The 113,976-nt window shown below is 70.9% G+C and carries 101 protein-coding genes, 1 tRNA gene and 4 pseudogenes (2 of these 106 cut by a window edge); 54 read left to right on the top strand and 52 right to left on the bottom strand.

Annotated features, from left to right (window positions below):
• From OHU89_RS12220 to OHU89_RS12210, 3 genes are all read right to left on the bottom strand, one after another.
• A protein-coding gene (locus OHU89_RS12220; protein ID WP_405642327.1) for a sulfite exporter TauE/SafE family protein crosses the window boundary here: on the bottom strand, nt 1-647 show its beginning. The gene continues 1,060 nt to the left of window position 1, outside the view; 647 of the gene's 1,707 nt are visible here — the first part of the coding sequence; it begins with the start codon at nt 645-647; its stop codon lies beyond the left edge, outside the window.
• On the bottom strand, nt 644-2,011 hold the full coding sequence (locus OHU89_RS12215) for a tetratricopeptide repeat protein (protein ID WP_405642325.1): 1,368 nt from the start codon (nt 2,009-2,011) through the stop codon (nt 644-646). The genes OHU89_RS12220 and OHU89_RS12215 overlap by 4 nt, the downstream gene beginning before the upstream one ends.
• Before the next feature lie 169 nt (nt 2,012-2,180).
• Nucleotides 2,181-3,716: a DUF4331 domain-containing protein gene (locus OHU89_RS12210; RefSeq protein WP_405642323.1), complete on the bottom strand. Its 1,536-nt coding sequence runs from the start codon at nt 3,714-3,716 to the stop codon at nt 2,181-2,183.
• A 231-nt stretch (nt 3,717-3,947) separates the two neighbouring features.
• Here OHU89_RS12210 and OHU89_RS12205 point away from each other — a divergent pair, with 231 nt between their 5' ends.
• From OHU89_RS12205 to OHU89_RS12195, 3 genes are all read left to right on the top strand, one after another.
• On the top strand, nt 3,948-4,490 hold the full coding sequence (locus OHU89_RS12205) for a sigma-70 family RNA polymerase sigma factor (RefSeq protein WP_266894506.1): 543 nt from the start codon (nt 3,948-3,950) through the stop codon (nt 4,488-4,490).
• A complete protein-coding gene (locus OHU89_RS12200; RefSeq protein WP_405642321.1) occupies nt 4,487-5,311 on the top strand; it encodes an anti-sigma factor domain-containing protein in 825 nt (274 codons plus the stop codon). Before OHU89_RS12205 ends, OHU89_RS12200 begins: the two co-directional genes overlap by 4 nt.
• Nucleotides 5,312-5,437: 126 nt before the next feature.
• Nucleotides 5,438-5,707: a hypothetical protein gene (locus OHU89_RS12195; RefSeq protein ID WP_095046249.1), complete on the top strand. Its 270-nt coding sequence runs from the start codon at nt 5,438-5,440 to the stop codon at nt 5,705-5,707.
• 232 nt (nt 5,708-5,939) lie between these two features.
• Here OHU89_RS12195 and OHU89_RS12190 read toward each other — a convergent pair whose 3' ends face one another.
• A complete protein-coding gene (locus tag OHU89_RS12190) occupies nt 5,940-6,722 on the bottom strand; it encodes an ABC transporter permease (protein WP_405642318.1) in 783 nt (260 codons plus the stop codon).
• A complete protein-coding gene (locus OHU89_RS12185) occupies nt 6,719-7,666 on the bottom strand; it encodes an ATP-binding cassette domain-containing protein (protein ID WP_405642316.1) in 948 nt (315 codons plus the stop codon). Before OHU89_RS12185 ends, OHU89_RS12190 begins: the two co-directional genes overlap by 4 nt.
• 62 nt (nt 7,667-7,728) lie before the next feature.
• Between OHU89_RS12185 and OHU89_RS12180 the strand changes: the two genes are divergently transcribed.
• Nucleotides 7,729-8,448: a TetR/AcrR family transcriptional regulator gene (locus OHU89_RS12180; protein ID WP_405642314.1), complete on the top strand. Its 720-nt coding sequence runs from the start codon at nt 7,729-7,731 to the stop codon at nt 8,446-8,448.
• On the opposite strand, the gene OHU89_RS12175 is transcribed toward OHU89_RS12180, so the two are convergent.
• The 3 genes from OHU89_RS12175 to hmgA are packed head-to-tail and all read right to left on the bottom strand — an operon-like array spanning nt 8,445 to nt 11,722.
• On the bottom strand, nt 8,445-9,602 hold the full coding sequence (locus tag OHU89_RS12175; RefSeq protein ID WP_405642312.1) for a type ISP restriction/modification enzyme: 1,158 nt from the start codon (nt 9,600-9,602) through the stop codon (nt 8,445-8,447). The two genes, OHU89_RS12180 and OHU89_RS12175, sit on opposite strands and share 4 nt — an antisense overlap.
• Nucleotides 9,603-9,628: 26 nt before the next feature.
• Nucleotides 9,629-10,378: a GntR family transcriptional regulator gene (locus OHU89_RS12170; protein ID WP_365406471.1), complete on the bottom strand. Its 750-nt coding sequence runs from the start codon at nt 10,376-10,378 to the stop codon at nt 9,629-9,631.
• A gap of 27 nt (nt 10,379-10,405) precedes the next feature.
• Nucleotides 10,406-11,722 carry a homogentisate 1,2-dioxygenase gene (gene hmgA, locus OHU89_RS12165; RefSeq protein WP_405642310.1) on the bottom strand — a complete coding sequence of 439 codons (1,317 nt, stop codon included), beginning with the start codon at nt 11,720-11,722 and terminating at the stop codon, nt 10,406-10,408.
• Nucleotides 11,723-11,891: 169 nt separating this feature from the next.
• Here hmgA and OHU89_RS12160 point away from each other — a divergent pair, with 169 nt between their 5' ends.
• From OHU89_RS12160 to OHU89_RS12105, 12 genes and pseudogenes are all read left to right on the top strand, one after another.
• A complete protein-coding gene (locus OHU89_RS12160) occupies nt 11,892-12,488 on the top strand; it encodes a hypothetical protein (RefSeq protein ID WP_405642308.1) in 597 nt (198 codons plus the stop codon).
• Nucleotides 12,485-13,102, top strand: coding sequence for a TetR family transcriptional regulator (locus OHU89_RS12155; protein ID WP_405642306.1), 618 nt, complete (start codon nt 12,485-12,487; stop codon nt 13,100-13,102). The genes OHU89_RS12160 and OHU89_RS12155 overlap by 4 nt, the downstream gene beginning before the upstream one ends.
• A gap of 148 nt (nt 13,103-13,250) precedes the next feature.
• Nucleotides 13,251-15,488, top strand: a complete 2,238-nt coding sequence (locus OHU89_RS12150; protein ID WP_405642304.1) for a molybdopterin oxidoreductase family protein — start codon at nt 13,251-13,253, stop codon at nt 15,486-15,488.
• A 138-nt stretch (nt 15,489-15,626) separates the two neighbouring features.
• Nucleotides 15,627-17,057 (top strand): CitMHS family transporter, encoded by a 1,431-nt coding sequence (locus tag OHU89_RS12145; RefSeq protein ID WP_405642302.1) that lies wholly within the window; start codon nt 15,627-15,629, stop codon nt 17,055-17,057.
• Between the two features lie 80 nt (nt 17,058-17,137).
• Nucleotides 17,138-18,370 carry an MFS transporter gene (locus tag OHU89_RS12140; protein ID WP_405642300.1) on the top strand — a complete coding sequence of 411 codons (1,233 nt, stop codon included), beginning with the start codon at nt 17,138-17,140 and terminating at the stop codon, nt 18,368-18,370.
• 496 nt (nt 18,371-18,866) lie between these two features.
• Nucleotides 18,867-19,076 carry a hypothetical protein gene (locus OHU89_RS12135; RefSeq protein WP_405642298.1) on the top strand — a complete coding sequence of 70 codons (210 nt, stop codon included), beginning with the start codon at nt 18,867-18,869 and terminating at the stop codon, nt 19,074-19,076.
• Nucleotides 19,066-19,899 (top strand): annotated as a pseudogene (locus tag OHU89_RS12130) (class F sortase); the annotation flags it as partial. The gene OHU89_RS12135 and the pseudogene OHU89_RS12130, both read left to right, overlap by 11 nt.
• Nucleotides 19,900-20,115: 216 nt before the next feature.
• Complete coding sequence (locus tag OHU89_RS12125) at nt 20,116-21,456, top strand: ABC transporter ATP-binding protein (protein WP_405654447.1); 1,341 nt, start codon at nt 20,116-20,118, stop codon at nt 21,454-21,456.
• A 108-nt stretch (nt 21,457-21,564) separates the two neighbouring features.
• Nucleotides 21,565-22,008: a DUF3574 domain-containing protein gene (locus OHU89_RS12120; RefSeq protein WP_405642296.1), complete on the top strand. Its 444-nt coding sequence runs from the start codon at nt 21,565-21,567 to the stop codon at nt 22,006-22,008.
• Between the two features lie 106 nt (nt 22,009-22,114).
• Nucleotides 22,115-23,503, top strand: a complete 1,389-nt coding sequence (locus OHU89_RS12115; protein ID WP_405642294.1) for an aldehyde dehydrogenase family protein — start codon at nt 22,115-22,117, stop codon at nt 23,501-23,503.
• Nucleotides 23,504-23,514: 11 nt separating this feature from the next.
• A complete protein-coding gene (locus OHU89_RS12110) occupies nt 23,515-24,594 on the top strand; it encodes a Zn-dependent alcohol dehydrogenase (protein WP_267016320.1) in 1,080 nt (359 codons plus the stop codon).
• Between the two features lie 166 nt (nt 24,595-24,760).
• Nucleotides 24,761-26,083: an MFS transporter gene (locus OHU89_RS12105; RefSeq protein ID WP_405642292.1), complete on the top strand. Its 1,323-nt coding sequence runs from the start codon at nt 24,761-24,763 to the stop codon at nt 26,081-26,083.
• On the opposite strand, the gene OHU89_RS12100 is transcribed toward OHU89_RS12105, so the two are convergent.
• From OHU89_RS12100 to OHU89_RS12090, 3 genes are all read right to left on the bottom strand, one after another.
• Nucleotides 26,075-26,989, bottom strand: a complete 915-nt coding sequence (locus OHU89_RS12100; protein WP_405654444.1) for a DMT family transporter — start codon at nt 26,987-26,989, stop codon at nt 26,075-26,077. The two genes, OHU89_RS12105 and OHU89_RS12100, sit on opposite strands and share 9 nt — an antisense overlap.
• A gap of 112 nt (nt 26,990-27,101) precedes the next feature.
• Nucleotides 27,102-27,824: an ArsR/SmtB family transcription factor gene (locus OHU89_RS12095; protein WP_405642290.1), complete on the bottom strand. Its 723-nt coding sequence runs from the start codon at nt 27,822-27,824 to the stop codon at nt 27,102-27,104.
• A gap of 34 nt (nt 27,825-27,858) precedes the next feature.
• On the bottom strand, nt 27,859-28,500 hold the full coding sequence (locus OHU89_RS12090) for a TetR/AcrR family transcriptional regulator (RefSeq protein ID WP_266894549.1): 642 nt from the start codon (nt 28,498-28,500) through the stop codon (nt 27,859-27,861).
• Nucleotides 28,501-28,578: 78 nt separating this feature from the next.
• On the opposite strand from OHU89_RS12090, the gene OHU89_RS12085 reads away from it, so the two are divergent.
• The 3 genes from OHU89_RS12085 (at nt 28,579) to OHU89_RS12075 (ending at nt 30,733) form a co-directional block, all read left to right on the top strand.
• Nucleotides 28,579-29,730: an acyl-CoA dehydrogenase family protein gene (locus tag OHU89_RS12085; RefSeq protein WP_405654441.1), complete on the top strand. Its 1,152-nt coding sequence runs from the start codon at nt 28,579-28,581 to the stop codon at nt 29,728-29,730.
• Between the two features lie 60 nt (nt 29,731-29,790).
• A complete protein-coding gene (locus tag OHU89_RS12080; RefSeq protein ID WP_266829386.1) occupies nt 29,791-30,036 on the top strand; it encodes a YiaA/YiaB family inner membrane protein in 246 nt (81 codons plus the stop codon).
• A gap of 70 nt (nt 30,037-30,106) precedes the next feature.
• Complete coding sequence (locus OHU89_RS12075; protein WP_405642288.1) at nt 30,107-30,733, top strand: TetR/AcrR family transcriptional regulator; 627 nt, start codon at nt 30,107-30,109, stop codon at nt 30,731-30,733.
• Between the two features lie 4 nt (nt 30,734-30,737).
• Here the strand turns inward: OHU89_RS12075 and OHU89_RS12070 are convergent, their stop codons facing one another.
• Nucleotides 30,738-31,199 (bottom strand): MaoC family dehydratase, encoded by a 462-nt coding sequence (locus OHU89_RS12070; protein ID WP_405642286.1) that lies wholly within the window; start codon nt 31,197-31,199, stop codon nt 30,738-30,740.
• A gap of 91 nt (nt 31,200-31,290) precedes the next feature.
• Here OHU89_RS12070 and soxR point away from each other — a divergent pair, with 91 nt between their 5' ends.
• The gene (gene soxR, locus OHU89_RS12065; RefSeq protein WP_323185187.1) at nt 31,291-31,794 is read left to right on the top strand and encodes a redox-sensitive transcriptional activator SoxR; all 504 of its coding nucleotides are present in this window, start codon (nt 31,291-31,293) and stop codon (nt 31,792-31,794) included.
• 354 nt (nt 31,795-32,148) lie between these two features.
• Here the strand turns inward: soxR and OHU89_RS12060 are convergent, their stop codons facing one another.
• Nucleotides 32,149-33,216, bottom strand: a complete 1,068-nt coding sequence (locus tag OHU89_RS12060) for an RNA ligase (ATP) (protein ID WP_405642284.1) — start codon at nt 33,214-33,216, stop codon at nt 32,149-32,151.
• A gap of 156 nt (nt 33,217-33,372) precedes the next feature.
• Between OHU89_RS12060 and OHU89_RS12055 the strand changes: the two genes are divergently transcribed.
• Complete coding sequence (locus tag OHU89_RS12055) at nt 33,373-34,107, top strand: hypothetical protein (RefSeq protein ID WP_405642282.1); 735 nt, start codon at nt 33,373-33,375, stop codon at nt 34,105-34,107.
• On the opposite strand, the gene OHU89_RS12050 is transcribed toward OHU89_RS12055, so the two are convergent.
• Both OHU89_RS12050 and OHU89_RS12045 read right to left on the bottom strand, forming a co-directional pair.
• Nucleotides 34,053-34,781, bottom strand: a complete 729-nt coding sequence (locus OHU89_RS12050) for a 3-keto-5-aminohexanoate cleavage protein (protein WP_405642280.1) — start codon at nt 34,779-34,781, stop codon at nt 34,053-34,055. The two genes, OHU89_RS12055 and OHU89_RS12050, sit on opposite strands and share 55 nt — an antisense overlap.
• Nucleotides 34,782-34,912: 131 nt before the next feature.
• Nucleotides 34,913-35,515, bottom strand: coding sequence for a hypothetical protein (locus tag OHU89_RS12045; protein ID WP_266894563.1), 603 nt, complete (start codon nt 35,513-35,515; stop codon nt 34,913-34,915).
• 223 nt (nt 35,516-35,738) lie between these two features.
• Here OHU89_RS12045 and OHU89_RS12040 point away from each other — a divergent pair, with 223 nt between their 5' ends.
• Nucleotides 35,739-38,522 (top strand): penicillin acylase family protein, encoded by a 2,784-nt coding sequence (locus OHU89_RS12040; protein ID WP_405642277.1) that lies wholly within the window; start codon nt 35,739-35,741, stop codon nt 38,520-38,522.
• Between the two features lie 18 nt (nt 38,523-38,540).
• On the opposite strand, the gene OHU89_RS12035 is transcribed toward OHU89_RS12040, so the two are convergent.
• Both OHU89_RS12035 and OHU89_RS12030 read right to left on the bottom strand, forming a co-directional pair.
• Nucleotides 38,541-39,857: a serine-threonine protein kinase gene (locus OHU89_RS12035; RefSeq protein ID WP_405642275.1), complete on the bottom strand. Its 1,317-nt coding sequence runs from the start codon at nt 39,855-39,857 to the stop codon at nt 38,541-38,543.
• Between the two features lie 96 nt (nt 39,858-39,953).
• Nucleotides 39,954-41,192, bottom strand: a complete 1,239-nt coding sequence (locus OHU89_RS12030) for an exo-beta-N-acetylmuramidase NamZ domain-containing protein (protein ID WP_405642273.1) — start codon at nt 41,190-41,192, stop codon at nt 39,954-39,956.
• 112 nt (nt 41,193-41,304) lie between these two features.
• On the opposite strand from OHU89_RS12030, the gene OHU89_RS12025 reads away from it, so the two are divergent.
• From OHU89_RS12025 to OHU89_RS12015, 3 genes are read left to right on the top strand one after another with little or no spacing between them, the layout of a single operon-like run.
• Entirely contained in the window at nt 41,305-42,078 is a 774-nt protein-coding gene (locus OHU89_RS12025; protein ID WP_266894570.1) for an SDR family oxidoreductase, read from the top strand.
• A complete protein-coding gene (locus tag OHU89_RS12020; RefSeq protein WP_405642272.1) occupies nt 42,075-43,742 on the top strand; it encodes a class I adenylate-forming enzyme family protein in 1,668 nt (555 codons plus the stop codon). Before OHU89_RS12025 ends, OHU89_RS12020 begins: the two co-directional genes overlap by 4 nt.
• A 26-nt stretch (nt 43,743-43,768) precedes the next feature.
• Nucleotides 43,769-44,362, top strand: a complete 594-nt coding sequence (locus tag OHU89_RS12015) for a TetR/AcrR family transcriptional regulator (protein WP_405642270.1) — start codon at nt 43,769-43,771, stop codon at nt 44,360-44,362.
• A gap of 13 nt (nt 44,363-44,375) precedes the next feature.
• Here OHU89_RS12015 and OHU89_RS12010 read toward each other — a convergent pair whose 3' ends face one another.
• Together OHU89_RS12010 and OHU89_RS12005 are read right to left on the bottom strand one after the other, a co-directional pair.
• Entirely contained in the window at nt 44,376-45,062 is a 687-nt protein-coding gene (locus tag OHU89_RS12010; protein ID WP_405642268.1) for a response regulator, read from the bottom strand.
• Complete coding sequence (locus tag OHU89_RS12005) at nt 45,062-47,056, bottom strand: sensor histidine kinase (protein WP_405642266.1); 1,995 nt, start codon at nt 47,054-47,056, stop codon at nt 45,062-45,064. Before OHU89_RS12005 ends, OHU89_RS12010 begins: the two co-directional genes overlap by 1 nt.
• 159 nt (nt 47,057-47,215) lie before the next feature.
• Between OHU89_RS12005 and OHU89_RS12000 the strand changes: the two genes are divergently transcribed.
• Nucleotides 47,216-47,803: a hypothetical protein gene (locus OHU89_RS12000; protein WP_266894576.1), complete on the top strand. Its 588-nt coding sequence runs from the start codon at nt 47,216-47,218 to the stop codon at nt 47,801-47,803.
• 58 nt (nt 47,804-47,861) lie between these two features.
• On the opposite strand, the gene OHU89_RS11995 is transcribed toward OHU89_RS12000, so the two are convergent.
• The 3 genes from OHU89_RS11995 to OHU89_RS11985 all read right to left on the bottom strand — a co-directional run bounded on the left by OHU89_RS11995 (nt 47,862) and on the right by OHU89_RS11985 (nt 50,603).
• Complete coding sequence (locus OHU89_RS11995) at nt 47,862-49,076, bottom strand: acyl-CoA dehydrogenase (protein WP_405642265.1); 1,215 nt, start codon at nt 49,074-49,076, stop codon at nt 47,862-47,864.
• Nucleotides 49,077-49,082: 6 nt separating this feature from the next.
• A complete protein-coding gene (locus tag OHU89_RS11990) occupies nt 49,083-50,105 on the bottom strand; it encodes a phosphotransferase family protein (protein ID WP_405642263.1) in 1,023 nt (340 codons plus the stop codon).
• Nucleotides 50,106-50,306: 201 nt separating this feature from the next.
• Nucleotides 50,307-50,603, bottom strand: coding sequence for a hypothetical protein (locus OHU89_RS11985; protein ID WP_405642261.1), 297 nt, complete (start codon nt 50,601-50,603; stop codon nt 50,307-50,309).
• Nucleotides 50,604-50,715: 112 nt separating this feature from the next.
• Here OHU89_RS11985 and OHU89_RS11980 point away from each other — a divergent pair, with 112 nt between their 5' ends.
• A complete protein-coding gene (locus tag OHU89_RS11980; protein ID WP_405642259.1) occupies nt 50,716-51,678 on the top strand; it encodes an NADP-dependent oxidoreductase in 963 nt (320 codons plus the stop codon).
• A 6-nt stretch (nt 51,679-51,684) separates the two neighbouring features.
• Here the strand turns inward: OHU89_RS11980 and OHU89_RS11975 are convergent, their stop codons facing one another.
• The 4 genes from OHU89_RS11975 to OHU89_RS11960 are packed head-to-tail and all read right to left on the bottom strand — an operon-like array spanning nt 51,685 to nt 53,893.
• Nucleotides 51,685-52,008: a DUF202 domain-containing protein gene (locus tag OHU89_RS11975; protein ID WP_405642257.1), complete on the bottom strand. Its 324-nt coding sequence runs from the start codon at nt 52,006-52,008 to the stop codon at nt 51,685-51,687.
• Nucleotides 52,005-52,397: a YidH family protein gene (locus tag OHU89_RS11970; protein WP_405642256.1), complete on the bottom strand. Its 393-nt coding sequence runs from the start codon at nt 52,395-52,397 to the stop codon at nt 52,005-52,007. Before OHU89_RS11970 ends, OHU89_RS11975 begins: the two co-directional genes overlap by 4 nt.
• A gap of 31 nt (nt 52,398-52,428) precedes the next feature.
• Nucleotides 52,429-52,944, bottom strand: coding sequence for an NUDIX hydrolase (locus OHU89_RS11965; RefSeq protein ID WP_405642254.1), 516 nt, complete (start codon nt 52,942-52,944; stop codon nt 52,429-52,431).
• A 52-nt stretch (nt 52,945-52,996) separates the two neighbouring features.
• Complete coding sequence (locus tag OHU89_RS11960) at nt 52,997-53,893, bottom strand: DMT family transporter (protein WP_405642252.1); 897 nt, start codon at nt 53,891-53,893, stop codon at nt 52,997-52,999.
• A 355-nt stretch (nt 53,894-54,248) separates the two neighbouring features.
• Between OHU89_RS11960 and OHU89_RS11955 the strand changes: the two genes are divergently transcribed.
• The 4 genes from OHU89_RS11955 (at nt 54,249) to OHU89_RS11940 (ending at nt 58,166) form a co-directional block, all read left to right on the top strand.
• Nucleotides 54,249-55,199: a hypothetical protein gene (locus tag OHU89_RS11955; RefSeq protein ID WP_405642250.1), complete on the top strand. Its 951-nt coding sequence runs from the start codon at nt 54,249-54,251 to the stop codon at nt 55,197-55,199.
• Nucleotides 55,200-55,232: 33 nt separating this feature from the next.
• Nucleotides 55,233-56,762 carry an APC family permease gene (locus OHU89_RS11950; protein ID WP_405642249.1) on the top strand — a complete coding sequence of 510 codons (1,530 nt, stop codon included), beginning with the start codon at nt 55,233-55,235 and terminating at the stop codon, nt 56,760-56,762.
• Nucleotides 56,763-56,836: 74 nt separating this feature from the next.
• Entirely contained in the window at nt 56,837-57,562 is a 726-nt protein-coding gene (locus OHU89_RS11945) for a molybdopterin-dependent oxidoreductase (RefSeq protein ID WP_405642247.1), read from the top strand.
• On the top strand, nt 57,546-58,166 hold the full coding sequence (locus tag OHU89_RS11940; protein ID WP_405642245.1) for a cytochrome b/b6 domain-containing protein: 621 nt from the start codon (nt 57,546-57,548) through the stop codon (nt 58,164-58,166). Before OHU89_RS11945 ends, OHU89_RS11940 begins: the two co-directional genes overlap by 17 nt.
• Here OHU89_RS11940 and OHU89_RS11935 read toward each other — a convergent pair.
• The 5 genes from OHU89_RS11935 to OHU89_RS11915 all read right to left on the bottom strand — a co-directional run bounded on the left by OHU89_RS11935 (nt 58,077) and on the right by OHU89_RS11915 (nt 63,127).
• Nucleotides 58,077-59,186: a hypothetical protein gene (locus OHU89_RS11935; RefSeq protein WP_405642243.1), complete on the bottom strand. Its 1,110-nt coding sequence runs from the start codon at nt 59,184-59,186 to the stop codon at nt 58,077-58,079. The genes OHU89_RS11940 and OHU89_RS11935 overlap by 90 nt on opposite strands.
• Before the next feature lie 173 nt (nt 59,187-59,359).
• A complete protein-coding gene (locus tag OHU89_RS11930) occupies nt 59,360-60,388 on the bottom strand; it encodes an L-idonate 5-dehydrogenase (RefSeq protein WP_405642241.1) in 1,029 nt (342 codons plus the stop codon).
• Entirely contained in the window at nt 60,388-61,149 is a 762-nt protein-coding gene (locus OHU89_RS11925) for an SDR family oxidoreductase (protein WP_266894602.1), read from the bottom strand. The genes OHU89_RS11930 and OHU89_RS11925 overlap by 1 nt, the downstream gene beginning before the upstream one ends.
• 19 nt (nt 61,150-61,168) lie before the next feature.
• Nucleotides 61,169-62,566: a GntP family permease gene (locus OHU89_RS11920; protein ID WP_405642239.1), complete on the bottom strand. Its 1,398-nt coding sequence runs from the start codon at nt 62,564-62,566 to the stop codon at nt 61,169-61,171.
• A gap of 54 nt (nt 62,567-62,620) precedes the next feature.
• Nucleotides 62,621-63,127, bottom strand: a complete 507-nt coding sequence (locus OHU89_RS11915) for a gluconokinase (protein ID WP_266894604.1) — start codon at nt 63,125-63,127, stop codon at nt 62,621-62,623.
• A gap of 148 nt (nt 63,128-63,275) precedes the next feature.
• Between OHU89_RS11915 and OHU89_RS11910 the strand changes: the two genes are divergently transcribed.
• Nucleotides 63,276-63,977 carry a FadR/GntR family transcriptional regulator gene (locus OHU89_RS11910; RefSeq protein WP_307032898.1) on the top strand — a complete coding sequence of 234 codons (702 nt, stop codon included), beginning with the start codon at nt 63,276-63,278 and terminating at the stop codon, nt 63,975-63,977.
• 90 nt (nt 63,978-64,067) lie between these two features.
• On the opposite strand, the gene OHU89_RS11905 is transcribed toward OHU89_RS11910, so the two are convergent.
• From OHU89_RS11905 to OHU89_RS11885, 5 genes and pseudogenes are all read right to left on the bottom strand, one after another.
• Nucleotides 64,068-64,451 carry a YchJ family protein gene (locus OHU89_RS11905; RefSeq protein ID WP_405642236.1) on the bottom strand — a complete coding sequence of 128 codons (384 nt, stop codon included), beginning with the start codon at nt 64,449-64,451 and terminating at the stop codon, nt 64,068-64,070.
• 10 nt (nt 64,452-64,461) lie between these two features.
• Nucleotides 64,462-65,805: a M1 family metallopeptidase gene (locus OHU89_RS11900; RefSeq protein WP_405654438.1), complete on the bottom strand. Its 1,344-nt coding sequence runs from the start codon at nt 65,803-65,805 to the stop codon at nt 64,462-64,464.
• Between the two features lie 74 nt (nt 65,806-65,879).
• Nucleotides 65,880-69,731, bottom strand: coding sequence for a Pls/PosA family non-ribosomal peptide synthetase (locus OHU89_RS11895; protein WP_405642234.1), 3,852 nt, complete (start codon nt 69,729-69,731; stop codon nt 65,880-65,882).
• Nucleotides 69,732-69,995: 264 nt separating this feature from the next.
• A pseudogene (locus tag OHU89_RS11890) lies at nt 69,996-71,236 on the bottom strand (pectate lyase).
• A 156-nt stretch (nt 71,237-71,392) separates the two neighbouring features.
• Nucleotides 71,393-71,480: transfer RNA gene (locus tag OHU89_RS11885), tRNA-Leu, on the bottom strand.
• 187 nt (nt 71,481-71,667) lie between these two features.
• Here OHU89_RS11885 and OHU89_RS11880 point away from each other — a divergent pair.
• From OHU89_RS11880 to OHU89_RS11870, 3 genes are all read left to right on the top strand, one after another.
• A complete protein-coding gene (locus OHU89_RS11880; protein WP_405642232.1) occupies nt 71,668-72,993 on the top strand; it encodes a M20/M25/M40 family metallo-hydrolase in 1,326 nt (441 codons plus the stop codon).
• 158 nt (nt 72,994-73,151) lie between these two features.
• Nucleotides 73,152-73,385, top strand: coding sequence for a chaplin ChpH (gene chpH / locus OHU89_RS11875; RefSeq protein ID WP_030954008.1), 234 nt, complete (start codon nt 73,152-73,154; stop codon nt 73,383-73,385).
• A gap of 126 nt (nt 73,386-73,511) precedes the next feature.
• Nucleotides 73,512-74,306: a chaplin gene (locus tag OHU89_RS11870; protein WP_405642231.1), complete on the top strand. Its 795-nt coding sequence runs from the start codon at nt 73,512-73,514 to the stop codon at nt 74,304-74,306.
• Between the two features lie 65 nt (nt 74,307-74,371).
• Here the strand turns inward: OHU89_RS11870 and OHU89_RS11865 are convergent, their stop codons facing one another.
• Nucleotides 74,372-74,560, bottom strand: coding sequence for a DUF5703 family protein (locus tag OHU89_RS11865; RefSeq protein ID WP_005485166.1), 189 nt, complete (start codon nt 74,558-74,560; stop codon nt 74,372-74,374).
• Nucleotides 74,561-74,607: 47 nt separating this feature from the next.
• Here OHU89_RS11865 and OHU89_RS11860 point away from each other — a divergent pair, with 47 nt between their 5' ends.
• Entirely contained in the window at nt 74,608-75,285 is a 678-nt protein-coding gene (locus OHU89_RS11860; RefSeq protein WP_405642229.1) for a hypothetical protein, read from the top strand.
• A 146-nt stretch (nt 75,286-75,431) separates the two neighbouring features.
• On the opposite strand, the gene OHU89_RS11855 is transcribed toward OHU89_RS11860, so the two are convergent.
• Both OHU89_RS11855 and OHU89_RS11850 read right to left on the bottom strand, forming a co-directional pair.
• Nucleotides 75,432-77,591 (bottom strand): helix-hairpin-helix domain-containing protein, encoded by a 2,160-nt coding sequence (locus OHU89_RS11855; protein ID WP_405642227.1) that lies wholly within the window; start codon nt 77,589-77,591, stop codon nt 75,432-75,434.
• The gene (locus tag OHU89_RS11850) at nt 77,588-78,571 is read right to left on the bottom strand and encodes an aldo/keto reductase (RefSeq protein ID WP_266894623.1); all 984 of its coding nucleotides are present in this window, start codon (nt 78,569-78,571) and stop codon (nt 77,588-77,590) included. Before OHU89_RS11850 ends, OHU89_RS11855 begins: the two co-directional genes overlap by 4 nt.
• Before the next feature lie 178 nt (nt 78,572-78,749).
• On the opposite strand from OHU89_RS11850, the gene OHU89_RS11845 reads away from it, so the two are divergent.
• Nucleotides 78,750-79,805 carry an LLM class F420-dependent oxidoreductase gene (locus OHU89_RS11845; RefSeq protein WP_405642225.1) on the top strand — a complete coding sequence of 352 codons (1,056 nt, stop codon included), beginning with the start codon at nt 78,750-78,752 and terminating at the stop codon, nt 79,803-79,805.
• A gap of 234 nt (nt 79,806-80,039) precedes the next feature.
• A complete protein-coding gene (locus OHU89_RS11840) occupies nt 80,040-80,828 on the top strand; it encodes a ferritin-like domain-containing protein (protein ID WP_405642223.1) in 789 nt (262 codons plus the stop codon).
• A 9-nt stretch (nt 80,829-80,837) separates the two neighbouring features.
• On the opposite strand, the gene corA is transcribed toward OHU89_RS11840, so the two are convergent.
• Complete coding sequence (gene corA / locus OHU89_RS11835) at nt 80,838-81,833, bottom strand: magnesium/cobalt transporter CorA (RefSeq protein ID WP_405642221.1); 996 nt, start codon at nt 81,831-81,833, stop codon at nt 80,838-80,840.
• A 62-nt stretch (nt 81,834-81,895) separates the two neighbouring features.
• Between corA and OHU89_RS11830 the strand changes: the two genes are divergently transcribed.
• The 4 genes from OHU89_RS11830 to mshC all read left to right on the top strand — a co-directional run bounded on the left by OHU89_RS11830 (nt 81,896) and on the right by mshC (nt 85,420).
• Nucleotides 81,896-82,582 carry a histidine phosphatase family protein gene (locus tag OHU89_RS11830; RefSeq protein WP_405642219.1) on the top strand — a complete coding sequence of 229 codons (687 nt, stop codon included), beginning with the start codon at nt 81,896-81,898 and terminating at the stop codon, nt 82,580-82,582.
• Between the two features lie 67 nt (nt 82,583-82,649).
• Nucleotides 82,650-83,240 (top strand): DUF3090 domain-containing protein, encoded by a 591-nt coding sequence (locus tag OHU89_RS11825; protein WP_266894633.1) that lies wholly within the window; start codon nt 82,650-82,652, stop codon nt 83,238-83,240.
• A complete protein-coding gene (locus OHU89_RS11820; protein WP_405642217.1) occupies nt 83,204-84,013 on the top strand; it encodes an SCO1664 family protein in 810 nt (269 codons plus the stop codon). Before OHU89_RS11825 ends, OHU89_RS11820 begins: the two co-directional genes overlap by 37 nt.
• Before the next feature lie 177 nt (nt 84,014-84,190).
• A complete protein-coding gene (gene mshC, locus OHU89_RS11815) occupies nt 84,191-85,420 on the top strand; it encodes a cysteine--1-D-myo-inosityl 2-amino-2-deoxy-alpha-D-glucopyranoside ligase (RefSeq protein WP_266894637.1) in 1,230 nt (409 codons plus the stop codon).
• 73 nt (nt 85,421-85,493) lie between these two features.
• Here mshC and OHU89_RS11810 read toward each other — a convergent pair whose 3' ends face one another.
• Nucleotides 85,494-85,760 carry a hypothetical protein gene (locus OHU89_RS11810; RefSeq protein WP_234441497.1) on the bottom strand — a complete coding sequence of 89 codons (267 nt, stop codon included), beginning with the start codon at nt 85,758-85,760 and terminating at the stop codon, nt 85,494-85,496.
• On the opposite strand from OHU89_RS11810, the gene OHU89_RS11805 reads away from it, so the two are divergent.
• Nucleotides 85,761-86,246: a hypothetical protein gene (locus tag OHU89_RS11805; protein WP_405642215.1), complete on the top strand. Its 486-nt coding sequence runs from the start codon at nt 85,761-85,763 to the stop codon at nt 86,244-86,246.
• Here OHU89_RS11805 and OHU89_RS11800 read toward each other — a convergent pair.
• Nucleotides 86,236-87,966 (bottom strand): S8 family peptidase, encoded by a 1,731-nt coding sequence (locus OHU89_RS11800; RefSeq protein WP_267016338.1) that lies wholly within the window; start codon nt 87,964-87,966, stop codon nt 86,236-86,238. The two genes, OHU89_RS11805 and OHU89_RS11800, sit on opposite strands and share 11 nt — an antisense overlap.
• Nucleotides 87,967-88,240: 274 nt before the next feature.
• On the opposite strand from OHU89_RS11800, the gene OHU89_RS11795 reads away from it, so the two are divergent.
• A complete protein-coding gene (locus OHU89_RS11795) occupies nt 88,241-89,197 on the top strand; it encodes a superoxide dismutase (RefSeq protein ID WP_405642214.1) in 957 nt (318 codons plus the stop codon).
• A 36-nt stretch (nt 89,198-89,233) separates the two neighbouring features.
• On the opposite strand, the gene OHU89_RS11790 is transcribed toward OHU89_RS11795, so the two are convergent.
• Nucleotides 89,234-90,220 carry a PAC2 family protein gene (locus tag OHU89_RS11790; protein WP_266894645.1) on the bottom strand — a complete coding sequence of 329 codons (987 nt, stop codon included), beginning with the start codon at nt 90,218-90,220 and terminating at the stop codon, nt 89,234-89,236.
• A 306-nt stretch (nt 90,221-90,526) separates the two neighbouring features.
• Here OHU89_RS11790 and OHU89_RS11785 point away from each other — a divergent pair, with 306 nt between their 5' ends.
• Nucleotides 90,527-93,055 carry an NACHT domain-containing protein gene (locus OHU89_RS11785; RefSeq protein WP_405642212.1) on the top strand — a complete coding sequence of 843 codons (2,529 nt, stop codon included), beginning with the start codon at nt 90,527-90,529 and terminating at the stop codon, nt 93,053-93,055.
• A gap of 1 nt (nt 93,056) precedes the next feature.
• Here the strand turns inward: OHU89_RS11785 and OHU89_RS11780 are convergent, their stop codons facing one another.
• Together OHU89_RS11780 and OHU89_RS11775 are read right to left on the bottom strand one after the other, a co-directional pair.
• Nucleotides 93,057-93,728, bottom strand: a complete 672-nt coding sequence (locus tag OHU89_RS11780) for a FadR/GntR family transcriptional regulator (RefSeq protein ID WP_405642211.1) — start codon at nt 93,726-93,728, stop codon at nt 93,057-93,059.
• Between the two features lie 98 nt (nt 93,729-93,826).
• Nucleotides 93,827-93,961 (bottom strand): annotated as a pseudogene (locus OHU89_RS11775) (amidohydrolase); the annotation flags it as partial.
• A 7-nt stretch (nt 93,962-93,968) separates the two neighbouring features.
• On the opposite strand from OHU89_RS11775, the gene OHU89_RS11770 reads away from it, so the two are divergent.
• The 3 genes and pseudogenes from OHU89_RS11770 (at nt 93,969) to mtnK (ending at nt 96,079) form a co-directional block, all read left to right on the top strand.
• Nucleotides 93,969-94,469, top strand: coding sequence for an ABC transporter permease subunit (locus tag OHU89_RS11770; RefSeq protein WP_405642209.1), 501 nt, complete (start codon nt 93,969-93,971; stop codon nt 94,467-94,469).
• Entirely contained in the window at nt 94,436-94,891 is a 456-nt protein-coding gene (locus OHU89_RS11765) for an ABC transporter permease (protein ID WP_405654435.1), read from the top strand. Before OHU89_RS11770 ends, OHU89_RS11765 begins: the two co-directional genes overlap by 34 nt.
• 15 nt (nt 94,892-94,906) lie before the next feature.
• Nucleotides 94,907-96,079: pseudogene (mtnK, locus tag OHU89_RS11760) on the top strand (S-methyl-5-thioribose kinase).
• Here the strand turns inward: mtnK and OHU89_RS11755 are convergent.
• From OHU89_RS11755 to OHU89_RS11735, 5 genes are all read right to left on the bottom strand, one after another.
• Complete coding sequence (locus OHU89_RS11755) at nt 96,068-96,637, bottom strand: SMI1/KNR4 family protein (RefSeq protein ID WP_405642207.1); 570 nt, start codon at nt 96,635-96,637, stop codon at nt 96,068-96,070. The pseudogene mtnK and the gene OHU89_RS11755 sit on opposite strands and share 12 nt — an antisense overlap.
• 154 nt (nt 96,638-96,791) lie before the next feature.
• Nucleotides 96,792-98,408 (bottom strand): FAD-dependent oxidoreductase, encoded by a 1,617-nt coding sequence (locus tag OHU89_RS11750; protein WP_405642205.1) that lies wholly within the window; start codon nt 98,406-98,408, stop codon nt 96,792-96,794.
• 51 nt (nt 98,409-98,459) lie between these two features.
• Nucleotides 98,460-100,001, bottom strand: coding sequence for a glycerol kinase GlpK (gene glpK / locus OHU89_RS11745; protein ID WP_405642204.1), 1,542 nt, complete (start codon nt 99,999-100,001; stop codon nt 98,460-98,462).
• Nucleotides 100,002-100,076: 75 nt separating this feature from the next.
• Nucleotides 100,077-100,877 (bottom strand): MIP/aquaporin family protein, encoded by an 801-nt coding sequence (locus OHU89_RS11740; RefSeq protein WP_405642202.1) that lies wholly within the window; start codon nt 100,875-100,877, stop codon nt 100,077-100,079.
• 337 nt (nt 100,878-101,214) lie between these two features.
• Complete coding sequence (locus OHU89_RS11735; protein WP_266894686.1) at nt 101,215-101,979, bottom strand: IclR family transcriptional regulator; 765 nt, start codon at nt 101,977-101,979, stop codon at nt 101,215-101,217.
• Nucleotides 101,980-102,284: 305 nt separating this feature from the next.
• Here OHU89_RS11735 and metH point away from each other — a divergent pair, with 305 nt between their 5' ends.
• The 4 genes from metH (at nt 102,285) to OHU89_RS11715 (ending at nt 110,330) form a co-directional block, all read left to right on the top strand.
• Nucleotides 102,285-105,800: a methionine synthase gene (gene metH, locus OHU89_RS11730; protein WP_405642199.1), complete on the top strand. Its 3,516-nt coding sequence runs from the start codon at nt 102,285-102,287 to the stop codon at nt 105,798-105,800.
• A gap of 150 nt (nt 105,801-105,950) precedes the next feature.
• Complete coding sequence (locus OHU89_RS11725) at nt 105,951-106,652, top strand: HAD family phosphatase (protein WP_266894690.1); 702 nt, start codon at nt 105,951-105,953, stop codon at nt 106,650-106,652.
• A gap of 423 nt (nt 106,653-107,075) precedes the next feature.
• Nucleotides 107,076-108,680, top strand: coding sequence for an ABC transporter substrate-binding protein (locus tag OHU89_RS11720; protein WP_405642197.1), 1,605 nt, complete (start codon nt 107,076-107,078; stop codon nt 108,678-108,680).
• Nucleotides 108,681-108,749: 69 nt separating this feature from the next.
• Nucleotides 108,750-110,330, top strand: coding sequence for an ABC transporter substrate-binding protein (locus OHU89_RS11715; protein ID WP_405642195.1), 1,581 nt, complete (start codon nt 108,750-108,752; stop codon nt 110,328-110,330).
• 74 nt (nt 110,331-110,404) lie between these two features.
• On the opposite strand, the gene OHU89_RS11710 is transcribed toward OHU89_RS11715, so the two are convergent.
• Both OHU89_RS11710 and OHU89_RS11705 read right to left on the bottom strand, forming a co-directional pair.
• Nucleotides 110,405-111,076 (bottom strand): response regulator transcription factor, encoded by a 672-nt coding sequence (locus OHU89_RS11710; protein ID WP_046263744.1) that lies wholly within the window; start codon nt 111,074-111,076, stop codon nt 110,405-110,407.
• A 14-nt stretch (nt 111,077-111,090) separates the two neighbouring features.
• The gene (locus OHU89_RS11705; protein ID WP_405642193.1) at nt 111,091-112,074 is read right to left on the bottom strand and encodes a RecB family exonuclease; all 984 of its coding nucleotides are present in this window, start codon (nt 112,072-112,074) and stop codon (nt 111,091-111,093) included.
• A 174-nt stretch (nt 112,075-112,248) separates the two neighbouring features.
• Between OHU89_RS11705 and OHU89_RS11700 the strand changes: the two genes are divergently transcribed.
• Both OHU89_RS11700 and OHU89_RS11695 read left to right on the top strand, forming a co-directional pair.
• Nucleotides 112,249-113,829 carry a site-2 protease family protein gene (locus tag OHU89_RS11700; protein ID WP_405642191.1) on the top strand — a complete coding sequence of 527 codons (1,581 nt, stop codon included), beginning with the start codon at nt 112,249-112,251 and terminating at the stop codon, nt 113,827-113,829.
• Nucleotides 113,830-113,875: 46 nt separating this feature from the next.
• A protein-coding gene (locus OHU89_RS11695) for a tRNA (adenine-N1)-methyltransferase (RefSeq protein ID WP_046261810.1) crosses the window boundary here: on the top strand, nt 113,876-113,976 show its 5' end (the start). The gene runs 802 nt beyond the window's last position; only the first 101 of its 903 coding nucleotides appear in the window; its start codon is at nt 113,876-113,878; its stop codon lies off the right edge, out of view.

The raw sequence follows: 113,976 nt of genomic DNA, 5'->3' as shown, positions 1-113,976 counted from the left end.
GCCGCCGGGGCGTCCGTCCGCTCCTCGGACAGGGCGGGGCCGCCGGGGCGTACGCGCAGGTCCGCCGTTGTGGTGTCGGCGGGGGAGGAGAGCAGCTCCTGCGGGTATTCGGTCAGTTCGCGGGAGAGTGACTTCGTCGGTACGTCCGACGCCGTGAGCGTCATCCGGTCGCCGCGCGCGGTGATCTCCCGCCAGCCGGGCCCGGAGTCCGTGCCCGCGCTGCGGAAGCCGAGGGCGACCGTGGAGTCCTCGGGGAGCGGTGCCGTCAGCTCGCACTCCACCCGCAGGGTGTCGAGCCCCGCCTGACCGGGCCGCACACGGGCCTTGCTGTCCTGGACCGTCAGGGCGGCCGTACGGCCGTCGACGGTGACCTCGCTGTCCCGTGCGGCCGTCTCGCACCGCTGTGCGGCCCAGCCGGTCATGCCCAGCTTCTCGATGTCCGGCTTCGCCTGGGTCGCCGGGATCTCGGCGAGGTCCTCGACGTGGTCGACGCGCAGCTGCCCCGGGGCGGCGACGAGACCGTCGTAGCGGTTGACGGTGAAGTTGCCGAGGGGGTGCGCGCTCGCGGCTCCGGAGGGGAGGAGTACGAGCGCGCATGCGGCCGTGAGCACGGCCGCACCGGAGGCGAACGGACGACGGGACCTCACTTGGCCGCCTCCAGGTCCTTGAGCGCCTTGCGGGCCTCGCCGGCACCCAGGGTCGAGAAGCCGGGGTTCAGTTTCAGCGCCGCCTCGAGATGGGTGCGGGCGTCCTTCTCGTGGCCAGTGGCGCGTTCGACGACGCCTCGGTGGTAGAGGAACGAGGCGTTGCGGTAGCCGGTCGCGGTGGCCCGGCGGGCGTACGGCAGGGCCTCGTCGTCCTTGCCGTTGACGTGCAGGGCCCAGGCCAGGGCGTCCGCCGTGTGCACGGTGTGCCGGCGGTCCCACTCGGCGCGGGCCGCGCGCAGCGCCGCCTTCTTGTCGCCGTGGTCGGCGGCGGCGAGCGCGGTGTCCAGGTCGGCGTTGACGCCGTTGGCGCGGGCGAGCGCCGTCCAGGCGTCGACCAGGGCGAACTGGTCGTCGGCCGCGGCCTGGTCGCCGCGCTCCGCGTACAGCTCGCCGAGCTCGACGAGCGGGCCGGGCAGCGGGTAGTGGCCGACGACGTTCTCGAGGCCGCGGACCGCTTCCTTCTCGTCGCCGCTCGCGGCCTGCGCACGGGCGCGGCCCTCGAGGGCGGGGAGGTAGTCCTCGTCGGCGGCCAGGGCCCGCGCGTAGTGGTTGAGGGCTTCCTCGTACTCGCCCTGGTTCCAGGCGAGTTGGCCGAGCTGTGCGGCGACGTACGCCACGTCACCGGGGGTGGAGGCCGACGCGAAGGCCTGCTTCAGCACCCGCTTCGCCGTGGTCACGTCGCCGCGCAGCTCATGGACGTACGCGTACCGCGTGAAGACCGGGATGCCCGGCTTCCGGGAGTCCGCCGTGTCGGCGGCCTTCGCGGCGTCGGCGTAGCGGCCGAGCTCGACGAGGGCGTCGATACGGGAGGACAGGGCGCGTTCGTTGTAGGGGTTCTGCTTCAGCGTCCGGTCGGCGTACTTCAGGGCGTCCTCGAAGTCGTGCCGGGCCGCCGCGAGGGCGGCACGGCCGGCGAGGGCCTGCTCGTTGTCGGCCTTCAGCTCCAGCGACCGCTTCAGGGCCTTGTCGGCCTGCGGGTAACGGGAGGGGTCGCCCTTGGTGCGGGCCTGCTCGACATAGGCGAGCCCGAGAGTGGCCCAGCCGCCGAAGTCCTTCGGCTGGGAACGGAGATGGGCCTGCAGCGAGGAGATGCTCTCGTCCAGGTCCCCACTGGAGAGCATCGCCGGTGACATGGCACTCGGCGCGGCGGCGACGGTCGTACCGCCGTCGTCGCGCAGGGCACCGACGGCGATGGAACCGGCGGTGAGGGCAATGGCCAACAGAACGGCGGAACCGCCGAGTTGTACGGAACGCAGCCGCCCTCCGGTGGCTGTCGTCTCGCCGTCGTTCGTACCCGGGACCATTGCCCTCTCCTAGGGATCGCTCTGGCTGGATGTGCAGGCGCGGCCCGCGCCGTGGGGGATGAGTACGAGCGGGCCGCGCCAGTTCACAGCGGACGGTGGGAGCAGCGCCCCTTCAGGGGCGCGGCGAACTGCGCGAACAACCCCCACCGGCCCGCGGCTCGGATACGGCCTAGTACGGCCGGGTCCGCATCCGACGCCACCACATGAGACCCGCACCGATCAGAGCGATACCGGCGGCACCGGCACCGGCGGACGCGGCGACCAGAGTGGTGTCGTCCATCCCGGTCGAGGAGCCGGCCGGCTGGAGCGCGTCGCCCAGCTGGTTACGGACGTCGTTCCCACCGCTCGTGCCCTTGGCCAGCGCCCCGCGGGACCCCGCGGTCGGGTTGGCCAGGTACGGGAAGGACTTGCCGAACTTCTTGTCGTTCTTGTCGACCGCGTCGCCCAAGTCGTTCTTGGCACCGAGGAGTTCACCCTCGACGACCTGCAGCGCGGCGTCGAGCACGTCGTCGGAGAGCCGACGCCCGTTCGGGAAGCCCGCGTTGTCGCCGTCCAGCACACCGAGCCGCTTGGGATCGTGGGTCGGCTTGATGGACGTGTTGAGCCGCAGCTCCTCCGCCGCCCGCACGTGCGGCGGCTGGTTGAGGCCCTCGACGCCCTTCAGGAAGACGTCGACGAGGTCGTTGCGCGGCTCGTCGGGCGCGTCGATCTTGTAGATCGCCTCGATGAGCTTCGGCAGCTCCGGGTTGGTGACGTTCTTCAGGAACTGGCCGTCGTCCCAGGGCGCGGACGCGTTGAACTTGTCCTTGTCCTTGATGGGGTTGACGACCTCGTTGACCAGCGGCATGCCCAGGCGCGAGACCTGTGAGTAGTACCCCTGCGCGTTCTTGCGCTGGGTCGTCGACCAGATGCCGACGATCGGCTGGTCCTTGGACTCGGTGATCATGTCCGTCGGCACCTGGAGGGCGACCGAGTTGACGTTGTAGCCCTTGAGGGTGTCACGGCCGACCTCGGAGAGGTTTCCGCCGTACAGCAGGTCGAAGACGCGCAGGTCCAGGAAGAACGGGTCGTCGGCCTGGCCGGCGAAGGTCGTCGAGCCGCCCGGCAGCTCGTGGATCGCCTCCTTGCGCAGCTTGTTGTAGTCCGGCATCGACGCCTTGCCGACGTTCGACGGTGCCACGGGCACGTCGTCGGCGACCTTGGTCTTCGACACCTCATGCTGGTTCTTCAGCTTGATGAGTTCGATGTCGTAGGTCTGCGTGATGTTGAGGTCGGGGTCGTCGAGGCTCTCGACGGGACCCGTGTTGTACAGGAACGTCTTGTCGTTCTTCACATGCGTCTTGAAGGTGTAGCGGAAGAGCAGCTCGCCCTGCGCGTCACCGTTGTTGTCGATGTGGATGTCGTACTGGGCGTCCTCGGCGAACGTGAAGAAGTTCGGTCCGCCGGCCGGTTCCTCGAAGGGGATCCAGTTCGCGATGAGCGTCGTCGTGTCCGGCTTGTCCGGGCTGACGAAGGCGTACACGTCCGTGTTGTCGTACTGCGGGTCCCCGGAGATGAGCGGGGCCTCCCGGTGACTGGAGGCGTTGGCCGCCCCCGGTTCCAGCGCGGCCACACCGGCGGCTGCGAGCCCGCCGGCGGCCAGCGAAGCGCATATGAGGGTCGCGACGCTCCTGCGCCCCGCACCGCTCCTGGAGATAGGTGTCATGCCGTCCGTCCTCAGTCCCAACTTGCCTGACGAACGCTGATTCGGAGCGGTCGGCAGGGCGGATTGGTCGAATCCCAAACGTTCTTACGGCGGATTCGGGATCATGTTTCATCGAACGGCGACCCGCGTTTTCTGTCCGCTGATCCGTAACCCCATCCGGAGGTGTGTTCGTTGCGAATACCTCGGGGGGCCGGACGGCCCAGATGCGGTTTTGCGGGAGGGGGAGGCGACTTGGAGGCGGACGAGCTGCTGGTGCTCGTTGCGGGCGGGGACCAGAAGGCATTCGAGGAGCTGTACGGACTGGTCTCCGGGCCGGTCTTCGGGCTGGTGCGCCGGGTGGTGCGGGATCCCGCGCAGTCGGAGGAGGTGGCCCAGGAGGTGCTGCTCGAACTCTGGCGGTCCGCCGCGCGGTTCGACCCCGGCCGGGGCAGCGCCCTGTCCTGGGTCCTCACCCTCGCCCACCGCCGGGCCGTCGACCGGGTGCGCAGCGCCCGCGCGGCCGGCGAGCGCGAGCTGCGGGTGGCCCGGCGCGGGAACGGCCCCGCCTTCGACCACGTCACCGAGGAGGTCGAGGCCGGACTCGAACGCGAGTGGGTGCGCCGCTGTCTGGAACGGCTCACCGAGCTCCAGCGCCAGTCCGTGACCCTCGCCTACTACGACGGCTACACGTACCGTGAAGTGGCCGAGCGGCTCTCCCTGCCGCTGGGCACCGTCAAGACCCGTATGCGCGACGGACTCACCCGGATGCGCGAGTGCCTGGGAGGTGTGGCGTGAGCCTCCTCGCCAAACTGCTCCGCCGCGACAACCCGCACTCCCTGGCGGCGCCCTACGCGCTCGACGCCCTGGAGCCCGCCGAGCGGACCCGCTTCGAGAAGCACTTGAAGAACTGTCCGGTCTGCGCCGCCGAGGTCCGTGCCCTGACCGAGGACGCCGTGCGTCTCGCCTGGTCGACGGCCGCCCCGGCGCCGGCCGCGATGCGCGACCGGGTCCTGGCCGCCGTACGCACCACCGCGCAGGAACCGGTGCGCGCGCAACCGCTGCGTGCGCACGAGCCACAGCTGCCGCCGCACGTCTGGGGCACACAGGCACCACCCGCGCGCACCCGTGCGCCCCGGGAGCGCCGCCCCCTCTTCGTGCCGTTCGCCACCGCCACGGCCGCCGCGGCCCTCGTGGTCGCTTCCCTGTTCGCCGTACAGGCGAATGACACCCAGGACCAGCTGAACGCCGAGCGGGTTCGGGCGAGTGAGATCGCCCACGTTCTCGCAGCTCCCGACGCCCGGGCGAGCACCGGCAAGGACGCACAGGGCCGCAGTATCGGAGTTGTCGCGTCCGCATCGGAGGGGAAAGCGGTCGTCACCCTCAGCGGGTACGACGACATCCGGACCGACCGCGTGAACCAGTTGTGGCTCATGCGCCCCGGCGCGCAACCGCGCTCCCTCGGGCTCTTCGATGCCGACACGCCCTTGGTCACGTCCGGTCTCGACAAGTCCGCCACGTCACTGGCTGTAACCGTCGAGCCCGACGGTGGCTCGGTGCAGCCCACTACCCAGCCAGTTGTCCAACTCGCCCTGAAATCGGTTGGATTCGGAGAGTAACCACGGAGGGGTCGTCAACGCCCTTACGGGGAAGGTGAATCCTGTGACCGCGATACACGAGTGCCCCCAGGGGGCGATAGGGTTACCCTGCCCGGGCCGGGTGGACTCGTACGGGTGGGGAGTGACATGGAACAGATAACAGTGCGCAGCAGGGCGAGGGTCCCTGCGATCACCTGCGGGAGCAGCGCGACCAGTTCGCGCCTCGACCGCCATCTCTCGGTGCTGGGCGGTCCTGTCGTCCCGCAGCGTGAGGCGGCCGAGGCGACTTCGCTGATGCGTGAGCTGACCGCCCGTGAACCCGCGCAGAACCGCAGCGACAGGGGTGCGCGCGTCCGTCGCGTCTCGCTCTTCGCTCCGCTGCGTCGACTGCGCCGGTCGCTGTTCGGCGGGCGGTAGCCCGCACGCTCAGGCGTTTTTGACCCGCGCCCGGCCGGCCCTACCGCCCCGGCGCCCTGCCGCCAACCCGTCGTCCGTCATCCCCACGGCATGCGGCAGCGCCAGGTACGTCCACCGGGCGCGGGTACACCACCCACCCCACCCCGCTCGAATTCACCGGCAGGGCCCGTCAGTTGGGTCGCGCACGCTCCGAAATCACGTCCGGCGAACAGTAGTTCCGCGCTTCCCTGTTTCAACGCTCCCCTCGTGCATACCGACGCACGGCGAGCGGCGCGCACACGGCGATCAGCACCGCACACCACGCGAGCGACCCGGCGACCGGATGTGCCACCGGCCAGGCAGCCCCCTCCGGAACCGGCGCGTTGCCGAAGAGATCCCGTACGGCCGTGGTGACCGCGCTGATCGGGTTCCACTCGGCGAGTGTGCGCAGCCAGCCCGGCATGCCGTCGACGGGGATGTACGCGTTGGACAGCAGCGGCAGCATGAAGGTCGCGCCGCCCAGCTGCCCGGCCGCCTCCTCGCTGCGTGAGGCGAGCCCCAGCAGGATGCCCACCCAGGTGGCGGCCAGCCGGAAGAGCAGCAGCAGGCCGAACGCGCCTGCCCCCGCGAGCCACCCGCCCTCGACCCGCCAGCCCATCGCGAGCCCCACGAGAAGCAGCGGAACCAGCCCGACCGCCGTCACCAGCAGATCGGCGACCGCCTGGCCCGCGGGGACCGCCGAGCGGCTCATCGGCAGCGTGCGGAAGCGGTCCATCACCCCGCGATGGGAGTCCGCGGCGGCGGTGAACATCCCGGTCATGATCCCGTTCGCGACCGTTGCCACCAGCATCCCCGGTACCAGGAACGCGCGGTACTCCTCGCCCGGCATGGCCAGGGCGCTGCCGAAGACGTAACCGAAGAACAGCAGGAAGACGATCGGCATCGTCTGTGTCATGACCGTGATCGCGGGAGCGTGCCGGACCTTCTGGAGATGGCGGCCCAGGACCGCCGTACCGTCGTGGATCACCGCGCTCATGCGGCGACCTCCTCTCGTGCGGTGAGGCGCAGGAACACCTCGTCGAGGGTGGGCGGGCGCAGACTCGCGTCGACGACCGGCACCCGGCCGGCGTCGAGTTCGCGGACGATGCGGGGGAGGGTGAGGCCGGGGTCGAGGACGACCGCGCCCGCGGTGCGCCGCTCGGCGTCGAGCACCGGACGGGCACCGGTCAGCTGGTCGAGGACCACGGCGGCCGCGTGCAGCGCGGGGGTGCCGCCGTCCTCGGCGACCACCACCTCGGCGTACCGCCCTGTCTGTGCCTTGAGTTCGGCGGGAGCGCCCTGGTGCGCGACCCGCCCCTCGTCGATCAGTACGACGCGGTCGGCCAGCCGGTCGGCCTCCTCCAGGTACTGCGTGGTCAGCAGCACGGTGGTCCCCTCGCCCACCAACTCCCGTACGGCGTCCCAGATCTCGTTCCTGCTGTGCGGATCGAGCCCGGTCGTCGGCTCGTCCAGGAACAGCACGGTGGGCCGGGTGATGAGGCTCGCGGCGAGGTCGAGGCGGCGGCGCATGCCACCCGAGTAGGTGCGCGCGGGCCGGTCGGCGGCGTCGGTCAGTCCGAACCGCTCCAGCAGCTCGGCGGCGCGGGTCCGCGGGGCGCGCAGCAGTCGCGCGAACAGGCGCAGGTTCTCGGCGCCGGTGAGGTCGCCGTCCACCGAGGCGTACTGCCCCGTGACCGCGATCCGGCGGCGGACCTGCGCGGCCTCGCGCACCACGTCGTACCCGGCGACCCGCGCCGTCCCCGCGTCCGGCCTCAGCAGTGTGGTCAGCACCCGCACCGCGGTCGTCTTGCCCGCGCCGTTCGGCCCGAGCAGCCCGCAGACCGTGCCCTCCTCGACCGCGAGATCGAGTCCGCGCAGTGCGTGGACATCGCGGAAACGGCGCTCCAGACCCTCACTAAGTACAGCGTACGTAGAAGTCATGCGGCCACGGTACCTCACTACGTACGCTGTACGTAACTAAGATGGTGGCGAGGTGATGATCAATGGCGGGCCGAGCGGCCGAACCCGAGGTGATCTGGGCGCGCCCCGAGCGCACGGGCCGAGGCCCGAAACCGGCGTACAGCCGTGCGGACATCGCCGCGGCGGCGGTCCGTATCGCCGACGCGGACGGGCTGGACGCGGTGTCGATGCGGCGGGTGGCGGCCGAGATCGGCTGCGGCACGATGTCGCTCTACAACTACGTGCCGCGCAAGGAGGACCTGTACGAGCTGATGGTCGATCTGATCAGCGGCGAGTACGAGTTGTCCGGTGTGCCGAGCGGTGACTGGCGGGCGGACATGCGCGACTTCGCCCGGCAGGCGCTCGGCATCATGCGGCGCCATCCCTGGGTGGTGCGGGTGATGTCGACCGTCTACGCCGTCAGCCCGAACGCCCTGCGTGTCCTCGACCTGGTCCTGGCCTGCCTGGAGGGGCTCGACGTGCCGCCGGGCACGAAGCTGGAGCTGTTCGGGATGGTCAACGGGTCGGTCATGACGTTCGTCGCGAACGAGCAGGCGATCGCCGAGCGGTCGCGGTCCGTGCCCTGGTCGGCGGAGCAGGAGCAGGCGGTGCGGGGGGCGTACATGATGGGGCGGGTCGGGACGGGGGAGTATCCGCACCTGGCCGCGTTGTTCGCGCAGGGGATGGCTCCGCCGGATGATCCGGAGGGGACGTTCGACCGGATGCTGACCAGGTTGCTGGACTCCTTCGATCCGAAGAACTAGATCAAGCCCAACTGGCCTTCTGGGCCCTCCTCGTGGTGGTCCAGCACCGACGCCGGTCTGCGTGCCGCCTCCGGTACCGGGAGCACGCCCGCCTTGCGCAGGTCCGTCGCCGTGATCCGTGCCGTCACCGTCAACTCGGCCTGCTGCTGGGTCACTTCCGCGGTGAGTGCCAGGATCGTGATCAGTTCCAGCAGCTCCGACGTCCAGGTCTGGGGCCAGGTCGCCGGGCGGATGGCCGACAGGGTGCCCGGCTCCGGCTCCGCCGTCCTCGCCGTGAACCACTCCTCCAGGACGCGTACGCCGTTGACCTCGAAGTCCCAGGCCTCCGGGGGCACGGGGGAGATGCGGCCCTCGTCGAGGTGGAGGGTCTCCTCGTCGCGGTCGTAGTGGAGGCCGAGGGGGCGGGTCGGCAGCGGGGCGCGGACGTAGGGGCGGCGGCCGCCGGGGAGCTTGGGACGGTCGCCGTCGCGGCGCATGAGCCACAGCAGGCGGTGGCCCAGTTCGGTGCCCCGGGCCCAGAGCCCGGGGTCGTCGGTGAGGGGGACGGCGAGGTTCGGGCGTACGGTCGTCAGGGTCCAGGCGAGGACGTCCGACGGCGTCACGGAGCGTCCGAGCCGCTCGCCCAGATACTCCGGCAGGCCCGGTGCCAGGTTGGGTTCCACCCCGTCCGGCCGTCGGTACAGGGGGCGGACGCGGCCGGGGCGGAGCAGCGGGAGCAGGGGTGTGGCGATCAGCACCGGGCCGGGGCCGCCGGCCGTCTCCGCGACAAAGACCTGGTGCTCGTCCGCCACCCGCCACAACTCCGGCCGGGCCGTGTCGATCAGCCGGTGGTCGGGGATCAGCCAGTGCTCGTCGAACGGGGCGTGCAGGACGCGTACCGGCTCGGCGCAGGGCCCGGCCGCGCGGGCGAGCTTCTCCGTGCCGCCCGTCTGCCCCGGCAGCTGCCCCACCGCGGAACGCAGGGTGCGCGAGCGCGTCGGCTCGAACAGGGCCTCCCGATCCGGGCCCTCGGCTTTCAGCAGGGCGTCCCAGCGGGCTTTCAGGGATGCCGGGTGGGGTCCCGTCGGCCACCCCCGGCCGAGCCGCGGCGGTGCGACGGACCACGGCATGAGGTCCGCGAGCAGCGGAGCGTCGTCGTGCGTCACGCTGGGCATCGTACGACTTGGCGATGACACACGGGTCAGTTGGCTTCCAGGGTCACCGTGAAGGAGAAGCGGTCGCCCCGGTAGTGGATCACCGCCACGTCCAGCACCCGTCCCTCCCCGTCGTAGGTCACACCCGTGTAGTGCAGGATCGGGCTCAGCAGCGGCACTTGGAGCAGCCGAGCCGTCTCCGGGTCCGCGAGGCGCGCCTCCACCGTGTCCGTGATGCGGCTGATGTCCGCCCCGACGGCATCCCGCAGCACCTTGGTCATCGGCCAGCGGACCAGGTCGTGCAGGTCGATGCGCGCGCCGAGTTCGGGGCGGATCCAGTTGCGGGCGTGGTTGGTCGGCTCGCCCGTCTTCTCGTCGCCGCGCAGGCGGTGGTACGTCGCCACCTCGTCCAGGTCCGTGAAGTACTCGGCGAGTTCGGCCGGAACGGGACCCTTGCCGTGGTCGAGCAGTTCTGTGGCCATGCCCGACTGCTGGGCCACGATCGCGTCCACCGAGCCGAGCAGCCGGACCGGGGCGCCTCGCAGCGCGTTCGGCTCGATGAACGTGCCGCGCCTGCGATGGCGGGTGATCAGCCCCTCGTCCTCCAGCTCCTTCAGTGCCTGCCGCATGGTCAGCACGCTCACCCCGTAATGGCCCGCCAACTGCTCCTCGGTGGGCAGCCGCAGCGGATCCTGGGGCGAGCGGCCGAGTATCGAGGCACGCAGGGACTGCGAGACCTGGTACCAGAGCGGCAGCTTGCGGTTCAGGACGATCGAGTCCGGGGCGAAGGAGGTCACGGGGCTATCCGTACCGGTCGCCGACGATCAGTGCAACGGGCGGAAGTGGCGTTCCAGCCCCTGCCACACGTCGTCGTAGTGCCGTTGCAGATGATCCGCCTGGGCCGCGTGCGCGGTCAGCGTCACCGGCCAGCGCGTCTCGAACATGAACGCAAGCCCGTCGTCGACCTTCTGGGGCTTGAGGTCTGCCGCGCTCGCCCGGTCGAACGTCTCCCGGTCCGGTCCGTGCGCCGACATCATGTTGTGCAGCGAGCCGCCACCGGGCACGAAGCCCTCGGCCTTCGCGTCGTAGGCGCCCTCGATCAGGCCCATGTACTCGCTCATCACGTTCCGGTGGAAGTACGGCGGCCGGAACGTGTCCTCGCCGACCAGCCAGCGCGGCGCGAACACGACGAAGTCCACGCCGGCCAGCCCCGGGGTGTCCGACGGGGACGTCAGCACCGTGAAGATCGACGGGTCGGGATGGTCGTAGGAGATCGACCCGATGACGTTGAAGCGGCGCAGGTCGTAGACGTACGGCACATGGTTGCCGTGCCAGGCGACCACGTCGAGCGGGGAGTGGTCGTAGAGAGCCGTCCAGAGGTTGCCGCAGAACTTGTTGACCACCTCGACCGGGCCGTCGACATCCTCGTAGGCCGCCACGGGGGCTTTGAAGTCACGGACGTTGGCGAGGCCGTTGGCGCCGATCGGGCCGAGGTCGGGGAGCTGGAAGGGGGCGCCGTAGTTCTCGCAGACGTAGCCGCGGGCGGAGGCGTCGAGGAGCTCCACGCGGAAGCGCACCCCGCGCGGGATCAGGGCCACATGCCCGGGCTCGGCGTGCAGCAGGCCGAACTCCGTGCGCAGCAGCAGGCCGCCCTGTTCGGGGACGATCAGCAGCTCGCCGTCGGCGTCGCTGAAGACGCGGTCCATGGAGTCGGTGGCGTGGTAGACGTGCACGGCCATGCCGGTGCGCTGGGTCGTGTCGCCGTTGCCGCCCAGGGTCCACAGGCCGGCCAGGAAGTCGGTCCCCTCCCTCGGCTCCGGCAGGGGGTTCCAGCGCAGCCGGTTCGGGTCGGGCACGGACTCCGTGAAGGGGGCCGAGCGGATCCAGCCATTGTGGGTGTGCGTGAACGCCGGATGCGCGGCCGAGGGGCGGATCCGGTACAGCCAGGAGCGGCGGTTGTGAGCCCGGGGCTCGGTGAACGCCGTGCCGCTGAGCTGCTCCGCGTAGAGGCCGAGGGGTGCGCGCTGTGGTGCGTTGCGACCCTCGGGCAGTGCCCCGGGGACGGCTTCCGAGCTGTGCTCGTTGCCGAAACCGGAGAGGTAGGTCAGCCCTTCCGCGGTCTTCCGCGCTTCCCCGCTCATGATCGCTCCCTTGCGACTCTGATTCCTATGTATCACCGTAGGATTGCGGTTTCGTGGGCGCAAGGGGGCCGTGGGGGTGCTTTCGTCGGGCGGGCCTCCTCATCAGGGAGGAGGAGAACCAGACTCCAGGGGGATTCGGCTTTCGGAACGTTGTTCTAGTCTCCCGGGCATGTCGTGGACGCGGACGCTGCCGGTCGCGCTCGCGGTCTGTGTCCTCCTGTGGGCCGGAACCGCGAGCTGCGGTTCCGATCATGCGCGGGAACGGGAGAACAGCGCGGTGTCGCCCTCGCCGGTGGGCAAGGTGCTGGACGACACCGACGAGGACGGGCGCCACTACCGGGAGGTGGAGGACCAGAACGCGCCCGAGGTGGACATCGAGGTGCAGCCGGACAGCGACGACAGCTGGGACGTGCACCTGACCGTGCAGAACTTCCGCTTCTCCCCGTCCGGTACGAAGCCGAAGGCGGTCAAAGGCCGCGGCCTGGTGTACCTCTTCGTGGACGGCACCCTCGTCTCCCGGCTGCGCACCCCCGACTGCCAGATACCCGGCGACCTGGTGCCGCGCGGCACGCACACCGTCACCGCACGGCTCTACGCCGACGACGGCACCGTATGGGTCGTCGACGGCGACCCCGTCGAGAGCGCGGCCGACATCACGGCGTCGGGTGCCGAGGCCACCGCAGGACCGTCCGCACTGAGTGCACCGGCCAACCATCTTCGTACAGGGGGGCGAGGTTCACCGGACCGCGGCGGAAAGGCATCATGAAGTCCGTGCCCCACGCGACATCGCTACGCCGAGCGCCCGTGCAGCGGCGCAGTGCCGAACGGCTGACCAGGATCCTCGACGCCTGCGCCGACCTGCTCGACGAGGTCGGCTACGACGACCTGAGCACCCGGGCCGTCGCCCAGCGCGCAGGCGTCCCCATCGGCTCCGTCTACCGCTTCTTCGGCAACAAGCGGCAGATGGCCGACGCCCTCGCCCAGCGCAACCTCGAACGGTTCACCGCCCGCGTCACCGAGCGCCTCGCAGACGCCACGGGCGGGGGCTGGCGGGACGCGATGGACGCGGTCCTCGACGAGTACCTCGCCATGAAACGCACCGCCCCCGGCTTCTCCCTCGTCGACTTCGGCAACCAGATCCCGGTCGGCGCCCGCCACGCCGAACCGAACCACCGCGTCGCCGACCGCCTCACCGACCTCCTCTCCGGATACATCGACCGCGAGCCGGACGAGGATCTGCGACGCACCTTCCTGATCGCCGTGGAAACGGCCGACACCCTGGTGCACCTGGCCTTCCGGGTGGCTCCGGAGGGGGATGAGCGGGTCATCGAGGAGGCTCGCGAGCTGCTGCGGGCGTATTTGGCACGGGTACTGGACTGAACGGCACGCGCGACGGCGTGATCCTCTTCGACCGACCGCGGCCGCACGACACCTCGCCGTTTTGCGACCTCACCCCCGCACCCCCTCCCCACCATGCCTACCGGTCGGTATCCTCGCCGGAACAGGCACCGTCGCCCCAGGAGGACCCGTGTCCCGCACCGCCCTGCGTATCTGCCCCCTGTGCGAGGCCACCTGCGGCCTGACGCTCACCATTGAGGGGACCCGGGTCACCGGCGCCCGCGGTGACCGGGACGATGTCTTCAGCAAGGGGTTCATCTGCCCCAAGGGCGCGTCCTTCGGGGCCGTCGACGGTGACCCCGACCGGCTGCGCACCCCGCTCGTGCGCAAGGACGGTGAGCTGCGCGAGGCCACCTGGGAGGAGGCGTTCGACGCGGTGGCCGCGGGGATCCGGCCGGTCGTCGAGCGGTACGGGCCGAACGCCGTGGGTGCCGTCCTCGGCAACCCCAACGTCCACACCATGGCCGGCGCCCTCTACCCGCCGGTCCTGCTCGCCGGCCTCGGCACCCGCAGTGTCTTCACCGCCTCCACGGTCGACCAGATGCCGAAGCACGTCTCCAGCGGGCTGCTCTTCGGAGACGCCAACGCGATCCCCGTGCCGGACCTGGACCACACCGACCATCTGCTGCTGATCGGCGCCAACCCCCTGGAGTCCAACGGCAGTCTCTGCACCGCCCCCGACTTCCCCGGCAAGCTCAAGGCGCTCAAGGCCCGCGGCGGCACCCTCACCGTCATCGACCCCCGCCGCACCCGCACCGCCAAGCTCGCCGACCGGCACCTCGCCATCCGCCCGGGTACCGATGCGCTGCTCCTCGCGGCGATGGCGTACGTGCTCTTCGAGGAAGACCTCGTGGACACCGGGGAGTTGACCCCGCACCTGCTCGGGCTCGATGAACTCCGCGCGGAAGTACAGGACTTCACCCCCGAAGCCGTCGCCGACGCCTGTGACATCGACGCCGGCACCATCCGCACCCTGGCCCGCGAACTCGCCGCCGCCCCCACCGCCGCCGTCTACGCCCGCATCGGCAGCTGCACGGTCCCGCACGGCACCCTCGCCAGCTGGCTGGTCGACGTACTGAACATCCTCACCGGCAACCTCGACCGCCCCGGCGGCGCGCTCTTCCCGCAGGCGGCCACCGACCGGACGCCCCGGCCCGCCGGACCGAGCCACGGCTTCGCGCTCGGCCGCTGGCACTCCCGGGTGAGCCGGTACCCCGAGGCGAAGGGCGAGCTGCCGATCTCCGCGCTCGCCGAGGAGATCGACACCGCCACGCCCGAGGGCGAGCCGATCCGGGCGCTCATCGCCGTGGCCTCCAACCCGGTGCTGTCCGTGCCCGACGGCGACCGGCTCGACAAGGCGCTCGACTCGCTCGACTTCATGGTCAGCGTCGACCCCTATCTCAACGAGACCTCGCGCCACGCCGACGTCGTACTGCCGCCGCCCCCGCCCTCCCAGAGCCCGCACCACGACTTCGCCTTCAACACCCTCGCCGTGCGCAACCAGGTCCGCTACAACCGCCCCGCGGTCCCCCTGGAGCCCGGCCGGATGGCCGAGACCGAGATCCTGGCCCGGCTGGTACTCGCCGCGACCGGTATGCACGGCGCCGACCCGTCGGCCGTCGACGACCTGGTCGTCGGGCAGACCCTCGGCAAGGCGGTCAAGGAGTCGCACTCACCGGTGCACGGCCGCGACCCGAAGGAGCTCGCCGCGCAGCTCACCGGCGTCAGCGGACCCGAGCGACGGCTCGACATGATGCTGCGCCTCGGCCCGTACGGCGACGGGTTCGGCGTACGACCGGACGGGCTGACCCTGGAGCGGCTGCTGGCGCATCCGCACGGCATCGACCTCGGACCGCTCGCGTCGCGGCTGCCGCAGCCGCTGAAGACGCGCAGCGGAAAGGTCGAGCTGCTGGCACAGCCGATCGTCGACGATCTGCCGCGGCTGCGGCAGGCACTGGCCGAGCGTCCCGAGGGGCTCGTCCTCGTCGGCCGCCGTCATCTGCGCTCCAACAACAGCTGGATGCACAACGTCCCCGCCCTCACCGGTGGCACCAACCGCTGCACCCTGCACATCCACCCCGAGGACGCCGAGCGGCTCGGCGTGACGGACGGGGCGGCCGTACGCGTGAAGGGGGCCGGGGGAGAGGTGATCGCCCCCGTCGAGGTCACCGATGGCGTGCGGCCCGGCGTGGTGAGCCTGCCGCACGGCTGGGGTCACAACCGGCCCGGCACCCGGCTGAACCATGCCGCGGTGGACCCCGGCGTCAACGTCAACCAGCTCCTCGACGGCAGCCTGCTCGACCCCCTGTCGGGCAACGCCGTCCTCAACGGGGTACCCGTAAAAGTGGCCACCGTGGCGGCCCTGTGAGCAGCGCAAAGCTGTGACCAGCAGTTTTGCGCTTATTGCTCGCACGTCAACGTCTTGTTAACGCTGCTTAAAGAGTCCTAACGTCATCGCACCGCCGGCCCTGGTGGGAGTTCAAGGGCGAACGTTAGGTATCCACTCATGCTGACCATCCTCGGCTTCGCCATGATCGCGACCTTCCTGGTCCTGATCATGATGAAGAAGATGTCGCCGATCGCGGCGCTCGTGCTGATCCCGGCACTGTTCTGCGTCTTCGTAGGGAAGGGCGCCCACCTCGGTGACTACGTCATCGACGGCGTCACCAGCCTCGCCCCCACCGCGGCGATGCTCATGTTCGCGATCGTCTACTTCGGTGTGATGATCGATGTCGGTCTCTTCGACCCGATCGTCCGGGGGATCCTGAAGTTCGCCAAGGCCGACCCGATGCGGATCGTGGTCGGTACGGCGATCCTCGCCGCGATCGTCTCGCTCGACGGCGACGGCTCGACCACCTTCATGATCACGGTCTCGGCGATGTACCCGCTGTACAAGCGCCTGAAGATGAGCCTGGTCGTGATGACCGGTGTGGCCGCCATGGCCAACGGCGTCATGAACACCCTGCCGTGGGGCGGCCCGACGGCTCGCGCCGCCACCGCGCTCAAGCTCGACGCCAGCGACATCTTCGTCCCGATGATCCCGGCCCTGCTCGTCGGCCTGCTGGGTGTCTTCGTCCTCTCGTACTTCCTGGGTCTGCGTGAGCGCAAGCGGCTGGGCGTGCTGACGCTCGGCGAGATCCTGGTGGAGGAGAAGGTCGAGGAGAAGGAGTCCGAGACGGTTCTCGTGGGTGCCGGTTCCGGCTCCGGCGCGTCCGGCACCGAGAAGGTCACCGGCGGCTCCGGCTCCGGCTCCGGCTCCGGCACCGACGCCGAGGATGACGACGACGAGGAGCGCTTCACGGTCCTCGACCCGAACCGCGCCACCCTGCGTCCCAAGCTCTACTGGTTCAACGCGCTGGTCACCGTCACCCTGCTCACCTCCATGATCATGGAGTGGCTGCCGATCCCGGTGCTGTTCATCCTCGGCGCCGCGCTCGTGCTCACCGTGAACTTCCCGCACATTCCCGACCAGAGGGCCCGGCTCGCCGCCCACGCCGACAACGTCCTGAACGTCTCCGGCATGGTCTTCGCCGCCGCCGTCTTCACGGGCGTCCTGCAGGGCACGGGCATGGTCGACCACATGGCCCGCTGGATGGTCGACGTCATCCCCGAGGGCATGGGCCCGCACATGGCCCTCGTCACCGGTCTGCTGAGCCTCCCGCTCACCTACTTCATGTCGAACGACGGCTTCTACTTCGGCGTCCTCCCGGTCCTCGCCGAGGCCGGTGCCGCGCACGGGGTCTCGCCGCTGGAGATGGCCCGCGCCTCCCTCGTCGGCCAGCCGCTGCACATGTCGAGCCCGCTCGTCCCGGCCGTCTACGTCCTCGTCGGCATGGCGAAGGTCGAGTTCGGCGACCACACCAAGTTCGTGGTGAAGTGGGCCGCGCTGACCTGCCTCCTCATCCTGGCGGCGGGGATCCTGTTCGGCATCATCTGACCGGGTTCACGGGGGACTTGAACCCGGGGACCTGCAACAGGGGCCCCGGAACAGGGGGCTTGAAAACGGAGGACTTGAACATGGCGCCCGGTGGGAACCGCGGCTGGCTGCTCCGCCTCGTCATCGCCTTCAGCTTCGCGCAGGGGGCGGTGTCGATGGCACGGCCCGCCGTCTCCTACCGGGCGCTGGCGTTGGGCGCGGACGAGAGGGCGATCGGTGTGATCGCGGGGGTCTACGCCCTGCTCCCGCTGTTTGCCGCGGTCCCCCTGGGGCGCCGTACCGACCACGGCCGGTGCGCGCCCCTGCTGCCGGTCGGCGTGGTCCTGATATCCGGCGGCTGTGCGCTGAGCGGCATCGCGGACTCCCTCTGGGCGATGGCCGTCTGGAGCGGAGTGATGGGCCTCGGCCACCTCTGCTTCGTGATCGGCGCCCAGTCCCTCGTCGCCCGCCAGTCCGCCCCGCACGAACAGGACCGCAACTTCGGCCACTTCACCATCGGCGCCTCCCTCGGCCAACTGGTCGGCCCCGTCGCGGCGGGCGCGCTGATCGGCGGCCCGGACATGGCGGGCACGAGCGCGCTCGCGCTGATCGTGGCGGGGGCGGGTGGCGCGGTCGCGCTCACCTCGTTGTGGCGCATAGAGCGGCGCGATACGGCGGCCAAGTCCCGTACGGGACACGGTGATCGCGTCCCCGTCCAGCGCATCCTCCGGGCCCGGGGCGTGCCCGCCGGCATCTTCGTCAGCCTCGCCGTGCTGTCCGCGACCGACATCCTCACCGCCTACCTCCCGGTGGTCGGCGAACACCGCGGCATCGCGCCCTCCGTCATCGGTCTGCTGCTCAGCCTCCGCGCGGCGGCCACGATCGCCTGCCGACTGGTGCTGACCCCGCTGCTGCGACTGCTGGGCCGCTCGCTCCTGCTCACCGTCACCTGCCTGCTGGCGGCCGTGCTGTGCGCGGGGATCGCCCTGCCCGTGCCGGTGTGGGCGCTCGCCCTGATGCTCGCCGTACTCGGCTTCTGCCTCGGTGTCGGACAGCCGCTGTCCATGACGACGGTCGTCCAGGCGGCCCCCGACGGCGCCCGCTCCACGGCCCTCGCGCTGCGTCTGACCGGCAACCGCCTGGGCCAGGTCGCCGCCCCCGCCACGGCGGGCCTGGTCGCGGGCGTGGCAGGCGTGGCGGCGCCCTTCGTGATGCTGGGCGTGCTGTTGCTGCTCTCCTCGGGTGTCGCGCTGCGCTCACCGGCCAGGCCGGTCGCGGAGCCTGTCGCGCCCTCCCGGCCGGGGGTCGCTTTGGGCCGGACGAGCGATGACTGACGGGTCGTAGGGCGAGGTTCCTCCCCTTGGCGAGCGGTATTTATACGACAATCACCTGACTCGGAGGACTTTGTATGCCCACCACGTCTCTTGCACGCCGAGCCGGAGCGCGTACCGCCGCGCTCGCGGCACTCACCGTCGCGCTCGGCCCGCTGTCCGGGATGGCCACGGCGGGTGCCGTGCCACTGGCGCCCGGGGACAACGGCACCGTCAAGATCCACACGGCGCCCTTCGGAAACGTGAACCGCACGCCGTACGGCGACCCGCGGGACGAGCCGAAGGTCTGCAAGTTCTACATCGACGCCGCCAACTTCGACCGGGGCCAGGAGATCACCTGGACATCGAGACCCAGCCCCCTGTCGCCAACGGTGCCACGCTCTCCGGTGAGATCGCGCTCCCGACCGGCGCCGGACACACGCTGGACTACACGCTGCCCGACGGGCAGTACAAGCTCACCTGGAACATCACCGGTGGGACGGGCGCGGGCAAGCACAAGGTGTTCAAGGTCGACTGCGTCACCCCGCCCGGCGGCCCCGGTGGTCCGGGCGGTGGCCCGGGCGGGCCGAACGGCGGTCCGCCCGCGGGTGGCGGCGGCATCGCGCGCGACGAGGCGTTCGCCCCGGTCGCCGGCGCCGCGGCCGTAGGTATGGCCGCGGTCGGCGGGGTGGTGTGGTTCCGGCTCCGCCGCCGCCCGCATGGCGCGTAGTCGTCGACGCAGGCCCTGGTACCGGACGCGCGCCTACCGCCTGGCGAGAACGGCCGTGATGGCCGTCTCGCTGGTGGTGGGCGGCGTCTGGTGGGCCCAGGGCGAGGAGTCGGGCGGGGCGGTCGAGGCCGCCCGGCCCGGCTCCCCGGCGGCAGCGCCCGCCACGGACCGGACCGACGCCCGGGGGGCCGCGCAACAGCGTCCGCGGGGCACCGGGGTGTCGACCCCGCGGCGTCCGGACGCACGGCCGCGAAGCCAGGAGCCGGCTCCGCGTCGCCCGGGTGCACCGCCGCGCACCGGGGAGCCGGCCCCGTCCCGCCCCGCCGTGCCGCGGCGGTCCCCGCCGAAGGCCGCCCCGCCCTCGTCACCCGCACCGCGGCCCCGTTCCCTGCCGCGCTCCCGCGCGACCCGTCTCGCCATCGACTTCCTCGATGTCGACGCCCCGGTCATGAGCCTGCGGCTCGACCGCGAACGGCGGCTGCCCGCACCTCCCGACGACGACGCGAACCGGGTCGGCTGGTACGAGGGCGGCCCGTCCCCCGGGCAGCAGGGCACCGCCGTCGCCGTGGGCCACCTCGACACCGACACCGGACCGGCCGTCTTCGCCGGCCTCGGCGAACTGCGGCGCGGCCGCCTGGTCGAGGTGACGCGCGCCGACGGACGGGTCGCCGTCTACGCCGTCGACGCCATCAAGTCGTACGAGAAGGACCGTTTCCCGAACCGCGAGGTGTACGGCAACCGGGGCCGCCCCGAACTGAGGCTGATCACCTGCGGCGGCGACTACAACCGCAGGACCGGCTACTCGGGCAACGTGGTCGTCTTCGCCCACCTCGTCGAGACCCGCGAGCCGCCCGCGCCCGCCGCTGAATGCGAGCGTCCGTTTTCTCACCTGCTGGACGGCACCGTCCGATCCTGCCCATTCTCTTCCCCCCGGCGCGCACATTCCGTTAACTTCCGTGACCCACGAGCCCCGTTCGACTCGGGCGGGGCATCCGACCACCGAGCATCAGCGCTCAGCCGGCCCTCGGGGACACCTGCCATGACACGCGCCATCTCGTTGCACGACGTGAGCAAGAGCTACACCCGGGGCACCCGCGTGGTGGACCGGATGTCACTGGACATCGAGCCCGGCGAATTCCTCGTCCTGCTCGGGCCTTCCGGCTGCGGCAAGTCCACCGTGCTCAGGATGATCGCGGGCCTCGAGGAGATCGACGAGGGCCGGCTGCTGCTCGACGGCGAGTACGCCAACGAACTGCCGCCGTCCGGCCGGGACATGGCGATGGTCTTCCAGAACTTCGCCCTGTACCCGAGCATGACCAGCCGCGACAACATCGGCTTCCCGCTGCGCTTCGAGGCCCCCGGCGCCGACCCGCGCCCCCGCGTGGACGCCACCGCCCGCATGCTGGGCATCGAGGAGCTCCTGGACCGCTTCCCCGCCCAGCTCTCCGGCGGCGAACGCCAGCGCGTCGCCATGGGCCGGGCCATCGCCCGCCACCCCTCCGCGTTCCTGATGGACGAGCCGCTGTCCAACCTCGACGCGAAACTCCGCAACCATCTGCGCGCCGAGATATCCGCGCTCACCCGCGAGCTGGGCGTCACCACGATCTACGTCACCCACGACCAGTCCGAGGCCATGTCCCTCGGCGACCGGGTCGCCGTCATGCGCGGCGGCGTCCTGCAACAGGTCGGCACCCCGCGCTCGGTGTACGCGCTGCCCCGCAACGTCTTCGTCGCCGCCTTCATCGGCACCCCGCGCATCAACCTCCTGCGCGGCATGGTGCGCGCCCCGCTCGGCGGCGCGATGACCATCAGCCTCGGCAAGCAGTTTCTGCGTCTGCCCGAACCGCTCTCCATGGACCACCAGTTGCTCCGGGTCCAGCAGGGCCGGGAGGTCATCGTGGGCCTGCGCTCGGAGGCCGTCCGGATAGCCAAGCCGTCCGCCGCGCGACCGGGCGAGATGGCGCTCACCGGTCTCGTGGAGCACGTGGAGTTCCAGGGGCACGAGGTCCTCGTCCACTTCAACACCGGCTCCAGCCCCGCCGTCGTGCCGGACCTGGAGGCCCCGCGCCCCGTCGCCCGCCCCACCCGGCGCCGCCGCCGCGAGGGCGGCCCCCGCGTCCTGGACCGGCTCAAGGAGCGCGCGGGCGCGCTGCGGGCGGGTCCGGTGGTCGTCCTCGACGAGCCGAGGGACAGCGCCCCCGTGACACCCCCGGACGGCCGCCTCCCCGGTGACCTGATCGTCCGCACCACCCCCGACATCGACTTCCGCCACGGCATGCAGGTCCCCCTCCTCGTCGACCTCGCCCACCTCTTCGTCTTCGACCAGCACGGCGAACGTGTCTGCCCGGCCCCGGCGCGGCTGCCGGACCTGGAGGAGTGAGCGGGAAGAGCGCGGTGCCGTCGGCTGTTCCGCCGGACAGGCCCCGCATCCGCCCCGTCCGGCGCGGCTCCCCGGTCCCGGGGAGCGAGGCCCGCTAGGCATGGGCACATGAACGTGCACTTCACCCGGACCCGGGCCGTCCTCACCGCCGTCGGTCTCCTGCTCGCCGTCGGCGCCCCCACCGCGTACGCCACCCTCGACGACGGGACCGCGCGGCGCGGGGAGCCGTACATCGAGACCTCGCTCCTCTTCGGCACCGAGCGGCCCGGCGGCGGCCCGGCGGTCACCGACAAGCAGTTCATGGGCTTCGTCGACAAGGAAGTCACGCCCGACTTCCCGGACGGCCTCACGGTGCAGACCGGTCGCGGGCAGTGGCGGGACGCCGGCGGGACGATCGAGAAGGAGCGGTCGTACGAGCTGATCCTGCTCTACCCGGTCGCGCAGGCGGGGTCGAGCGACCGGAAGATCGAGGAGATCCGGCGGGCGTACGAGAAGGCTTTCGGCCAGGAGTCCGTGGGGAGGGTGGACGACAGGGCCCGGGTCGACTTCTGATGGCATGAGTCACGTGCCGGGGCGTCTGGCGCACGAAAACTATCGCCGCTAGTTTATGAACCGGACTGAGCCGGACGACGACACGGCCCCGCCGGGAGGAAGCACGATGAAGGCACACGACGGCATGTACATCGACGGCGAGTGGCGGCCCGCCGCCGGCCGGGACGCGATCGAGGTCGTGAACCCGGTCGACGAGCAGGTGATCGGCCGGGTCCCGGCCGGCACCGCCGAGGACGTCGACACCGCCGTACGGGCCGCCCGTGCCGCCCTCCCGGCCTGGGCCGCGACGGCGCCGGCCGAGCGGGCCGCCCGTCTGGCCGCGCTCCGGGACGTCCTGGTGGCCCGCAAGGACGAGATCGCCGAGACGGTCACCGCCGAGCTGGGCTCGCCCCTGAAGTTCTCCGAGAACGTCCACGCCGCCGTTCCCCTCGCGGTCGCGGGCTCGTACGCCGAGCTGGCGGCGACGTACGCCTTCGAGGAGCAGGTCGGCAACTCGATCGTCCGCCAGGAGCCGATCGGTGTGGTGGGCGCGATCACGCCCTGGAACTACCCGCTGCACCAGATCGTCGCCAAGGTCGCCCCCGCGCTGGCGGCAGGCTGCACGGTCGTCCTGAAGCCCGCCGAGGACACCCCGCTCGTCGCCCAGCTCTTCGCCGAGGCGGTCCACGAGGCCGGTGTACCGGCGGGCGTCTTCAACCTCGTCACCGGCCTCGGCCCGGTCGCGGGACAGGCCCTCGCCGAGCACCCGGACGTCGACCTGGTCTCCTTCACCGGCTCCACCGCAGTGGGCAGGAAGATCGGCGCGACGGCGGGTGCCGCGATCAAGAAGGTCGCCCTGGAACTGGGCGGCAAGTCCGCCAACGTCATCCTGCCGAGCGCCGACCTGGCCAAGGCGGTCAACGTCGGCGTCGCCAACGTGATGTCCAACTCCGGTCAGACGTGCAGCGCTTGGACGCGGATGCTCGTGCACCGGGAGCAGTACGAGGAGGCGGTCGAACTCGCCGCCACCGCCGCCGCCAAGTACGGGGACCGCATCGGCCCGGTCGTCAACGCCAAGCAGCAGGCCCGCGTGCGGGGTTACATCGAGAAGGGCGTCGCCGAGGGTGCGCGACTCGTCGCCGGTGGCCCCGAATCCCCGCGTGAGCAGGGCTGCTTCGTGTCACCCACGGTCTTCGCCGACGTCACGCCCGACATGACGATCGCGCAGGAGGAGATCTTCGGACCGGTCCTGTCGATCCTGCGCTACGAGGACGAGGAGGACGCCCTGCGCATCGCCAACGGCACGGTGTACGGGCTCGCGGGCGCCGTCTGGGCCGGCGAGGAGGCGGAGGCGGTGGCCTTCGCGCGCCGGATGGACACCGGGCAGGTCGACATCAACGGCGGGCGCTTCAATCCCCTTGCCCCGTTCGGCGGTTACAAGCAGTCCGGCGTCGGCCGCGAGCTCGGCTCGCACGGTCTCGCCGAGTACCTCCAGACCAAGTCCCTGCAGTTCTGAGGAGCCGTCACGTGGTTCGCGCAGCAGTCCTTCCCGCCGTGGGCGCTCCTCTGGAGGTCACCGACATCGAGCTCCCGGACCCCGGCCCCGGCCAGGTCCGCGTCCGCCTCGCCGCCGCCGGCGTCTGTCACTCCGACCTGTCCCTGTCCAACGGCACGATGCGGGTGCCGGTCCCGGCCGTGCTCGGCCACGAGGGCGCGGGCACGGTGGTCGCCGTCGGCGAGGGCGTCACGGGCGTGGCGCCCGGCGCCGACGTCATCCTCAACTGGGCCCCGTCCTGCGGCAGTTGCCATGCCTGCTCGCTCGGCGAGGTCTGGCTGTGCGCCAACGCGCTCAACGGCGCGGCGGACGTCTACGCCCGCACCGCCGACGGCACCGACCTCCACCCCGGCCTGAACGTCGCCGCGTTCGCCGAGGAGACGGTCGTCCCGGCCTCCTGCGTCCTGCCGCTCCCCGAGGGCATCCCCCTCACGGACGCGGCCCTCCTGGGCTGCGCGGTCCTCACCGGCTACGGCGCCGTCCACCACTCGGCACGGGTCCGCGAGGGCGAGACGGTCGCGGTGTACGGCGTCGGGGGAGTGGGCCTCGCCGCTCTCCAGGCGGCCCGGATCGCGGGCGCCGCGAAGATCGTCGCGGTCGATGTCTCCCCGGCGAAGGAGGAGTTGGCCCGCGAGGCCGGCGCCACCGACTACGTCGTCGCCTCCGAGAACACGGCCCGCGAGATCCGCGGCCTGACCGGCAAGCAGGGCGTCGATGTCGCCGTCGAGTGCGTCGGCCGGGCGACGACGATCCGCACCGCCTGGGACTCCACCCGCCGCGGCGGCCGTACGACGGTCGTCGGCATCGGCGGCAAGGACCAGCAGGTCACCTTCAACGCCCTGGAGATCTTCCACTGGGGCCGCACCCTCTCCGGCTGCGTCTACGGCAACTCGAACCCGGCGGAGGACCTCCCGGTGCTCGCCGAGCACGTCCGTGCGGGCCGTCTGGACCTGGGCGCGCTGGTGACGGAGCGGATCGCCCTGGACGGCATCCCGGCGGCCTTCGAGAACATGCTGGCGGGCAAGGGCGGCAGGGCGCTGGTCGTCTTCTAGAGCGCCGTGTACCGGCCCCGACCTCATGGGAGGCCGGGGCCGGCGGCATGCCCACCGGCCCCATGAGTGCTCCGGGCAACCTTCCGGCACAACCATTGCCTCCATACCGTCCGGTTAGTATGTTCGCCGCCAACGTCCCCACCGCACCCATCGGAGTGTGCACCGCATGGACATGGCCCCCTCCGCTCAACCCATCACCCCGACCGCCCTCCCCACGGTCAACCGCCGCCGCGTCGCCACGGCGGCCGCGCTCGCCTCAGCCGTCGAGTGGTACGACTACTTCGTCTTCGGCATCGCGGCCGCCCTCGTCCTCGGCGACCTGTACTTCCCGGCGGGCAGCTCCACCGCCGGAGTCCTCGCCTCCTTCGCGACCTTCGCGGTCGGCTTCCTCGCCCGCCCGATCGGCGGCATCGTCGCCGGCCAGCTCGGCGACAAGCGCGGCCGCAAACCGATGCTGGTCCTCGCGCTCACCCTCATGGGCCTGGCCACCACGGGCATCGGCCTGCTGCCGACGTACGAGACGATCGGCGTCGCCGCGCCGATCCTCCTCGTGACCCTCCGCGTCCTCCAAGGCGTCGCCGTCGGCGCGCAGTGGGGCGGCGCGATGCTGCTGGCCACCGAGTACGCCCCCGAGGGCAAGCGCGGCATCTACGGCAGCGTCGTCCAACTCGGCGTCCCCATCGGCGTCGTGACCGCCAACACGGTCTTCCTGCTGGCGGGCGCCTTCACCACGGACACCCAGTTCGCTGCCTGGGGCTGGCGAGTGCCCTTCCTCATCGGCCTGTTCGTGCTCGGCCTCGCCTGGTACATCCACGCCAAGGTCGAGGAGACCCCCGAATTCCGCGACGCGGAAAAGGCCTTGGCCGAGAAGGAGAAGTCGCAGCAGAGCTCCCCGCTGCGCACGATCCTGCGCGACCACCTCGGCACGGTCCTCCTGGCCGGCGGCTCCTTCGCCGTGAACACCGCGACCTTCTACATCCTCATCACCGGCGTCCTCGACTACACGACCCGCGAACTGGACATGAAGAAGAGCGCAGTCCTCACCGTCTCCCTCTGCGTCAGCCTCACCCAGCTCGTCCTGATCCCGGCGGCCGCGGCGCTCTCCGACCGGTACGGCCGTATCCGGATCTACACGCTCGGCGCCGTGGGCATCGCCCTGTGGGCGATACCGCTCTTCCTTCTGATCGACACCGGCTCGCTGCTGTGGCTGGCGGTCGGCACGTTCGTCGCCAGCTGTTTCCTCAGCATCATGTACGGCCCCCAGGCCGCCTTGTTCGCCGAGCTGTTCACGGCGGAGATGCGCTACACCGGCGCCTCCCTCGGCTACCAGATAGCGGCGGTCTGCGGCGGCGGCCTCGCGCCCTTCCTGATGGTGCTGCTGCTGGAGACGACGGGCACGTCGATGTCGGTGTCCGCCTACATCATCGTGCTCTCGGTGATCGCCCTGATCTCCATCAAGGTCCTCGCGGACCGGGCGCGTTCACGCTGATTCGGTGGCCCTCGCGGGCCGTGGCCCAGTGGCCGCGGCCCGCGAACGGGAGACCGCGACACCGGCGAGACACAGCACCCCGCCCGCCAGGGTGAGCAGCCCCGGCACCTCGCCGAGCGCCAGCCAGGACATCAGCACGACGAGCGCGGGCACGGCGTAGGTGGTGGCGCCCATACGTCCGGCCGTGGTGCGGGCCAGCGCATAGGCCCAGGTCGTGAAGGCGAGCGCGGTCGGGAAGACGCCCAGATAGACCATGTTGAGGGTCGCCGACACGGGCGCGTCAGCCGCCTCGTGGACCAGCTGTCCCGCGAACGGCAGACAGACCACGGCCCCGACGAGACAGCCGTACGTGGTCACCTGCAGTGCGCTCGCCGAACCGAGAGCGGGTTTCTGCGCCACGACCCCGCCGGCATACGCGACCGCGGCGAGCAGACACAGCGCGACGCCGAGCACGGACGACTTGCCCTCACCCGACATGGACAGCCCCACGGCGACCGCTCCCGTGAACGACACGGCCATCCCCGCGAGCAGCCTCGGCGGCAGGGCGTCGCCGAGTATCCGTGCGCCGAGCAGGGCGATGAGGATCGGGCCGATGTTCACGACGAGCGCGGCGGTTCCGGCGTCCACCTGCTGCTCGCCCCAGTTCAGGGCGACCATGTAGAAGCCGAACCAGAGGATGCCGGAGGTCAGGATGCCGGGCCAAGCGGCCCGGTCCGGCAATCCTTCCCGTCGTACGACACAGATGGCGCCCAGCGTCACGACTCCCGCCAGCAGTCGCCCGAGGGCGAGGGCACCCGGTGAGTACTCGGTGCCGGCGCTTCGGATGGAGACGAAGGCGGAGGCCCAGAGGACGACGGTGACGGTCGCTGCGCCGGCGGCGAGGAGGTCGGGGCGGCGGGGGTTCATCATGCTCCTGAGGCTAGGAATTGCAGGTATGGAGAGCTCGCGGTTTTCGGACGTTGTCCGTCTGCGGGCGGGTGGGGGCTGGTCGCGCAGTTCCCCGCGCCCCTGAGGTGGGTCAGCGCAACGTCGTCGACGAGATGCCCAGCGACTCGGCCAGTGCCTTCTCGCCCGACGGAGTCACCTTCACCGCCCTCTCGGAGCCGATCCGGACACACCAGCCCGCGTCCAGCGCGTGCCGGCAGAGCGCCGCGCCCGCGATCCCCGCGAGGTGCGGCCGTCGTTCCGTCCAGTCGAGGCAGGCGCGAGCCAACGGCCGACGACCCTTCCGTTCGAGGGAGATGCCGACTGTGTCGAACCACGCCAGCCCGGCCTCCGTCAATGCGAACCCCATGTCCTGGCGCAGCAGTTCACGGGAGGTCATCGCATCCGTCACCGCGATCCCGATCCGCCCCGCGAGGTGGTCGTAGCACGTACGCCCCCGCGCCATCGCCGACCCGGCACTCGACTCCCGCAGATTCCGCGGCCGTACGGCGGAACCCGGCGCCACATGGGAGGCGAGTTCCTCGACCAGCTGAGCCACCCGCGCATCCGCGAGCCGCACATACCGATGCCGCCCTTGCCGCTCCTCGGTCAGCAGCCCGCCGGCCACCAGCTTGCCCAGGTGCTCGCTCAGGGTCGACGCGGCAACCCCCGCATGCCGCGCCAGCTCACTCGCGGTCCAGGCCCGCCCGTCGAGCAGCGCCAGCAGACAGGAGGCCCGTGTCTCGTCGGCGACGAGCGAGGCCAGCCGGGCCAGTTCCGCCGCCTGAGGATCTCTGGAGGTCATGCCTCCCAGCATGGGCCCCGGACACTTCGGCGCCCACCGAAGCGTGCTACACGGTCCGCCTGACCTGCTCGTACTGCTGGACCAGCCCGTCGAGCAATGCCGTGAGCCCGGTCTCGAAGGCCCGCTCGTCGATCTTCTCCTGCTGCTCGGCCAGCAGATGGGCCTGCCCGAGATGGGGATAGTCGGCGGGGTCGTACGCGCTCTGGTCGTCGACGAAACCGCCGGCGAACGAACCCAGCGCGGAGCCCATGATGAAGTACCGCATCAGCGCACCGATCGACGTGGCCTGCGCGGGCGGCCAGCCGGCGTCGACCATCGCGCCGTAGACCGCGTCCGCGAGCCGCAGGCCGGCGGGCCGGCGCCCGGGTCCCTGGGCCAGCACCGGGACGATGTTCGGGTGGTCCCGCAGTGCGGCGCGATAGGACACGGCCCAGTCGTGCAGGGCGGTCCGCCACTCCCGTCCGTCCTCGAACATCGACAGGTCGACCTGTGAGCTGACCGAGTCGGCGACCGCTTCGAGGATCTCGTCCTTGGTGCGGAAGTGGTTGTAGAGCGAGGGCCCGCTGACACCCAGCTCCGCGGCGAGCCGGCGCGTGGAGACGGCCGCGAGGCCCTCCGCGTCCACGAGTGCGCGTGCCGTCTCGACGATCCGGTCGGTGCTGAGGAGGGGCTTGCGCGGTCGGGCCATGGCGCACATAGTAGGGCTGAGACAAGAAACTAGCAGTGCTAATTTAAATGTACGGCTTTCAAGTGAGGTGATCTCGTGGTGAACCTGGGGCTCAGCGAGGAGCAGGAGGCCGTACGGCAGCTCGCCCGGGACTTCGTGGACCGCGAGATCGCCCCGCACGTCATCGCCTGGGACCGCGCCGAGGAGGTCGACCGCTCGATCGTGAAGAAGCTGGGCGAGGTCGGTTTCCTGGGCCTGACGATCGACGAGGAGTACGGCGGCTCGGGCGGCGACCACCTCGCGTACTGCCTGGTGACGGAGGAGCTGGGCCGCGGCGACTCGTCGGTCCGCGGCATCGTGTCCGTCTCCCTCGGCCTGGTCGCCAAGACGATCGCCGCCTGGGGGAGCGAGGACCAGAAGCGCCGGTGGCTGCCGGGCCTCACCTCCGGTGCGCAGGTCGGCTGCTTCGGCCTCACCGAGCCGGGCACGGGCTCCGACGCGGGCAACCTCGCCACCCGTGCCGTACGCGACGGCGACGACTACGTCATCAACGGCACGAAGATGTTCATCACCAACGGCACCTGGGCGGACGTCGTCCTCCTCTTCGCCCGCTCCACGGACGCCCCCGGCCACAAGGGCGTCTCCGCCTTCCTGGTCCCCACCGACACCCCCGGACTGACCCGCCGCACCATCCACGGCAAGCTCGGCCTGCGCGGCCAGACGACCGCGGAACTGGTCCTGGAGGACGTACGGGTCCCCGCGACCGCGATGCTCGCTCCCGAGGGCAAGGGCTTCTCGGTCGCGATGTCCGCGCTCGCCAAGGGACGGATGTCGGTCGCCGCGGGCTGTGTGGGCCTGGCGCAGGCGGCCCTGGACGCGGCGGTGAAGTACGCCGGCGAACGCGAACAGTTCGGTAAGACGATCGCCCACCACCAGCTGGTCCAGGAACTGATCAGCGACATAGCCGTGGACGTCGACGCGGCCCGCCTGCTGACCTGGCGGGTCGCCGACCTGATCGACCGGGGCGAGCCCTTCACCACCGAGTCCTCCAAGGCCAAACTGTTCGCCTCGGAGGCCGCGGTCCGGGCCGCCAACAACGCCCTCCAGGTCTTCGGCGGCTACGGCTACATAGACGAGTACCCGGCGGGCAAACTGCTCCGCGACGCCCGCGTGATGACGCTCTACGAGGGCACCAGCCAGATCCAGAAACTGGTCATCGGCCGCGCTTTGACCGGAGTCTCGGCCTTCTGAGTACGGGACCTGAGTACCTCGACGGATGTGATCCGCCCCCCGCCCGCCCACACTCGACCCATGAGTGACACATCGGGCAAGCCCCAGAACACCGCCGCCTTCTACGGCCAGGCGGTCGCGTCCTTCGCCGTCGCCATGGCCGCCACGGCGATCGGCATCTTCAAGCTGAACGCGGACGCCTGGGTGCGGGCCTTCCTCGCGATCGCCGTCCTGTACCTGGTCACCTCCGCCTTCACCCTGGCCAAGGTCATCCGGGACCGGCAGGACGCCCAGACCCGCGCATACAGCCCGTTCGAAAAGCTCTGAGCGGCCAGGCTAAGCGCTCGCTCAGCTTCGGCGGTATGGTGGTGCCTCTGTCAGTGGAGAGGGGCAAGCGATGGGTACGGCGGAGGACACGGCCGGCGGCGAGACGCAGGCGTGGGGCGAGGTCACGCCCGACGCGGCACGGAGGCTGCTGGTCGCCGCGGTGGAGGCCTTCGCCGAGCGCGGGTACCACGCCACGACGACCCGGGACATCGCGGGCCGCGCGGGCATGAGCCCGGCAGCCCTCTACATCCACTACAAGACCAAGGAAGAGCTGCTCCACCGCATCAGCAGGATCGGCCACGCGAAGGCCCTGGAGATCCTCCGGAACGCGGCCCGCCGCGAGGGCAGCGCGACCGAACGCCTCGCGGACGCGGTCAGCTCCTTCGTTCGCTGGCACGCGGGCGGCCGCACCACGGCCCGGGTCGTCCAGTACGAGCTGGACTCCCTCGGCCCGGACGCCCGCGCCGAGATCCTCGCCCTGCGCCGCCAGTGCGACGCCGAGGTGCGCGGCATCATCGAGGACGGCGTGACCTCCGGCGAGTTCGACGTCCTGGACGTCAAGGGCACGACCCTCGCCGTCCTCTCCCTCTGCATCGATGTGGCCCGCTGGTTCACCGTCGACGGACCCATGACGCCCGACGAGGTCGGCGCGCTCTACGCCGACCTCGTACTGCGGATGGTGGGAGCGGCCAAGTGACCGCTCAGAGGTAGTAGCGCGACACCGACTCGGCGACACACACCGGCTTGTCGCCACCCTCACGCTCGACGCTGAAGGCGACGGTGACCTGGACGCCACCGGCCACGTCGTCGACCCCGGTGATCGTTGCGGTGGCCCGCAGTCGCGAGCCGACCGGCACGGGCGCGGGGAACCGCACCTTGTTGGTGCCGTAGTTGACCCCCATCTTCACGTTCTCGACCGTGATCAGCTGCGGCCCGAACAACGGCAGCAGCGACAGGGTCAGATACCCGTGCGCGATGGTGGTCCCGAACGGCCCGGAGGCGGCCTTCTCGGGGTCGACATGGATCCACTGATGATCGCCGGTGGCCTCGGCGAAGAGGTCGATCCGCTTCTGATCGACCTCCAGCCAGTCGGTGTACCCCAGCTGCTCACCCACCGCGGCCTTCAGCTCGTCGGCCCCTGCGAACACCCTCGGCTCTGCCATGTCCCGCCTCCTCGTCCCGAACTCTAAGCGACTGCTTAGCATGGTCGGCCGTAGGGCCCGTGTCAACGGAGGCATGGGTAGGCTTCGAGGGGTGCCCCAGATTCCCGAGAAGATCCACGAACTCACGGTCGGCCAGCTCGCCGCCCGCAGCGGCGCCGCCGTCTCCGCCCTGCACTTCTACGAGTCGAAGGGCTTGATCACCAGCCGCCGCACCACCGGCAACCAACGCCGCTACCACCGCGACGCCCTCCGCCGGGTCGCCTTCGTCCGAGCCGCCCAACGCGTGGGCATCCCCCTCGCCACGATCCGCGAGGCCCTGGCCGAACTCCCCGAGGAACGCACGCCCACCCGAGAGGACTGGGCCCGCCTCTCCGAGGCCTGGCGCTCCGAGCTGGACGAACGCATCAAGCAGCTCAACCGCCTCCGAGACCACCTCACCGACTGCATCGGCTGCGGTTGCCTCTCCCTGGACTCCTGCGTCCTGTCCAACCCGGACGACGCGTTCGGCCAACGCCAGTCGGGTTCGAGGCTGCTGGTCGAACGATCGAGGAAGGCGAGCAGGGCACAACAGGAGGACGCGGACAGCTGCCTCTGACGAACACAAGCCGGGACGCACCCGCACCGGCGCACTGTCCCCAGACGGGACGCACCCGCACCGGCGCACTGTCCCCGGGCGGGACGCACCCGCACCGGCGCACCGGCCCCCGGCGGGGCACCACCCACGCTCGCGCAACGGCGAGCAGGGGACGTACCGGGGGGTGTCCGCCCGCAGCGTCGGGCGACCGACCAACCTCACAGCCCCAGCACACAGCACCGCCCGACCGAGGACGGACACCCCCCGGTGCGGCACCGACCCCCAATGGCGAATAGTGCGCAACGCGAACCCCCACCGAACCGCGACGGGCCGCCGCAGGCATCCCCCCACCGCCGGAGGCCACCGGCAGCCGTTTCACTCGAACTCGGTGCCACCCTTACGCGTCAGATACGCAGGACTGACCGCCTTGGCGATCGCCCGCCCACCCGTCACCGGGCTGTACCGCTCGACAGCCGCCCGGATCACCACACCCTCACGCAGATGCAGCTCCCGCCCGGACACCGTCTCCCGCCCGCTCGCCAACGCCAGCACCCGCTCGACGTCGTACGGTCCCTCGAAGAGCCGCGGCACCAACGGCAGTTCCCCGGCCAGCAGTTCCGCCGCATCCAACCACCGCACCACGCCATCGATCTCGGCGGAGACATCGAAGACGGCGAACCCGAGCGTGTCCCGCCGACCGTCCGCGCCGTAGGTCAGGTCCTGAACACCCGCCCCGTACACCTCCCCGAAGACCCCGACCCGCCGCGCCCCGAGCCGGGCAGCGAGCCGCGAGGCGACCTCCGCCACACCGTGCCCGCGCACCGCACGCCAGTACAGATTCCGCGGATCCTCCTTCAGCGCCAGCGACTTGGCACCGAAGCCCTTAGAGGACACGTACACCCGCGACGAGTCCGCGACATACGTCACCAGGCACGCCGACCCGTGCAGCTTCTCGGTCAGGACGACCGGCTCACCCGCGGCGAACACATCCGGATACCGCTGGATGTTCTCGATGTCCACCCAGGGCACGAGGTCAGGCGCGGACTCGACGTCACCGGCCATCGTCGGCGGCACGGGCGGCACCCACTTGACGACGCCCAGCCGTTCCGCGAAGTCCGTGCCGTCGGCGGCGGCCCGCACAAGGTCCACGTCCACGAGCGCCTTCGGCCGGCACACGATGCCCTGCGACAGCTCACCGCGCAGCCGGATCGCCTTGACCCGGTCCGACGCGCTGCCCGCAAGCCGCCCGGTCAGCCCCAACTCCTCGATGAGCCCGCCCGGCAGCACGGCCTGCTCGGGGATGTACACGGCCACGTCACCGGTGCGATACGCACCCTTGGCGACGACGGCCCGATACAGCCCCACTTGGGCAAGCTCCAGCGCATCGGCGTTCGGATGCTCATGGACGGTCAGCACTTCGGCAGTGACGCGCAGCGTCGACATCTGGACCCCTCAACTCGAATCAACTCGACTCAGGTGCGTTTCATCACCTCCAACTGTCCTTACGGGAAAGGGGTGGAGCGACCGGATTAGCCCCTGGTAGCGTCGCGATCTTCGGCCGGCGGGACCGCCGCGCACGGAGTCCTGACGGGACGAACCATGTCCTCACCGACCCTCGACGCCGCCCTCGCGCGGATATCCACGGTCTTCCACGGCGCATCGAGCCCCGACGAGACCGGCTGCGGCTACTGCCATGCCCCCGAGGAGACCGCGTATCTGCGCACGCCGAACATCCCCGTCCCCCTGGATGTCGTGCAGTACTACCTCTTCGAGGTCTCCGACCACTTCGACGACCACGCCGCCGTCATGCGCCGCCTCCTGCCACAGGCGGCCCGCGCGATGGCCGACGGCACCCTGGGCGCGATCAACTACGGAGCCCACGGGCTGACCCGTGTGGACTGGCGTTCCTGGCCCCCGGAGCAGGCCGCCGCGATCGACGCCTTCCTGCACGACTGGTGGCAGGACGCCCTCACCGCACCCGACCCGCCCTACGGCGTCGACGACATCTTCGACACCTGCGTCACGATCGCCAGAACGGTGACCCCGTTCCTCGACGAGTGGCCCCGCACCCCGGTCGCCGACGCCCACCTCGCCCACTGTGCCGACGTCTGGCTCTACGACCTGCTGTCCGACGCCTCCCCGTTCACCTGGTGGTACGACGACAGCGAGGAGACCGGCCTCGCAGACCTGCGCACCTGGCTCGCCGGCCCCGGCGCCGCCCGCCTCCACGCCCAGGGCGAGCACGACCTCGCGACCCGTGCCGAACTCCTCGCCCTGCCCTACGACGACCGCTGGGCCCACCCGTACTGGACCAGCCCGGCAGCCACCAACTGAGCGTTGGAGGAGGCGGGTTCCCCGTCCGGCAGGACCAGCGTGTCCTCCAGCCCGATCCGCGTCGCGAGCCGCAGGCGCCCGGCCAGCCGCAGCACCGGCCACGCACCGCCGTCCTCACCGTGCAGCAGCACCGGGCGGCCGTGCGCGGCCCCCACCTCGGCCAACAGCGCACGCGCCGTGTCCTGGGCGGTCTCCGGCGACCCGTCGGTCACCTCGGCCAGCACCCGCAGCACCCGGGGCCCGAGCGCCGACACGGCGAACCGGGAGGCGCCGTCCGTCCCGGACCAGATGCCGGCCTCCACACCCACACCCCGCTCCATGAGCGCGGCCGCCAGCTCCTCCGCCCCCGGCTCATGCCAGTTGACGGAGGCGTGATCGGGAAGCACGGTCCAGTCCCGCACCCGCTCCAGCCGCCGCGCGGGATCGGGTTCCGTCCAGGCGCCCGTGGTCACCCCGACCGGCACCGACACCCGCGCCCGGATGGCGTCGAGGGTCGCCGCGAGCACCCGGGGCGACAAGGTGTCGTCACCACACGGAGACTTGGGATGAACGTGAATGTCCGTGGCCCCGGCCGCGACAGCCGCAGCCGCCGACTCGGCCAGCGCCTTCGGTGACAGCGGCACAACCGCTCCGTCGGCGGCCCCTCGGGGCCCGTTGAGACACACCTGAACCATGTCTCGATGGTGCCAGTCGCAAGGCACCGGACACCGGCGGGGATCCACCGCCCGCATCAGGGCCGTACCGCGGCGAACCGCTCAAAGAGGGGGTGCGGCATCCCCGGCGCACCCCCGGTCGCTCCACTCGCTCAGGCGGACACCAGCAGCCGTCCACGCCGGGACGCCGCCAGGGCCTCGGACGTCAGCACCGGACGCGGCACCACGACCCCGCAGTCCGTGCACACCGGGCCCGAGGAGGGTTCGTGGGCCAGGTCGTACATCCAGGTCAGCCGCTCTCCGCTGCACACCGGGCACACCGAGCCCGGTTTGCGCTCCAACGCGGAGATCAGCCTGCGCAGCACCTCGGCCAGCGGTTCACGGGGGTGGAGCCGCGGGTCGTCGCACCACGCGACGCCGAAACCGCCCCAGGTCAGCCGGTGCCAGTCGTCGACACTGCCCGGCCTGCGCAGCCCGTCGTGCTTCTCCTTCTTGCGCCGCTCGGCGAACTCGACCTCGTAGGCCAGCCAGACCGAACGCGCCTCTTCCAGTTCGTCCAACGCGGCCACGAGCCGCGCCGGGTCGGGGGACCGGTCCTCAGGACCGAAACCGGCCCGGGAGCACAGATGGTCCCAGGTCGCCCTGTGCCCGTAGGGGGCAAAACGCTCCAGGCACTTACGCAACGAGTAGCGTCGCAGCGCCAGATCGCATCGCGGATCTCGCACCTGTCTCGCCAGACTCCGGAAACCGGCCATCGCCCTGCACCTCCGTCACACCTGCACCTGTACTTCGGTCACTTCGGCGTCGTCGCTTCGGACGTCGCCGAATAGACGTATCGACACGCGATTCGGCTCCATCCGATTTCCGATGCCTCCCATCAGCCTCCGGACCGGCTACCAAAACTTGACGCATGTTCATCTTCGAACCCGGGGATACCGGCGGTAACGTCTGACTCAACTCCCGTCGGTAGGAGCCGCCATGCTTCGGCGCACCTCGCGCACCACACTCGACAGACTGAGAACTCCCGGCAGGGTCACCGGGTTCCTGAAGACCGCTTCCGTATGCGCCCTGATTGCGGGTCTTTTGTCCCCGCTTGGTCAAGCGGCCGCGGCCGCCGAAGCGACGGCCGCCAACGACTACTGCGGCAGTCAGTGCTCCGACATCCTGCCGCCCGGCCAGAACGGCAACGCCACCCTCTCCCAGATCCTCCTCAACCAGGCCTTCGGCACCCAGCCCGAGCACGCCGAGGACCAGCTCGGCCCCTACGCCAACCTGGCCAAGGGCTACCCGTCGCTGACCAACGCCACGATCAACAACTTCTTCAACGACGCCTCCTTCGGCGTCCCGTCCGATCAAGTCGCCTCCACTCTCAGTCCCGGTGGCCGCAGCGACGTGACGATCGTCCGCGACAAGAAGACGGGTGTGCCGCACATCACCGGTACCACCAGATACGGCACTGAGTACGGAGCGGGCTATGCGGCGGCTCAGGACCGGCTGTGGCTCATGGATGTCTTCCGTCACGTCGGCCGCGGCCAGCTGACCACCTTCGCGGGCGGAGACCCCTCCAACCAGGGCCTCGAGCAGCAGTTCTGGCGCAACGCCCCCTACACCGAGGCCGATCTGCAGGCCCAGATAGACAACGCGGTCGCCAATGCCGGGGCCCGCGGCCAGCAGGCCCTCGCCGACGTCAACGCCTACGTCGCCGGCATCAACGCCTACATCGACGCCTCCGACAGCGGCCGCTACTTCCCGGGCGAGTACGTCCTGACCGGCCACAAGGACTCCGTCACCAACGCCGGCACCATCGAGCACTTCAAGACCACCGACCTGGTCGCGCTGGCCTCGGTGATCGGCGCGCTGTTCGGTTCCGGCGGCGGCGGCGAGGTCAACAACGCGCTCTCACTGCTCGCCGCACAGCAGCAGTACGGCGTCACGGAGGGCACCAAGGTCTGGGAGTCCTTCCGCGAGCGCAACGACCCCGAGGCCGTCGTCACCGTCCACGACAAGAGCTTCCCGTACGCCACCAAGCCCGCCGACCCGCAGGGCGGGGCGCTGCCGGACGCCGGCTCGGTGACCACCGAGCCCCTGGTCCACGACCCCACCGGCACCGGTGCGGGGCAGAGCGCCACCGCGGCCTCCACGGCGGCGACCGCGACCGCTCTCAGCTCGGCCAAGCGCGGCATGTCCAACGCCCTCGTCGTCAGCGGCAAGCACACCGCCAGCGGCCACCCGGTCGCCGTGTTCGGCCCGCAGACCGGCTACTTCGCACCCCAGCTGCTCATGCTCCAGGAGATCCAGGGCCCGGGCCTCAGCGCCCGCGGTGCCTCCTTCGCGGGCCTGAGCATGTACGTCGAACTCGGTCGCGGCCAGGACTACGCGTGGAGCGCCACGACCTCCGGCCAGGACATCATCGACACCTACGCCGTCGAGCTGTGCCAGGACGACTACCACTACCTGTACCACGGCACCTGTACGGCGATGGAGAAGATCGAGCGGAAGAACTCCTGGGCCCCGACCACCGCCGACGACACCGCCGCGGGCTCGTACACGATGCGGGTCTGGCGCACGAAATACGGGCCCGTCGAGTACCGGGCGACGGTCGGCGGCAAGAAGGTCGCCTACACCACCCTGCGCTCGTCGTTCATGCGCGAGGCCGACTCGATCATCGGCTTCCAGATGCTGAACGACCCGGACTACGTGAAGAGCCCGGAGACCTTCCAGAGCGCGGTGCAGCACATCAACTACACCTTCAACTGGTTCTACGCCGACTCCTCGCACACCGCGTACTACAACAGCGGCGACAACCCGGTGCGCGCCACCGGCGTCGACGCCGACTTCCCGGTGTGGGCGCGGTCGGCGTACGAGTGGCAGGGCTGGAACCCGACGACGAACGCGGCGACCTACACGCCCGCCTCGGCCCACCCCAACTCCATCGACCAGGACTACTACATCTCCTGGAACAACAAACAGGCCGCCGACTATTCGACCGCGCCCTGGGGCGACGGGTCCGTGCACCGCGGCAACCTGCTCGAGGACCGGGTGAAGAAGCTGGTCACCGCGGGTGGCGTGACCCGGGCCGCGCTGGTGAAGGCGATGGCCGACGCGGCCCTGGCCGACCTACGCGCGGAGGACGTGCTGCCGGACCTGCTGAAGGTGATCAACAGCAGTACGGTCACCGACTCCACGGCCGCGGCCGCGGTGAGCAAGCTCCAGACCTGGCTCACGGCTGGCGGAAAGCGCACGGAGACGTCGGCGGGTTCCAAGGCGTACGCCAACGCCGACGCGATCCGCATCCTCGACGCGTGGTGGCCGCTGCTGGTGAAGGCCGAGTTCGAACCCGGACTCGGCACCGGCCTGTACACGGCCATGACCGCCAACCTGCCTGTCGACGAGGCCCCGTCCGCCGCGCACGGCCCGACCGGCGCGCACGCGGGCAGCTCCTTCCAGTACGGCTGGTGGTCCTACGTCGACAAGGACATCCGCGCGGTGCTCGGTGAGACGGTGCAGGGTCCGCTGGCGCAGAAGTACTGCGGCGGCGGCAGCCTGAGCGCCTGCCGGGACATCCTGATCAGCACCCTGAAGACCGCGGCCGGCAAGACCGCGGCCCAGGTCTACCCCGGCGACGACCTGTGCGCGGCGGGCAACCAGTGGTGCGCCGACTCGATCGTCCAGCGCACCCTGGGCGGCATCAAGCACTACAACATCGGCTGGCAGAACCGGCCGACCTACCAGCAGGTCGTGGAGTTCACCTCACACAGGTGACCTGACAGCGGCGGCGGGTCAGTGAACGCGGCCCGCCGCCAGCACCACCCGCGCCAGCTCCCGGTGCACGATGTCGCTGTGCGCCCCGGCCGGCGCCCCGCCACGCCTGACCACCTCGGCCGCGTCGATGTTGACGCACCCCGAGGTGGGCAGCGTCGCCCGCAGCGCGTCGGCGAGCTTCCACGCACGCGTGCCCGGCACCGCCTGCACCCCGTCGAAGCCCATCGCACCCCACTTGGCGCCCAGCATCCGCCCGACGTCCGCCCCGGCGACCCCCTGCGCGTCCCCGGCCATCCGTGAGGCCAGCGGATACATCGTGCTCAGCGCGGAGTCGTGGCGGGAGAAACAGCACACCAGCGGACCGTCGATCCGGTTCTGCTGACCCTGCAGCACGCCACCCGCGCGCGTGTCGTGCGGCAGCCGGGACGCGAACGCGTAGTGGGAGAAGGCCCCTTGGAGCAGCGTCACGGACTTCACCGTGCGCACCCCCTCGGGCAGCCCGCGCAGCGCGAACGACACCAGACGCCCGCCGAAGCTGTGGCCGACCAGATGGATCCGCACCTCGGGCGCCTTGGCGGCGAGCTGCCCGATCACCCGCCCGAGACCGCGCTCGCCGACCGTTCCCGCGCGCCGCTTCATGGCGTAGTACGTCGCCTGCCGCAGCAGTTCGTGGGCGCCGTCCCAGGGATTGGGGATCGTGAACCCCGCCGTCCCGTCCGTCGATTCGAGGTGCGCCAGCGCCTGCGCGAAGTCCTCGCAGACCGCTGTCACGGGCCCGGAGAACATGTCCGGCTCGCTCTGCGGCACCCCCTCCGCCAGGGTGTCCGCCCCGAACAGCGCCTGCGGCCCCGGCGGCACCAGCTCGACCAGCATCCGCACCAGCCGGCCGAACTCCTCCAACTCGGCCTCCTCACGCGGCTGCTGGTCCAGCAGCCGCGTGATCTGCTCGACGATGGTCGCCCGGCCGGGGAACGTCTCCAGGAGCGCGTGCCGGGTGTCCTTGTCGAGCACCGGACGCCGGGCGGACTCGGCCGCCACGGATCGCGGGAAGTCCGGGATCGGCTCGTCGGAGAACCGCATCGACGGCCACACCACACCCACGAACCCGAGGCGGGCGTTCGGGGCGAGCGCCGGGATCGGCTCGAAGAAGCGGCTGTAGAGCCGGGTCGCGCCGGAGCGGTCGCTGTTCCAGCCGTGCGCGAAGACGATCAGATCCCGGACCTTGCGCTCCGCCACACCGGCGATGAGCCGCTCCCGCCGCCTACCGTCCGGATCGCCGTCCGCGTCGAAGGTCAGCTCCCAGTACGGACTCACACTCATCGCCGGATCCGCCATGACAGGCCCCCTTGTCCCCCGAAGTGGTGCGATGCGGTCGCATCGTCCTACTAGGGGGTGAAGTTGGCCATACTCAACGGCTCAACCATCGGGGGATCATCTGTACAGGAGGTACTCCCTGCGGGTCGCCCGGAACGCCGCCAGCTCCTCCCGCCAGCCCGCCACGACCTCGTCGGGACCGGCCCCCGCGTCGATCGCGGTACGCACCTGGGTGGAGCCCGTCAGCTTGTCGATCCAGTTGTCGGACCGCCAGGCGAAGCCGCTCCACACCCGTTTCGCGGTCACCAGCAGGGCGATTCCGGTGCGCACGGGGTCGTAGGCCGCCCGGTCGTGCACATGGATCTGCACGCCACCGATGGTCTTGCCCTGGAACTTGGAGAACGTCGGAGCGAAGTACGCCTCCCTGAAGTGCACGCCAGGCAGCGCGAGTTCGCCCACGGCCGCGGCCCAGCGTCCGTCGACGCCCTCCGCGCCGAGCAGTTCGAAGGGCCGGGTGGTGCCGCGTCCCTCCGACAGGTTGGTGCCCTCGAAGAGACACGTCCCCGAGTACACCAACGCGGTGTCCGGGGTGGGCATGTTGGGGCTCGGCGGCACCCAGGGCAGCCCGGACGTGTCGTAGAACTCGGACCGCTTCCACCCGGTCATGAGTACGGTCTCCAGGGCCACCGGCGCGGTGAGGAACTCCCCGTTGAACAGCCGCGCCAGTTCCGCGACGGTCATGCCGTGCGCCTGGGAGATGGGCTGTCGCCCCACGAAGGTGGCGAACTCCTTGTGCAGGACGGGGCCTTGGGCCGCGCGTCCGGTGACCGGGTTCGGCCGGTCCAGCACCACGAACCGCTTGCCCGCCAGCTGGGCGGCCTCCATGCAGTCGTACAGCGTCCAGATGTACGTGTAGAAGCGCGCGCCCACGTCCTGGATGTCGAAGACGACGGTGTCGACGCCGGAGGCGGTGAAGATGTCGGCCAGCGGCCGGCCGCTCTTGAGGTACGTGTCGTAGACGGGCAGTCCGGTCGCCGGGTCGTCGTAGCGGCCCTCGGATCCTCCTGCCTGGGCGGTGCCCCGGAAGCCGTGCTCGGGGCCGAACACGGCGATCAGGTTCACACGGTCGTCGGCGTGCATGACGTCGACGATGTGGCGGGCGTCCCGGGTGATGCCGGTGGGATTGGTGACGATGCCGACGCGGCGGCCTGCGAGAAGTGCGTAGCCGTCGGCCGCCAGCCGCTCGAAGCCGGTACGGAGTGGGCGATGCCGCTCGGCCGCGGAGGCGGGCGGTGCGCTGGAGAATGCCGTTGCTGCCGTTGTCGCTGCGAGGAGAGCTCGTCTGGATAGGCGCATGGGGGGCACGGTATTGCTCCCGCAGGCTGTGGGGAACGACCTCACCCCTTCCTTGATACATACCGACTGGTTAGTCTGGTCATCTCCGCAGAGCCGAAGTCGAAGGAGACCGATGGTGGAAGCCGTGCAAGGTGCTGGTGTCGTCGTCACGGGGGCCGGAGGGGGCATCGGGGCCGCCCTTGCCCGGCGGTTCGCCGCCGAGGGGGCCCGCGTCGTCGTCAATGACCTGGACGGCGACCGTGCCAAGGCCGTCGCCGAGGAGATCGGCGGTATCGCCGTACCCGGCGATGCCTCCGCAGTCGTCGGCGAAGCCCGGGACGCCCTCGGCGGCACCGTCGACGTCTACTGCGCCAACGCCGGCGTCGCCTTCGGCGGCCCCGACGTGGACGACCTCGCGGACGCAAGGGCCTGGGACCTGTCCTGGGACGTCAACGTCATGGCACACGTGCGTGCCGCTCACGAACTGCTCCCCGCCTGGCTGGAGCGGGGCAGCGGACGGTTCGTGTCCACCGTGTCCGCCGCCGGGCTGCTCACCATGATCGGCGCGGCGCCCTACAGCGTCACCAAGCACGGGGCGTACGCCTTCGCCGAGTACCTGTCGCTGACCTACCGCCACCGGGGGATCAAGGTCCACGCCATCTGTCCGCAGGGCGTGCGCACGGACATGCTCTCGGCCACCGGCAGCGCGGGCGACTTGGTGCTCAAGCCGACGGCCGTGGAGCCCGAGGACGTCGCGGAGGCGCTCTTCAAGGGCATCGCCGAGGACCGCTTCCTGATCCTGCCGCACCCCGAGGTCGCCGAGTACTACCAGGCCCGGGCCGCCGATCCCGACCGCTGGCTGGGCAACATGAACCACCTCCAGCAGAAGTGGGAGGAGGCCCGGTGACCGAGTCCCTGTACGCCGCCAAGCCCTGGATCGCCCTGCTCAACGAGGCCCAGCGCGCTCCCATAGCGCCCGACGACTCCCTCGTGCACACCCTGCGCAGGGTCGTCGCCGAGGCCCCGGACCGCGCATTCCTCGCCTACTTCGACGGCCGCCTCACCTACCGCGAGATCGACGAGCTCAGCGACTCGGTCGCCGGGCACCTCGCCGCGCGCGGCCTGGAGCGCGGCGACCGGGTGGCGATCCTGCTGCAGAACTCCCCGCACTTCGTCATCGCCCTGTTGGGGGCGTGGAAGGCGGGCGCGACCGTCGTGCCCGTCAACCCCATGTACAAGTCGGGGGAGGTCACCCATGTCCTGCGGGACGGCGAGGTGGCCGCGCTGATCTGCTCCGACCGGGCCTGGGAGTCGTATCTGCGCGAGACGGCGGCGGACTCGCCGGTGCGGATCGTGCTGACCGGCTGCGAGCTGGACTTCCAAACCCGCGACGACGCGCGCGTGCTGGCCTTCGAGCGGCTGCCGCAGGCCGCCGACGCCGACGACCTGGCCGCCGTGGCCCGCGCGGGCCGAAAGGCGCCCGAGGGCCGTGACCCGGACCCGTCCGACATCGCGCTCATCAGCTACACCTCGGGCACCAGCGGCGCCCCCAAGGGCGCCACCAACACGCACGGCAACATCATGTGCAACGCCGAGCGGCAGCGCACGGGCCTGGCCCTTCCGGACGCGCCCGTGTACTACGCGCTGGCGCCGCTGTTCCACATCACCGGGATGGTGTGCCAGCTCGGTGCCTGCCTCAACAGCGCGGGCACGCTGGTGCTGACGTACCGCTTCGAGGCGGGTGTCGTGCTGGAGGCGTTCGCCGAGCACCGGCCGCACTACACGGTCGGCCCGTCGACGGCCTTCATGGCGCTCGCCGCCCACCCGGACGTCACCCGCGAGCACTTCTCCTCCTTCGTCAACATCTCCTCCGGCGGCGCCCCGCTGCCGCCCGCCCTGGTGGAGAAGTTCCGGGCGGGCTTCGGGCCGTACATCCGCAACGGCTACGGGCTCACCGAGTGCACCGCGCCCTGCGCCTCCGTACCGCCCCAGCTGGAGGCGCCCGTCGATCCGGTGTCCGGGACGCTGGCCGTGGGCCTGCCGGGGCCCCAGACGGTCGTACGGATCGTCGACGACCGGGGCGCCGAGGTGCCCTTCGGCGAGCAGGGCGAGATCCTCGTGCGCGGCCCGCAGGTCGTGCCCGGTTACTGGCGGCGCCCCGAGGCCACCGCCGAGACCTTCCCGGACGGCGAGCTGCGCACCGGCGACATCGGCTTCATGGACGAGCAGGGCTGGCTCTATGTCGTCGACCGCAAGAAGGACATGATCAACGCGTCCGGCTTCAAGGTGTGGCCGCGCGAGGTCGAGGACGTGCTGTACACCCACCCGGCGGTACGCGAGGCCGCCGTCGTGGGGGTGCCCGACGGGTATCGCGGGGAGACCGTCAAGGCGTACATCAGCCTGCGTCCGGGCGCCGACACGGACCCGGATGAACTCGCGGTGTACTGCAAGGAGAGACTGGCCGCCTACAAATACCCGAGGCAGGTGGAGATCCTGCCGGACCTGCCGAAGACGGCGAGTGGGAAGATCCTCCGGCGGGAACTGCGTTCCCGCAGGCAGAACGAGCAGTAGCGAACGGAAAAGCAGGAGGCGGCACAGTGCCCAGGACGACCGACGGAGACGGTACGCCCGTCCCGCAGCGGCTGCTGGCCGCCGCCACCCGGCTCTTCGCCGAACGGGGCTACGACCGCACCTCCGTGCAGGAGATCGTCGAGGCGGCCGGCGTCACCAAGGGGGCGCTGTACCACTACTTCGGCTCGAAGGACGACCTCCTGCACGAGGTGTACGCGCGCGTGCTGCGCGTCCAGCAGGAGCGCCTCGACGCCTTCGCGAGCTCCGACGAGTCGATCGAGAAGCGGCTGCGCGGTGCCGCCGCGGACGTCGTCGTCACGACGATCGAGAACCTCGACGACGCGATGATCTTCTTCCGCTCCATGCACCATCTGAGCCCGGAGAAGAACAAGCAGGTGCGCGCCGAGCGCCGGCGCTACCACGAGCAGTTCCGCGCGCTCGTCGAGGAAGGCCAGGAGGCGGGCGTCTTCTCGAAGGCGACCCCGGCCGACCTGGTGGTGGACTACCACTTCGGTTCGGTCCACCACCTGTCGACCTGGTACCGCCCCGACGGCCCGATGAGCTCGCAGGAGGTCGCCGACCACCTGGCCGACCTGCTGTTGAGAGCCCTGCGCCCCTGACGCCGGTCTAGGCCTACTGAGCGGGGCCCAGCCCGGCCTCCCGGGCCCAGGCCGCCGCCTCGGCGCGATCGGCGACACCCAGCTTCGCCAGGACCGCCGACATGTGGTTGCTGACCGTCTTGGGGGAGAGCCCGAGCCGGGTGGCCACCACCCCGTTGGGCTGTCCGTCGGCGATCAGTGTCAGCACGTCCCGCTCCCGCGGGGTGAGCGTCGGACACGGATCGGGCTGCGGCAGCGGCCGCCCGAGCTGCCCCAGGACCCGCCGGGCCACCCCGGGCCCGAAGATCGCCTCACCGGCGGCCACGGCCCGGATGGCCCGCACGATCTCGTCCTGCCCGGCGCCCTTGAGCACATAGCCCCGGGCGCCGGCCCGCATCGCCGCGAACACCGTGTCGTCCTCCTCGACCATGGTGAGCATCAGGACGGCCACCGCCGGGGCGACCCGGCCGATCTCCCGGGTCGCCTCGATGCCGTTCTGGTCGGGCATCCGGATGTCCATCACCACCACGTGCGGGTGCAATGTCACCGCGGCCCGTACGGCCTCCCGCCCGCCGGCCGCCACTCCGACGACCCGGACCGGCGGACTCCCGTCCCGTACCGACTCCAGCAGCGCGGCGAGACCGGTACGGACCACCGGGTGATCGTCGGCCAGCACGACCCGCAGCGCGTCGGTGCCGGTCCCCTCCACTGGCTCCGCCATCACACCCTCCCTCCCAGCGGCAACGTCGCCGTCACCCGTCCCCGGTCGGCCACACATCGCCCGCCGAGCTCCGCCGCGCGCTCCTGCATCGACGTGATGCCCACCCCCGGCCGCCACTCCGTCTCCCCGTTCGCCGGTGTGCCGTCGTCGCACACCTCCAGACACAGGCCGTCGCCGATCTCGATCCGCAGGTCCACCCGCGAGGCCCGGGCGTGCCGCGCCGCGTTGGTGAGTGCCTCGACCGCGATCCGGTACGCGGCCACCTCCACGGCGGCGGGCAGCGGCGGCAGGCGCTCCGGAGCCCGGATCCGGATCTGGAGCGGGGTGCCGTCGGCCCGCCAGGACAGCCGGGCGGCGCGCTCCCGCAGGGCGCCGAGCAGCCCCAGCTGGTCCAGGTCCGGCGGCCGCAGCCCGTCCACCAGCCGGCGGATCTCGCCCACCGCGCCCCCGATCTCGGCCCGCAGTTCCGCCAGCAGAGCGGCCGCCCGTTCCTGGTCGAACGCCAGCAGATTGCGCACCGCGTCCGCCTGGAAGGCCGCTCCGGCGAGGGTCGGGCCGAGCCCGTCGTGCAGATCCCGGCGGATGCGTCGGCGCTCCTCCTCCCGTGCGGCGACGATCCGCTCCCGTGAGTGCTGCAGCTGCCGGGTGAGGTCGGTGGTGTGCAGCGCGGCCGCCAGCGGTACGGCCAGCAGCTCCAGGACGGCCAGATCGGCCGGCGCCGGCTGCTGTTCGCCGGGGCGCAGGCCGACGACCAGCTCGCCGACGGTGCGGCCGTCGTAGTCCAGCCACACGGTGTGCACGGGCCCGGCCGGGGTGCCCCAACTCCCGTTCACGTCACCCGTCTTCGACTCCAGGCACACATACGGCAGCCGCAGCGCCTCGCCCACCGCCTCCGGCACCGCGCCCACTCCGGTACCGGCGAGCCGCTCGCCGATGCGGGAGACGGCGCGCACCGGGTCGTGCCGGTCGCCGTACAGGGTCCGGTCGACCATGCGCTGGAGCAGGCGGCGGGCGGGTTCGAAGGCGACGGCAAGGGTGACCGTGACCAGCGCGGGGCCGAGGAGTTCGGGGAGTGGGTCGAGCAGGGACTGGACGAAGGCGACGAGGCCGACGTAGGCGCAGACCACACCGATCGTGAGCGCGCCGTACAGCAGGCTCCGCGAGACGACGAGACGGATGTCGAGCAGCTCGTGGCGCACCACGGCGATCATGATGGCGACCGGCAGGAACAGGGTGCAGCACGAGGCGTAGACCGCGGGGAAGCCGAAGAGCTGCAGCAGCACGCTCAGCGCCAGGGGAGTCATCCCGGCGATCAGCCACAGCAGCCGACGTCGGTCCTGTTCCCCGCCGTGCCGGTAGCGCAGGGACATGACGGCGAACACGCCGGTCAGGACGAGGAAGGCCTTGACGGTCTCGACGTGTCCGAGCAGGGGCAGCCAGCCGTCCGGCACCGGCGGGTACGACGGCTGTGCCGCCGTGTTCCGGAACAGCCCCATGTCCTGCCGCGCCCAGATGGCGAAGTCGAAGGGCGAGGAGAGCAGTTGGAGGACCAGTGCCCAGCGCCAGCGGCGGTCGGGCAGCCGTCCGTCGGGGAACAGGAAGAACACGAAGACGAACGCCCAGGAGCTCCCGATGATCCAGGTGTGCCGCCCGATCGTGGTGAGCGCGTGCAGCACCTCGGGGGGCCAGCCCAGCCGCAGCCCCTCGACACCGAGACCGATCGACAGCCCCGTGAACGCGTGGCCCAGGCCGTATCCGATGAGCAGCCAGCCGATGGGGTTGCGCGGGCGGTGCAGCGCGATCACCGCGCCGCAGACGGGATAGGCGATGCCGACCGCCAGGTCGACGACCATGTCGTACCGGAGCACGTCGGACGGGGAGACCCCCGCCACCGCCAATGCGGTGGCGCCCACGGCGACCTGGGCCAGCGACATCCCCAGCAGGGCGTAGACCATCATCGTGCGCCGCCGGGTTTGCCCGTGCCGGTCCTTCATGCACCCCATCGTCCCGGCTTGACCGCCCGGGTGTCATGGGAACCGTTCCCGGTCCACCCGGGAGAACTTCCGGGCGGCGCCCGGCGGATGCCTCTCAACTCCCGGCCGCCCGGGGCGCGATGCTCGTGGAGCCAGACCGCAATCCACGGGGGAGAACCAATGACCAAGCTGTCACTGAACCGGCGCCTCACCGGCGTTGTCCTGGGCTCGCTGCTCGCACTGGGCGGCACGGCGGCCGTACCGGCCGCGGCGCAGACCGATGCGGCGCCGTCGCAGGCGCAGGCCGCGTGTTCCATCTCGGTGACCGAGCCGCACATCTACAAGCGCTGGGACGCCCTGGGCGGAGCCACCGGCTGGCTGGGCTGTCCGACCACCCGTACCAAGGACGTGTACCTGAACAACGTCTACGCCGGAAAGCGCCAGTACTTCGACTACGGCACCGTCACCTGGTCACCCCGACAGGGACGGAACATGGTCGTGGCCGCGTGGCAGGACGGCGGCTACGCCTACTTCAACTGGGGCACGACGAGCCCGTACTCCTACGACACCTTCCTGGTCCGCTGGACCAGCGCCGCCGACCCGAACGGCACCCAGCGTGAGGTGGGCGGCGGGACGTCCGGCCGGGTGCGGGTGCAACAGCGGACCACCGGTGCCTACACCTTCCGTGTCGAGGGTTGCGACGTGGGCCTGTTCGGCCACTCCTGCCGCCAGGGCTGGACGCTGAGCGCGACCACACAGCCCAGCTGACCATCACCTCGGGGGAGCGGGGCCGGCGGGGCGTGCACACCCCGCCGGTCCTCGCGCTTCACAGGTACTTCTTCAGCTCCCGCCGCGCCAGCGACCGCTGGTGCACCTCGTCGGGGCCGTCGGCGATCATCAGCGTCCGGGCGCCGGCGTACAGCTCGGCCAGCGGGAAGTCCTGGCTGACGCCACCCGCGCCGTGCAGCTGGATCGCCCGGTCGATGATGTCGACCACCGCACGCGGAGTGGCGATCTTGATGGACTGGATCTCCGTGTGGGCGCCCCGGTTGCCGACGGTGTCCATCAGCCAGGCCGTCTTCAGCACGAGGAGCCGCAGCTGCTCGACGGTCACGCGCGCGTCGGCGATCCAGTTGTGCACCACGCCCTGCTGGGCCAGTGCCTTGCCGAAGGCCGTACGGTCCACCGCCCGGCGGCACATCAGCTCGATCGCCCGCTCCGCCATGCCGATCAGCCGCATGCAGTGGTGGATCCGGCCCGGACCGAGGCGGGCCTGGGCGATGGCGAAGCCGCCGCCCTCCTCGCCGATCAGGTTCGACACCGGCACGCGCGCGTGGTCGAAGACCACCTCGGCGTGGCCGCCGTGGGAGTGGTCCTCGTAACCGAAGACCTGCATCGCCCTCTTGATCGTGACGCCCGGGGTGTCACGGGGGACCAGGATCATCGACTGCTGGCGGCGGATGTCCTCGCCGTCCGGGTCCGTCTTGCCCATCACGATGAAGATCTTGCAGTCCGGGTTCATCGCCCCGGAGATGTACCACTTGCGGCCCGTGACGACGTACTCGTCGCCATCCCGCTCGATGTACGTGGTGATGTTGGTGGCGTCCGAGGAGGCCACCTCCGGCTCGGTCATCGCGAACGCCGAGCGGATCTCACCGGCAAGGAGCGGCTCCAGCCACTGCTTCTTCTGCTGCTCGTCCCCGAACTGGGTGAGCACCTCCATGTTGCCGGTGTCCGGCGCCGCGCAGTTCAGCGCGGTCGGCGCGAGCTGCGGGGAGCGGCCGGTGATCTCGGCGAGGGGCGCGTACTGCAGGTTGGTCAGCCCGGCACCGTACTCGGAGTCGGGCAGGAAGAGGTTCCACAGGCCCTGCCTGCGCGCCTCGGCCTTCAACTCCTCCACGACGGCCGGGGTGTCCCACGGCGAGGCCAGCTGCGCGCGCTGCTCCTCGGCGACGGCCTCGGCGGGGTAGACGTGCTCGTCCATGAAGGCGAGCAGCTTGGCGCGCAGTTCCTCGGTGCGTGCGTCGAACGCGAAGTCCATGGCGGATCAGCCTTCCTGAAGGGTGGTCAGGCCGTGCGAGATGAAGACGGGGACGAGGTCGCCGATGCGGTCGAAGCCGTGGCCGACCGTCTGGCCCAGGGTGTAGCGGTAGTGGATGCCCTCGAGGATCACGGCGAGCTTGAACCAGGCGAACGCCGTGTACCAGGAGACCTTGGAGACATCGCGCCCCGACCGGGCCGCGTACCGCTCGATCAACTCGGCCGGATCCGGGTGCCCGGGGGCCGCGGCGGTGGTGGAGACGGGGGAGTCGGGCATCGCGAGCGGCATGCTGTACATGACCAGCAGACCGAGGTCGGTGAGCGGGTCACCGAGGGTCGACATCTCCCAGTCGAGGATCGCCTTGATGCTGTCGTCGTCACCGATCAGTACGTTGTCGAGCCGGTAGTCGCCGTGGATCACGGTCGCCTCGGGGGACGTCGGCAGCTGCCGGCCGAGCGCCGCGTGCAGCTCGTCGATGCCGGCCAGCTCACGGTTGCGGGAGGCGTCCAGCTGCTTGCCCCACCGGCGCAGCTGACGGTCCAGGAAGCCCTCGGGGCGCCCGAAGTCCGCGAGACCCACCTCGGCAGGGTCCACCGCGTGCAGTTCGACGAGGGTGTCCACCAGGGACAGCACCGCGCCCCGGGTGCGCTCCGGGCCGAGCGGGAGAAGCTGGTCGGCGGTGCGGTACGGAGTGCCCTCGACGAACTCCATGACGTAGAACGGCGACCCGAGCACCTCCTCGTCCTCGCACAGCAGCACGGGCCGCGGCACCGGGACGTTCGTCGGATGCAGGGCGCTGATCACCCGGTGCTCGCGCTTCATGTCGTGCGCGGTGGCCAGGACATGGCCGAGCGGAGGCCGTCGTACGACCCACTTCGACGTGCCGTCGGAGAGCGCGTAGGTGAGGTTCGACCGTCCGCCCTCGATCAGCCGGCCGGTCAGGGGGCCGTGGACCAGTCCGGGCCGCTCGCGGTCGAGCAGGCCGCGCAGCCGGTCGAGGTCGAGTCCGGGCGGATGGTCGGGGCTCATGCATCGCTCCTACGGCAGACGAACGGTTCCCGACTCATGATGCCGACCGGTCGGTATGTCGTCCAGTGTGTAGTGCGAACGTGATCTGAGCCACCCTAGGACGCCACCCTAGGCCGACAGCTCCCCGCGCGGTGCGTCGGGGAGCTGTCGGGGATGCTTCTCGGTCAGGCGATGCCAGGTCGCGGCCGGGTCAGTGCCGGGTCAGTGGTCGTCCCAGTGGCCGTCGTGGCGGGCGTGCCGGTGACCGTCGTGCAGATAGTCGACGTGGTCACCGTGCAGCACGCTCTCGTGGCCGCAGGCGTCCCCGTGCGTGTGCTCGTGACCGTCGTGGGTGACGTGCCCGCCCGGCTCGCACTCGTCCCAGTGGCCGCCGTGCTCGCGGTGCAGATGCCCGCCGTGCGCGTAGTCGACGTGGTCCCCGTGCGGCACCTCGGTGTGCCCGCAGTCGGGGCCGTGGGCGTGTGTGTGGGAGGCGTGTTCCTGGTGGAGGGTGGTCATGCTGCTCACCTTCGGAGATGTTGCCGATGCCGTCGGAAAGGCTGCCACGCGAACGCCGCATATCCGGGCATCCCGCTTGCGTGGCGTCCGAGTACCCCTGAGGGTCGGTGCCATGAAAGGCATCAGCTACTCACGCTACGGCGGACCCGAGGTCCTCGCATACGGGGACGTGCGCGACCCCAAGGTCGGGGTCGACGCGGTGCTGGTCAAGGTCCGGGCGGCGGCGGTCAACCCGGTCGACTGGCACGCCCGCGAGGGGCACCTCGACCCGATCCTCGACCCCGTCTTCCCGGTGGTCCCCGGCTGGGACGTCTCCGGGGTCGTGGTCGGACTCGGAGTGTCCGTCACGGAGTTCGCCGTCGGCGACGAGGTCATCGGATACGTCCGTGAGGACTTCCTCTCCCGGGGCACCTTCGCCGAGTACGTGGCCGCCCCCGTGCGCACCCTCGCCCGCAAGCCCCGCAACCTCTCCTTCGAGGAGGCGGCCGGCCTGCCGCTGGTGGGGCTCACCGCCTACCAGGTGCTGGTGAAGGCGCTCCAGGTCAAGCGCGGCGAGACGGTCCTGGTGCACGCGGCGGCGGGGGGTGTGGGCTCCATCGCCGTACAGCTGGCCCGCCACTTCGGTGCCCGGGTCATCGGCACGGCGAGCCAGGCCAACCACGACTTCGTCCGCGGTCTCGGCGGCGAGCCCGTCGAGTACGGCGAGGGCCTGGCCGAACGGGTGCGCGGGCTGGCCCCCGAGGGCGTGGACGCGGCGTTCGACACGATCGGCGGCGAGACCCTGACGGTCTCGGCGAACCTGCTGGCACCCGAGGGCCGCCTGGTGTCCATCGCGGACGGGGAGGTCGTCGGCTACGGCGGCCGCTACTACTGGGTGCGCCCGGATGCCGAGGACCTCCAGCGCCTGTCCGAACTCGCGGATCAGGGCGTGGTGTCGGTGCATGTGTCGCAGACGTTCCCGCTGGAGCGGGCGGCGGAGGCGCAGCGGCTGAATCAGGAGGGGCGGACCCGGGGGAAGATCGTCGTGACGGTCGACTGGGAGGCCGAGGGGGAGGGTGAGGGCGAGGCGGGCTAGCGGGAGCTAGAACACCAGGGCGGCCCCGCACGCGGCCATCGCCACGGTGCACAGGACCGCCGCCATGGCGTGGCGCGGGGCGATCGCGGAGGGGGTCTCGGCGGTGGCGAGGGCACGGATACGGCGGTGCGCGAGCAGCAGGAAGCCCAGCCAGAGGACGCAGACCAGCGCGCAGGCGACGACCCCGGAGGCGGACGGGCCGCCGTGCAGAGCGGTCTTGACGGCGAGTACGGCGGTGACGGTGCCGGAGAGGGTCGTACGACGCCAGGCGAGCCGGGTGCGCTCGGGCTGGAGTCCGGGGTCCCGTTCCTCGGTGACCGTCGTGCTCACCCCTCCCACCCGACGAGCACGACGAAGACCATCGCGACGGCGACGACCGCCACGACGACGCTCAGCACCGCCGGGAACCGTGACACGGGCAGATCCTCACCCCGTCGCATCGCCCGCTCGCACCGCATCCAGTGATTGACCGCGCGCAACGAGCACAGCACCCCGGCCCCGAGCAGCGCGAGCGCCAGCCCGACCCGCCATCCCCAGCGCAGATCCGGCAGGAACTGGTCCACCGCGAACCCGCCGCCGATGAGCGCGAGAGCGGTCCGCAGCCAAGCCAGAAAGGTGCGCTCATTGGCGAGCGAGAACCGGTAGTCGGGCGTCCTGCCGTCCTCCCGAATCGCCTCGGGCGCGAACCAGAGCCGGACGGTCCGTGCAAAATCGATCACGCTCCGGACCCTACCGGGCGTCCGGCCCGGATCATCCGCCCGCCCGGTGGGCCCGCAGTCGCTCGTACGCGTCCAGGCCGTCCGGTACCCACTCCCACTCCGACAGCCGCCGCTCCACCTCCTCCTCCGGCAGGAAGTCGTGCCACGCGACCTCCTCGGCCTGAGGATTCACCGGCAGATCGCAGCGGACCTCGTACACCGCCGACCACCAGGTCTGCCCGGCGCCGTCGTCGTACAGGAACTTGAAGAGGAACTCGGGGGACGGGAGGCCGGAGACGCCCAGCTCCTCCTCCGCCTCCCTCAGCGCCGCGTCGTCGTAGGTCTCGCCCGCGCCGACCACTCCGCCGACCCACATGTCGTACAGGGAGGGGAAGACCAGCTTGGTCGGGGTGCGGCGGTGCACGAAGAGACGGCCGGTGGCGTCCCGGACCTGGATGAAGGCGCAGCGGTGACGCAGACCCTGGGCGTACGCCGCGCCGCGGGGGGACTGCCCGATGACCTGGTCGTTCTCGTCGACGATGTCGAGGATCTCGTCAGCAGAGCTCATGGGGCCATCCAAGCAGGGTGTTCCCACCCCGCCGACCCGCACCCCAGGAAGATCAGTTCGGCTGAAGGTCCCGCGCCCGCACCGGTCGCTGCGCCGCTCCGCACGGCATCGCCGGATGCAGCCCCAGCAGCACGATCCCGACCACGACCGCCGCGAGCCCCGCCGCCTCCCACGCGAGCGCCCCCGTGTCGGTGCGCAGCCGGTCGCCCAGGAAGCCCACGCCGCAGATGATCCCGGCGAGGGGCTGGGCGGCGGTGAGGGCGGGGAGCGACATCCGCAGGGAGGCCGTCTCGAAGGCGCTCTGGACCAGCACCAGGCCGGTCACGCCGAGGGCCAGCACCGCGTACGGCTGCCAGCCGGTGAGGACGTGCACGAGGCCGCCCTCGGAGAACCGCTCGCCGCTCACCCGCGTCAGCGCGTCCTGCACGCCGTACAGCAGTCCGGCGGCCACCGCGAGCAGCGCCGGTCCCGCGACCAGCCGGGACCGCTTCGCGTACGTCGTCAGCAGCAGCGCCAGACCGATCATCGCGCCGATGATCAGCCAGTGCCGGAACGGATCCGTGACCGCCGTACCGCCGCGCGGTTCGCCCGCCACGATGAACGCCGTCACGCCGCCGGCGAGGAGCAGCAGGCCCGCCCAGCCCTGGCGGCCCAGTGACTGCTTGGTCTGGTGGCGGGAGAGAGCCATCGCGAACAGCAGGTTCGTCGCCAGCAGCGGCTCCACCAGGGAGATCTCACCCTGGCCCAGCGCGATGGCGCCGAGGACCATGCCGGCCACCATGAGCGCGATACCGCCGAGCCAGCGAGGCACCTTGACCAGGTCCAGGAGGAGGCGGGGCGAGAGGAAGTCGTTCAGGGGTGCCCGCTGAGCCGCGCTCTGCTGGAGGACGAAACCGAAGCCCAGGCAGCAGGCGGCGCTCACGGCGAGAACCAGAACAAGAACCGACACGCTGCGTACCTCGATCACTGGCCGGGCTGCGGGGCGGGTTAGGGGCCGACTTTAGCGCCCTTGGGCCCGGCTTGCTCCCCGCGGTACCCGGAACCGGGCAGTTGACTCGGTCACCCCGTACGACCTTCCCGCCATGGTGCGGGGGCGGGGCCCATGGCGCCATGGCGTACGCCACACATGTGCCCGGCGACCTGCCGTTCATGATCACAACTGCCCCTCCAGCCACGACAGTTGAACCGTGTAACACCCGTCCCAGCCTTGACGAGAAGCATTGGCTGCGGGTTTGCTGTCCGTGACCATCTGCCCACGCAACGAACTACGACGTCGAGCAACGTCGCGTGAGGAAGTCTCCGCGGTGTCTCCACCCCCACCACCACTGGGCCGCAGCCGAAGACGCGCGGCCCAGGCCTTCGACGCCGCCCTCGACGACGCCGAACTCGTCTCCGCCCGCTCCGCGTTGGCCCAGGGCCGCTGGCAGGCCGCCCGCTCCCTGATCGCCCAGTCCGGGGACGAGTGGGATCTGCGCGGTCACCGGGTGACCGTCCTCGCCCTGGAGCCGTACAGCGCCGCCTGGACCCGCGACTGGCTGCTCGCCGAGCCCGAGTCCGCCGACGCCTCCGTCCTGCTCGCCCTCGCCCAGGTCCAGCGCGCCCTGCGCGGCAAGGAGAAGCCGGACCGCGCCCGCGAGGCCTGCCGGACCGCCGCCGAGCGTGCCCCCGCCGACCCCACCCCCTGGCTGGGCCTGCTCATGCTGGAGCAGGGCACGGCCGGTGCCGGGAGCGCCGTCCGGATCTTCGAGGAGGTCCGCCGCCGCTACGCCGACCACCACCACGCCCACCATCTGATGGTCGCCCGGCTCGCCGAGCACCGCGCCGACGCCGGCCCGGACCCGCTGCACGAGGTCTACGACTTCGCCAACTGGGCCGCCGAACAGGCCCCCGCCGACTCCCCGCTCGCGATCCTCCCGGTCATCGCCCACGCCGAGCGCTACCGCGTCCTCGCCACCGGCGGCCACGAGCCCCCCGACCCGGCCGCCTCCGGCCACTGGGTCGGCCGCCGGGCCCGCCAGGTGATGAAGGCCGCCTTCGACTGGTGGCTGGAGTGGGAGCACGAGGGCCACCCCCGCCGCCTCGTCGACCTCAACTTCCTCGCCCACGCCAAGGTCTGCGAGGGCCGGGGCGCCGAGGCCGCCGCCCTGTTCCACCGCATCGGCGAACACCCCACCCCGGCCCCCTGGGCGTACCCCGACCGCGACCCCACCTCAGCCTTCCGTGCCGCACGCGACAGCGCGCTCGGCACGGTGTGACGCCCTCCCCTCCCCGAAAAGGACGGTCTCCCCGTGACAACGGACAGCTCGAGTACGAAAAGAACCGACGGCATCAGCACCTTCAAGGGCCAGGAGCGGGCCCTGCGCGCCGACCGCCTGGGCACCGGAGGCCTGCTGCTCTCCGTGCTCGCGGCGACCGCCCCCCTCATGGTGGTCGCGGGTGTCATGCCCACCACATTCGCGGTGATGGGCATCGTCGGACAGCCCCTGCTCTTCGTCCTCCTCGGCGTGATCCTCGTCCTGTTCGGCATCGGCTACGCCGAGATGAGCCGGCACGTCCACAACGCCGGCGCCTTCTACGCGTACATCTCCCGCGGCCTCGGCGGCACGGCCGGCGCGAGCGCGGCGCTGGTCGCCCTGGTCGCCTACAACGCCCTCCAGGTCGGCATCTACGGCATCTTCGGCTTCGAGGTCTCCGGCCTCTTCGCCACCTACGCCGAGATGGAGGTCGCCTGGTGGATACCGGCCCTGGTGGCCGCGCTCGCCGTCGGCGCGCTGGGCTGGCTGAAGATCGACGTCAACGCGAAGGTGCTCGGCGTCCTGCTGGTCATCGAGGTGGCCCTGGTCGTCATCTTCGACATCGCCGCCGTCGCCGACCCCGGCAAGGAGGGCCTGTCCCTGCACGCCTTCAACCCGGACACCCTCACCGGCGCGGGCGTCGGCACCGCCCTGTGCTTCTGCATCGCGGCCTTCCTCGGCTTCGAGCAGGCACCCGTCTACGCCGAGGAGACCAGCCGCCCGCACGTCCTGGTGCCCCGCGTGATGTTCCTGGCCGTCGGCGGAGTCGCCGTCTTCTTCGCGGTCAGCAGCTGGGCCCTCACCGTCGCCACCGGGCCCTCCGCGATCGTCGGCGAGTCGCAGAAGCAGAGCGCCGGACTGCTGTTCAACCTCACCGAGTCCCGCCTCGGCGGCACCTTCACCGACGTCCTGCACATCCTGTTCGTGACCGGCATGTTCGCCGCCATGCTCAGCTTCCACAACGTCGTCGCCCGCTACGCCTTCGCCATGGGCCGCGAGGGCCTGCTCCCCGCCGCCTTCGGCCGCACCACCGGCACCAGCGGTGCCCCCGGTACCGGGTCCCTGCTCCAGACGGTCGTCTCGGTGGTGATCGTCGCCGCCTTCGCGTTCGCCGACGACAAGCCGACCGGCGACCCCACCGAACCCGTCCTGCACCTGTTCACCTGGGGTGGCAACATCGGCGCCCTCGGGGTGATCCTGCTGATGGCGGCCGCCTCCTTCTCGGTGGTCGTCTTCTTCGTCCGCCGCGGCGCCGCAGGCACCCAGGCCTGGCGCCTGGTCACCTCCGCGGTCGCCGGCATCGCCCTGCTCGTCGTCGCCGGCTACACCGTCAAGGACTTCGACGTCCTGGTCGGCGCCGGACCGGACTCGTCCCTGAGCTGGCTCCTGCCCGGCATCATCGGCCTGGCCCTGGTCGTCGGCCTGGCCCAGGGCCTGTTCCTGCGCGCCCGCTCGCCCGAGGCCCACGCCCGCATCGGCCTGGGCAACGAGGCGTTCCAGCTGGACAAGGCGGCTTCTTCGTAAGAAGTGGTTACGGAAGTCTGACGGGCACCCGCGAACCCTGGTCCGCCAGGGCCCGCGGGTGTTCGAATGGACGAGTGAACTCCGGACAACCCGAGGAACAGGGCAGGCCCATCGGCCGCCGTGTCCTCCTCGGCACCCTCGGCCTGGGCGCCCTCGGCGTGGTCGCCGCGCCCACTCTGCAACGCGGCCTGGAGTCCTTCCTGGGCAGCGCGGCCGACAAGGACCCCACCGGCCTCACGGGCCTGCTCCCCAACGGCGGCGGCTTCCGCTACTACTCGGTCACCTCCTCCGTCCCCCACAAGAACGCCTCGAACTACCGCCTGAAGATCGACGGTCTCGTCGACCGCCCGGCCACCTACACCCTGTCCGACCTGCGGGCGATGCCCCAGACCCGGATGGTCAAGGACGTCCAGTGCGTCACCGGCTGGCGGGTCCCGGGCACCCCCTTCGAGGGCGTACGCCTCTCCCGGCTGCTCGACGCCGCCGGAGTACGGGCCAAGGCCACCGCGATCCGCTTCACCTGCTTCGACGGCACCTACACCGAGAGCCTCACCCTCGACCAGGCCCGCCGCGCGGACGTCCTGGTCGCCCTGCGCATGCAGGACAAGGACCTCGGCCACAGCCACGGCGGCCCGGTCCGCCTGTACGTCGCACCCATGTACTTCTACAAGTCCGCCAAGTGGCTCTCCGGCATCACCGTCACCGAGGACGTGGACCCCGGCTACTGGGAGGAGCGCGGCTACGACGTCGACGCCTGGGTCGGCAAGTCGAACGGACGGGACGATGACCCTACGAGCTGAAGCCCCTCCGGAGACGCGCGTACGCCGCTTCGGCCGTTCCCAGCGCTGGGTGCACCGCACGACCGCCGCCCTGATGGGCGTCTGCGTGCTCACCGCAGCCTGTCTCTACATCCCCCAGCTCGCCGAGCTCGTCGGCCGCCGTGAGCTGGTCGTCCGCATCCACGAGTGGTCCGGCCTCGCCCTGCCGGTCCCCGTCCTGGCCGGCCTCGTCTCCCGCCACTTCCGTACCGACCTGCGCTTCCTGAACCGCTTCGGCCCGCACGACCGGACATGGCTGCGTGCCGCCCTGCGCCGCGACAAGCGGCCCTCGGCGCGTCCGGCGGGCAAGTTCAACGCCGGGCAGAAGATCTACGCCTCCTGGATCGCCGGCGCCACGCTGGTGATGCTCGGCACCGGTCTGCTGATGTGGTTCACCCACCTCACCCCGATCCAGTGGCGTACCAGCGCGACCTTCGTCCATGACTGGCTGGCCCTGACCGTCGGTATCGTCCTCGCCGGCCACATCGGCATGGCGCTAGGGGACCCGGAGGCGCGGCGCGGCCTGCGGACGGGGAAGGTGAGCCGGGAGTGGGCCGAGCGGGAACACTCCCTGTGGCGCCACTGACGTGGTGGGCGTCCCCGGCTCGGACATCGTGGGAGCAGGCGCCACGACGGTGAACGCGTCCTGTGCCCGCACCTCGACGCCCCCGAACCGGACGGCCACGTCCACCGCCCTCGGCAGGCCCTCCACCACCGGCACCACCACGTTCAGCACCAGATGGTCACCCGCCTCGGAGGCGAGGACCGGCGGCCCGTCCAGCTGCCGGCCGTCGATGAACACCCGCCCGTCCCGCAGCAGTTCGGCATGGTCGAAGTACGTTCCGGACAGCTCGACACCGACGGTCTCCCCGGGCCGCGCCTGACCGTCGCCGCCCGAGTCGACCCCGGCGATCGTGTACGCGCACGCGGGATTGCCACCGGAGGCGGCCTCGAGCCGCACGGTGGCGGCGGGATGCCGCCGGTGGAAGTCGAGCAGCCCGCCCAGCACGGTGTACCCGGCCCGCCCCTTGCAGGTGCCGGACTTCCCCGCGAGCGCGGCGAAGTCCCGCGACGCCGTCTCCCAGCTGCCGCCCTTGCCCTGCACGGCGAGACAGGCGGAGGCGAGCCCGCGCAGCAACCGCCACTCGTCGTCCGCCGGCTTCCCGGGGATGACATCGAGGGCGGTCCGGCACTCGGTGGGGGCGCGGAGTCCGTCGTAGACGCTGGACGGGTCCGGTATGCCGTCGGCGTCGGGTGAACCCGGACCCGGCGGCAGCCAGACGGGGATGTCGAGGGGGCTCTTGCTCACGGAGGGAGCGGGGGTGGGGGCGGGGGTGGGCGAGGCGTCCGGGCTCCGCAGCGGCCCGGGAGTCGCGGTGGGGCTGTTCACATGCCCGTCGGGCCTGGGTCGCGCCGGGACGACGGGGGAGGGGGAGCCGGTACGCCCCGCCGGCGAACGGCCCGAGGGGCCGACCGTGACGATCGTGCCCCCGCCGTCGCCTCTGTCCGACGTGTCACTCCCGTCACCGGTGAAGGCCGCGGCGGCCACCGCCACCGCTCCGATGAGGAGCAGCCCCGAGATGCGCACCCCGAGGGAAACCGCCATGACGCCCCCCGACACGGTCGCCCCTGGGATGCCGTTCCCAGGGGCCTCCCATCATCGGGCCGACCGCGCCGACAGGGAAGCCGAATCAGGGCGAAGCCGAGTGCAGGATCTTGCAGGGCACCGAGCCGCCGGTTCCGCTTCGCGCACCGGCGACCACAGGCGGCGGGACCGGGTCAGCCCTGGAAGTCCAGCAGCACCTTGCAGGACACGTTCCGGTCCGCGGCCAGCGCGAACGCCGACTCCGCCTCCCCGACCGGGACCACCGCGCTGACGAGCCCGTCGAACGACGGCTCGGCCGCGAGCAGTTCCAGCGCCGCGTCGAACTCCCCGTCGAAACGGAACGCCCCCCGCAGCTCGATCTCCCGGCTCACGACCAGATTCCCGGCGAACGGCGACTGCCCCGGCGGCAACATCCCGAGCTGCACGACCACACCCCCGCGCCGCACCAGCCGCAGACAGGTGTCCAGCCCGGCCGCGACCCCGGACGCCTCGACGGCCACGTCCACCTCGGACGGCCACGCGGCATCATCCGGATCGTCGGCCCGTACGACGGTGTCGGCGCCGGCGGTCTCCGCGTACCGCAGAGCCGCGGGCAGCAGGTCCGTCACCGTCACCCGGGCCGCACCGGCCGCCTTCGCCGCCGCGACCACCAGACAGCCGATGGGCCCGGCCCCGGTGACGAGCACATGCTTGCCCGCGACCTCCCCGGCCCGCCGCACCGCGTGCAACGCGACGGACAGGGGCTCGGCGAGAGCCGCCCGGCGAAGGTCAAGTCCGTCCGGCAGGGGCCTCAACTGCTCGGCGGGCACCACCACTTGGGCCGCGAACCCGCCCTGGACGTGCGGAAAGCGTGCCGCACTGCCGAGATAGCGGGTGTCACGGCAGACGTTGCGCCGGCCGTCGGCGCACTCCGGACACACCCCGCAGGGAGAGGCCGGGTGCACCGCAACGGCCGTACCGGAAACCGGACCTGACGCACCGGCACCGTACGAGAGGACCGTCCCGACCACCTCGTGCCCGAGCAGCATCGGCTCCCTCAGCCGGAAGTCCCCGACCCCGCCGTGCCGCCAGTAGTGCAGATCGGAGCCGCAGACCCCGCCATAGCGGACCGCGACCAGGGCCTGCCCCGGACCGGGCGACGGCGCCGCCAACTCCTCGACCCGCAGGTCGCCTTGCCCATGGATCACACAACCGAGAGTCATCACAGCACGCTCGTCATTCCGCCGTCGACATACAGGATCTGCCCGCTGACGAAGTCCGCGGCGGGCGAGGCGAGGAAGAGCACCCCGCCCACCAGGTCCTGCGTACGGCCCCAGCGGCCGGCCGGGGTGCGGCGACGCACCCAGGAGCTGAACTCCTCGTCCTCGACGAGGGCTTGGGTCAGCTCGGTCTCGATGTAGCCGGGGCCGAGACCGTTGACCTGGACGCCCTGCGGGCCCCAGTCGGCGCACATGCCCTTGGTGAGCATCTTCAGCGCGCCCTTGGTGGCCGCGTACGGCGCGATGCCGGGACGGGCCACCTCGCTCTGCAGCGAGCAGATGTTGACGATCTTGCCGTGGCCGCGTTCCGTCATCCGCCGGGCCGCTTCCCGGCCGACCAGGAACGCGCTGGTCAGGTTGGTGTCCAGGATGCGGTGCCAGTCGGAGTCGGTGAACTCCAGGAGCGGGGCGCGCAGTTGCATGCCCGCGTTGTTGACCAGGATGTCGAGCGGGCCGACGCGTTCCTCGACGTCCGCTATCCCGGCGGCCACCGAGGCGCCGTCGGTCACGTCGAACACGGCCGTGTGGACGCGGTCGCCGGGCAGTTCGGCGGCGGCCTTGGTGAGCCGCTCGCCGTCCCGCCCGTTGAGGACCACCGTGCAGCCGGCCTCCGCGAGACCCCGGGCCAGGGCGAGTCCGATGCCCCGGCTGGAGCCCGTGACCAGGGCGGTCCTGCCGCTGATGTCGAACAGAGGGTGACTCATCGTCGTACTTCCCGTATCCCTAGATGATCAGCGAGAGCAGCAGGACCAGGCCACCGGCGACCACCGAGATGATCGTCTCCATGACGGACCAGGTCTTGATGGTCTGGCCGACGTTCAGGCCGAAGTACTCCTTGACCAGCCAGAACCCGGCGTCGTTGACATGGCTGAAGAAGAGCGAGCCGGCGCCGATGGCGAGGACCAGCAGGGCCGCGTGGGTCGTCGACATGTCGGCGGCCAGCGGAGCCACGAGCCCCGCGGCCGACACGGTCGCCACCGTCGCCGAACCCGTCGCGAGCCGGATGGCCACCGCGATCAGCCAGGCCAGCAGCAGCGCCGGGATCGACCAGTCCTCGGAGATGTCCAGGATCATGGCGCCCACGCCGGTGTCGATCAGCGTCTGCTTGAAGCCGCCGCCCGCGCCGACGATCAGGAGGATGCCGGCGATGGGCGCGAGACCCTTCTCGACCAGCGGCGTGAGGCGCTCCCTGCCGAACCCGGCGGGCCGCAGCAGCGTGAAGATGCCGAGGAGCACCGAGGCGAGCAGGGCGATCAGCGGCGAACCGATGACGTCGAAGACCCGCTGCGTGGTGTTCTCGGGGTCGTCGATGACGATGTCGACGAGCGCCTTGGAGAGCATCAGGATGACCGGCAGCAGGATGGTGATCAGCGTGGCGCCGAAGCCGGGACGCTTCTCCAGGTCCTCGGACGGGCGCTGCGGGATCATCTTGTCCGGCGCCGGGACGTCCACCCAGCGGGCCGCGTACCGGGAGAACAGCGGACCGGCGATGATCACCGTCGGGATGGCGACGAGCACGCCGAGCGCCAGGGTGACACCCAGGTCGGCCCCGATCGCGTCGATCGCGACCAGCGGGCCGGGGTGCGGCGGGACCAGGCCGTGCATCACGGACAGACCGGCCAGCGCCGGGATGCCGATGCGCATCAGCGAGTAGTTGCCGCGCTTGGCGACCATCAGCACGACCGGGATCAGCAGCACGACGCCGACCTCGAAGAACAGCGGCAGACCGATCACGGAGGCGATCAGCACCATCGCCCACGGCATCGAGCGGCCGCCCGCCCTGGCGAGGATGGTGTCGACGATCTGGTCGGCGCCGCCGGAGTCGGCGAGCATCTTGCCGAGGATCGCGCCGAGCGCGATCAGCACGCCCACGCCGGCGACGGTGGTGCCGAGGCCGCCGGTGAAGCTGGCGATGACCTTGTCGAGCGGCGCTCCGGCGAACGCGCCCAGCGCCAGCGACCCGATGGTCAGCGACAGGAACGCGTGGAGCTTGAACTTGGTGATGAGCAGGACGATGACGGCGATGCCCGCCAGGACTGCGATGCCCAGCTGAGCGTGACCGGCCGAGGTGATGGGCTCGACCGGGTCCGCTGCCAGCAACTCGACGCTGAGTCTGGTCACGGGGGTTCCCTTGCAGGTACGGGGATGGGGAGGGGAGGGGTCTTGCGCGGGGGGTTACGGGAGCTCGGTCAGGGCCTTCGCGGCCCGGCCGGTGATCTCCTCGGGGCTGCCGGTGACGTCCACCACGACTCCCGCCTCGTCCTCCTGGAGCGGCTGGAGGGTCGCGAACTGGGAGTCGAGCAGAGCGGTCGGCATGAAGTGCCCCTGCCGATGGGACATGCGGTCCTCGATGAGGGCGCGATCGCCCGCGAGGTGCACGAAGACGAGCCCGGGAGCGGCGGCGCGCAGCCGGTCGCGGTACGAGCGCTTCAGCGCCGAGCAGCTGACCACCCCGCCGAGTCCCGCCCGTCCGTCCGCCCAGTCGCCGATGGCGTCCAGCCAGGGCCACCGGTCCTCGTCGGTGAGCGGGGTGCCGGCCGACATCTTGGCGATGTTGGCCGGCGGGTGGAAGTCGTCGCCCTCGGCGTACGGGACGCCGAGACGGGCGGCGAGCAGGGGACCGATGGTGGTCTTGCCGGTGCCCGCGACGCCCATCACCACGACGACATGGGGGGTGTTCATCGCTGCCTCACTGTCTGCTGTCTTCATCGACACGTGGACGCCCTGGGGCGTCGACGCAACTGAAACCCATTAGGTACGACAAATTCAAGAGTCTGTGATGAATAAGTCTGACTTTTTGAGTCCGTGACCTGACGCGTACGCTGAGTGCATGAGCACATCGGGCCGGGGGCTGCACGGCCAAGTACTGGAATCCCTCGGCCCCGCGATCACCGCGGGCGAGTACCCGCCGGGCAGCGTTCTGCGCACGGACGAACTGGCCCAGCAGTTCGATGTGTCCCGCTCGGTGATGCGGGAGGCGGTCCGCGTCCTGGAGTCCATGCACCTGGTCGAGTCCCGCCGCCGCGTGGGCGTCACGGTCCGTCCGAAGGCGCAGTGGAACGTCTACGACCCGCAGGTCATCCGCTGGCGCCTGGCCGGCGCCGACCGCCCCGGGCAGCTGCGGTCACTGACGGTCCTGCGCTCCGCGCTCGAACCGGTCGCGGCGGGCCTGGCGGCGAAGAACGCCACGGCGGAGCAGTGCGCCGAACTCACCGAGTGCGCGCTGGGCATGGTCGCCCACTCACGGGGCCACCAGCTGGAGGGCTATCTGATCCACGACGTGGCCTTCCACCGCGTGATCCTCAACGCCTCCGGCAACGAGATGTTCGCCCGCCTCGGGGACGTCGTCGCCGAGGTCCTCGCCGGCCGCACTCACCACGAGGTCATGTTCGAGGACCCCGACCCCGCCGCGGTGACGTTGCACGTCCAGGTCGCCGAGGCGGTCCGCGCCGGCGACGCGGTCCGCGCGGAGACGCTGACCCGGGAGATCACGGTGGGCGCGTTGCAGGAGCTGGACATCCTCGCACCGTGACCGGGGAGACCGACGCACGGACATCGAGCGGATCATCGATCCGCTGAAGAGGTCTCCCACCCCGACGGCACCGAGTGCCCGCCGGGACGGTCACTCCAGGAAGTCCCCGTCCACATAGACCCACGCCCCGTCCACCCGCTCGAACCGGCTCCGCTCGTGCAGCGACCCGCCCCGGAACGAGGCCCGGAAGGTCACCGTGCCGACCGAGTGGAACGCCGACCCGTCACCCGTGCCGAGGATCTCCAGACCGGTCCACCGCATGCCCGCGTCGAAGTCGAGGCTCGCGGGCCGGGTCCGCGGATGCCAGGTCCGCAGCAGATAGGCGGCGTCCTGCTTGACGAAGGCGCAGTACCGGGACCGCATGAGCGCCTCGGCGGTCGGTGCCGCGGCGGCGCCGGCGTGATAGCGGCCGCAGCACTTGTCGTAGGGCTCGGGCAGGCCGCAGGGGCAGGAACGCGTGCTCATGGCCGCCATTCTCCCGGAACTAGCCGGCCGCCCGCGTCTCGGGCAGGGGCACCGGCGGCAGCGCCGTCCCGTACACCCACGCCTGGAACACCTCGTCCAGCGGCTCGGGCGAGAAGCGCGAGGCATGCGCGGTGAACGTCGTCGTGGTCACGGCGCCGCTCCGGTGCAGCCCCGCCCAGCAGCGCAGCATGCGGAAGAAGGCCACGTCACCCATCGCGCACCGCACCGCGTGCACGGTCAGCCCGCCCCGTTCGTAGAGCCGGTCGTCGAACATCGACTTGCGGCCCGGATCGGCCAGCTTCAGATCCTGCGGCAGGGACGACAGCAACCGATGCGCGGCGGCGGCGAGTTGCTGGGCCGTCCGCCCGCCCGACCGCTCCGACCACAGCCACTCGGCGTACTTCGCGAACCCCTCGTTGAGCCAGATGTGCCGCCAGTCCGCGATGGACACACTGTTGCCGAACCACTGGTGGGCCAGCTCGTGCGCGACCAGCCGCTCCGAACCCCGCGCCCCGTCCACGTGGTTGGCGCCGAACAGCGACAACCCCTGTGCCTCGACGGGGACATCGAGCTCCTCCTCCGTCACCACGACCGCGTACTCGTCGAAGGGGTAGGGGCCGAACAGCTCCTGGAACAGGTCCATCATCTGCGGCTGACGCGCGAAGTCCCTGGAGAACTGGGGGAGCAGATGCGACGGGATGTGCCCGTGCTGCGGCACCCCGCCCAGCCCGGGGTCGCCCAGCAGCACCGTCTGGTACTTGCCGACCGACAGCCCCACCAGATAGCTGGACGTCGGCGCCGACTGCTCGTACACCCAGGTCGTCGTGGAGGCCTTCGTGGTACGGGTCAGCAGACGCCCGCCCGCCACCACCGAGTACGCCGACGGCGTCGTGATCGAGATCTGGTACGACGCCTTGTCCGCGGGCCGGTCGTTGCACGGGTACCAGGACGGCGCCCCGATCGGCTGGCTCGCCACCAGCGCCCCGTCCTCCAGCTCCTCCCAGCCCAGACCGCCCCACGGGCTGTTCACCGGCTTGGGGTTGCCCGCCCAGTGCACCTCGACCGTGAACGCGGCCCCGGGCCGGACCGGCTTCGCGGGCCGGATCCGCAGTTTGCCGCCGCGATGCGTGTAGTGCGGCTGCCGGCCGTCCACCCGCACCCGGCCGACCTTGAAGTCGGCCAGGTTCAGGAAGAACTCGCCCAGCGGCGACCGTCCCGCGATGGCGTTGATCCGGGCCGTGCCGGACAGCCGGTTCGGGCCCGGGCGGTAGTCCAGCGCGAGCTCGTACCGGTGCACCCGGTACCGCGCGTCACCGTTCTCCGGGAAATACGGGTCCGAACCCGCCGCCTGCTGAACCGCCACCGCTGTGTCTACTCCCTGTGCCATGCCGCCACTCCGCTCGGGTGCACCGCTCTCCCGTGCCGAGTGGCCGGCGTTCAGGGACGCCATGCCTCGATCGGGTTGCCGAGCCAACGGGTGTCGTCGGGGACGGACTCCGCTGCCATGACGAGCGACGCGGGACCCAGGGTCGTCCGGGCCCCGATCGTGCTGCCGGGCAGCACGATCCCGCCAGGACCCAGCGTCGCGCCCTCACGGAGGACCACAGTATCCGTCCGCAAGATCCGGTCGTGGAAGAGGTGCGTCTGGAGCACACAGCCACGGTTCACCGTCGCCGCGTCCTCCAGCGTCACCAGATCCGTCTCCGGCAGCCAGTAGCTCTCCACCCAGACGCCCTTGCCGACGTGTGCGCCGAGCCCCCGCAGCCACGCCGTCATCAGCGGCGTACCGGGCACGGAACCGGCCAGCCACGGCACCGCCACGACCTCGACGAACGTGTCCGCGAGCTCGTTGCGCCACACGAAGCCGCTCCACAGCGGATGCTCCCCACTGCGGTGCCGCCCCACGAGCAGCCACTTCGCGACGACCGACACCAGCCCGGCCACGGCTCCCGCCGCGAGCAGCACAAGGCCCGCCAGCGCCCACGCCCACACACCGAGCGCACACAGCGCCGCCACCGTCAGCACCCCGATGGCCGCCGAGCAGAACACCGGCACGATCCGGCACAGCTCGACCAGACCGCGCGCCCACAGCAGCCGCGCCGGCGGGTCGTACGTCCGGCTCTGGTCACCGCCGGCGGCGGCCCGCGGCAGCTTCACCGGCGGCAGCCCCAGATACGAGCTCCCCTTCTTCGCCTTCTTCGGCGTCGCCGACAGCACCCCGACGAGCCCGCCGTCCGGCACGGACCGCCCCGGCGCGGTCATCCCCGAGTTCCCGAGGAACGCCCGCCGCCCGATCTCCGCCCGCCCGATCCGCATCCAGCCGCCACCGAGCTCGTACGGCGCGGTCAGCGTGTCGTCGGCCAGGAACGCGCCCTCGCCGACCGTGGTCAGGCTCGGCAGGGCGAGCACGGTCGACACCTCGGCACCTCGCCCGATCCGCATCCCGAGCAGCCGCAGCCACACCGGCGTGACCAGCCCGGCGTACAGCGGGAAGAGGGTCTCGCGCGAGCGGTCCATCAGCTGCGTGACGGTCCAGGCCTGCCACCCGATCCGGCTGTGGGTCGGATGCGTGCCCTCCCGCAGCCTCAGGCTGAGCAGTCGTACGGCGACCAGGATCAGCAGCGCGTACGCCAGCCCGAAGGCGAGCGTCGCCGGTACGAGGGCCACGGCGGCGCCCGTCAGAGGCGCGTCCGGCGTGAAGAACACCCGCCCGACCAGGAACGCGGCCGCCCCCGCCAGCACCGGAAGCGCGGTGAGCGCGAAGCCCGTCAGGCCGTACATCACACGCCAGTACGTGCCCTTGCGCGGCCGCTCCTTGGGCCAGTTCCGCTTGGCCTTGCCCAGCTTGACCGCGGGCGCGCCCGCCCAGCGCTGACCGGTGGGGATCTGCCCGGTGACCGCCGAACCCGGCGCCACCTCGGCCCGCTTGCCGACCCGCGCGCCCGGGAAGAGGATGCTGCGCGTCCCGACGACCGCGTGCGCGCCCACCCGGACCGGGCCGATCTCCAGCCGGTCGCCGTCCAGCCACCACCCGGACAGGTCCACCTCGGACTCGACGGCAGCGCCCCGGCCCAGCTTGAGCATGCCGGTCACCGGCGGCAGCGAGTGCAGGTCGACATCAGGGCCGATCTTGGCGCCCAGCGCCCGCGCGTACCGCTCCAGCCACGACCCGGTCAGCGAGGTCGCCCCGCTGAACTCCGCCAGCCGCTCGGCCGCCCACAGCCGCAGATGCACACCGCCACCACGCGCGTACCGTCCCGGCCGCACACCCCGCAGCAGCAGCCGCGCCCCGCCCGCGGCGATCGCGAGCCGACCGGGCGGGCTGAACAGCACCAGCGCCGCCGCCCCGACCAGCCACCAGGAGGCGGTCGGCAGCCACGCGTAGGGCAGTACGTTGCCCAGCGCGGCCAGGACCACGGTCCAGCGCAGTCCGAGCAGGGTGAACAGGGGGACCATGGCGAGGAGTTGGATCACCTGGGCGCGCACCGGGACCGGGGCGACGATCCGCGCGGCCCCGTCGTCCTGCGCCGACTCCTCCAGGTGCCGCGCCAACTTCCGCAGCACGGGCTGCTGGTAGATGTCGAGGACGGCCGCGCTCGGATAGCGGGTGCGCAGCCGAGTGGTGAGCTGGGCGGCGGCGAGGCTGCTGCCGCCGATCGCGAAGAAGTCGTCACGCGCACTCGACACGGGGATGCCGAGCACCTCGCTCCACTGCTCGGCGAGCCACGCCTCGGTGCCGTAGAGCTGCTCGGCGGGACCACTGGTCTCGGGGTTCTCCAGCGGCCACGGCAGGGCGCCACGGTCCACCTTGCCCGACGTCCGGGTCGGCAGCTCGTCGACCGGCGCCAGCAACGGCACCAGGGCCGCGGGCAGTTCGGCCCGCAGCTTCTCGACCGCCGTCGCCTGGTCCCAGCCGTCCTGCGTGACGACGTAGCCGACAAGGAGCTGGTTGCCGCTGCGGGCGGTGCGCACGGCGGCAGCCGCTCCCGCGACTCCCGGCAACGCCTGGAGAGCGGCGTCGACCTCGCCGAGCTCGATACGACGCCCACCGAGCTTGATCTGCTCGTCGGCCCGCCCGAGGAAGACCAGCCCCTCCGGCTCCGCCTTGACGAGGTCACCGCTGCGGTACGCCCGTTCCCAACCCAGCGACTCCAGCGGCGCGTACTTCTCCGCGTCCTTGTCGGCGTCCAGGTAGCGGGCGAGCCCGACGCCGCCGATCACCAACTGTCCAGTGGCGCCCATCGGTACGGGCGCCCCGGCCTCGTCGACGACGGCCAGCTCCCAGCCGTCCAGCGGCAGCCCGATCCGGATCGGCTCCTCGCCGCTCATCAGCGAGGCACAGGCCACGACGGTCGCCTCGGTCGGCCCGTACGTGTTCCAGACCTCGCGCCCCTCGGTCACCAGCCGCTGCACCAGCTCGGGCGGGCAGGCCTCACCGCCGAAGATCAGAAGCCGCACGTCGTTGAGGGTCTCCGGCTCCCAGAGCGCGGCCAGCGTCGGCACCGTCGACACGACGGTGATCTCCTGCTCCACCAGCCAGGGCCCCAGATCGGCACCGCTCCTGACCTGCGCACGCGGCACCGGCACCAGACAGGCCCCGTACCGCCACGCCAGCCACATCTCCTCGCAGGACGCGTCGAAGGCGACCGACAGCCCCGCCATGACCCTGTCAGCCGGACCGATGGGGTCGTCCGTGAGGAACAGCGCGGCCTCGGCGTCCACGAACGCGGCGGCACTGCGGTGGCTGACGGCGACGCCCTTGGGCTTCCCGGTCGATCCGGAGGTGAAGATGATCCACGCGTCGTGCTCGATGCCGGGCCGCGCGGCGGGGACCTCGCTGCGTCCGGTGACGGTCAGTTCGTGACCGGCCCCGACGACGGCCCGTACGTCCGCCTCCCCGAACACCAACTCGGCCCGCTCGTCCGGGTCCTCGGCATCCACCGGGACGTAGGCGGCACCGGCGGCGAGCACGGCGAGAATCGCGATGTAGAGGTCGTTGGTCCCGGACGGAACGCGGACACCCACCCGGTCGCCGAGCCCGACCCCGGCGTCGGCGAGCCCGCGGCGCAGCCGCTCGACCTCCGCGGCGAGCGCACGGTAGGTCAGGCAGGTCGTACCGTCGTCCAGCGCGGGCTCGTCCGGGTAGGACCGCACCGACGCGTCGAAGACGTCGACGAGCGTGCGCGGAGAGGCCGCAGGGCCCCCGGAGAAACGTGCCGTATCGCCGAACCGCTCGCGGATCTCGTCCTCGAGCAGGCCGAGAGCACTGCTCTCGTGTATGGCTGCCATCGGTCCTCGCGTCTCGATCCCGGAAGCCCCGGGGTGCTGGCGGGCCCGCAGGTCTGCCTGGGGTTGTCCGGGTCCAGCTCCGTAACAAGCCGGAAATTTTAGTACGACGCTAGGTCCGTGCCCTGGGAGCGGCCACCGCAGGGGCCCGTTCGGGTGGGTACCCGAACGGGCCGCACATGGTCTGACCTGCGGCTCCGGGCTCTGGACGAGACATGCCCCACATCACCCAAGAGCTCCGGGAACAGGCCGAGTTGGCGCTTTTGTTTACTGCGCGTACGTCTCGAGTTCGGCTATTTGTGGTGTGCCGTTCCCGCTGGTGATCACGAAGGTGACCTTCTTCAGCGAGGTCGGGGCGAAGGTGATCGTGCCCGCACCGCTGCCGGAGGTCAGGACCGCGCCGGTGTCGGCATTGAGCACCTGCCAGGCGCCGACCCTGCCCGCGGCGGCGGAGGTCTCCTCGACGGCGATCTTCGAGAGGGTGGTGGCCGATCCCCACTTGATCGAGACGCGGCCGGTCGAGCCGCTCGGCGACCAGTAGGTGCTCGGGTCACCGTCGCGGACGTTGCCGTAACTCGTGCCGTCGGCCTTGCTCGAACCGTCGGATCCCGCCCCGATGCTGAGGTTGGTGCCGGTGGTCGCGGTGGCCGTGGGCGTCGCCGTCGGCGTGGTCGTGGCGGTCGGGGTCGCGGTCGCCGTCTGGGCCGTGCAGCTGCCGTCCGACACGGCAAGCCCCGTCCCCGCGCCCGCCGTCCTGTCCACCACGGCGGGTACGCAGGACGCCTGGTCGAGGGTGTAGGCGTACGGAATGCTCACCGAGGTGTTGGACACCGGGTCGGGACCCGCCGGGTTGTTCTCGTCCCCGGCGGCGGACCACGTCACGTTGTCGAAGATGTTCCCGCTGACCTGCCAGTACCCGGCCAGGTCCGTGTAGAAGGTGCCGAGGACGTCCTTGGACCGCCGGACGCGACGAGCGAGACGTGGTCGACCCAGACGTTGCGGACGTCGCTCTCCATGCCGATGGCGTCACCGCTGTTGGAGGTCGGCGAGCCCGACTTCTTGACGTTCTGGACGGTCCCGTTCTGGATGATGATGTTGCTCGACTCGCGGATGTGGATGCCGAGGTGGTCGAAGACGGCACCGCTGCCGACCCCGATCAGGGTGACGTTGCTGATCTGCTTGAGCTCGATCACGCCGTCGGCGGTGTTGCAGCTGTCGCCCGAGACCTTCGTCGTGTTGCCGTGGTTGATCGTCCCCTCGACCTCGATGGTGATCGGGGTGCTGCTGTCGGCCCGGCCGCACAGGGCCGCGTGGATCTGCGTCCCGGTCGTGGCCCGAACGGTCGCCCCGCCCGCTCCGCCGGTGGTTCCGCCGTTCTGGGTCGCGTAGCCGGTGGCGGCCGCGGTGGCCGCCGAGGCCTCGGGCGTCACCAGTACCGCGGCGGTCGCGACCGCCAGGCCCAGCCCGGCCATCGCCGCGTACAGCTTTGGTGCACGTGCTCGTCTCATCCGCTTCGTCCCTGTTCGTCCCTGAATAGGGGGTGCTGGATGGTGCGGTGTCAGGGCGTAGTGACCGCGGAGGGACGCGAAGTTGCCGACTCGGCGGGGGAGATTTCGCAGATGCGCGAGAAAAGCAAAAAACCCCTGATCAACAGGGGTTTCAGCTGGTGTCCGAGGGGGGACTTGAACCCCCACGCCCGATAAAGGGCACTAGCACCTCAAGCTAGCGCGTCTGCCATTCCGCCACCCGGACAAGGTGTCTGTCGCGCGGGGTTCCCCTCGCGGCGACAGAGGAAACATTACCAGGCTTTCGAGGTGCCCCGATCACCCCCTGGTCCCCGCGTGAACGGCGTGTGACGGGCCGGGTCCGCTCTTGGGCGCGGCCGGTCGGAGAGGGAGGATGAGGGGAACCACCAGCAGTGACAGCGGGAGGAACCAGCGTGAGCGGGACGGACACGACCAGGCACGTCACCGGCGAGGACGAGGTCGTGGACCTCTGCCGTGAGCTGATCCGGATCGACACCAGCAACTACGGCGACCACTCGGGACCGGGGGAGCGCAAGGCGGCCGAGTACGTCGCCGAGAAGCTCGCCGAGGTGGGCCTCGAACCGCAGATCTTCGAATCCCACCAGGGGCGCGCCTCCACGGTCGCCCGCATCGAGGGCGAGGACCCCTCCAGGCCGGCGCTGCTCATCCACGGGCACACCGACGTCGTGCCGGCCAACGCGGCGGACTGGACCCACCACCCCTTCTCCGGCGAGGTCGCCGACGGGTGCGTGTGGGGACGGGGCGCCGTCGACATGAAGGACATGGACGCGATGACCCTCGCGGTCGTCCGCGACTGGATGCGCAGTGGCCGCAAGCCCCCGCGCGACATCGTCCTCGCCTTCCTCGCCGACGAGGAGGCGGGCGGCACGTACGGCGCCCGGTACCTGGTCGACAAGCATCCCGATCTCTTCGAGGGCGTCACCGAGGCGATCGGCGAGGTCGGCGGGTTCTCCTTCACCGTCAACGAGAATCTGCGGCTCTACCTGGTCGAGACCGCCCAGAAGGGCATGCACTGGATGCGGCTCACCGTGGACGGCACGGCCGGCCACGGTTCGATGACCAACAACGACAACGCGATCACCGAGCTGTGCGAGGCCGTCGGCCGGCTCGGGCGGCACAAGTGGCCGGTGCGGGTCACCAAGACCGTGCGGTCCTTCCTCGACGAGCTCTCCGACGCGCTCGGCACCGAGCTCGACCCCGAGAACATGGACGAGACCCTCGCCAAGCTCGGCGGCATCGCCAAGATGGTCGGCGCCACGCTGCGGAACTCGGCGGCGCCCACCATGCTCGGCGCCGGCTACAAGGTCAACGTCATCCCCGGCCAGGCCACCGCCCACGTCGACGGGCGCTTCCTGCCCGGCTACGAGGAGGAGTTCCTCGCCGACCTCGACCGCATCCTCGGCCCGCGCGTGCGCCGCGAGGACGTGCACGGCGACAAGGCCCTGGAGACCGACTTCGACGGCAAGCTCGTCGACGCCATGCAGGTCGCCCTGAGCGCCGAGGACCCGATCGCCCGCGCCGTGCCCTACATGCTCTCCGGCGGCACCGACGCCAAGTCCTTCGACGACCTCGGCATCCGCTGCTTCGGCTTCGCGCCGCTCCAGCTGCCGCCGGAGCTCGACTTCGCCGGGATGTTCCACGGCATCGACGAGCGCGTGCCGGTGGAGGGGCTCAAGTTCGGTGTGCGGGTGCTCGACCGGTTCATCGACGCGTCCTGACGGCGGTAAGCCGAGAATTGACGTCGATATTCGACAGCCCGTGCGGAATCGAATGAGAAGGGTGAATGAACTCATAGGCTCGTAGCTTCATTACTCCGTCCTCGTTACAGGTGATGCGATCAGTAACACGAGATCGCTTTTGCCAACAAGGAGGAATAATGATCAAGAAGGTCGTCGCCGCTGCGGCTGCCACTGGTGGCCTGGTTCTCGCGGGTGCGGGCCTGGCCGTCGCCGACTCGGGTGCCCAGGGTGCTGCCGTGCACTCCCCGGGTGTTCTGTCCGGCAACGTCGTTCAGGTGCCCGTCCACGTCCCGGTGAACGTGTGCGGCAACACGATCTCCGTGATCGGTCTGCTGAACCCCGCCTTCGGCAACACCTGCATCAACAAGTGACATCGATCCGCTGAGGGTCGTTTGGCACCCGTGTCGGCCCCGGAGCGCGCGCCATGCGCTCCGGGGCCGACCGGTCTTTTCACAAGGATTGCAGGTCGGAATCTAAAAGGCAGGGGGAATTCAGGAATGCGACAGGTCACCCGCAAAGGCCTGATGACCGTGGCGGCCGCGACCGGCGTGATCGCCGCCGCGGGCGGTGCCGCCCACGCCGACTCGGCCGCCAACGGATCGAGCTCGAACTCGCCCGGCGTGCTGTCGGGCAACACGGTGCAGGCTCCGGTGCACGCGCCGGTGAACGTCTGCGGCAACACCGTCGACGTGGTCGGGGTGCTCAACCCGGCCGTGGGCAACAAGTGCGCCAACAAGAGCGGATCGTCCGGCGGGTACGGCGACGACGGTGGGTACGGGGGTGGCTCCGGCGGCAGCGGTTCGTCGTCCGACGGCCACGCGAGCGACTCACCGGGCGTCGGCTCCGGCAACCACGTCGAAGCCCCGGTGCATGTCCCGGTGAACGTCTGCGGCAACAGCGTCGACATCATCGGGATCGGCAACCCCACCACGGGCAACGACTGCGCGAACGGCGGCTCCGGCGGCGGGCACCCCGGCACACCTCCGGGCGGCGGCCAGACGCCCCCCGGCGGCCCGGACCAGCCCGGCAACCCCGGGCAGCCGAACAACCCGGGCAACCCCGTGGAACCGGGCAACCCCGGATCCCCGGGCACACCGCCGTCCTCGGGCGAGGAGACGCTGGGCTCGCCGGGCGGCAACCACCCCGGTACGCAGACGGTCACCCAGCCGCACGGCGAGGCCCAGCTCGCCCACACGGGCAGCGACCTCCCGCTGGGGCTCACCCTGCCGGTCGGGGCGGGCGCGCTGCTGGCCGGCGCGGTGCTCTACCGCAAGGCACGGGCAGCCGCATAACGGACACGGCGTATGACGGAGCGGGCCCCGCATCGGTGGGCCCGCTCCGTTTTCGTCGCGTCATCTCACCAGGTGGCACGAACCTGGCGGATGATCCTGCGGCGCAGCCGCACCCTGCGGCTTCCGTCACGCAGCAGGCTCAGGCGGTCCAACTCCCAGTGTCCGTACTCGGCATGGTCCGTCAGCAGTCGGGTGGCGTCCTTGCGGGAGACCCCGCGCGGTACGTACACGTCGACAAATTCGTATTCCGGCATCGCATCTATTGTGCGGGCTGGGGCCCGGTACGGATAGCGTCTGCACTATGTCTGATGCTGTGCAGCCCACCGCTGCCGAGGTACGTGCCGCCGCCGAGGCGGTCAAGACCGCGCTCGACCGCCACCTGGCCGCGGTCGAACGCCGGTCGGGGGAGGACGACCCGGCCGTGTACGAGGCGTTCAACGAGCTCGCCGCGGCCGCCGAGACGTACGACGAGCTGCTCTACGACCGCTACGACGAGGTCACCCCCTTCGAGATCCCCGGCACGGAGGACGCGCTTCCGCCGTACACCGGCCCCGAGGAGCCGCATGCGGTGAGCGTGCTGATCCGCCGTGACTACGCGGTGGCGGAGCCGCAGCGGCTGCTCGCGCAGGCGCAGCGGATCGAGGCGGCGGACTACGAGGACGGTGCGGAGGCCTCCGGCACGGTGCACGGAGCGTTGGGCATTCTGTTCGGAGAGTTCGAACCGGACGAGATCGCCTCCCGGCACAAGGAGTTCGGCCTGGAGGAGGGCGACTCCACGCTGTGGGTGACCGCGGCGGACGAGCAGGCGGATCCCGGTGAGTGGCTGGCGGGGCCGTTCGAGCAGATCGACCCGCAGCGGGTGGTGTGCCGGTTCGACGTCAGCGCGGTGTTCGACGACGAGATCGATGACGGCGAGGACGAGCTGGACGATCTCGATGCGGAGCTGGACGAGGACGAGGGTCTGGAACGTCACGCGTAGCGCTGCGCTGGGCTTGGGCGGCGGCGGTCGCGGAGGGATTCCGTGGCCGCCGCCGTCTCGCGTGTGCGGCTGCGTCGTGGCTGGTCGCGCAGTTCCCCGCGCCCCTGGGTGGGTGACCTCGCCGCAGGTTACGAAGAGCCGGCGAATCAGCCGGAGGTCGGCACCTGAGTGCCGAGCAGTACGGGGAGGCGGGTGGTGCGGGGTTTGGCCGGGATTTCTGCCACCGCCCTGGGGAGGGCCTGGTCCGCGCCCTGGACCACGGACAGGTGGCGGTCCGCTCGGCTGAACGCCGTGTAGACCCACGGTCGGGTCAGTGCCTGGGTCGCGTCTCCCGGCAGGACCACGACCACCGCCGGCCAGCGGCCGCCGGCCGCCTGGTGGGCGGTGAGGGCCCAGCCGTGGCGTACGGACTCGTCGACACGCTCCTTCGGTACGACGACGGGCTCACCGGCGCAGGAGAGGTGGAGTCCCTCCGCGTCGGCCTTCACCACGTGGCCCGGAAGGGTGCGGCCCGGTGTGGGGGAGTAGGCGACGCGATCGCCGGGGTCGAAGCCGCCGAAGCGGCCGGGGCCGGGGTTGAGCCGCTCCTTGAGGGCCGCGTTGAGGGCGCGGGTGCCGGCCGCGCCGCCATGGCCCGGGGTGATCACCTGGGTCTCCTTGGGCGGAACGCCGATCGCCCGCGGCACCGAGTCGGCGACCAGCTGCACGGTTCGGTGCACGGCCTCGCCCGCGTCCCGCGCCGGCACGATCACGACCTCCTTGCCGGGGGCCTCGACCTGGTTCAGCTCGCCGATGCCGATACCGGAGACCAGCTCGCCGAGAGGGCCCGGGTCCGGCCGCCGGGAGGCGATCTGGGGGCAGACGCGCGCGGCCAGCAGATCACCGAACACCCGTCCCGGCCCCGCCGACCACAGCACTGCCGGGTCCCCGGCCAGCACCAGCCGCGCCCCGTCCGGCAACGACTCCGACAGCAGCGCGGCGCTCTCCACGTCCAGCTGCGGCGCGTCGAGAACCACGAGGAGGTCGAGATCGAGCGCACCGTCGGCATCGCGGCCGGGGCCCTCGGTCCCGGAGAGGAGGCCGGTGACGGTGGTGGCGGTGTCGTCGGAGGCCAGGGCCGCGTAGCGGTACCGTCCCAGGGGGCCGTGGGCTGCCGCCCAGGCACGCAGGCCCAGTTCACGGGCCGCGCGGAGCAGAGCCGCGGGTTCGGCCAGGGACGCCTCGCCGCCGGTGTGGAGGACCAGGCCGCTGCCCGCGACCGCGCGGATCAGTTCACCGGCGGAGCCCTGGGCCGAGTCGGCGGCGCGCTCCCAGTCCTCGGCCGAACCGTCCTGCTTCGGTACGGAGTTGATCAGCCGGGCCAGTCCGTCGGCGAGGCTCTCCTCCGCCATCGCGTACCGCTCCAGACCGACCAGGACGCGGACCGGGCGCTCCTCGCCCTCCTCCGGTTCCGGGACCCGCGGGTCGAGGGCGTCCTGGAAGACCAGCGCCTCGGCCTCCGCGAGGGTGCTCTGGACGGCGGTGTCGGCATCCGGCACCCCCTGCTTGCCCAACGCCACCGTGAGGGTGGGAAGTTCGAGAGCCGTGTGCCCGGCCACGGCCGCCTGTTCCAGCAGCCAGACGGTCACCGCCCGGCCCCGCCGCTCGTCGTCCGGACCGCACTCCGCGCCGAGCAGGGCCCGCGCGAACCCGTCGGCCTGCTCGGGCCGCACCCCGGCGACCCGCAGCAACTGCCAGGGGTCCTCGCGCAGTTGCTCGGCGGCGCCCTCGCCGAGCGCGGCGGCGACCTGCGGGACGAGGGCCTCCGGCGCACCGCCGTCGGCCAGCACCCGCCGTACGGACTCGACGGTCTGCGCCGCGGGAGCCGGGGGCGCGTCGGCCGTCACCGGCCGAGGGCGCTGTGCGGGCTCCGGCGCGGGCCGGCGCGGCGGCTCGGGCTCGGCGAACACGGTCGCCGCAGGCTTGTCCCCGCTCTCCACGGCCCGCACGGCGGCCAGCAGATCGGCGGCCTTCCCGCTGAGCTTGGTCCCGGCCTCGACGGGACCCTGCTTCTCGGCCTTGCGCCGGGCGATCCGCTCCCGCTCGAGCTTCTGCGCCGCGAGCTCGGCCGCGGCCTCGCCCTGCTCGCCGTCGGCCGCGGAAGCCTCGCCGGAGGCCTCGTCCGAGTCGCCCTCGGCGACCGCGGGCGTCTCGGCCCCGTCGCCTCCGACCGCCGCCCCCGCCTCGGCGTCGCCGGCGACCGCGTCCTTTGCGGTGTCCGGCGATTCGGGCTCGGTCTCCTCCGTGGGCTCCGGCTCCGTGCTCACAGCGTGCTCCAGTCGTGATCGGGATAGCGGTGCACGGGCGCCGACACATCGTCGAGCGCCCGGCAGATCTCGTCAGGAAGACTAAGGGCCTCCACTGACAATGCCGCCGTGAGCTGCTGCGCGTTGCGCGCGCCGACGATCGGCGCGGTCACGCCGGGCCGGTCGCGGACCCAGGCGAGGGCCACCTGGAGCGGGGTCACCGCGAGCCCGTCGGCGGCGGTCTGCACGGCGTCCACGATGTGGCCGGCCGTGTCGTCGAGGTACGGCGCGACGAAGGGGGCGAGGTGGTCCGAGGCGCCCCGCGAGTCGGCCGGCGTGGCGTGGCGGTACTTGCCCGTCAGCACCCCGCGGCCCAGCGGGGACGACGGGAGCAGGCCGATGCCCAGGTCCAGCGCGGCGGGCAGCACCTCACGCTCGATGCCCCGCTGGAGCAGCGAGTACTCCAGCTGTGTCGCGGCCAGCCGGGTCCGGGTGCCCGGGGCCGCCAGCTGCCAGGTCGCGGCCTTGGCGAGCTGCCAGCCGCAGAAGTTGGAGACCCCGGCGTACCGCGCGCGGCCGCTGCTGACCGCGAGGTCGAGCGCCTGGAGGGTTTCCTCCAGCGGGGTGTCCGGGTCGTAGGCGTGGACCTGCCACACGTCGACGTAGTCCGTGCCGAGCCGGGCCAGCGAGGCGTCCAGCGCGGAGAGCAGATGGCCGCGCGAGCCGTCGAACCGCCGGTCCGGGTCGGGCACGCTGCCCGCCTTGGTGGAGATGACCAGATCCCGGCGCGGGATCAGCCCTTCTATGAGACGTCCGAGCAGATACTCGGACTCCCCGTCGCCGTACACGTCCGCGGTGTCGACGAGGCTCCCGCCCGCTTCCCAGAACGTCTTCAAGAGGTCCGCGGCGTCGTGCTCGTCGGTGTCCCTGCCCCACGTGAGGGTTCCGAGTCCGATGCGGGACACACGCAGGCCGGTGCGGCCGAGATGCCTCTGCTCCATGAACGCCGACATTACTGGCCGGAACCAGCGGTGTGGGGGCCTGTGGACAACCAGTTTCCGTCAGCGACACACGCGTTCATGTGGGCGGAAGAACACGACCGCGAGCTGCCCCGATCCGCGCACCCCACGCTAAGGTCGGGAATCCAGGGACGTTACTGATGGGTAAGGGGAATCGGCCATGCAGCTCGGCATCAACCTCGGCTACTGGGGCGCCGGAATGGACGCGGACAATCTCGCCGTCGCCCAGGAGGCCGACCGACTCGGGTACGCCGTGTGCTGGGCCGCCGAGGCCTACGGCTCCGACGCGGCCACCGTGCTCAGCTGGGTCGCGGCGAAGACCGAGCGCATCGACGTCGGCTCGGCCATCTTCCAGATCCCGGCCCGCCAGCCGGCGATGACCGCGATGACCGCCGCCACCCTCGACTCGCTCTCCGGCGGCCGCTTCCGCCTCGGCCTCGGCGTCTCCGGGCCGCAGGTCTCCGAGGGCTGGTACGGCGTCAAGTTCGACAAGCCGCTGTCACGCACGCGTGAGTACGTCGAGATCGTCCGCAAGGCGATGACGCGCGAGCGCCTGTCGTTCGAGGGCGAGCACTGGACGCTGCCGCTGCCCGGCGGCCCCGGCAAGCCGCTCAAGCTGACCGTGCACCCGGAGCGCGAGCACATCCCGCTGTACATCGCCGCGATCGGACCCAAGAACCTGGAGCAGACCGGCGAGATCGCCGACGGTGCGCTCCTCATCTTCCCGTCTGCCGAGCACCTCGAGGAGACGACGCTCAAGCACCTGCGCGCGGGACGCGCGAAGGCGGGCAAGACCCTCGACGGGTTCGACGTCCACCCGACGCTCCCGCTCGCCCTCGGCGAGGACAAGGACGTGGCCACCCTCGCCGACACCTTCCGCCCCTACACCGCGCTGTACGTCGGCGGCATGGGCAGCGCCAAGCAGAACTTCTACAACCAGCTCGCCCAGCGCATGGGCTACGAGGCGGCGGCCGCCGAGGTCCAGGAGAAGTACCTGTCCGGCGACAAGCAGGGCGCCGCGGCAGCCATCCCGCACGACCTGATCGACAAGACGGCGCTGCTCGGCTCCGTGGACCGCATCGCGGACCGGATGAAGGAGTACGCGGCGGCGGGCGTCACCACGCTGAGCCTCGCTCCCGCGGGCTTCACGCTCGACGAGCGGATCGCCGGGCTGCGGGCCGGGTCCGAGGCCCTGGAGCGGGCCGGACTCGCGTAACACGCGGCGGAGCCGCCGGAGGTTTCTGCGGCCGTGGTGGGGGCTCGGGGGTCTTCCCCGCCACGGCCGTCACGCAGAACAACGCGCCTGCGCCCGTGTGGTTACGCCCCTGTCGTGACTCCCGGGGTCCTCCTTTTGGCGGAGTTGTCCGACACAGCTGTTGCAGCACCTCTCGCGCCGCATTTGACTCGTTCTTTGCGGAATGCCGCGGAGTCCCGCAGAGAGGTGCCCACGATGCTTTCGGCCAAGAGTCTGTTCCAGGAGATCATCGACAACGACGAGTCCTTCCGCCTGTTCTGCTCCATCGCGGCCGGCGGAGAGTCGCAGGGCGGCTGGGAGAACGCCCGCATCGCCGCGCTCGTCCCGGACGGCGAGCGCGCCCTCGCCCCCAAGATCGCCCGGCACGGCGCGGACGAGGACAAGCACGGGCGGATCTTCCTCGCCCTGATGAAGAAGCGCGGCCTCGAGCCCGTCCCCGTCCCGTCCGACACCGACTACACCATGCTCCTGGAGCACAGCGGCATCGGTCTCGCCCACGACAGGCTCAAGGCCGACCAGGCACTGACCGTGCAGGACATCGTGACCTACCTCGCCCACAGCCGCGTCACCGAGCAGCGCGCCTCCGAGCAGATGGAACTGTTGCGCAAGCACTTCGCCGACCACCCCGACCTCGGCCGCGCCGTGAGGATGATCTCCAACGACGAGGACAACCACCTCGCCTACTGCCACGAGGAGTTGCTGCGCTTCGCCTCCGCGGGGCACGGCCGGGCCATCCAGCGGACGCTTCGGGAGTGCGCGCTCGGCGAGATCCGCGTCTACCGGGACGTCAGTCTCGCGGTCATGGCCCACATGGGCCGCATCCTGGGCTGGCCGAGGGCGAAGTCGGCCGTCCTCGCGGCGGGCATCCACGCCGTGTACGCGTACGAACGCGCCGCGGGCTGGCGCCGGATGGTCTCCCTGCGGATGCCGGAGCGACGCGACGCCCTCGGCGGACCGGCGACCGCGGCCCCCGAGGTCGCCTGAGCCGCGGCGCTACAGCCAGCCCCTGCTCTTGAACAGCCGGTACAGCAGCACCTCCAGGGCGGCCATGAGCGCGATCACCGCCGGATACGACCACACCCAGTGGAGCTCCGGCATGTGCTCGAAGTTCATGCCGTAGATCCCCGCGATCATCGTGGGGACCGCGGCCATGGCCGCCCACGCGGAGATCTTCCGCATGTCGTCGTTCTGACGGACGCTCATCTGCGCGAGATGCGCGGAGAGGATGTCCGACACCAGCCGGTCCAGGCCCTCCACGGACTCGTTCACGCGCGTGAGGTGGTCGTTGACGTCCCGGAAGAAGGGCCGCGCCTTCTCGTTGACGAACGGCACCCCCGAGCCGAACTGGCCGACGGCGGCCAGCCGGGTCAGCGGCAGCGCCAGCGGGCCGGTCGCCCGGCGGAACTCCAGGATCTGCCGCTTGAAGGTGTAGATCCGCGACGCCGTGTGGCGAGAACCGCCGCCGTCCGGCGAGAAGACCTCCGCCTCCAGCTCCTCCAGGTCGGTCTGGAGCTCCGTCGCCACGTCCAGGTAGTGGTCGACGACGGCGTCCGAGACCGCGTACAGCACCGCCGTGGGGCCTGTGCCGAGCAGCTTCGGCTCCTGCTCCAGGCGCTGTCGTACCGCCTTGAGCGGCGAGCCCTCGCCGTGCCGGACGGTCACCACGAAGGCGTCGCCGATGAAGAGCATGACCTCGCCGGTGGAGACCCGGTCGCTCTCCGGCTCGTACACGACGGGCTTGAGGACGAGGAAGAGCGAGTCGTCGTAGACCTCCAGCTTGGGCCGCTGGTGGGCCTTCAGGGCGTCCTCGACCGCCAGCGGGTGCAGCCCGAACTCCCGGGTGACGAGGTCGAACTCCCGCTCCGAGGGCTCGTGCAGCCCGATCCAGACGAACCCGCCCGCGGCCCGCGCCTGGTCCAGGGCGTCGGACAGGTCCTCGGGGCCGTCGGTGCGTTGCCCGTCCCTGTAGATGGCACAGTCGACGATCACGCTGCGTATTCTCCCGTCGCTCGCAATCCGCCGCACGCGCGCGTACGCCTACGCTGGGCCGCATGCCCACGTTGATCCTCGTCCGCCACGGACGATCCACCGCCAACACCGAGGGACTGCTCGCCGGGTGGACGCCCGGGGTCGCCCTGGACGGACGCGGGGCCGCGCAGGCCGCCGCGCTGCCCGGGCGGCTCGCCGCGCTGCCGATCTCCGAGGTCGTCAGCAGCCCGCTCCAGCGCTGCCAGGAAACGATTCAGCCGCTCCTCGACGCCCGTCCTGAGCTGAACCCGCACACCGACGAGCGGATCGGCGAGTGCCACTACGGCGACTGGTCCGGCCGCAAGCTCGCCGAACTCATGGACGAGCCGCTGATGGAGGTAGTCCAGGCCCACCCGTCGGCGGCCGCGTTCCCCGGCGGCGAGTCGATGCGGGCGATGCAGACCCGCGCCGCCGAGGCCGTACGCGAGTGGAACGCGCGCGTGGAGCGCGACCACGGCGACGACGCCGTCTATCTCATGTGCTCGCACGGCGACATCATCAAGTCGCTCGTCGCGGACGCGCTCGGACTCCATCTCGACCTCTTCCAGCGGATCTCCGTAGAACCGTGTTCCATCACGGCGATCCGTTACACCCGTCTGCGGCCGTTTCTCGTGCGCCTCGGCGACACCGGTGATTTCGCCTCGCTCGCCCCCCGCGAGGAGCCTCCCGCCGGCGATGCCACGGTCGGTGGTGGTGCGGGCGCACCGTGATCGTCGGGCGCAGTAGGGTGAAGCGGTCGAACCAGCGCCGTACCCACGATTCCAATGGAGACAGGACGTGTCCCGTCAGGTGTTCCTCTATGACCCACCGGAGCGTTTCGTGGCCGGCACGGTCGGACTGCCCGGGCGCCGTACGTTCTTCCTCCAGGCTTCCGCCGGCCCCCGGGTGACCAGCGTGGCCCTGGAGAAGACCCAGGTCGCCGCACTCGCCGAGCGGATGGACGAGCTGCTGGACGAGGTCGTGCGCCGCAGTGGCGGCAGCGCCTCCGTCCCGGCGATGGCACCCACCGAGGTGTCCGACGCCGCCCCCCTGGACGCCCCCGTCGAGGAGGAGTTCCGCGTCGGCACCATGGCGCTCGCCTGGGACGGCGAGGAGCAGCGCATGATCGTCGAGGCGCAGGCCCTTGTGGAGCTCGACGCCGACTCCGAGGAGGACCTCGCCGAGGCCGAGGAGCGGCTCCTCCAGGACGAGGAGAACGGCCCCCCGATGCTGCGGGTCCGGCTCACCGGCGCGCAGGCGCGAGCCTTCGCCAAGCGTGCCCTGGACGTCGTCAACGCCGGGCGGCCGCCGTGTCCGCTGTGCAGTCTCCCGCTCGACCCGGAAGGACACGTATGTCCGCGCCAGAACGGATACCGCCGCGGAGCGTGACCACGGCAGAGCTGCTCACCCGAGGTGAGCTGACGGTGCGCGGACAGATCCGCGAGGCCTCCAACGCGGTGCTGTACTGCGCCGTCTCGTACGAGGGGCGGGAGGCCGCGTGCGTCTACAAGCCCGTACGCGGTGAGCGCCCGCTGTGGGACTTCCCCGACGGCACCCTCGCCCAGCGCGAGGTCGCCGCGTACGAGGTCTGCGAGGCGACCGGCTGGGGGCTCGTACCGCCCACCGTGCTGCGCGACGGACCCTATGGCGAGGGCATGGTCCAGCTGTGGATCGAGGCCGAGCCGGGTCCCGAGCTGCTGGCGCTCGTCGACACGGAGGAGCCGGAGCCGGGCTGGAAGGCGATCGGGTTCGCCGAGGTCGGCGACGGGAAGACCGCGCTGCTGGTGCACGCCGACGACGAGCGGCTGCGCCGGCTGGCCGTGCTCGACGCCGTGATCAACAACGCGGACCGCAAGGGCGGCCATCTGCTGCCGGCCGGGGACCGCCTGTACGCCATCGACCACGGCGTGACCTTCAACACCGAGAACAAACTGCGCACCCTGCTGTGGGGCTGGGCGGGCGAGCCGCTGCCGGGCGAGGCCGTCGACGTACTCAAAGACCTCAGGGAAGCCCTGACGGGGGAGCTGGCCACCCGGCTGGCCGCACTGATCACCCCGGCCGAACTCGACGCCACGCGCGCGCGTGTCGACGCCCTCCTGACCTCCGGAATGCACCCGGAGCCGAGCGGGGAGTGGCCGGCCATTCCCTGGCCGCCGGTATAGGAGCAGACCGGGTGGCATCGCGCCCCGAAGGGGCGCGGGGAACTGCGCGACCAGCCCCCACCGGCCGGCAGTTCTGCCACGGTTACCGCTGCGGCGCGTTTCGCGCAAGACCGCCTTACCGGCCATCCGGCCCGGTCCGGTTCGTATACGGAACATCCGTCCGGTTAGGCTCATGACATGCATGCCTGGCCCGCTTCCGAGGTCCCCGCCCTGCCTGGTCAGGGCCGCGACCTGAGGATCCACGACACCGCGACCGGTGGCTTGGTCTCCCTTGCCCCCGGTCCTGTCGCCCGTCTCTACGTCTGCGGCATCACGCCGTACGACGCGACCCACATGGGACACGCGGCGACGTACAACGCGTTCGACCTCGTTCAGCGCGTGTGGCTCGACACCAAGCGGCAGGTTCACTACGTCCAGAACGTCACCGACATCGACGACCCGCTCCTGGAGCGCGCCGAGCGGGACAGCGTCGACTGGGTCGCCCTCGCCGAGAAGGAGACGACCCTCTTCCGCGAGGACATGACCGCCCTGCGGATGCTGCCTCCGAAGCAGTACATCGGCGCGGTCGAGGCGATACCCGGGATCGTCCCGCTCGTCGAACGGCTGCGGGACGCGGGCGCCGCCTACGAGCTCGAAGGGGACGTCTACTTCTCCGTCGAGTCCGACCCGAACTTCGGCAAGGTCTCGAACCTCGACGCCGCCGCCATGCGGCTGCTGTCCGCCGAGCGCGGCGGCGACCCGGACCGTCCGGGCAAGAAGAACCCGCTCGACCCGATGCTGTGGCTGGCCGCCCGCGAGGGCGAGCCGAGCTGGGACGGCGCCTCACTGGGCCGCGGCCGGCCCGGCTGGCACATCGAGTGCGTCGCCATCGCCCTCGACCACCTGGGCATGGGCTTCGACGTCCAGGGCGGCGGCTCCGACCTCGCCTTCCCGCACCACGAGATGGGCGCCTCGCACGCCCAGGTGCTGACCGGCGAGTTCCCCATGGCCAAGGCGTACGTCCACGCCGGCATGGTCGCCCTGCACGGCGAGAAGATGTCCAAGTCCAAGGGCAACCTCGTCTTCGTCTCGAAGCTGCGCTACGACGGCGTCGACCCGGTCGCGATCCGGCTCGCCCTGCTGGCCCACCACTACCGGTCCGACTGGGAGTGGACCGACCAGGTGCTCGAGGACGCCGTCGCCCGGCTCGGACGGTGGCGCGCCGCCGTCTCCCGGCCCGACGGTCCGTCCGCCGACGCCCTCGTGGAGGAGATCCGCGAGGCCCTGGCGAACGACCTCGACGCCCCCACCGCGCTGGCCGCCGTGGACCGCTGGGCGGCGCTCCAGCAGGCACAGGGTGGTACGGAGGAGGGCGCACCCGGTCTCGTGTCGCGGGCCGTGGACGCGCTGCTGGGCGTAGCGCTCTAGACAGAACAGGGGCGAGGGCGCTTCCTCCGCGTGGAGGAAGCGCCCTCTGTCATGTCAGGCCGTCAGACGCGGGTCAGAGCCGCTGGATCCTGACGCTGCGCAGCACGTTCGGGGACTGGGTGTCCCAGACGCCGATCACCTGGTGGCCGAAGGCGAAGGCCTCCTGGATCTGCTGCTGGATCTGCGGGATCGGGTTGTTGAGGACCCGGAACTGGTTGTTGATGCGCAGGAAGATCTGCCGCGGCTGGCCCTGGAGCGGCTGGATGATGTCGATGAAGCCGTTGGCCACACCGGCCGCCAGAGGCTGTGCCTGGACCTGCTGAGCGACCTGCTGGACCACTTGCTGCACGATCTGCTGGAGATGCTGCTGCACCTGCTGCTCGATCTGCTGCGCCTGCTGGTCCTGTTGCTGGCCCTGCTGCTGCCCCTGTTGGCTCTGCTGCTGACCGAGCTGCTGGAGCAGCTGCTGGAAGGGCTGCTGCTGGCCGAGCTGCTGGAGCTGCTCCAGCGAGCCGCCACCCATGCCGAACGGCTGTTGCTGCTGGCCCTGTTGGCCGTAGCCCTGCTGACCTTGCTGACCTTGCTGGCCCTGCTGTCCTTGCTGGCCGAAGCCCTGCTGCCCGTACGGCTGTTGCTGCTGGCCGAAGCCCTGCTGACCGAAGCCCTGCTGGCCGAACGGCTGCTGCTGCTGTTGCTGCTGGTACGGCGAGGTGCTCGGGAACTGCTGTCCCTGCTGTTGTCCCAGTTGGCTCATCTGCGGGGTGGTGCTCATGCGGGTGCCACCTTCCCTTGTGATGGTTGGGATGTGCCGACCGTCAGCCCGTGACGACCAGGCCGACGATCTCGTCGTCCGCGAACCAGACGCGGACGTCGGGGCGTCCCCCCGCGAAGGCGGAGTGCACCGCCTGGCGGATCTCGGGGGACGGGTGGTTCAGGTTCCGCCAGCCGCCGGCCACGAACAGCCGGAGCCTGGGCGGGAGTTCGCGCGGATACGGCAGCAGTTCGTCCCAGTACCGCTCGGCCTGGCCGGAGCCGACCGCGTGCGGCAGCAGATGGGTCACCGCCGCCTTGATGTCGGGCCGGCTGCCGATCCGCTGGGAGGCGGGCCGGCCCGGCGCGTCCTGCTGCGGGGCCCCGGTCGCCCGCAGCACCGCGCGGGCACGCTCCGGGGACATCGGTGCCTGGGCGGCCGCCCTGAGCATGCCCTGCAGCGCGGCCAGAGCGCCGACCACCATCGGGGAGGCCGAGGAGGTCCCGGAGAACGTGTCCGTGTACCAGGCGATCTCCTCGGGCCCGCCCTGCAGGTCGCCGGGCTTGTCCCAGAAGCCGCCGGTGGTCGTGACCTCGCGTCCCCAGCCCTGGGCGTCCACGCGGGCACCGTAGTTGGAAAACGCGAGCCGTGACCGGTCCGGTCCGTGGTCACGGCCGTGTGTGCCGGGCGGCGGGGCGCCCGCGCCGACCAGGACGGCACCGGAGGACTGGTTGGACGGGTTGAACGGGTTGCGCCACCACGCCGGGAACTCGTCGGGGCGGCGCTCGTAGACCGCGTCGTCGAGGGACTCGCCGCCGTTGCCGGCGGCCGCCACGACGAGGACGCCCTTGGCGGTGGCGTAGCGGACGGCCGCGAAGTCGTCCGGCCACCACTCCAGGGCGACGTAGCCGCGCTGGTCGTCGCGCTCGGCGAACTCCGACCGCGGTCCGGGCCGGTGGAGTTCGACGAGGACGATGTCACCGGGGCCGAGCCGGTCCGCCGCCGCGTGGATCGCGGCCGCGGTGCCGATGCCCTGGAAGGACGCGGCCGCGGTGGTCGCCTCCGGCACGATGCCGGTGACGCCGTGCTCGCCCTGGTCGCCGCCGATCACACCGATCACGGCGGTGCCGTGGTTGCGCCAGGCGATGTCGGTCAGCGGGGTGCCGACCACGACACCGGCCAGCTTGGCGGCCAGGTCCTCATGGCCCAGCTGCCAGGAGCCCTCGACGTCGATCACGGTCACGCCGTGACCGGTCCCGCCGGGCCGCTGCCAGGCCCAGTGGGCGTCGATCCCCTCGGGGGCCGGTCGCAGATAGCCCTGCCGGCTGCTGAAGTCCGGTGTGACCGGGGCGCCTTCCTTCAGTCGCCCGCTCTCCTCGCCGACCTGCTTGAGGGCGGCCGGTACGGCGCCCGGCTTCACGTACGCGGTGTCGATACCCGGCAGCGCGGCGATCCGCGAGCGCAGTTCCTCGGCGCGGCTGCGGTCGCCGCGCACCTGGTAGAACAGCGCGAGGTCGGGCACGTCCTCGGAGCCCGAGACGGCCGACTGCTGTAACCTTTCTTCGCTTCCGAACAGCGGTTCAAGAGCGAGCTGTTCGTCACTGAGGAACATGTTGAGGGCCGAGACGTCGGCGCCCGCCGCCGACCGTACGCCGTCGGCCTGGGCGCGCAGCCGGGCCTCTGGACGGGCGACGACGATCAGTTCCTGTTCGGCTCCTCGATAGCTGAATCCCGCTCCGTCGGGCCCCGGCCCGGACGTTCCCGGGCCCTGCGCCGGCTGTACCTGGTCGGTCATCGGGTTCCGCTCCCTTCGGTCCTTGCGGGTGCCTGGTTGCGGGTGGTGAGCCTCCGTGGGACAACCAAGCACTCCGACGGCGCCCCGTCCACCCCGTGTTCGCCAACTCGGTTTGAAAACAAGTTGAATTGGGTAACGTGTGCAATCCGTCCTGAAACAGATGTCACGTGGCAATCCGGCCAAAGACTGCGGAGGTGACGGTCATGTGATGGGGTGAGAGCGTTTGTTGACCGTTCGGCCGGCCATCCGTCGGCCCTTGGCAGAAGGACGCACAGTGGCACCCACAGACCGTTCCTTCGCACGTCGAAGACTTCTCACCGCGACCGCGGCGCTGACGGGAGCAGCGCTGCTCGGCGGCACGGCCCACGCAGCCGAAAAACCGAAGGGCGCCTGGCCCGACCAGTTCCCGCTGCCCGACGGCTTCCAGCCCGAGGGCATCGCCATCGGCACGAAACCCTTCGCGTACTTCGGTTCCCTCGCCAACGGCGACATCTACCGGGCGAGCCTCGCCACCGGCCGGGGCTCCGTGATCAGCAAGGGCCTCGGCGCGGGGCACCCGACCGTCGGCCTGAAGATCGACGGGCACGGCCGTCGGCTGTTCCTCGCCGGCGGCGACAGTGGCGAGATCCGCACGGTGCACGTCCGCTCCGGCGAGATCGAGAAGGTGTACGCCACCGGCGGCACCTTCGTGAACGATGTGATCCTCACCCCGGGCGCCGCCTGGTTCACCGACTCGTTCAAGCCGCAGCTCTACAGGTTGGGCCTCGGCAAGCACGGCGAGCCCAAGGGCGTCGAGACGGTCCCGCTGACCGGTGACTGGGTCCAGGGCGACGACTTCACCGCCAACGGCATCGAGCGCACCCCCGACGGCCGGGCCCTGCTCGTGGTGAACGCCTTCGCCGACGGCGGCACCCTCGAACGGGTCGACCCGCGCACCGGAGTCGCCCGCGCCGTCGACCTCGGCGGGGCCAAAATACCCAACGGGGACGGCCTGTTGCTGCTCGGCAGGATCCTCTACGTCGTCCAGCAGCAGCAGAACGCGATCGATGTGTTCCGGCTCAACGCCGCCGGCACGAAGGGCACGGCGGTCGTCAGGATCACCGACTCCCGCTTCCGTATCCCGACGACCGTCGCGGCCTGGGGCGAGACGCTGTATCTGCCCAACGCCCGCTTCGACGTGGAACCGACGCCCGACACCGAGTACGACGTCGTGGCGGTACCAAAGGTGTGACCGTGAGGTGGGCGGTGCGAACCGCCCACCTCCGTCTCACTCCTCCGACGACTCCTCGTCGTCCGTGCCGCCGCCGCCCGGCTTCGGCGGCTTCGGCGGCCGCGTACGACCGCCGGGGTTGTCCCGCAGATACGTACCGTCGCCGCCCTCGGTCGCGTGCCCGCCCGGCGGGGTCGGGCCGCCGCCGTCCCGTCTGCGCAGATACCGCTCGAACTCGCGGGCGATCGCCTCGCCCGTCGCCTCCGGCAGCTCAGCGGTGTCCCGGGCCTCCTCCAGCGTCTGCACGTACTCGGCGACCTCGGTGTCCTCGGCGGCCAGCTGGTCCACCCCCACCTGCCAGGCGCGCGCGTCCTCGGGCAGCTCGCCCAGCGGGATGCGTACGTCGATCAGGTCCTCGAGCCGGTTCAGCAGCGCCAGCGTCGCCTTCGGGTTCGGCGGCTGCGACACGTAGTGCGGGACGGCCGCCCAGAGGCTGACCGCCGGTACGCCCGCGTGCGTGCACGCTTCCTGGAGGACGCCGACGATGCCCGTGGGGCCCTCGTACTTGGTCTCCTCCAGGTCCATGCGCTGGGCCAGGTCCGGGTCGGACGTGGTCCCGCTGATCGGGACCGGACGCGTGTGCGGGGTGTCGCCGAGCAGGGCGCCCAGGATCACGACCAGCTCCACACCCAACTCGTGGGCGAAGCCGAGCAGCTCGTTGCAGAACGAGCGCCAGCGCATGGACGGTTCGATACCTCGGACCAGTACGAGATCACGCGGCTTGTCGCCGCCGACGCGGACCACCGAGAGGCGGGTCGTCGGCCATGTGATCTTCCGTACACCGCCGTCCAGCCACACCGTGGGGCGGTTCACCTGGAAGTCGTAGTAGTCCTCGGCGTCCAGCGCCGCGAACACCTCGCCCTTCCATTCCCTGTCCAGATGCGCGACCGCGGTGGAGGCGGCGTCGCCGGCATCGTTCCAGCCCTCGAACGCGGCCACCATGACCGGGTCGATCAGCTCGGGTACCCCCTCGAGCTCGATCACCCAGTGCCTCCTTCCGATGTGCCCTCACGTACGCCCCAACCTTACGGCGTCCAACGGGGGCGTCCGCAGCCCCCTTGCACGGGGGAGTGAACGCATCACTGCCCCATTAGCCACCCCGGAACACCCTCCATTCCTCGGATCTGTGCCGGATCACCGTGCACGACTGTCACTACGGCGGCTCGGTGACCCGGGTAGACGTCGGATGACCAGGAGAAGTCCGATGACCGGCGGGATTGTTCACTCACTCGTGTGGCGGTACGTCGATCAGGGCGCCCGACGTGGGGCGCGTGCGCAACTCTTCGTCGGGTGAGCGGAGTTGCCCCAGGGGCGCGGGTACGGCGTGTCGGGATCGTGTACCTGGTCCTGTTCGGCACGGGGACCGCGGGGGCGCTGGCGGCGGCGCTGTATGTCCAGGACCCCGCGGCCGTGGTCGCCGCGCTGCTGCCGACCGGGGCGGGGGCGTATCTGGCCTGGAGCGCGTACCGGGCGGACCGGGTGGAGGCCGCCGCGGCGGAGAGCCCCGAGGCTGTGGCCGACCGGCTCGCCGTCGCCGTACGGCGGCAGTGGGAGACCGAGGCGCAGGTGCGGCGGCTGGAGGACCCGTATCCGTTGCCGGTGTTGTGGCGGGCGGCGGACGCCGGCCTGGCCGAGGTGGCGCTCGGGGGCGGGGCGGGAGAGATCGGGGAGCTGTTCGAGGGGCTTCCTGGGCGGCGGCTGCTCGTGCTCGGGGATCCCGGGTCGGGCAAGACGGTGCTGCTCGTACGACTGCTGCTGGCACTGATCGGGCGGCGGCGGGCGGGCGAGGCGGTGCCGGTGCTCTTTCCGCTCGCGTCCTGGGACCCGGCCGCCGAGGATCTGAGCGGGTGGATGGAGCGGCGGCTGGTGCAGGACCATGCCGAGCTGGGGGCCGTGGACGGGGGTGTCACCGTTGCCGCGCTGCTGCTGGACCGCAGGCTGGTGCTGCCGGTACTCGATGGGTTCGACGAACTCCCGGTCGCCGTGAGCGCGTTGGCGTTGCACCGGATCGCCGAGGCGTTGCCGTACGGATGCGGGATGGTCCTGTCGAGCCGTCCCGCCGAGTACCGGGCGGCGTTGCGGCCCCGGGACGGAGTGCCGGCACGGCTCACGGGCATGGCCGGCATCCGACTCGAACCGCTCCGAGCCGACGACGTCGCCACGTATCTGCTGAGGGACGCGGGGGGCGAGGCGACGGAGGCCGCGACGCGCTGGCGCCCGGTGGTCGAGGCACTGGGCACGGAGGCACCGGTGGCACAGGCTCTCAGCAGCCCCCTGATGGTGTCGCTGGCCAGGGCCACGTACAACCCGAGGCCCGGGGACGGGGCCGGGGCCAGGGCCGGGGTCGGGCGGTCGGGCGGCGCGTGGACGGGTGCCGGGACCCTTCCGGACCTTGCGATCGGCCCGTGCAGGGGGACCGGGGCCGGGCAACTGCCCGATCCTGCCGATCTGTTGCGGTGCCCGACTTCCTCGGCGGTGGCGGCTCATCTCTTTGACGCCTTCGTCGATGCCGCCTACCGACCGCACCCGCGCCGCACCAGCCGTTGGACGGCGGTGCAGGCGCGCACCGCGCTCGCGTATTTCGCCCGGCACATGGAGCGGGGGTACGACGGGGCGGCGGAGGTGGCGTGGTGGAAGCTGCACGGGGCCGCGTCGGGGCTGGTGCCACGGGTGCTGGCCGGGGTGGTCCTCGGTGGCCTGGCATGGCTGATCGAGGGGATGACCCTTGCCGTGCTCTTTCGTTTCACGCACGACCCGACCTACGCCCCGGACTGGGGCGACCGGGGCGGGCTCGGCGTACTGGCCGGCTGTCTGTGCGGTGGGCTGGTCGGCGGAATCGCGGCCGGTGCCGTCGCCGCCGGAATGAGCGTGGTCGCCGCGATCGGGCACCTCACGCCGGCTCTGGTGCTGGAACGGCTGGCGGACAGCGGGTCGCTGGCCCTGGCCGGGATGATCAGCTGCGGGCTCGCGGTCGGACATCGGCCGGCACTGCGCCCGCCCGCGGCGTGGGACCGGCGAGTACTGCTGACGGGAGTGGTGACCGGCTTCCTGTACGTGGCGGCGTACGGGAACGCGTGCGGGGTCATCAGCGCGGTCGTGCTCACGGTGGCGGCCTGCGCCGTCGGTGTGGACGGCGCTCCACCGCCACGCACCCCCGTCGCCCGAATCCGCTGGGTGTGGAGCCCTCGCGGCCTCGCCATGGGGCTGCTGGCCGGTGCCCTGATGGGGAGCGTCTATCTGGCGGAGGGCCTGCTCACGGGTGTGCTCGGTGGGGACGTGAACCGCTACTACGTGGCCCCGGCCGACCCGCTCGAAGCCGTCTGGGAGTCCTGGCAACAGGGATCACTGCTCGCGCTCAACTGCATGCTCGTCCAGGGGATGCGAGCCGTCCCCGTGGACCTCGCCGGGCCGGCCGACGCGGCCGCGCTGCTCCGCAACGACCGTCGCACCCTGGCCACCTGCACGGTGACGGCGGCGCTCCTGCTCGCCGCCGTGTTCGGCGCCCAGGACCTGAGCGTCCTCACTGTTGCGCGACTCTGGTTCCCGGACACGCTGTTCACCGACGGCTACGGCTGGCTCTCGCTCTCCGGACTGATCCCCGCCCTGCTGATGGGCCTGGCCGTGGGCCTTCGACAGACAGCCTGGAGCCGCTACGCCGTCGCCCGCTGGCAACTGGTGCTGCGCGCGGGACTGCCCCGCGACCTGATGGCCTTCCTGGCCGACGCCCACGAACAACGCGGTGTTCTCCGCCGCGTCGGCGCCGTCTACCAGTTCCGGCACATCGAGCTGCAGCACCATCTCGCGGACCGGGAACGGTAGTTCACAGCGAGGCCCGCAGCCACTGCTCCACGCTCGCGATGTGCACCGTCGCCCACGACCGCGCCGCCTCCGCGTCACGATCCCGTAGCGCGGCGAGGATCATGCGGTGCTCGTGCAGCGTGCGGCTGACCGCGTCCTCCTGGGTCAGGCCTCGCCAGATCCTCGCCCGGGTCGTGGGGCCCGACAGGCCGTCGAGGAGGGAGCAGAGGACCGAGTTGCCGGAGCTCTGCACGATGCCGCGATGGAAGTCGAGGTCGCAGGCGACCAGTTCCTCCACCGAGGGGGTGGAGCCCAGTTTGTCCAACTGGGCCGACAGGGCGTTCAGTTGCTGCTCACTGATCCTCAGCGCCGCCATCGAGGTCGCGGCCGGCTCCAGGATGCGGCGGACGGCCAGGAACTCCAGGACCGTGTCGTCGCGGTGGAAGTCGACGACGAAACTCAGCGCCTCCAGGAGAAGCTGGGGGTCCAGGCTCGTCACATACGTGCCGTCACCCTGTCGCACGTCCAGGATCCGGATCAGCGACAGGGCCCGCACGGCCTCCCGCAGGGAGTTGCGGGACAGCCCGAGCTCGGAGGCGAGCTCGCTCTCCTTGGGGAGTCGGTCGCCGGGGCGCAGGGCGCCCGAGACGATCATGCCCTTGATCTTCTCGATCGCCTCGTCGGTGACTGCCATGGCCGGCCTCCCTGTGGTTCCCGCACGTCCGCAAAGACATCCGATGTCTTACGCCATTATGGGGGCCGACCTGCCGATCGGGGTGCCAAACGGCCCGCTCAGACAAGGTCTTCCAGATCGGCGATCACCGTACGCTCGTCCAGCGTCGTCAGCACCCGGTCCCGCAGGAGGACCCGCCCGTCGACGACGGTGTCCCGCACGTCCGCCGAGTGCGCCGCGTACGCGAGCGTCGACATCTTCGTGACGGTCGCGCTCTTCCTCTACTTCGCGCTGAGCGAGGGCTCCTTCCGTGAGTCGGCCACCCTCCTCGACACCCTGCGGTACGTCTCCGTCGCCGCCATCCTCGGCCTCGGCCTCGGCGTCACCCTCACCATGGCCGTCGGCGGAATGGACATGTCCGTCGGCGCGGTGGCCGGACTGGGCGTCTCCGTCGCCGCGCAGACGATGGTCGTCCACAATCAGGTCGGCTCGGTCGCGATCATCGCGGCGGGCGCGGTGGCAGGTCTGCTGAACGCGCTCCTCATCGTGGTGCTGAAGATCCCCGACATGCTGGCCACGCTCGGCACGATGTTCGTCATCCAGGGCACCAAGCTCATCCTGGTCGACGGCCAGTCGATCACCCCGGGCATGACCCTGGACGACGGTTCCACGGCACCCGGCAAGTTCACCGAGGGCTTCCTGAAGATCGACCGGGCACGGTCCTCGGCATCCCCATCTCGGTCCTCGTCTTCGGCGGCCTGACGATCGCCGCCTGGGTCTTCCTGGCCCGCACCCGCTGGGGCCGCGTCCTGTACGCCATCGGCGCCAACCCCGAGGCCTCCCGCCTGGCCGGCATCCGCGTCGGCGCGTACCGCTCCCTCGCCTACGTCATCTCCGGCGTCCTCGCCTCGATCGGCGGCCTGATCCTGGCGTCCCGCATCGGCCAGGGCGATGTGAGCGCCGGAACGTCCCAGTTGCTGGAGGCGGTGGCGGTCGCGCTGGTCGGCACCTCGGTCCTCGGCCGCGGCCGCGGCCGCCCGAACGTCTGGGGCACGGCCCTCGGCGCGGTGCTGATCGGCATCATCACGACCGGCCTGACCATCAAGGGCCTGCCGTACTGCACGCAGGACGTCGTCGAGGGCGCGGTCCTCATCCTCGCCCTGTCCAAGCGCCGCACCGCATAGGGGAGTTCACCGACCATGGGCTACCGCATCCTGGAGACCGACGACATCCCCGCGTACCTGCGTGAGCGGGGCCACTGGAACGAGGCGGCCGATCCGCAGGTCCGCGAGGTCTCGGACGGCAACATGAACCGGGCGTTCCTGGCGTCGAACGCCGACGGCACCCGCAGCCTCGCCCTCAAGCAGGCCCTGCCCTGGGTCCGCGTCGCCGGCCCCTCCTGGCCGATGAACCCGGACCGAGCCGACGCCGAGGCACGGGCCTACGAGCAGGTCGCCCGGGTCGCCCCGGACAAGATCCCCACGATCCACGGCTACGACCCCGAGAACTACGCCCTCGTCATGGAGGACATGTCGGACCTGGAGGTGCTGCGGACCCTGCTGAACGAAGGCGCCTCCTACGGTCCGCACATCTCGGCGAGGACCGGCGAGTTCATCGCCCAGTTCTCCTTCGCGACCAGTGACTTCGGCATGGCGTCGGCCGACCGCAAGGCGCTGATCGCGGCCTCGGCCAGCCCCGAGCTCTGCAAGATCACGGAGGACGTGGTCCTGTCGGAGCCGTACATCGAGCACGAGCACAACCACTGGCACTAGGGCCTGGACGACCTGGCGAGGGAGTTCCGCGCCGACACCGGGCTGCGCACGGAGGTCGCCGACCTCCGCCACACCTTCATGACCAGCGCCCAGGCCCTGCTCCACGGCGACCTGCACACCGGCAGCATCATGGTCGGCGAACGCGAAGGCGCCCCCGTCGTACGGGCCTTCGACCCCAAGTTCTCCTTCGTCGGCCCGATCGGCTACGACCTCGGCCTGTACTGGGCCAACACACTGGTGTCGGAGGAACGAGCCCGCGCGCTGGGCACGCTGTCGGACCACCCCGACCAACTCCGCCTGTCCTGGGAGGCGTTCGAGACGGAGTTCCGTCGGCTGTGGCAGACCCGCATCGACACCTTCTTCGACGACGCCTATCTGGACCGCTTCCTGCGCCGGGTCTGGACCGACTCCGTGGGCTACGCCGGTACGGAGATCATCCGCCGGATCATCGGCTTCGCCCACCTGACCGACCTGACGACTCTTCCTGACCCGGTACCGGCGTCCCGCCGGGCACTGCTGCTGGGCCGCGAACTCGTCGTGCGGCGCGAGGAGCTGACGTCACCGCAGGCCGTGCGCGACGTCGTGGCCTCACTCGGCTGACTCGGCGTCGAACCACTCCTTGCCGGCAGCCCAGTGCCCCACCCAGCCCGCGAAGCCGGGCGCGGAGATCGTGAAACCGAACTCCGCGCCGAAGGGCATGGCGCCGACGTCCGTGACGTGCCAGATGTGCCCTCGGTGCGGGCCGGTGACGACGAGGTGCCAGTTCATCGCGCACCCGTCCGTCCCGAGCACGATCGAACCGTGGTTGAAGACCTGGTCGGTGACGGCCTCGGGGTCCTCGTAGGACCCCTCGTCCTCCTCCCAGAGCCACGGCTCCGTCAGCGGGAACGGCTCGGCCAGGCTCCGCTCCGCACCGTCGCCGCCCCAGTCGGACGGCAGCTCGGCCAGCCCCACCAGCCCGTACTCCGGCGGTCCCTGGAACGACCCGTCCGATATCTCCGCCACGAACGTCCGGTACGGCTCCGGCAGCACGATCCCGTGCTCCGCCTCGAAGGCACGTACCGCCTCCCACCCGAGCGCCGACGCACCGGCGTCGTCCACGCCGAACGCCTTCCGGAGCGCGTCGAGATCCTCAGAGGCGGCCTGTTCCATGTTCATACGCCCATGAGAACACCCGCCACTGACAACGCGGGCACACGAAAGGGGCGGCTCCGTCGGCGCGGAGTCGCCCCTTTCGCGTACCGGCCCCCATAGGGGAGAGGGGCCGTTTCTCGGTGGTGCCGGCCAGGTCAGGGAGGGGCCGGCCCGAGGTCTACTTCTTGTCGAGCAGGTCCTGGACCTTGGCGCGGACGTCGTCCGTGGCCAGGCCGCGGATCGTCAGCGTCGTACGGCGGCGCAGCACGTCGTCCGTCGTCTCGGCCCACTCGTTGTCCCGGGCGTAGACGACCTGCGCCCAGATCTCCGGGGCGTCCGGGTGGACGCGCTGGGCCAGCTCCGGGTCGTCGTTCGCCAGCCGGGCGATGTCGAAGGCCAGCGAACCGTAGTGCGTGGCCAGGTGCTTCGCGGTGTCCGCCGCCATGCGCGGACCCGGCGCCGGGTTGTCGACCAGCAGCCGGTGCGCGACCGCGCGCGGGTTGGCGACACCCGGCAGCGGCAGCTTCTTCGGCAGCGAGGAGATCGGCTCGAAGTCGTCGCCCAGCGGGTGGCCCGGCAGCGCCTCCAGCTTCTGCATGACCGTACGGCCGATGTGCCGGAAGGTCGTCCACTTGCCGCCCGCGACGGACAGCATGCCGCCCTTGCCCTCGGTCACCACCGTCTCCCGCTTGGCCTTCGCGGTGCTGCCGGGGCCACCCGGCAGCACGCGCAGACCCGCGAAGGCGTACGTGATGAGGTCACGGTCGAGCTGCTGGTCCCGGATGGAGAACGCGGCCTCGTCGAGTATCTGGGCCGTGTCCTTCTCGGTGACCGAGACGTCCGCCGGGTCGCCCTCGAACTCCTCGTCCGTGGTGCCGAGCAGCAGCATGTCCTCCCAGGGGAGGGCGAAGGTGATGCGGTACTTGTCGATCGGGGTGGCCAGCGCGGCCTTCCACGGCGCCGTCCGCTTCAGGACCAGGTGCGCGCCCTTGGACAGACGGATCGACGGGGCCGCGTTCGGGTCCTCCAGCTTGCGCAGGTGGTCGACCCACGGGCCGGTCGCGTTGAGGACGAGACGGGCGCTGACCCCGAACTCGTCGCCGGACTGGCGGTCGCGCAGCTCGGCGCCCGTGACCCGGCCCTTGGTGAACCTCAGGCCGGTCACCTCGGCGTGGTTCAGGACCACCGCGCCCGCCTCGACGGCCGCGCGGACCGTCATCAGCGCCATGCGCGCGTCGTTCATCTGGTCGTCGCCGTACACGGCGACGGCCTTGAGATTGTCGGTGCGCAGCTCGGGCACGTCCTGCGCCGCCTTGGCCGGCGAGAGGAGGTGGCCGACGCCGTCACCGAACGCGGAGAGCGCGGAGTAGGCGAAGACGCCCGCCCCGAGCTTCGCGGCGCCGTGCGGCCCGCCCTTGTACACGGGGAGGTAGAACGTGAGCGGGTTCGCCAGGTGGGGAGCCACCTGACGGGAGACCGCACGGCGCTCGAAGTGGTTCTCCGCCACCAGCCTCACCGCGCCGGTCTGCAGATAGCGCAGACCGCCGTGGAGAAGCTTGGAGGAGGCGGAAGAGGTGGCACCGGCGAAGTCGCCGGCGTCGACCAGGGCCACCCGCAGGCCGGACTGCGCGGCGTGCCAGGCAGTGGAGATGCCCAGGATGCCGCCGCCGATCACGAGAAGGTCGTACGACGCCTTGGAGAGCTGCTCCCGGGTCTCGGCGCGGCTCGGGTTGGAGCCGGAGGCCGGGCGCGTACCGAGGGCAGGCACGGACTGCAGGGTGGTCTGACTGGTCATTTCGGGTTCTTACTCCTCATCAGAGCGTGCTGAGCCTACGAGTGGCTCTCGTCAGCTCTCTTCGTCCTCAAGCCAGCCCATCGTCCGCTCGACGGCCTTGAGCCAGCTCTTGTACTCGCGGTCGCGCTTCTCCGCGGCCATGTTGGGGGTCCACTCGGCGGCCCGGCGCCAGTTGGCACGCAGGTCGTCGGTGCTGGTCCAGAAGCCGACGGCGAGACCGGCGGCGTAGGCGGCACCGAGGCAGGTCGTCTCGGCGACCATCGGGCGGACCACCGGGGCGTCCACGAAGTCGGCGAGGGTCTGCATCAGCAGGTTGTTGGAGGTCATACCGCCGTCGACCTTGACGGCCGCGAGCTCGACACCGGAGTCCTTCGTCATGGCGTCGGTGATCTCACGGGTCTGCCAGGCCGTGGCCTCCAGGACGGCGCGCGCGAGGTGCGCCTTGGTGACGTACCGGGTCAGGCCGGCGATCACACCGCGGGCGTCGGAGCGCCAGTACGGGGCGAACAGACCGGAGAAGGCCGGCACGAAGTAGGCGCCGCCGTTGTCCTCGACCGAGAGCGCGAGCGTCTCGATCTCGGCGGCGGTGGAGATCAGGCCCATCTGGTCGCGCATCCACTGCACCAGCGAACCGGTGACGGCGATCGAGCCCTCGAGGGCGTAGACGGCCTTCTGGTCGCCGATCCGGTAGCCGACCGTGGTGAGCAGGCCGTTGTACGAGTTGACCGGCTTCTCGCCGGTGTTCATCAGCAGGAAGGTGCCGGTGCCGTACGTCGACTTGGCCTCGCCCTCGGCGAAACAGGTCTGGCCGAACAGGGCCGCCTGCTGGTCACCGAGCGCCGAGGCGACCGGGATGCCGCCGAGCAGCTCGCCCAGCTTGCCGCCGGCGACCTCGCCGTAGACCTCGGCGGAGGAGCGGATCTCCGGGAGGATCGCGAGCGGCACGCCGATGGACTCGGCGATCTTCTCGTCCCACTCCAGCGTGTGGAGGTTCATCAGCATGGTGCGGGAGGCGTTGGTGACGTCGGTGTAGTGCTTGCCGCCGTTGACACCACCGGTCAGGTTCCAGATGACCCAGCTGTCCATGGTGCCGAAGAGGATGTCGCCGTTCTCGGCGCGCTCGCGCAGACCCTCGACGTTGTCGAGGAGCCAGCGGGCCTTCGGGCCGGCGAAGTACGAGGCGAGGGGGAGGCCCGTCTCGCGGCGGAAGCGGTCCTGGCCGACGTTGCGGCCGAGCTCCTTGCAGAGCGCGTCGGTGCGGGTGTCCTGCCAGACGATGGCGTTGTGGACGGGCTCACCGGTGTTCTTGTCCCAGAGCAGCGTGGTCTCACGCTGGTTGGTGATGCCGATGGCCTTGATGTCGTCGCGGGTGATGCCGGCCTTCTGGATGGCTCCGGCGACGACCTCCTCGACGTTGGTCCAGATCTCGTTGGCGTTGTGCTCGACCCAGCCCGGCTTCGGGAAGATCTGCTCGTGCTCCTTCTGGTCGACGGAGACGATGCGTCCGTCGCGGTCGAAGACGATGCAGCGGCTGGAGGTGGTGCCCTGGTCGATGGCGGCGATGAAGGGGCCGGCGGTGTGCGCGTCGGTCACGGTGTGCTCCTGGAGGGTCCTAGGTCGGAAAGCTGTGGGTACCGCGTGCTGCGAGGCTCGTGCTGTGAGGGTTTTCTAAGCAAAAGCGACGTTGTAGATACCCGCAGCGATCGCGCCGCCGATCAGCGGACCGGCCACCGGGATCCACGCGTAGCTCCAGTCCGAGCCGCCCTTGTTGGGCAGCGGCAGGAGGGCGTGCACGATACGCGGACCGAGGTCACGGGCCGGGTTGATGGCGTAGCCGGTCGGGCCACCGAGAGACAGACCGATCGAGACGACGACCAGCGAGGTGATGAGAGCGCCCAGGGTGCCCAGGCCGTTGCCGCCGTCGTTGAGGCCCTGCGTGAGGACGGCGAGCACCAGCACGATGGTGCCGATGATCTCCGTGGCCAGGTTCTGCACCACGTTCCGGATCTCCGGACCGGTGGAGAAGATGCCGAGGACCGGACCCGCGCCCTGTTCCTGGGCTTCGACCGCCTTGGTCTTGGTGGCCTGCGCGCCCGGACCGCCGACGATCTCCTTGTCGGTGAGGTGCGCGTGGAACTGGCCGTAGTAGGCGACCCAGACCAGGGTGGCACCGATCATGGCGCCGAGGAGCTGCCCGCCCCAGTAGGTCGGGACCTGGCTCCACTCGATGCCGTTGTCCTTGAGCGCGAGCGCCAGGGTGACGGCCGGGTTCAGGTGCGCGCCGGAGAGCGGCGCGGAGGTGTAGACGGCCGTCAGTACGGCGAAACCCCACCCGAAGGTGATGGCGAGCCAGCCCGCGTTGCGGGCCTTGGAGGCCTTCAGCGTGACGGCGGCGCAGACGCCGCCGCCGAGCAGGATGAGTACGGCGGTACCGATGGTCTCGCCGATGAAGATGTCGGAGCTGGACACCCGCGACTCCTTTGTCCTTCGTCCAGGGGACCGAACCCCGGGTCCCTCCGGAGGTTCGAGCTGCTCTCGGGTGAGAGCTGGGCCGGCCCTTGGCGTTGTCACACTCTAGCGCGTATTGCCGGTAGGTGTTCGACAATGCCGACCGATGGACGGGAGTCTCGCTCTGGCGTTACATGTGCGTCAAGGGTTCTGTTATCGAAAGCACGATCGTTATTGATTGCTGTGAGCTATCGATCTTCATATGAGGCTGCTATAGGGCATCGTCCGATATGTCCGCTTCAGGGTATGGCGAAGACCGGAACGCCGTAAGGGTGTCCCGGTGTGCTCTTACCGACTTCTAGAAGCGCCCGGCGCCCAGGTCCCGCGACACCGCGCGGGCACAGTCCCGTACCGCCGCGATCACCTCGGGACGCAGCTCGCCGTCCCGGCACAGCCGCTCCACGGCCCCCGTGATGCCGACCGCGCCCACCGGCATCCGTCGCCGGTCGTGGATGGGGGCGGCCACACCGGCCACGCCCTCCCAGGTCTCCTCCACGTCCGCGGAGTAGCCACGCGCGCGTGTGATGTCGAGGATGTTCTCGAAGGCGTCCAGCTCGGACACCGTGCGGTCGGTGAACGTCTTGCGGTCCGCCTCGATGGCCTCACTGTGCGCCACCGGGTCGTACGCCGACAGCACCTTGCCCAGCGCCGTGGAGTGCAGCGGCTGCATGGCCCCGATCTCCAGCACCTGCCGGCTGTCGTCGGGCCGGAAGACGTGGTGCACGATCAGCACGCCCTGCTGGTGCAGGACGCCCAGATAGACGCTCTCGCCGCTGGACCGGGCCAGATCGTCGGTCCACACCAGGGCGCGCGCCCGCAGCTCGTGCACATCGAGATAGGTGGTGCCCAGGCGCAGCAGCTCGGCGCCCAGCTGGTAACGCCCGGACGCCTCGTCCTGCTCGACGAACCCCTCCAGCTGCAGGGTGCGCAGGATGCCGTGCGCGGTGCCCTTGGCGAGGCCCAGGGCCGAGGCGATGTCCGAGAGGCCGAGCCGCCGCTCGCCGCCCGCGAGCAGGCGCAGCATCGCGGCCGCCCGTTCGAGCGACTGGATGTTCCGTGCCATCGCCGTTCTGCCTCCGTCCCCTTCGCCGTCGACCCGCGACGTCGCTGCCGCCGTTCGGCAATGTCGAACACTACTAGTCCATGCCGACCAACCGCCAATGGTCGTACGACACCTTTAGGTCACTCGTGATGCACACTCGCGTCACTCGTATCCCGGGAATGACCTGCCCGGCATCCTCGTCCGTCCCGTGGACGCTCTGACCGTTCGGGTCGGGTCCCGGCTACCCTGACGGCGTGCGCCCGCTGTGGGAAGCCCCGCGGCAGGACGCAAAGCCGACAGCCGTCGCACCCACAGGGAGCCCTTTCATGGCCTCGTTGCCACCGACCCCTTCCGCCGACAGCCGGACCCGTGCGTCCGCGCTCCGCGAGGCGCTCGCCACCCGTGTGGTGGTCGCCGACGGGGCGATGGGCACGATGCTCCAGGCGCAGGACCCCACGATGGAGGACTTTCAGCAGCTCGAGGGCTGCAACGAGATCCTCAATGTGACCCGGCCCGACATCGTGCGCTCGGTGCATGCCGAGTACTTCGACGCGGGCGTCGACTGCGTCGAGACCAACACCTTCGGCGCCAACCTGACCGCCCTCGGCGAGTACGACATCCCCGAGCGAGTCCACGAACTGTCCGAGGCCGGCGCGCGCATCGCCCGCGAGACGGCCGACGAGTACGCCGCCCGCGACGGCCGCCGGCGCTGGGTCCTCGGCTCGGTCGGCCCGGGCACCAAGCTGCCCACGCTCGGCCACACCACCTTCGGTGCCATCCGTGACGCGTACCAGCAGAACGCCGAGGGCCTGCTCGCCGGCGGTGCCGACGCGCTGCTGGTGGAGACCACCCAGGACCTGCTCCAGACCAAGGCCTCGGTCATCGCCGCCCGCCGGGCCATGGAGACGGCCGGATACGACGTCCCGCTGATCGTCTCGGTCACGGTGGAGACGACCGGCACCATGCTGCTCGGTTCGGAGATCGGTGCCGCGCTGACCGCGCTGGAGCCGCTCGGCATCGACATGATCGGCCTGAACTGTGCGACCGGGCCCGCCGAGATGAGCGAGCACCTGCGCTATCTGGCCCGCCACTCCCGCATCCAGCTGTCCTGCATGCCCAACGCCGGTCTGCCGGTGCTGGGCAAGAACGGCGCCCACTACCCCCTGACCGCGCCCGAACTGGCCGACGCGCAGGAGAACTTCGTCCGCGAATACGGCCTGTCCCTCATCGGCGGCTGCTGCGGCACCACCCCCGAGCATCTGCGCCAGGTCGTCGAGCGGGTGCGCGAGCTCGCGCCCACGGAGCGCAACCCGCGTCCCGAGCCGGGTGCGGCTTCGCTGTATCAGACGGTGCCGTTCCGGCAGGACACGTCGTACATGGCGATCGGTGAGCGGACGAACGCGAACGGGTCGAAGAAGTTCCGTGAGGCCATGCTGGAGGGCCGCTGGGACGACTGTGTGGAGATGGCCCGGGACCAGATCCGCGAGGGCGCGCACATGCTGGACCTGTGCGTGGACTACGTCGGGCGTGACGGTGTCGCCGACATGGAGGAGCTGGCCGGCCGGTTCGCGACCGCGTCCACGCTGCCGATCGTGCTGGACTCCACCGAAGTTCCCGTCATCCGGGCGGGCCTGGAGAAGATCGGCGGCCGTGCGGTCATCAACTCGGTCAACTACGAGGACGGCGACGGCCCCGAGTCCCGGTTCGCGAAGGTCACCAAGCTGGCGCAGGAGCATGGTGCCGCGCTGATCGCGCTGACCATCGACGAGGAGGGCCAGGCCCGCACCCCGGAGCACAAGGTCGCCATCGCCGAGCGGCTCATCGACGACCTGACCGGGAACTGGGGCATCCACGAGTCGGACATCCTCATCGACACCCTGACCTTCACCATCTGCACCGGTCAGGAGGAGTCGCGCAAGGACGGCATCGCCACCATCGAGGCGATCCGCGAGCTCAAGCGCCGCCATCCGGATGTGCAGACCACCCTGGGTCTGTCGAACATCTCCTTCGGCCTGAACCCGGCGGCCCGGATCCTGCTCAACTCGGTCTTCCTGGACGAGTGCACGAAGGCGGGTCTGGATTCGGCGATCGTGCACGCCTCGAAGATTCTGCCGATCGCCCGGTTCAGCGAGGAAGAGGTGCAGACCGCCCTCGACCTCGTCTACGACCGGCGGGCCGAGGGCTATGACCCGTTGCAGAAGCTGATGGCGCTGTTCGAGGGCGCCACCGCCAAGTCGTTGAAGGCGGGCAAGGCCGAGGAGCTGGCCGCGCTGCCGCTGGAGGAGCGCCTCAAGCGCCGGATCATCGACGGTGAGAAGAACGGCCTGGAAGCGGACCTCGATCAGGCGCTGGAGACTACTTCGGCCCTGGACATCGTCAACGAGACCCTCCTGGACGGCATGAAGGTCGTCGGCGAGCTGTTCGGCTCGGGCCAGATGCAGCTGCCGTTCGTCCTTCAGTCCGCCGAGGTGATGAAGACCGCCGTCGCCTATCTCGAACCGCACATGGAGAAGACGGACGACGACGGCAAGGGCACGATCGTGCTGGCCACGGTGCGCGGCGATGTGCACGACATCGGCAAGAACCTCGTCGACATCATCCTGTCCAACAACGGCTACAACGTGGTCAACCTGGGCATCAAGCAGCCGGTCTCCGCGATCCTGGAAGCCGCCGCGGAGCACCGCGCCGATGTGATCGGCATGTCGGGGCTGTTGGTGAAGTCCACGGTGATCATGAAGGAGAACCTGGAGGAGCTCAACCAGCGTGGCCTGGCGGCCGACTTCCCGGTCATCCTCGGCGGAGCCGCCCTGACCCGGGCCTATGTCGAGCAGGACCTGCACGAGATCTACGAGGGCGAAGTCCGCTACGCCCGCGACGCCTTCGAAGGCCTGCGCCTCATGGACGCCCTGATCGGCGTCAAGCGGGGAGTGCCCGGGGCGAAACTGCCCGAGCTCAAGCAGCGCCGGGTGCGTGCGGCCGCCGCCGTCGAGGTCGACGAGCGCCCCGAGGAGGGCCACGTCCGTTCCGACGTCGCCGTCGACAACCCCGTGCCCACCCCGCCGTTCTGGGACACCCGCGTCATCAAGGGCATCCAGCTCAAGGAGTACGCGACCTGGCTCGACGAGGGCGCCCTCTTCAAGGGCCAGTGGGGCCTCAAGCAGGCCCGCGCGGGCGACGGACCGACGTACGAGGAACTCGTCGAGACCGAGGGCCGGCCGCGGCTGCGCGGTCTGCTGGACAAGCTCCAGACGGAGAACCTTCTCGAAGCTGCCGTCGTCTACGGCTACTTCCCGTGCGTGTCCAAGGACGACGACCTGATCATCCTCGACGACCAGGGCAACGAGCGCACCCGCTTCACCTTCCCGCGCCAGCGCCGCGGCCGCCGACTGTGCCTGGCGGACTACTTCCGCCCCGAGGAGTCGGGGGACACGGACGTCGTCGGCCTCCAGGTCGTCACCGTCGGCTCCCGGATCGGCGAGGAGACAGCCAAGCTGTTCGAGGCGAACTCCTACCGCGACTACCTCGAACTGCACGGCCTGTCCGTCCAGTTGGCCGAGGCGCTCGCCGAGTACTGGCACGCACGCGTGCGTTCGGAACTGGGCTTCGCCGGTGAGGACCCGGGCGACATCGAGGACATGTTCGCCCTGAAGTACCGGGGCGCCCGCTTCTCCCTCGGCTACGGCGCCTGCCCGAACCTCGAGGATCGCGCCAAGATCGCCGACCTGCTCCAGCCCGAACGCATCGGCGTCCAGCTGTCCGAGGAGTTCCAGCTGCACCCCGAGCAGTCCACGGACGCGATCGTGATCCATCACCCCGAGGCCAAGTACTTCAACGCACGCTGAGGCGCCCCTCGACCGTGACTCCGGTGTGCCCCTGGGCACACCGGTTAAACAAGGCATGTCGTCGTACCGCGACGTACACTGGTCGGTCCACCGCAGGCCGGCTCCCTTCGTGGGAGCCGGCCTGATCGTCCCTCAAGGAGGTGCGCCAGGATGACCAGCACGGTCCCCGCGCCAGTAACCCGTACGGCCGAAGGCTCAGCCCTGCAGGCGGTGCTCCTCGACATGGACGGCACCCTCGTCGACACCGAGGGGTTCTGGTGGGACGTCGAGGTCGAGATCTTCGCCGGCCTCGGCCACGCCCTCGACGACTCATGGCGCCATGTGGTGGTCGGCGGCCCCATGACCCGCAGCGCGGGGTTCCTGATCGAGGCCACCGGCGCCGACATCACTCTCGCCGAGCTGTCGGTGCTGCTCAACCAGGGGTTCGAGGACCGCATCGGCCGCACCCTGCCGCTGATGCCGGGCGCCGCCCGGCTGCTGGCCGAGCTCGCCGAGTACGAGATCCCCACGGCCCTGGTCTCCGCGTCGCACCGGCGCATCATCGACCGGGTGCTCACCACGCTCGGCCCCCAGAACTTCGCGCTCACCGTGGCGGGGGACGAGGTGGCCCGGACCAAGCCGCACCCCGACCCGTATCTCTTCGCCGCCGCCGGTCTCGGCGCGGATCCGGCCAGATGCGCGGTCGTGGAGGACACCGCGACCGGTATCGCGGCGGCCGAGGCCGCGGGCTGCCACGTCGTGGCCGTGCCCTCGGTCGCACCCATCGCCCCGGCCGCCCGGCGCACTGTCGTGACCTCGCTCGAGGAGGTGGACCTGGCATTTCTGCGCGGTCTGATGACGGAAATGCGCTGAGCGTTCACCCAGCGTGCGGCGCCGATAGAGGCCGCATTTCCCGGGTCCGCACGCAAAGGAATTCCCAGCTCGATGGATGGCCGAATTCCGGTACGGGCACAAACCGTTGGTGATGTGACGTTCCCCACGCGACGGGGGATCGACACTCGATGAGGTGTGTGCTTCGACGCCCGGTTCGGGCGTCTTGCGCGTGCCCTTGTGTCCCGATTGATGGGACCCTGCACGAATCCTTCCCCTGTCGGGTTTTCAATGCGTCCACACCCGGTTTCGCTGCGTGATGGCAGCTCAACTCCGGTGGCCGTCAACCCTCGTGCAGGTGCGGACTAATCTCGTCGCGAGAACATCGACGAAACCCCCCGTGATCCGCCGCACCACCCATGCATGCCGGGTACACGGACTCAACAGCTCTGGAGAAACTCGAGCATGAACCGCAAGACTTTGGTGCTGCCGGCCGTCATCGGTCTGCTCGCGCCGGTCCTCGCCGCGTGCGGTGGGTCCGACGGCGGCAGTGGCGGCGGGGACGGAATCGTCGTCGGCACCACGGACCGGTTCACCGCCTCGCAGGAAGCCCCCGCGCCCCTCGACCCGGCGTACGCCTACGACGTCGGCACCTGGAACATCCTGCGCCAGACCGTGCAGACCCTGATGATCCAGCCGCGCGGCGACGGCGAACCCGTGCCCGAGGCCGCCGAGAGCTGCCGCTTCACCGACACCGGCAACGAGCGTTACGCCTGCACCCTGCGCAAGGACCTGAAGTTCGCGAACGGCGACGCCATCACGGCCGAGGACGTCAAGTACTCCATCGACCGCGCCCGTTCCCTCAAGGCCGACAGCGGTGTCTTCGCCCTGCTGTCCACCGTCGACACCGTCGAGACCAAGGGCGACCGCGAGGTGATCTTCCACCTCAAGACGGCCGACGCCACGTTCCCGTACAAGCTGTCGACCCCCGTCGCCGGCATCGTCAACCCCGACGACTACCAGCGCGGCAAGCTGCGCGACGGCTTCGACGTCGACGGCTCCGGCCCGTACACCATGTCGGCCGACGTCAAGAACGACGAGCTCGTCGACGCCGTGTTCACCAAGAACCCTAATTACAAGGGGACGCTGAAGGTGAACAACGAGAAGGTCGAGCTGCGCTCCTTCGAGGACGCCGACGCCATGGGTACCGCCCTGAACGACGGTGACATCGACGTCATGTCCCGCACCATGTCGCCCGAGCAGATCGAGAAGCTCTCCGCCTCCTCGGACGACGACGTCGACCTCGTCGAGATGCCCGGCCTGGAGATCCGGTACCTGGCCTTCAACACCACCGCCGCGACCGTCAAGACCAAGGCCGTGCGCCAGGCGATGGCCCAGATCGTCAACCGCAGCGAACTCGTCTCCAAGGTCTACGGCTCCGAGGCCGAGCCGCTGTACTCGCTGGTCCCGGCGAGCATCACCGGCCACTCCAACTCGTTCTTCAACAAGTACGGCGACCCGAGCAAGGCCAAGGCCCAGGCGCTGCTGACAAAGGCGAGCATCACCACCCCGGTCAAGCTGACCCTGCACTACACGACCGACCACTACGGCGCCGCCACCAAGAACGAGTTCGAGCAGCTGCAGAAGCAGCTCAACGACAGCGGCCTGTTCGACGTCAGCATCAAGGGAGCGCCCTGGGCGACCTTCCGCCCCGCCGAGCAGAAGGGCGAGTACGACGTCTACGGCATGGGCTGGTTCCCCGACTTCCCGGACGCCGACAACTACCTCGCGCCGTTCCTCGACAAGGACAACTTCCTCGGCTCGCCGTACGCCAACAGCGAGATCCGCAACACTCTGATCCCGGAGTCCCGCCGCGAGGCCGACCGGCTGTCCGCCACCAGCAGCCTGACGGACATCCAGGACATCGTCGCCGACGACGTCCCCGTGCTGCCGCTGTGGCAGGGCAAGCAGTACGTCGCCGCTCGCGACGACGTCACGGGCACCGCCTATGTCCTCAACTCCTCCTCGACCCTTCAGCTGTGGGAGCTCAGCCGCGGCGTGAGCGGCTGATCCGTCCCCCTGCCCGGGCCGCGGACGACGGCCCCGGGATTCGCCAACCGACGACAAGGGCATCCGTAAGTGAACATGCGTAACCAGTGGCCGGTCCTGCCGATGATGGCGGGACTGGCCTCCGGCCTGTTGACCGGCTGCGGTACGGAGAACGGGGGCTCGGGGAGCGACGGCTCCAACGTGGTGATGGGGATGTCGGACGACGTCCTGGCCACCGACCCCGCGTCCGGCTACGACCCCGGATCCTGGCTGTTGTTCAACAACGTCTTCCAGTCGCTGCTGAGCTTCCCCAAGGGCGGCACGGAGCCCGAGCCCGAGGCCGCGGAGAGCTGCGAGTTCAGCGACACCGGGACCAGGGTCTACACCTGCACGCTCAAGGACGGCCTGCAGTTCAGCAACGGTGACTCGCTTACCTCGGAGGACGTCAAGTTCTCCTTCGACCGCATGCTGAAGATCAACGACGACGCCGGTCCCGCGATCATGTTCCCCATGCTCGAAAAGGTCGAGACGCCGGACGAGAAGACGGTCGTCTTCAAGCTGAACACGCCCGACGCCACCTTCCCGAGCAAGATCGCCTCCGGCGCCGGCTCCATCGTCGACCACCGGCAGTACGACGCCGACGGGCTGCGCAAGGACGGCGAGGCGGTCGGCTCCGGCCCCTACAAGCTGGACTCGTTCGGCGACGACGATGCCGTCTTCTCCGTCAACGAGAACTACAAGGGCACCGCCGACGTACAGAACTCCGGCGTCACCCTGAAGTTCTTCCACGGCGACCAGGACGAGCTCAAGCAGTCCCTGATCGACAACAAGATCGACATCGCCTACCGAGGCCTCAGCGCGAACGACATCGCCGACATCGAGGCCGCCGGTACCGACGCGGACGTTGAGCTCGTCGACGGCACCAGCGCCGAGGTCCAGCACCTGGTCTTCAACATGAACGACCCGGTCGCCGGACAGCTCGGAGTACGCAAGGCCATCGCCTACCTGCTCGACCGCGACGCCCTCATGACAGAGGTCTACCAGGGCACCGCCACCTCGCTGTACTCGATCATCCCGGCCGGTATCGCGGGCCACAACACGGCCTTCTTCGACACCTACGGCGCCAACCCGTCCAAGACCAAGGCCGCCGCGGCCCTGAACGCCGACGGCATCACCGGCAAGGTCAAACTGACCCTCTGGTCGACCCCCACCCGCTACGGCCCGGCCACCGACCAGGAGCTCAAGGCGATCGCCGGACAGCTCAACAAGAGCGGCCTGTTCGACGCCGACGTCAAGTCCGTCGACTTCGAGCAGTACGAGAAGGACATCGCCGCCGGCAAGTACGGCGTCTACGTGAAGGGCTGGGTGCCCGACTACCCGGACCCCGACAACTTCACGGCCCCCTTCTTCGGCAAGGGCAACGTGCTGGACAACAACTACGACAACAACACGATCACCGGCACCCTCATCCCGCGCACGGCCGCCCAGAGCGACCGCGCCGCGACCGACAACGACTACGGCCGCCTCCAGGACCTGGTCGCCGAGGAGCTCCCGGTCATCCCGCTCTGGCAGGCCAAGCAGTACGCGGTCGTCCGCGAGGACGTCTACGGCCTGGAGTACTGCCTCGACGCCTCGACGGTCTTCCGCTTCTGGGAGATCAGCAAGGGCTGAGGCCGGACATCCGGACACGACGAAGGGCGCCTCTTCTCACGAAGGGGCGCCCTTGGCCGTCGTACGACGTGGTCCTACTGCGCGCCGGGGCGCACCAGACCGCTCTCGTACGCGTACACCGCCGCCTGCACCCGGTCGCGCAGCCCCAGCTTGGTGAGGACGTGACCCACATGCGTCTTCACGGTGGTCTCGCTCACGAACAGGTCCGCGGCGATCTCGGCGTTGGACAACCCGCGCGCCACCAGTTTCAGCACCTCGACCTCACGGTCGGTGAGCGTGTGCAGGGTGTCCGGGACGGGGTCGTCGCCCGAGGGCAGATGCGTGGCGTACTTGTCGAGCAGCCGGCGCGTGATGCTCGGCGCGAGCATCGCCTCACCGGCGGCGACCACACGGATCGCCTGCACGAGCTCGTTGGCCGGGGCATCCTTGAGCAGGAAGCCGCTGGCCCCCGCCCGCAACGCCTCCACCACGTACTCGTCGAGGTCGAAAGTGGTCAGTACCAACACCTTCGCCGGGCCGTCCCGCCCGGGGCCGGTGATCTGCCGGGTTGCCTCCACACCGTCCATCCGCGGCATGCGGATGTCCATCAGGACCACGTCGGGCTGCAAGGCCCGCACCTGGTCGAGCGCCTGGAGCCCGTCGCCGGCCTCGCCGACCACAGCGATGTCCTGCTCGGCTTCCAGGATCATCCGGAAGCCGGTGCGCAGCAGCGGCTGGTCGTCGACCAGTAGGACGCGGATGGCCACGTGAGTCTCCTTCGCTAGTCCGGCCCCATTCTGCCCTGCTGGTCGTCGCCGGACTCGGCCGCCCTCACCGCCAGGGGATACGGCGGGGGAGTGCCGCCGAACTCCGGGCAGTGGGCCTGGTGGTCGCACCAGCCGCACAGCTTGGTGGGGCGGGGCCGCCAGTCGCCCGTTTCCGTCGCCTCCCGGATCGCCTCCCACAGCGCGAGCAGCTTGCGCTCGACACGCTCCAGGTCGGCGAGGACCGGGTCGTACGTCAGGACGTCACCGCTGCCGAGGTAGACGAGCTGGAGACGGCGCGGGATCACGTTCTTCAGCCGCCAGACCACCAGGGCGTAGAACTTCATCTGGAACAGGGCGCCTTCGGCGTACTCCGGCCTGGGCGCCTTGCCGGTCTTGTAGTCGACGATGCGGACATCCCCCGTCGGCGCCACATCCACCCGGTCGATGATCCCGCGCAGCTTCAGCCCCGAGTCCAGCACGGCCTCCACGAACAGCTCGCGCTCGGCGGGCTCCAGCCGGGTCGGGTCCTCCAGCCCGAACCACCGCTCGACGAGCTGTTCGGCCTCACCCAGCCACCGCGCCAGCCGCTCGCCCTCCGGATCGTCCGCGAACAGCTCCACGACCTCCGGCCGGGTCTCCCGCAGCCGGTCCCACTGACCCGGGATGAGCGACTTGGCCCGCGGCGGCGTCCGCTCCGCCGCCGGGGCGTCGAAGAGCCGCTCGAGGACCGCGTGCACCAAAGTGCCCCGCGTCGCCGCCTCGCTGGGCTTCTCCGGCAGCCGGTCGATCACCCGGAACCGGTACAGCAGCGGGCACTGCATGAAGTCACTGGCACGCGAGGGCGACAGGGACGCGGGCGCTATGGCGACACGCGCCTCGGCGACGGCCGCCGTGGCCGCCGTCTCCCGCGTCGTCGCCTGCTCGTCCGGTACCGGCGGATCCACTTCCGCGATCCCGCCGCCGGGGGTCTCGGCCGCGCCCTCTGTGCTCGTCTCCATGACCCCAGACCTTACGGCCCACCACTGACAGTGACCCAGTCGCGGCCGAGACCCCTGCGACAACAGAGAAAACAGAGGGGGTGCCGGGGCGGAACGTGTGACGACCGCCGCATACCATCGTCCCGAGACCCTTCCGCCGGCAGGCGCGGAAGACGCTTCGAACGAGGGGACACCGTGGACGAGAGCGGCGGGAGCGGACAGCCGCGGTCCGGCAACGACGAGCCGGCCCAGCACCACGCAGGTCCTGCGGCCTCGACTGCCGACCCCGAACACCCCGAGGTGGATGCCCCCGCGCAGGGCGCCGACCCCGCTGCCGCCGTCCGTTCCGAGGAAGATTCCGCGGACGCGTCGAAGCACGACAGCGAGACCACGGAGAAGACTGCCGCAACGGCTCCCGCCTCACGCGAGGACACCGCGCAGGACACGGAGGAGCGGCCCCCCACCGACGCCACCCCGTCGCAGCACCCCGCCGCCGACGGATCTGGCACGGAAACAGCACCCGAGGACCGCCCCGCCCCTCCCGCAGACGCCACGGACACCCACCCCGACCGCACCCTCGCCCACTCAGGCATGGCCAAGGGCCGCCCGCCCCGGCGCCAGAAAGACCCCGGCGGCGGGCTCCTCATGGGACGCCCCTTCGGCGTGCCCGTGTACGTCGCGCCCAGCTGGTTCCTCGTCGCGGCCCTCATCACCTGGGTGTTCGGCGGCCAGCTGGACCGCGTCCTGCCCGAGCTCGGGGCCGCCCGCTATCTCGTGTCGCTCTTCTTCGCGGTCGCCTTCTACGCCTCCGTGCTCGTGCACGAACTCGCCCACACCGTCGCCGCCCTGCGCTTCAAGCTGCCCGTACGCCGCATCCAGCTCCAGTTCTTCGGCGGTGTCTCCGAGATCGAGAAGGAAGCCGAGACCCCGGGCCGGGAGTTCGTACTGGCCTTCGTCGGCCCACTCCTCTCCCTCGTCCTCGCCGGCCTCTTCTACCTCGCCATGCAGCCCGTGGAACCCGGCACCGTCCCCGGCGTCCTGCTGGCCGGCCTGATGATCTCCAACCTCATCGTGGCCGCCTTCAACCTCCTGCCGGGCCTGCCCCTCGACGGCGGCCGCATGCTCCGCGCGGTCGTCTGGAAGATCACCGGCAAGCCCATGAGCGGCACCATCGCCGCCGCCTGGGTCGGCCGCGCCCTCGCCGTCTCCGTCCTCATCGGCCTCCCCCTGCTCACCCAGTCCGGGGCACTCGGCTCCAACGCCGAGGACAACGTCGGCATGGACACCGTGATGGACGCCCTGCTCGCCGCCATCCTCGCCGCGATCATCTGGACCGGCGCCGGCAACAGCCTCCGCATGGCCCGCCTGCGCGAACACCTCCCCGACCTACGCGCCCGCAACCTCACCCGCCGCGCCGTCCCGGTCGAGACCGACACCCCCCTGTCGGAAGCCCTGCGCCGCGCCAACGAAGCCGGCGCCCGCGCCCTCGTCGTCGTCGACGCAGACGGCGAACCCCTCTCCCTCGTCCGCGAGGCCGCCATCGTCGGCGTCCCCGAACACCGCCGCCCCTGGGTCGCCGTCAGCGGCCTCGCCCAGGACCTCACCGACGGCATGCGCGTCTCCGTGGAACTCGCCGGCGAGGACCTCCTGGACACCCTGCGCGCCACCCCCGCCACCGAGTACCTGGTGGTGGAGGAGACAGGAGAGATCTACGGCGTCCTGTCCGCCGCCGACGTCGAGCGCGCCTTCGTCAAGGCCATGGCCCGCCCCAACTGAACTCCAAGTGGTCGGCGCCCTCCACAAACCCCGGTAGTCTGTTCACATGTCCGAACCGACCGGTGCCGCCCGCAGGCGCGGGCCCTTCAAGGTCGGGGACCAGGTTCAGCTGACCGACCCCAAGGGCCGCCACTACACGTTCACGCT

This window comes from Streptomyces sp. NBC_00019 (genome assembly GCF_045041015.1).
In the GTDB taxonomy this organism is placed as follows: domain Bacteria; phylum Actinomycetota; class Actinomycetes; order Streptomycetales; family Streptomycetaceae; genus Streptomyces.
This window is presented reverse-complemented; position numbering and strand designations above follow the sequence as displayed.

Bases quoted from the DNA above. Each gene is read 5' to 3' on its own strand.
- OHU89_RS11860 (WP_405642229.1), top strand. From the start codon at position 74,608: ATGTCTGATGCTGTGCAGCCCACCGCTGCCGAGGTACGTGCCGCCGCC.
- OHU89_RS12025 (WP_266894570.1), top strand. From the start codon at position 41,305: ATGGTGGAAGCCGTGCAAGGTGCTGGTGTCGTCGTCACGGGGGCCGGA.
- OHU89_RS12155 (WP_405642306.1), top strand. From the start codon at position 12,485: ATGAAGTCCGTGCCCCACGCGACATCGCTACGCCGAGCGCCCGTGCAG.
- chpH (WP_030954008.1), top strand. From the start codon at position 73,152: ATGATCAAGAAGGTCGTCGCCGCTGCGGCTGCCACTGGTGGCCTGGTT.
- OHU89_RS12055 (WP_405642282.1), top strand. From the start codon at position 33,373: ATGTCCTCACCGACCCTCGACGCCGCCCTCGCGCGGATATCCACGGTC.
- OHU89_RS12090 (WP_266894549.1), bottom strand. From the start codon at position 28,500: ATGGCCCGACCGCGCAAGCCCCTCCTCAGCACCGACCGGATCGTCGAG.
- OHU89_RS12115 (WP_405642294.1), top strand. From the start codon at position 22,115: ATGAAGGCACACGACGGCATGTACATCGACGGCGAGTGGCGGCCCGCC.
- OHU89_RS12105 (WP_405642292.1), top strand. From the start codon at position 24,761: ATGGACATGGCCCCCTCCGCTCAACCCATCACCCCGACCGCCCTCCCC.
- OHU89_RS11725 (WP_266894690.1), top strand. From the start codon at position 105,951: ATGACCAGCACGGTCCCCGCGCCAGTAACCCGTACGGCCGAAGGCTCA.
- OHU89_RS12060 (WP_405642284.1), bottom strand. From the start codon at position 33,216: ATGTCGACGCTGCGCGTCACTGCCGAAGTGCTGACCGTCCATGAGCAT.
- OHU89_RS11755 (WP_405642207.1), bottom strand. From the start codon at position 96,637: ATGAACATGGAACAGGCCGCCTCTGAGGATCTCGACGCGCTCCGGAAG.
- OHU89_RS12050 (WP_405642280.1), bottom strand. From the start codon at position 34,781: ATGGTTCAGGTGTGTCTCAACGGGCCCCGAGGGGCCGCCGACGGAGCG.
- OHU89_RS12145 (WP_405642302.1), top strand. From the start codon at position 15,627: ATGCTGACCATCCTCGGCTTCGCCATGATCGCGACCTTCCTGGTCCTG.
- OHU89_RS11850 (WP_266894623.1), bottom strand. From the start codon at position 78,571: ATGGAGCAGAGGCATCTCGGCCGCACCGGCCTGCGTGTGTCCCGCATC.
- OHU89_RS12180 (WP_405642314.1), top strand. From the start codon at position 7,729: ATGGCGGGCCGAGCGGCCGAACCCGAGGTGATCTGGGCGCGCCCCGAG.
- OHU89_RS12100 (WP_405654444.1), bottom strand. From the start codon at position 26,989: ATGAACCCCCGCCGCCCCGACCTCCTCGCCGCCGGCGCAGCGACCGTC.
- OHU89_RS11780 (WP_405642211.1), bottom strand. From the start codon at position 93,728: ATGGCAGTCACCGACGAGGCGATCGAGAAGATCAAGGGCATGATCGTC.
- OHU89_RS11965 (WP_405642254.1), bottom strand. From the start codon at position 52,944: ATGAGCTCTGCTGACGAGATCCTCGACATCGTCGACGAGAACGACCAG.
- OHU89_RS11915 (WP_266894604.1), bottom strand. From the start codon at position 63,127: ATGAACACCCCCCATGTCGTCGTGGTGATGGGCGTCGCGGGCACCGGC.
- OHU89_RS11705 (WP_405642193.1), bottom strand. From the start codon at position 112,074: ATGGAGACGAGCACAGAGGGCGCGGCCGAGACCCCCGGCGGCGGGATC.
- OHU89_RS12120 (WP_405642296.1), top strand. From the start codon at position 21,565: ATGAACGTGCACTTCACCCGGACCCGGGCCGTCCTCACCGCCGTCGGT.
- OHU89_RS11800 (WP_267016338.1), bottom strand. From the start codon at position 87,966: ATGACCGACCAGGTACAGCCGGCGCAGGGCCCGGGAACGTCCGGGCCG.
- OHU89_RS11980 (WP_405642259.1), top strand. From the start codon at position 50,716: ATGAAAGGCATCAGCTACTCACGCTACGGCGGACCCGAGGTCCTCGCA.
- OHU89_RS12040 (WP_405642277.1), top strand. From the start codon at position 35,739: ATGCTTCGGCGCACCTCGCGCACCACACTCGACAGACTGAGAACTCCC.
- OHU89_RS11845 (WP_405642225.1), top strand. From the start codon at position 78,750: ATGCAGCTCGGCATCAACCTCGGCTACTGGGGCGCCGGAATGGACGCG.
- OHU89_RS11905 (WP_405642236.1), bottom strand. From the start codon at position 64,451: ATGGCGGCCATGAGCACGCGTTCCTGCCCCTGCGGCCTGCCCGAGCCC.
- OHU89_RS12195 (WP_095046249.1), top strand. From the start codon at position 5,438: ATGGAACAGATAACAGTGCGCAGCAGGGCGAGGGTCCCTGCGATCACC.
- OHU89_RS12140 (WP_405642300.1), top strand. From the start codon at position 17,138: ATGGCGCCCGGTGGGAACCGCGGCTGGCTGCTCCGCCTCGTCATCGCC.
- OHU89_RS11930 (WP_405642241.1), bottom strand. From the start codon at position 60,388: ATGACTCTCGGTTGTGTGATCCATGGGCAAGGCGACCTGCGGGTCGAG.
- OHU89_RS12010 (WP_405642268.1), bottom strand. From the start codon at position 45,062: ATGGCGGAGCCAGTGGAGGGGACCGGCACCGACGCGCTGCGGGTCGTG.
- OHU89_RS12125 (WP_405654447.1), top strand. From the start codon at position 20,116: ATGACACGCGCCATCTCGTTGCACGACGTGAGCAAGAGCTACACCCGG.
- OHU89_RS11750 (WP_405642205.1), bottom strand. From the start codon at position 98,408: ATGACCAGTCAGACCACCCTGCAGTCCGTGCCTGCCCTCGGTACGCGC.
- OHU89_RS12175 (WP_405642312.1), bottom strand. From the start codon at position 9,602: ATGCCCAGCGTGACGCACGACGACGCTCCGCTGCTCGCGGACCTCATG.
- OHU89_RS12005 (WP_405642266.1), bottom strand. From the start codon at position 47,056: ATGAAGGACCGGCACGGGCAAACCCGGCGGCGCACGATGATGGTCTAC.
- OHU89_RS12095 (WP_405642290.1), bottom strand. From the start codon at position 27,824: ATGCTGGGAGGCATGACCTCCAGAGATCCTCAGGCGGCGGAACTGGCC.
- OHU89_RS11940 (WP_405642245.1), top strand. From the start codon at position 57,546: ATGACCCTACGAGCTGAAGCCCCTCCGGAGACGCGCGTACGCCGCTTC.
- OHU89_RS11935 (WP_405642243.1), bottom strand. From the start codon at position 59,186: ATGGCGGTTTCCCTCGGGGTGCGCATCTCGGGGCTGCTCCTCATCGGA.
- OHU89_RS11990 (WP_405642263.1), bottom strand. From the start codon at position 50,105: ATGAGCCCCGACCATCCGCCCGGACTCGACCTCGACCGGCTGCGCGGC.
- metH (WP_405642199.1), top strand. From the start codon at position 102,285: ATGGCCTCGTTGCCACCGACCCCTTCCGCCGACAGCCGGACCCGTGCG.
- OHU89_RS11870 (WP_405642231.1), top strand. From the start codon at position 73,512: ATGCGACAGGTCACCCGCAAAGGCCTGATGACCGTGGCGGCCGCGACC.
- OHU89_RS11830 (WP_405642219.1), top strand. From the start codon at position 81,896: ATGCCCACGTTGATCCTCGTCCGCCACGGACGATCCACCGCCAACACC.
- OHU89_RS12030 (WP_405642273.1), bottom strand. From the start codon at position 41,192: ATGCGCCTATCCAGACGAGCTCTCCTCGCAGCGACAACGGCAGCAACG.
- OHU89_RS12215 (WP_405642325.1), bottom strand. From the start codon at position 2,011: ATGGTCCCGGGTACGAACGACGGCGAGACGACAGCCACCGGAGGGCGG.
- OHU89_RS12070 (WP_405642286.1), bottom strand. From the start codon at position 31,199: ATGGCAGAGCCGAGGGTGTTCGCAGGGGCCGACGAGCTGAAGGCCGCG.
- OHU89_RS12035 (WP_405642275.1), bottom strand. From the start codon at position 39,857: ATGGCGGATCCGGCGATGAGTGTGAGTCCGTACTGGGAGCTGACCTTC.
- OHU89_RS12210 (WP_405642323.1), bottom strand. From the start codon at position 3,716: ATGACACCTATCTCCAGGAGCGGTGCGGGGCGCAGGAGCGTCGCGACC.
- OHU89_RS12190 (WP_405642318.1), bottom strand. From the start codon at position 6,722: ATGAGCGCGGTGATCCACGACGGTACGGCGGTCCTGGGCCGCCATCTC.
- OHU89_RS11995 (WP_405642265.1), bottom strand. From the start codon at position 49,076: ATGGACTTCGCGTTCGACGCACGCACCGAGGAACTGCGCGCCAAGCTG.
- OHU89_RS12045 (WP_266894563.1), bottom strand. From the start codon at position 35,515: ATGGCCGGTTTCCGGAGTCTGGCGAGACAGGTGCGAGATCCGCGATGC.
- OHU89_RS12160 (WP_405642308.1), top strand. From the start codon at position 11,892: ATGTCGTGGACGCGGACGCTGCCGGTCGCGCTCGCGGTCTGTGTCCTC.
- OHU89_RS11720 (WP_405642197.1), top strand. From the start codon at position 107,076: ATGAACCGCAAGACTTTGGTGCTGCCGGCCGTCATCGGTCTGCTCGCG.
- OHU89_RS11840 (WP_405642223.1), top strand. From the start codon at position 80,040: ATGCTTTCGGCCAAGAGTCTGTTCCAGGAGATCATCGACAACGACGAG.
- OHU89_RS11895 (WP_405642234.1), bottom strand. From the start codon at position 69,731: ATGGCAGCCATACACGAGAGCAGTGCTCTCGGCCTGCTCGAGGACGAG.
- OHU89_RS11820 (WP_405642217.1), top strand. From the start codon at position 83,204: ATGTCCGCGCCAGAACGGATACCGCCGCGGAGCGTGACCACGGCAGAG.
- OHU89_RS11985 (WP_405642261.1), bottom strand. From the start codon at position 50,603: ATGACCACCCTCCACCAGGAACACGCCTCCCACACACACGCCCACGGC.
- OHU89_RS11925 (WP_266894602.1), bottom strand. From the start codon at position 61,149: ATGAGTCACCCTCTGTTCGACATCAGCGGCAGGACCGCCCTGGTCACG.
- OHU89_RS12075 (WP_405642288.1), top strand. From the start codon at position 30,107: ATGGGTACGGCGGAGGACACGGCCGGCGGCGAGACGCAGGCGTGGGGC.
- OHU89_RS12000 (WP_266894576.1), top strand. From the start codon at position 47,216: ATGACCAAGCTGTCACTGAACCGGCGCCTCACCGGCGTTGTCCTGGGC.
- hmgA (WP_405642310.1), bottom strand. From the start codon at position 11,722: ATGAGCGGGGAAGCGCGGAAGACCGCGGAAGGGCTGACCTACCTCTCC.
- OHU89_RS12080 (WP_266829386.1), top strand. From the start codon at position 29,791: ATGAGTGACACATCGGGCAAGCCCCAGAACACCGCCGCCTTCTACGGC.
- OHU89_RS11735 (WP_266894686.1), bottom strand. From the start codon at position 101,979: ATGGCACGGAACATCCAGTCGCTCGAACGGGCGGCCGCGATGCTGCGC.
- OHU89_RS11910 (WP_307032898.1), top strand. From the start codon at position 63,276: ATGAGCACATCGGGCCGGGGGCTGCACGGCCAAGTACTGGAATCCCTC.
- OHU89_RS11865 (WP_005485166.1), bottom strand. From the start codon at position 74,560: ATGCCGGAATACGAATTTGTCGACGTGTACGTACCGCGCGGGGTCTCC.
- mshC (WP_266894637.1), top strand. From the start codon at position 84,191: ATGCATGCCTGGCCCGCTTCCGAGGTCCCCGCCCTGCCTGGTCAGGGC.
- OHU89_RS12185 (WP_405642316.1), bottom strand. From the start codon at position 7,666: ATGACTTCTACGTACGCTGTACTTAGTGAGGGTCTGGAGCGCCGTTTC.